This window comes from Pseudomonas sp. Pdm06, assembly GCF_014851795.1.
Taxonomy (GTDB): Bacteria; Pseudomonadota; Gammaproteobacteria; order Pseudomonadales; family Pseudomonadaceae; genus Aquipseudomonas; species Aquipseudomonas fluorescens_AA.
The window spans coordinates 1-111477 of sequence record NZ_JACVAH010000012.1; the positions used below are offsets into that span (position 1 = coordinate 1).

The window sequence follows — 111477 nt, forward strand, 5'->3', positions numbered from 1 at the left end:
TGTAGATCGTCAGCGACCCAATGCGTGCGAGCTTGCTCGCGAAGGCGAGGGTACATTCAACGCAGATGCAAGCTGATCCACTGCTATCGCGAGCAAGCTTTGCTCCCACAGGGATTTGCAGTGGCCGAAAATCTGTAGATCGTCAGCGACCCAATGCGTGCGAGCTTGCTCGCGAAGGCGAGGGTACATTCAACGCAGATGCAAGCTGATCCACTGCTATCGCGAGCAAGCTTTGCTCCCACAGGGATTTGCAGTGGCCGCAAATCTGTAGATCGTTCCCGATCCAGTGTGGGAGCGAGCTTGCTCGCGATGACGGTGGTTCAGTTACATAAATGCCGGAGTGAGGGCATGCCGAGCCCTAGCGAGGCACCGAGTGGCGGCCACACTGAATGGATTCTGGAAATCGAGGCATGCATCAAGTCCAGTCATGCACATCACTGGAAGGTGATTTCGTGACCAGTTGCAGACGAAGTGCGCAGTGTACGCAGCCCTAGAAGCACTATCAGCACCATGGCCAGGCCCGCGACAATCGCGACGCCGAACCCTGCCTGGGCGCCACAGGCGTCGATGACCAAGCCCGCCAATACGCCGCCGAGCGCTACGCCGATGCTGACGCCGGTCGACATCCACGTAAACCCTTCGGTGATCCTGGAAGGCGGAACAATCATCGTACCGAGATTCATGATGATGACCATCGTTGGCGCAAACGACATGCCTGCCAAAAATAGCATTCCGGAAAGGACATAGACGTTCGGTGAAAGAATGGGCAACACAGCAGTGACCGCCGTTACCAGCGCCCCGATAAAAAACTGCTGATCAATCGGCCTGGAAGCCCTTAAGGCACCGAACGTCAGGCCTGCGATCAGTGAGCCGAGGGCATAGGTTGCCAGGATGAAGCTGGCGGACGCCGGCCAGCCCTGTGCGTTGGCGAAGGCGACAACCGCCACGTCAACGGATCCTCCAATGACGCCCATCGCCAACAGTGCTAGCACGATGGTAGGAACGCCGGGGATAAGCAAGGTCGACCCAGTGCTCCTCGCCGTGCCCACGACCACCTTCGGTTCCGTCTGCCGCTGCATGAGAAACGCCGTCACGCCGACCATCAACAACAAGACCGCAGCAAGGGGCCCGGCTTGGGCGAAAAAACTGATGCTCAAACCAATGGCAAGTGGTGGGCCGATGACAAAGGCCAGTTCAGTTATAACGGTATCCAGGGAAAAGGCTGTGTGTAGCTGTGGCTTGCCCCGGAAAAGTTGTATCCAGCGTGCCCTTATCATGGCGGGCATGCTTGGCATCGTGCCCGCCAATGCCGCGAGAATGAACAGTAGTGTGACCGGAGCGCTCATATACACGGCAATGATCAGCGCGAGCAGCATACTGGTGCTGAAGGCCGCCAAAGGCGGCAGAACCTGGCGTTGCCCCCGCCGGTCGACGAGTTTCGATACTTGCGGACCGATAAGCGCAGTCGCCAGGGTATAAGTACCGGCGACCGCGCCTGCCAGCCAATAAAGTCCTGTCTGCTGCACCAGCATGGTGATGATGCCAATGCCGATCATTGCCTGTGGCAGACGGGCAATGGCGCTCGTAATCACTAGCCCGATGGCGCCCGGGGCGGAGAAAAGTTCGCGGTAGGGGTTTGCCATGATGCTTCCTTTATCATGTGACACTGATGAATAACCCGCTGCCTGTGACACAAACTGATGGGACGGCAAACCGGCGGCTGGTCATTTGAGCACGCCTGCGAATGGGCCGTTACACGTTATTTGGGCAGGCCAGTTATTCAAGCAAACGAAGCCCAGGGGGAGGCGGGCGACGGATTGATATCGGACGGTTCTGAATTGCAACGAGATGCTCCAACGCAAAAGCCCCGCATCGCGGGGCGATAACGGGGCTTTTTGGATGCTGCGTGGAGCGGCGTGGCGGGTTAGACGTTAAAACGGAAGTGCATCACGTCGCCATCCTTGACGATGTATTCCTTGCCTTCCAGACGCCACTTGCCGGCTTCCTTGGCGCCCGCTTCGCCCTTGTACTGGATGAAATCCGAGTAGGCGATGACTTCGGCACGGATGAAGCCTTTTTCGAAGTCGGTGTGGATCACACCGGCGGCTTGCGGTGCGGTGGCACCCACGCGGACGGTCCAGGCGCGCACTTCTTCGACACCGGCGGTGAAGTAGGTCTGCAGGTGGAGCATCTCGTAGCCGGCGCGGATCACGCGGTTCAGGCCAGGCTCTTCCAGGCCCAGGGCCTCGAGGAACATGTCTTTCTCTTCACCGTCGTCCAGCTCGGCGATTTCCGCTTCGATCTTGTTGCAGACCGGAACGACCATGGCGCCTTCTTCTTCGGCAATGGCCTTGACCACATCCAGGTGCGGGTTGTTCTCGAAACCGTCTTCAGCGACGTTGGCGATGTACATGACCGGTTTGGTGGTCAACAGGTGGAAGCCCTTGATCACCAGCTTCTCGTCGGTGCTCATGTTCTTCATCAGGCTGCGTGCAGGCTTGCCTTCGGTGAAGTGGGCGATCAATTGTTCCAGCAGGCCTTTCTGGACGACCGCGTCCTTGTCGCCGCCCTTGGCGTTGCGGGCAACTTTCTGCAGTTGTTTTTCGCAGCTGTCGAGGTCGGCGAAAATCAGTTCCAGGTCGATGATTTCGATGTCGCGTTTCGGGTCGACGCTGTTGGAGACGTGAATCACGTTCTCGTCTTCGAAGCAGCGCACCACGTGGGCGATGGCATCGGTTTCACGGATGTTGGCCAGGAACTTGTTGCCCAGGCCTTCGCCTTTCGACGCGCCAGCCACCAGGCCTGCGATGTCGACGAATTCCATGGTGGTCGGCAGGATGCGCTTGGGGTTGACGATAGCCGCCAAGGCTTCCAGGCGCGGATCGGGCATCGGCACGATGCCGCTGTTCGGCTCGATGGTGCAGAAGGGGAAGTTCTCGGCCGCGATACCGGATTTGGTCAGGGCGTTGAACAGGGTGGACTTGCCGACGTTAGGCAGGCCGACGATGCCGCAATTGAATCCCATGGTGTTTCCCCTCGGATAAGTGTCAGGCCTTCTGGCTGTGCAGGTTTTTCATCGCGCGGTTCCATTCACCGGCGAGAATATCCGGCAGCACGCCGAGGGCAAAGTCGATGCTGGCATCGAGTTTTTCCTGTTCGGCGCGAGGCGCACGACCCAGGACAAAGTTAGAAACCATACTGGCAACGCCCGGGTGGCCGATGCCAAGCCGCAGGCGGTGAAAGGTATTCTGATTACCCAGTTGCGCGATGATGTCGCGCAACCCGTTGTGACCGCCATGACCGCCGCCTTGCTTGAGCTTGGCAACGCCCGGAGGCAGGTCGAGTTCGTCGTGGGCCACCAGGATTTCTTCAGGCTTGATGCGAAAGAAACCGGCCAATGCCGCCACGGCCTGGCCGCTGCGGTTCATGTAGGTGGTGGGAATCAACAGGCGAACATCCTGACCCTGGTGCGAGAAGCGCCCGGTCAGGCCGAAATACTTGCGATCGGCCGCCAGGCTGACGCCTTGTGCGTGCGCGATGCGCTCAACAAAAAGGGCCCCTGCGTTATGCCGGGTCTGTTCGTATTCAGCGCCTGGATTTCCCAGGCCAACGATCAGTTTAATGGCAGTCACGATAGGGGCCCTTCCTGGAGTGTGGATAACGATGTCGCAATCAGGCGGTGTTGCGACAGTGGACGAAAATGGCGGATTTACCGTTAAGTAAACTTCGCGTTCTCGCCCGCTGTCTCGCTACGTTCCAGTCCGCGATGTTTCCGGTCACTCCGGCGACAGAGTGAAATTACTCTGCAGCGCCTTCTTCAGTGGCTTCTGGAGCAACACGTGGAGCGTGGACGTTGGCAACAGCCTTGTCATCGCCGTGTGCCAGAGCAACAAACTCAACGCCTTTAGGAGCTTTGAGGTCGGACAGGTGAATGATCGTGCCGACTTCGGCGTCAGCCAGGTCGACTTCGATGAATTCAGGCAGGTCTTTCGGCAGGCAGGAAACTTCCAGCTCGGAAGTCACGTGCGAGATCTCGCCGCCTTTCTTGACCGGAGCAGCTTCGTTGATGAAGTGCACTGGAACAACAGCAGTCAGCTTCTGACCGGCAACAACGCGGACGAAGTCAGCGTGCATCACGTGGCCTTTGGCCGGGTGACGCTGCAGGGCTTTGATCACGACGTTTTGCTTGGTGCCGCCAACGTTCAGCTCGATGATGTGGCTGTAGGCCGCTTCGTTTTCGAGCAGTTTGGCAACTTCTTTGGCCAGCATGCTGATGGACTCAGGGGCTTTGTCGCCACCGTAGACTACAGCTGGAACCAGGCTTGCGAGACGACGCAGGCGGCGGCTCGCACCTTTCCCCAGGTCGGAACGCACTTCAGCATTCAGAGTAAAATCGTTCATGTTGTATCTCCAAAATAGCCATGACCGAGTGACGTTTGCGACCAGCGTCAGGCACGGTATGGGCAAAAAAGCCCCGCCCCGACAGGTGATGTCGGGGCGGGGCGCTTTTCGTCAACGAGATGTCCTGGGAAGGGCAGGGCCCTTAGCGGAACATCGCGCTGATCGATTCTTCATTGCTGATGCGGCGAACCGCTTCGGCAACCACCGGTGCGATATCCAGTTGACGGATACGCGCACAGGCTTGTGCTGCAGCGGACAGCGGAATGGTATTGGTCACCACCAGCTCGTCCAGCACGGAATTTTCAATGTTCTCGATTGCCCGACCCGACAGCACAGGGTGTGTGCAGTAGGCAAAGACCTTGGCAGCGCCATGCTCTTTCAGGGCCTTGGCCGCGTGGCACAGGGTGCCGGCGGTATCGACCATGTCATCGACCAGGATACAGGTGCGCCCTTCGACGTCGCCGATGATATGCATCACTTCGGAGTGATTGGCTTTCTCACGGCGTTTGTCGATGATACCCAGATCCACGCCCAAGGATTTGGCAACAGCTCGTGCACGCACGACGCCGCCAATGTCCGGGGACACGATCATCAGGTTTTCGAAGCGCTGGTCTTCAATATCATCCACCAGTACGGGGGAGCCGTAGATGTTATCCACGGGAATATCGAAGAAACCCTGAATCTGGTCAGCATGCAGATCAACCGTGAGGACACGGTCGATGCCGACTACGGTGAGCATATCAGCCACGACTTTCGCGCTGATGGCCACACGTGCGGAACGCGGACGGCGATCCTGACGGGCATAACCAAAGTAAGGAATAACAGCAGTGATACGAGTAGCCGAGGAACGGCGGAAGGCATCAGCCATCACGACGAGTTCCATCAGGTTATCGTTGGTCGGAGCGCAAGTCGGCTGAATAATGAAGACGTCTTTACCGCGAACGTTTTCATTGATCTCGGCAGTGATTTCGCCGTCGGAAAATTTACCGACAGAAATGTCACCGAGAGGGATATGCAGCTGACGTACGACACGCCGAGCCAGATCGGGGTTGGCGTTCCCCGTAAAGACCATCATCTTGGACACGCGCAGTACCTGAAGGCTGAGGGTATACCTGGATGAGTATAGGAAAATGGCAGGGGCGGCTGGATTCGAACCAACGCATGGCAGGATCAAAACCTGCTGCCTTACCGCTTGGCGACGCCCCTGTATCTGTTGCTGCGAGTGCCCAGCACTCGATTCCTTTTAGAGCAGGTCTTGCAGCTTGCGATGCAACATCGAAACGTTGCTTCCTTTTGCTACAAACCCTGTAAGGGTCTCTGTAAGAAGGGCCGAGACTTTATCAGCTTCAGCTTTGCTTGGGAAGCCCCCAAACACACAACTTCCAGTTCCGGTGAGTTTTGCTTCGGTAAATTTACCTAACAAATTCAAAGCGTTACGAACATCTGGATAACGCCTTGCTACCACCGGTAAGCAGTCATTTCGACTGTTTCCCTTGGGAACGGGGCGCACTTTAATGGGAGGAGAGTTACGTGTCAACAGTGGATCTGAAAAAATTTCTGCTGTACTTACAGATACTTGCGGCACCAGCACCAAGTACCAGGGTTCCTCGGGTTCCACTGGGGTGAGTTTTTCCCCGACGCCCTCGGCGAAAGCGGCGTGGCCACGCACGAAAACCGGCACGTCGGCGCCCAGCGTCAGGCCCAGGGCCGCCAGGCGATCGATGTCCCAGCCAAGCTGCCACAAATGGTTGAGGCCCAACAAAGTCGTCGCCGCATTCGAGCTGCCGCCACCGATGCCGCCGCCCATGGGCAGGATTTTTTCGATCCAGATATCGATGCCCAGCGTACAACCGGATTGCGCCTGGAGTCGTTTCGCGGCCTTGACGATCAGGTTGCTGTCGTGGGGCACGCCTTCGAACTCGGTGTGCAGATGAATCACGCCGTCGTCGCGCACGGCGAAGGTGATGTCGTCGCCGTAGTCCAGGAACTGGAAGATCGTCTGCAACTCGTGGTAGCCGTCCGGACGACGGCCGAGGATGTGCAGCATCAGGTTGAGCTTGGCCGGGGAGGGCAGGGTCAGGCGTGCAGCGGTCATGTCATTGCCCCAGCTTGCGCGGCTGCCATTGCTTGATCACCAGCGTGACGTCGAGGTTGCTGCCGTGCAATTTGATGCGTTCGGGCAGCCAGTAGCCGTTCTGCTGGGCATAGCTGAGGTATTCGATCTGCCAGTCATCCTGTTCCAGGTTGGACAGGCGGCTGTCGGCATCGAGGGTCAGGCGACTTTTACTGTCCGGCGCTGGCAGCCCGCGGACCCACCAGGTCAGGTGGGAAACCGGCAGTTTCCAGCCCAGTTGCTCTTCCAGCAGCACTTCGGGGCTCGGGGCCTCGTAGCGTCCCTGATTGGCGACTTCCAGGGAAACCTGGCCCGGCCGGCCAGTCAGGCGGGCCGCGCCGCGACCCAGTGGGCCCGACAGGCGAATGTCGTAGTAGTCCTGGCGTTGCAGCCAGAACAGCGTGCCGCTGCCCGAGTCTTTCGGGGCGCGGATGCCGATCTTGCCGTCGATCTGCCAGCCGTCGAGGCCGCTCAGTTGTTGCTTGTGCTCGCGCCACTGGGCCTGGTTGCCCTGGCCCTGGACGGATTCACGGGCGCCGAAGCCCGCACAACCGGCGAGCAAGGCAATGAAGCTGAAAACGATGAGATGGCGCAAAAACATAATCTTAAAGGGTCTCGGATCCGGTCAGGCGTTTGATGGTGCTGCGCAGGATAGGGCTGTCCGGCTGATCCTTGAGGAATCGGCTCCAGATCTGCCGGGCTTCGCGTTGTTTGCCGTTGGCCCACAGGACCTCGCCCAGGTGAGCGGCGACTTCCTGGTCGGGAAAGCGCTCCAGGGCCTGGCGCAACAGGCGTTCGGCTTCGTCGAGATTGCCCAGGCGGAAATTCACCCAGCCAAGGCTGTCGAGTACCGCCGGGTCTTCCGGATTGATCTGGTGAGCCTGTTCGATCAGCAGCTTGGCTTCGTCATAACGGGTGGTGCGATCCGACAAGGTGTAGCCCAGGGCATTGAGGGCCATGGCGTTGTCCGGGTCACGCTGGATGATCAGGCGCAGGTCCTTTTCCATCTGGGCCAGGTCATTGCGTTTTTCCGCCAGCATGGCGCGGGTATACAACAGGTTCAGATCGTCCGGGTACTGCTTCAAGGCTTGCTGCAGTACGTTCCAGGCCTTGTCGCCCTGATTGTTGGCCGACAGGGTTTCGGCTTCGATCAGGTACAGCTGGATGCCGTAGTCCGGCTGGGAGTCGCGTTGTACCGCGAGGCGGCTCTGGGCATCGGCGGTCTTGCCATTGCTGATCAGGATATCGGCCTGGCGCAACTGCGCCGGCAGATAGTCGTTGCCCGGGCCGACCTGGGCGTACTCGATCAGTGCGCTCTCGGGGTCGTTGCGTTCCTCGGCGATGCGACCCAGGTTCAAATGGGCCGAGTCGACATGGCTTTCCCGGGCGATCAGGTCTTCCAGGTAACCCTTGGCCTCTTCCCAAGCCTTGGCCTCCAGGCAGACCAGTGCCAGGGAATAGCGCAGCTCGTCGTCTTCCGGGTATTGCTGGACCAGGCTGGAGAACTCCACCTTGGCGTCGTCCATGCGGTTGTTTTCCACCAGCATGCGGGCGTAGGTGAGGCGCAGGCGTTTGTCGTCCGGGTACTTCTTGATGCTTTTTTCCAGCAGCGGCAAGGCTTCGTCGCCGCGGTTCAAGCCTTGCAGCAGGCGGGCGCGCAGCAGGATCGGCGCCACTTCGCCGGCTTCCGGCGGGTTGTCTTCCAGCAGGGTGAGGGCGCCCTGGGTGTCGCCATCCTGTTGCAGCAGCAGGGCCTTGCCGAAAATCAGCTGGCCGTTATTCGGGTGGCGCTGCAACAGGCGATCGAAGCTTTTCATCAGGCCGTTGCGGGTTTCCTGGTCGGTGTCGGCGGCGGACAGCGCCAGGAAGTCGAAATGGGTGTCGCCCTTGCCCAGCAGGACTTTCTCCATATAGACCATGGAGTCGTCGTAACGCCCGGCCCGGGCCAGTTGCACGGCGGCGGCGCGCTGCGCTTCCAGGTCATCGGGGGCATTCCTGGCCCAGATGAGCGCGGTATCCAGCGCGGGCTGGTCGGCGCCGAGGTATTCGGCAATGCGAAACGCCCGTTCGGAGATGCCCGGGTCCTGGGTATTGATGGCCTGGGTCACGTAGTTGTCCAGCGCAATGTCGAAGCGATTGCGCTGGCCTGCCAGTTCGGCGCTCAACAGGCTGAAGATGGTTTCTTCGCTGAACGAGCCATAGACCTTGGGTTTTTCAGGGGCCTGCACGCTGTCTTCGACTGGCGGCGTACCGTCCGTCGAAACGGGGGCCATGGACTGGCAGCCGCTGAGCAAGGCAAGGGCGAGGAGCAACGCGGAAGATCTATTCATATAGGAAGAGGACGACTAACCTGCGGTCGGATCATCATGACACAAGCCTTGGGTCAAACATAACCGCCCCGTCGATTTACAACCCAGGGCAGGGCGATAGAGATCGAGTGGTTGTTCTGAATCTGACGAAGTAGGACAATTGCCGGCTTCACGTCACCATCAGCGACCTTGAATGGCCTTCCTTGCACTCGGTATTAACCACAAGACTGCTTCAGTAGACGTCCGCGAGCGCGTGGCCTTTACGCCTGAGCAGCTGGTTGAGGCCCTGCAGCAGCTCTGCCGACTCACCGACAGCCGCGAAGCTGCGATCCTCTCCACCTGCAATCGCAGTGAGCTTTATATAGAACAGGATCATGTTTCGGCCGATTCAGTGCTGCGCTGGCTGGCCGAATATCACAACCTGAGCCTTGAAGAGCTGCGCGCCAGTGCCTATGTGCACGAAGACGATGCGGCCGTTCGTCACATGATGCGCGTCGCCTCGGGGCTCGACTCGCTGGTGCTGGGCGAGCCGCAGATTCTCGGCCAGATGAAATCGGCCTACGCCGTGGCCCGTGAGGCTGGCACCGTCGGCCCGCTGCTGGGGCGCTTGTTTCAGGCCACCTTCAATGCCGCCAAGCAGGTGCGCACCGACACTGCCATCGGCGAGAACCCGGTGTCCGTGGCGTTTGCCGCCGTCAGCCTGGCGAAACAGATTTTCAGTGATTTGCAACGCAGCCAGGCGCTGCTGATCGGCGCCGGCGAGACCATCACCCTGGTCGCTCGCCATCTCCACGACCTGGGTGTGAAGCGCATTGTCGTCGCCAACCGGACCCTGGAGCGGGCCAGCACCCTGGCCGAACAGTTCGGTGCCCATGCGGTGCTGCTGTCGGACATTCCCGCCGAACTGGTGCACAGCGACATCGTCATCAGTTCCACCGCCAGCCAGTTGCCGATCCTCGGTAAGGGCGCCGTGGAAAGTGCCCTGAAGCTGCGCAAGCACAAGCCGATTTTCATGGTGGACATCGCCGTTCCCCGGGACATCGAGCCGGAAGTCGGCGAGCTGGACGACGTTTACCTCTATAGCGTCGACGACCTGCACGAGGTGGTGGCCGAAAACCTCAAGAGCCGGCAGGGCGCAGCCCAGGCGGCGGAAGAGATGATCGGCGTCGGTGCCGAGGACTTCATGGTGCGCCTGCGCGAGCTGGCGGCAGTGGATGTGCTCAAGGCGTATCGTCAACAGAGCGAACGCCTGCGCGACGAGGAGCTGCAAAAGGCCCAGCGCCTGCTGGCCAACGGCGGCAGTGCCGAAGAGGTGCTGGTGCAACTGGCCCGCGGCCTGACCAACAAGTTGCTCCACGCCCCCAGTGTCCAGCTCAAGAAGCTGACTGCCGAAGGCCGCCTCGATGCGCTGGCCATGGCCCAGGAACTCTTTGCCCTCGGTGAGGGCTCACCGGATAGCTTTTCGGATAAAAAACCGCAATGAAAGCGTCGCTGCTCAACAAACTGGACATCCTCCAGGACCGTTTCGAAGAATTGACCGCCTTGCTGGGCGATGGCGAAGTCATTGCCGACCAGAACAAATTCCGCACCTATTCCAAGGAATACGCGGAAGTCGAGCCGATTGTCGCCACCTATAAACAGCTGCTTAAAGTGCAGGGCGACCTCGAAGGCGCCCAGGCGCTGCTCAAGGACAGCGACCCGGACATGCGCGAAATGGCCGTGGAGGAAGTGCGCGAAGCCAAGGAACAGTTGCTCGAACTGGAAAGCAACCTGCAGCGCATGCTGCTGCCCAAGGACCCGAACGACGGGCGCAACGTGTTCCTCGAGATCCGTGCCGGCACCGGCGGCGACGAGGCGGCGATTTTTTCCGGCGACCTGTTCCGCATGTATTCGCGTTATGCCGAGCGTCGCGGTTGGCGCGTGGAGATCCTGTCGGAGAACGAAGGCGAGCACGGCGGCTATAAAGAAGTCATCGCCCGGGTCGAAGGCGACAATGTCTACGGCAAGCTGAAGTTCGAATCCGGCGCCCACCGCGTGCAGCGCGTGCCGGCCACCGAGTCCCAGGGGCGCATCCACACCTCGGCCTGCACCGTGGCGGTATTGCCCGAGCCGGACGAGCAGGAAGCCATCGAGATCAACCCGGCGGACCTGCGGGTCGACACGTACCGTTCCTCCGGCGCGGGCGGCCAGCACGTCAACAAGACCGACTCGGCGATCCGCATTACGCACTTGCCCTCGGGTATCGTGGTCGAGTGCCAGGAAGAGCGTTCCCAGCACAAGAACCGTGCGCGGGCCATGGCCTGGTTGTCGGCCAAGCTCAACGACCAGCAGACCAGCGCCGCTGCCAATGCCATCGCCAGCGAACGCAAATTGCTGGTGGGCTCGGGCGATCGTTCCGAACGGATCCGTACCTACAACTTCGCCCAGGGCCGGGTCACCGACCATCGCGTCAACCTGACCCTGTATTCCCTGGACGAGATCCTGGCCGGTGGTGTCGATGCGGTCATCGAGCCATTGCTGGCCGAATACCAGGCCGACCAGTTGGCGGCGATTGGCGAGTAAGCACAGGTGAATAAATGACCATCATCGCCAGTCTGTTACGCGCCGCCGAGCTGCCGGATTCGCCCACGCCACGGCTGGATGTCGAGTTGTTGCTGGCCGCTGCCCTGGGCAAGCCCCGCAGCTTCCTGCACACCTGGCCCGAGCGGATCGTGCCCAGCGAGGCGGCGTTGCTGTTCTCCGAATACCTGCGTCGCCGTCGCTCCGGCGAGCCGGTGGCCTACATCCTTGGGCAACAGGGTTTCTGGAAACTCGACCTGGAAGTGGCACCCCATACGCTGATCCCGCGTCCCGACACCGAGCTGCTGGTGGAAACCGCACTGGCCTTGCTGCCCGCGACACCGGCCCGGGTCCTGGACCTGGGCACCGGCAGCGGCGCGATTGCCCTGGCATTGGCCAGTGAGCGTGCGGCCTGGAACGTCACGGCGGTCGACCGGGTGCTGGAGGCCGTGGCCCTGGCCGAACGCAATCGCCAGCGCCTGGACCTGCGTAATGTCACGGTGCTGAGCAGCCATTGGTTCAGCGCTTTGGAAGGCGAGCGTTTCCAGTTGATCATCAGCAACCCGCCGTACATCGCGGCCAGCGATCCGCACCTGGCCGAGGGCGACGTGCGTTTCGAACCGGCCAGTGCCTTGGTGGCCGGGCCGGACGGGCTCGATGATCTGCGCCAGATCGTGGCCCAGGCGCCGGCGCACCTCGAACCGGGCGGCTGGCTGATGCTCGAGCATGGTTACGACCAGGCCGAGGCGGTGCGCGACTTGCTGAGCGCCCAAGGGTTTGTTGACGTCCACAGCCGCAAGGACCTGGGCGGTCACGAGCGCATCAGCCTGGGGTGCCTGCCGTGCTGAACGATCAGGAGCTGTTGCGCTACAGCCGGCAGATTCTGTTGCAGCACGTCGACATCGACGGCCAATTGCGTCTCAAGCAAAGCCGCGTGTTGATCATCGGCCTCGGTGGGCTCGGCGCTCCGGTGGCGTTGTACCTGGCCGCGGCTGGCGTGGGTGAGATGCACCTGGCGGATTTTGACAGCGTCGATCTGACCAACCTGCAACGCCAGGTCATTCACGACACCGACAGCGTCGGCCTGAGCAAGGTCGATTCGGCGATGCGGCGCCTGGGGGCGATCAACCCCGAGGTTCGGTTGGTGCCTCACCGGGCCGCCATGGACGAAGACAGCCTGGCCGCAGCAGTCGCGGCGGTGGATGTGGTGCTCGACTGCTCGGACAATTTCTCGACCCGCGAAGCGGTGAACGCAGCCTGTGTCGCGGCGGGTAAGCCGCTGGTCAGCGGCGCGGCGATTCGCCTGGAAGGGCAGTTGTCGGTGTTCGATCCGCGCCGCCCTGAAAGCCCTTGCTACCACTGCCTCTACGGCCATGGCAGCGAAGCCGAGCTGACCTGTAGCGAAGCCGGTGTGATCGGGCCGCTGGTGGGGTTGGTGGGCAGTCTGCAAGCCCTTGAAGCCTTGAAGCTGCTGGTCGGTTTCGGCGAGCCGCTGGTGGGACGACTATTGCTGATCGACGCCCTGGGCACGCGTTTCCGCGAATTGCGGGTCAAGCGCGACCCGGGGTGCAGTGTCTGTGGTGGCTCGCATGAATGACGCACCGGTGGGCGTGCTGGACTCGGGCGTCGGCGGGCTGTCGGTGCTGGGCGAGATCCGTCAGTTGCTGCCCAATGAGTCGCTGCTGTACGTGGCTGACTGTGGGCACATTCCCTACGGCGAGAAGAGCCCGGAATACATCCGACAGCGCAGCATGATCATTGCCGACTTTCTCTTCAGTCAGGGCGCCAAGGCGTTGGTGGTTGCCTGCAACACCGCTACGGTGGCCGCGGTCGCCGATCTGCGGCGCGATTTTCCCCGCTGGCCGATCGTCGGCATGGAACCGGCGGTCAAGCCGGCGGCCGCCGCAACCCGCAGCGGTATCGTCGGGGTGCTGGCGACCACCGGCACCTTGCAGAGCGCCAAATTCGCCGCCTTGCTCGACCGTTTCGCCACCGATGTGCGCGTCATCACCCAGCCGTGCCCGGGCCTGGTGGAGTTGATCGAAGCGGGGGACCTGCACAGCCAGGCCCTGCATCAACTGCTGCAACACTACGTCGAGCCGTTGCTTGCAGCCGGTTGCGATACGCTGATCCTGGGCTGCACCCACTACCCATTCCTCAAGCCTTTGCTCAAGGACATGATCCCAAGGCACATCAGCCTGATCGACACCGGCGCCGCCGTGGCCCGGCAACTTCAGCGCCTGTTGGCCGAACGTGGGTGGCTGGCAGAGGGGGCGCCCCATGAAACGCAATTCTGGACTAGTGCAGACCCGATACATTTGAGAAAAATCCTACCGCTGCTATGGCATTCGTCTGGCGTTGTGCGAAGCTTCGAACTGTAAGAAAAACGTGAAAATTGTGTGAAACGGGCTGAACTTCTGTTTTACCGCGGATTTCTATAGCTTTGTCTGTTTGTAACTAAACTAACTAAGTCTGTTCGCAAAGGATGTTTCTAATGAAGCGCTTATTCTGCTTTGCCGCGTTTGCGGCTGCATTGCTGGGGCACACTTACACCGCTCAGGCGGCGGGTGTGGAGTTTGGGGTTGGACAAACTAGCGACTCGACCATGACCTATCGCCTGGGCATGCAGTTCGACTGGGACAAAAGTTGGCTGCAAAGTGACGTCGGTCGTCTGACTGGCTACTGGAGCGGCGCCTATACCTATTGGGAAGGGGACGAGACGTCCAGCAACCATAGCCTGTCGTTCTCGCCCGTGTTTGTGTATGAATTTTCCGGCCAGAACGTGAAACCTTACATCGAGGCGGGTGTCGGCGTTGCACTGTTCGCCAATACCGAAGTGGAAAGCAACAAGTTGGGAACGGCCTTCCAATTCGAGGATCGCATCGGGTTCGGCCTGCGCTTCAATGGCGGACATGAAGTGGGCATTCGCGCCACTCACTACTCCAACGCTGGTATCAAGTCGACCAACGACGGTGTGGAAAGCTACGCGCTGCACTACACGATGCCGCTGTAACACCTGAACAATTGTGGGAGCGAGCTTGCTCGCGATAGCGATAGACCAGCCACCTTGAAGTTGTCTGACCTACCGCTATCGCGAGCAAGCTCGCTCCCACAGGTTTTTTCGCCTACCGATACGCCGTCGCAATGCCCTGGCGCTCTTCCAGGCATTCCGGCGCGCCCATCTCGAACTCGCGGCAGATCAGCGGGCGCTTTTCGTAGATGGTGCACATCATGCTGTCGCGATCCAGGGCCGCGCACCAGCCATCGTCGAGCCGCAGCATCACTTCCCCACCCCAATCGTCCGTATCGATAAAACGCTCCGGGACCCCGGTGTCGGTGATCAGCATCACTTCCAACTGGCAGCAGCACGCCGCGCATGTCGAGCAGGTGACGGCCGGTGCCGGGATTTCATGGAGGGGGATGGTTTTCATGGCGCGCAGTGTAAGGCAATCGGCGGCTCAGGGGCGTCCCTTGATCGGATAGCCGTTTTTTGCCAGGCATGAGTCGATGTCGGCCGGAAGGGTTTCGGTGGATGAAGGCAAGGGCCACAGGGCGGTCATGGACGCGATGGGAAGCGCGACTTCCAGGGGGCGTTCGACCAAGTGCTTCAGCACATGCCGCGCCGCCTCTTCTGGCGACCAGTGGGTCGGGAATGGGAAACAATCGTCGGGGCCCAGTGATGGGTCGTCGTAGCCAGGGTGCACCCATGTCACATCCACGCCTGCAGATGTCAGCTCTGCCCGAGTCGATTCGAACAGATGGCGCATCCCGCTTCCACCTGCTTCGATTTTCGAGGGCGGCAGATACGTCGCCGGGCTGGCAATACCCACCAGATGAGGTTTGCTTCCGGCGCGCAACAAGGGCATGGCCACTTCGATGCAGAAACTGGCGGCCAGCAGGTTACTGCGCACGATATGCTCGATCAATGTGTGGTCAGTATGCTGTTCGTCAACGTACTCAGTCGTTCCAGCATTGAGAATCACCTGATCCAGGGCACCCCATTGCCGGGTGATTTGTTCACCGATCTCGCGCACGGTCTGGCTGTCGGTCAAATTGCCGGGCACGGTCAGCACTTGTCCTGGATAACGTACCGAAAGGGTTTCGCCCGAGCGGGGCGAGTGTGAGCTGACGGCCAGGTATGCACCTGTCTCGAGTATCGCTTCAGCCAACGAAGCGCCGATTCCGTTGCCGGCCCCGGTGAGCCAATAGCGCCGGGGCAATCTTGAACCCATTCCGTACTCCTTTCGATTGCCTGACGCTGATACACGACTTTCAGTAGAGTTCGCACGATTAGTACGACTATATGTTATCGGGTAAATATTGCATCCCGCGGCCCGGCAATTTCATGTTCGCTAATCGCCCACCCCTTCAGCGGCTGCGTCCTGTCGCGTCGGCAGGTTTCTGAATGCTGCCAGCGCACGCGCCCTGGACTCGCGCAAATCGACGATCGGTGCCGGATAATCCACTGCGCCAAACAAGCCGCCCTGGGTATTTGGGCTATGGACCTGTTGCCTGTCCAGGTCGTTCAGTTCAGGTAACCAGTACTTGATGAACAGGCCCTCGCGGTCAAATTTTTCCGACTGGCTCAAAGGGTTGAAGATGCGGAACCAAGGTGCCGAGTCGGTGCCGGTGGAGGCGCTCCATTGCCAGCCGCCATTATTGGCAGCCAGGTCGCCGTCGATCAGGTGCTGCATGAAAAAACGCTCGCCTTCACGCCAATCGATCAGCAGGTTCTTGGTCAGGAACATGGCGACCACCATCCGCAAGCGGTTGTGCATCCAGCCGGTTTCCAGCAATTGGCGCATGGCCGCATCGATAATCGGCAGGCCGGTACGTGCCTGTTTCCAGGCCTCCAGTTCGCCGGGGGCCTTGCGCCACGCCAGCGCCTCGGTTTCCGGGCGAAACGCGCGGTGGCGCGACACACGTGGGTAACCCACGAGAATGTGCTTGTAGAACTCGCGCCAGAGCAATTCATTAATCCAGGTCACGGCGCCGGCACTTCCACTCTCGAACTCACCCTGGTTGGCTTGCAGAGCGGCATGCAGGCATTGACGTGGCGACACCACCCCGGCTACCAGGTAGGCCGAGAGCTGGCTGGTGCCGGGCCGGGCCGGGAAGTCCCGTTCGTGCTGGTAATCGTCGAGGTGCTGGTCGACAAAACTGTCCAGGCGCCGTCGGGCTTCGGTTTCACCGGCGGGCCAGAGGGCGCGCAGTGTTTCGCTGGGCGGGGCGAATCCATCGACCTGCGTCGGCACCGGATCGCGGGCAATGCCGGTGCGGGCCTGCTGGCGCGGTGTGGCGACCAGGCTCGGCAGCGAAAAATGCAGACGGCTGTAGCAGACCTTGCGGAACTGACTGAACACCTGGAAATAATTGCCGGTCTTGGTCAGTACACTGCCGGGCCTGAACAGCAGTTGATCGAGGTGCTGGTGAAACTCGATTCCCTGATCATTCAACGCACGGGCGACTTCGGTGTCACGCTGCGTTTCATTCAGGCCGTACTCTTCGTTGACATGCACGGCGCCAATGTTCAGTTCGCGACATAGCTTGAGCAGCACGTGTGGCGCCTGGTGCCAATGCGTTGCCTCGCGAATCAGGAGCGGGATGTTCAGTTCATCCAGGGCCACGCTCAATGCGCCGAGGTTGCGCAGCCAGAAATCGATCTTGCACGCTGCGTCGTCGTGGGCACGCCATTGTTCGGGGCTGGTCAGGTACACCGCCACGCAGGGCCCTTGGGCTGCGGCCGCCGCGAGGGCGGTGTTGTCGTGCAGGCGCAAGTCGCTGCGCAGCCAGATCAGTTGCATGCTGTTTTCCATCTAAAGGAGTTCTCTGCGGCTCAGTTCGCGGTGAGCCGATAACGGGTCTTCGGCCCAGGACAGGTCGAGCATCGAGACGCCTGTGGATAACCGGGCGTGGTGGATCGACGCGGCCGGGCCGGCAATGATGATCGGACAATCGATGCCACCCAGCAGCCTGGGCAGTTGGGACAGGTTGATGGCGTGACTGGAATACAACAGCACGCCGCGAGCCTTGAGACGTTCGACCGCCAAGGCCAGTTCGCCCGCCGGTAGCGGGCTGTCGAGCACCTCCACCGGGCAATCGGCGCTGCTGGCCAGCCAGGCGGTGAGCCACAGGTGCGGTTCCTGGGGCAAGTCCGAATGATTGACGAGCAACAGTGGTGCACCGCGCAACTGACGGTTGTTGTGGTAGATCCGGCTGCCAAACTTGCTGCGCAGCCACGAGTACAGGAAGACCCGTTCCAGCTGCGCGCCGAACTGGCCTTGCCAGCGCACGTGCAGCTCGGCCAGCAACGGCAAGAGCAATTGCTCGCACACGGTCCAGGGCGGATACAGCGCCATCGCCTGGTTGACCAGATCATCGATCTGACGCTCGGCCAGTTGTGTCACCGCCAGTACCAAGGCGTTGCGCTGACGCTGCCAATCGTTCTCCGGTGGCGGCGTGGGGACTGTCGGCAGCGGCGGTGTATCCAGCAACGGCTTGATCTTGCTCACCGCGACGCCACGATCGATCCAAGTGAGGATGTTGCGGATCCGTTGCACATGGTCGGCATTGAACAGGCGATGACCCTTGGGCGTGCGGTGCGGCACGATCAGGCCGTACCGGCGCTCCCAGGCCCGCAACGTGACGGCGTTGACACCGGTCTGTCGGGCGACTTCACGTATGGGCAGCCAGCCTTGCGCCAAGGCCTTGGCAAAGTCGGCCCCCAGGTCTTCGCGGGCACTGGAATCGGGCTCATTGTTCATCAAATGGCGTTTCGCAAACTGAGGTTTTCCGGGTGCGGTTGCAGGTAGACCTGCTGCGCCAGGTAAGGGTCGGGGTGCTGGCGCAGGTGATGCTTGAGCAATGTCAGCGGCACCACCAAGGGCACGATGCCGAGGCGGTACTGCCCGATGAGGTGCTGTACCTCCTGTTTGTCGTCGGCGTCGATGGCGCGCTTGAGGTAACCGCTCAGGTGTTGCAGCACATTGGTGTGGGTGCGGCGGGTGGCGCATTTCTTCAAGGCGGCCATCAATGCACTGAAATAGCGTGGACCCAGTTCATTGGGATCGGTCTTGCCCATGTCGCCCAGCAATTTGCCCAAGGCCTTGTACTGTTCGGGGTTGTGAGCCATGAGCAGGTATTTGTAGCGCGAGTGGAATTCGATCAGGTCGCGCCGGGTCAGGCCCTGGCGGCGCAAGGGTTGCCAGGCGGCATAGGCAAACACCCGGGTCAGGAAGTTCTCCCGCAGTACCGGGTCGTTGAGGCGACCGTCTTCCTCCACCGGCAGATCGGGATGGCGTTCGCAAAAGGCCTGGGCATAGATACCGCGTCCGCCGCCTTCCTGGGGGACACCGTTGTGGTCATAGACCTTGACCCGCTCCAGTCCGCAGGACGGCGATTTCTGCATGAAGATGTAGCCGCAGAGGTCATCCAGTTCCCCGGCCATCTGCTGCCCATAGTCGGCCAATGGCCGGGTCACGTTGAGGTCGCTATTCACCGTACCGAGCGCCTCGGGGTGTTCAGGATTGCCCACCAGGCGAATCGGCTGCCGGGGAATGCCCAGGCCGATGGCGACTTCGGGGCACACCGGCACGAAATCGAAGTAATCGATGAGGGTGTGGCTGCACAACGACGATTGCTTATGCCCGCCGTTGAAGCGAACTTCAGCACCCATCAGGCAGGCGCTGATGGCGATTCTGGGTTTGGCGATGGCTGCGCTGAGCATGGGCGACCTCTGATGGCTTAATCTTGTACAAATTTATATTTATGTACAATATTTTCATCATAGGTCCGAATGTACACAAGTCAACCGGATTCATAGAGGGGCTGGGCGACGTCAGTGGGTGCCGCGGGCAGGCTGCTGTCTCTTTCGACAGCAGCGAAGAGCGATGGGTGACGCGATCTACTGCAGGCTTGCGTGCAGGCGGCGTGCAGCCTCCTGGCCGCTGAGCCATGCGCCTTCGACCCGGCCGGACAGGCACCAGTCACCGCACACGTACAGCCCCAGGTCGGCATCGGCCAGGGCGCCCCATTCATGGCTGCCGGCGGGGCGGGCATAGAGCCAGCGATGGGCCACGCTGAAGCTCGGTGCGGGCATCGCGCTGTGCAGCAGTTCGGCGAACGCACCGTGCAGGTGTTCGATCACCGCTTCCTTGGACAGGTCGATGTGCTGCCGGCTCCAGTCGCTGGTGGCGTGCAGTACCCAGGTGTCGAGCTTGCTGTCGCGTCCCGGTTTGCTGCGGTTGCGCGCCAGCCAGTCCAGGGGGCTGTCCTGTACGAAGCAGCCTTCCATGGGCGTATCCAGCGGTGCTTCGAAGGCCAGGGCCACAGCCCAGGTCGGGTCCATCTTCACGCCGGCGGCCACGGCGGCCAGTTTCGGTACGGCCGCCAGCAATGCGGTGGCCTGGGGCGCGGGTGTGGCGATTACCACGTGGCCGAAGGGGCCGTGGGTGAAACCTTCCGCGTCCTGCAGATGCCAATGCTCCTGGCCGCGGTACACCTCGGTGATCCGGCAGGAAAACTGTACCTGCAGTTTGTCGAGCAAGGCGCGGGTGATGGCGCTCATGCGCGGAGTGCCGACCCAGCGAGTCTGTTCGTCCGGCGATGGGCTCAGTTGCCCATTCTGGAAGTTGTAGAGCTGCGGGTTCCATTCCGCGGCCCAGCCGTTGGCTTGCCAGCGCTGGACCTCTGTGACAAAGCGGCGATCGCGGGCAGTGAAGTACTGCGCGCCCATGTCCAGTGCGCCGGCGTCGCTGCGCTTGCTCGACATGCGTCCGCCACTGCCGTGGCTTTTATCGAAGAGTTGAACGATATGCCCGGCCTCCGTCAGGGCCTGGGCGGCTGAAAGTCCGGCGATGCCGGTGCCGATGATCGCGATAGGTACAGTCATGAGGGCCTCGTTTACCTTTCTGTACAGACTACGCCGTCGTTTAAACCTGTACAATTCGGGTTTTTGGTATAAGTTTTACCGTTCGCGTTTGGACAGGTTGTCCTATTGTTAAACACAGACCCTGTCCGATACGAAAAATCCCTGCTTATAAAAATAGACTAATGGGCCGGGTAAAACGCGATTCGAGGAACATCTCATGCACATATTGCTGACCGGCGGTACTGGTTTGATCGGACGTCAGCTCTGCCGCCTCTGGTTGCAGCAGGGGCATCGCCTGACGGTATGGAGTCGTCGACCCGAAGAGGTGGCGAAAATCTGCGGGACACCGGTGCGGGGCGTGGCCAAGCTCGACGAAATCCACGAGCCGGTGGACGCGGTGGTCAACCTCGCCGGCGCCCCCATCGCCGACCGTCCCTGGAGCCATAAACGCAAGATGTTGTTGTGGAGCAGTCGTATCACGTTGACGGAAGTTTTGCTGGCGTGGCTGGAGCGTTGCGAGCAGAAGCCGCAGGTGCTGATTTCCGGTTCCGCGGTGGGCTGGTACGGCGACGGTGGCGAGCGTGAATTGACCGAGGAATCGGGACCGGTGAGCGAAGATTTCGCCAGCCAGTTGTGCATCGCCTGGGAAGAAACCGCGCAACGGGCCGAGGCCTTGGGCCTGCGGGTGGTGTTGGTGCGTACCGGTCTGGTCCTGTCCGCCGAGGGCGGCTTTTTGTCGCGGCTGCTGTTGCCATTCAAGCTGGCGCTGGGCGGGCGTATCGGCAATGGTCGGCAGTGGATGCCGTGGGTTCACATCGACGATCAAATCGCCCTGATTGATTTTCTTCTGCACCGCACCGATGCCAGCGGTCCTTATAATGCGTGCGCGCCGAACCCGGTGCGCAACCGCGATTTTGCCAAGGCCCTGGGGCGTGTATTGCATCGGCCGGCCGTGGTGCCGATGCCGGAGCTTGCGCTGAAGGTCACGCTGGGGGAATTGTCCTTGCTGTTGCTCGGCGGCCAGCGCGCCACGCCGGCTCGATTGCAGGCGGCGGGTTTCACATTCCGATTCACTGATTTGCCTGCGGCCCTGGAAGACTTGTCCAGCCGCCTTTGAAATAGGACGTTGCATGACCGATCACGCGTTGCTTCTGGTGAATCTGGGTTCGCCTGCCTCCACCTCGGTGGCCGATGTGCGCCGCTACCTCAATCAATTCCTGATGGACCCGTATGTCATCGACCTGCCATGGCCGGTGCGGCGTTTGCTGGTGTCGCTGATCCTGATTCGGCGTCCCGAGCAGTCGGCCCACGCCTACGCCTCGATCTGGTGGGAAGAGGGGTCGCCGTTGGTGGTGCTCAGTCGCCGGCTGCAACAGGCCATGATCGCGCAGTGGACCCAGGGCCCGGTGGAGCTGGCGATGCGTTATGGCGAGCCGTCCATTGAGTCGGCGCTGGTACGGCTGGCGAGTCAGGGTCACAAGAAGATCACGTTGGCGCCGTTGTATCCGCAGTTCGCCGACAGCACCGTGACCACGGTGATCGAGGAGGCCAAGCGGGTCGTGCGGGAAAAGAAACTCAATGTGCAGTTTTCGATCCTCCAGCCGTTCTACGATCAGCCCGAATACCTCGACGCCCTGGTGACCAGCGCCAAGCCGTACCTGATGCAGGAACACGATCATCTGTTGTTGAGTTTCCACGGCTTGCCGGAGCGGCACCTGACCAAGCTCGACCCGACGGGATTTCATTGCTTCAAGGACGCCGACTGCTGCAAGAACGCGCCGCCGGAGGTCATGGCGACCTGTTACCGCGCGCAATGCATCCGCACTGCCGAACTGTTTGCCCAACGCATGGGGCTGGCGGATGGCAAGTGGTCGGTGTCGTTCCAGTCGCGCTTGGGGCGTGCCAAGTGGATCGAACCCTACACCGAGGCGCGCCTGGAGGAACTGGCCAAAAGCGGTGTGAAGAAAGTGCTGGTGATGTGCCCGGCGTTCGTGGCCGACTGCATTGAAACCCTGGAGGAAATCGGCGATCGCGGCCGTGAACAGTTCCGCGCGGCAGGGGGGGAGGAGTTGGTGCTGGTGCCTTGCCTCAATGATGAGCCGCAGTGGGCGCAGGCGTTGAGTACTCTCTGCGAACGGGCTCCGATCGCGTTGTAAGCCTCGAAAAGCATCGCGGGCAAGCCTTGCTCCCACAGATTTTGTCTTGACCACTCAAGCATGGTCCACTCAAAACCTGTGGGAGCAAGGCTTGCCCGCGATGACAATCGTGCAGGCGGTGAATCTACAGTAGCGGCTCATCCGCCTTCTTCTGCTTCCAGCCGTCATTGCCCGGCAGCAGCAAGTTCAGCGCGATCGCCACCACCGCGCACAACGCGATGCCTTTGAGGCCGAAGTCGTCCGGGCCGGTGCCGGTGCCCACCAGCACGCCGCCGATGCCGAACACCAGCGTCACCGAAACGATCACCAGGTTGCGCGCCTCGCCCAGGTCGATCTTGTGGCGGATCAGCGTGTTCATGCCCACCGCCGCAATCGAACCGAACAACAGGCACAGGATCCCGCCCATCACCGGCACCGGGATGCTTTGCAGCAGCGCGCCGAACTTGCCGATGAACGCCAGGCTGATGGCAAAGATCGCCGCCCAGGTCATGATCTTCGGGTTGTAGTTCTTGGTCAGCATCACCGCGCCGGTCACTTCGGCGTAGGTGGTGTTGGGCGGGCCACCGAACAGGCCGGCGGCGGTGGTGGCAATGCCGTCACCGAGCAGGGTGCGGTGCAGGCCGGGTTTCTTCAGGTAGTCGCGACCGGTCACGCTGCCCACGGCAATCACGCCGCCGATGTGCTCGATGGCCGGTGCCAGGGCGACCGGCACGATGAACAGGATCGCCTGCCAATTGAACTCCGGCGCGGTGAAGGCTGGCAGTGCGAACCAGGGAGCGGCGGCGATTTTCGCAGTGTCCACGACCCCGAAGAAAAACGCCATGGCAAAGCCCACCAGCACGCCGGAAATGATCGGCACCAGGCGGAAAATACCCTTGCCGAACACTGCCACGATCAGGGTGGTGAGCAGCGCCGGCATCGAGATCATCATCGCGGTCTGATATTGAATCAGCTCGGTACCGTCACCGGCCTTGCCCATTGCCATGTTGGCGGCAATCGGCGCCATGGCCAGGCCGATGGAAATGATCACCGGACCGATGACCACTGGCGGCAGCAGGCGGTCGATAAACCCGGTGCCCTTGATCTTCACCGCCAGGCCCAGGAAGGTGTAGACGAAACCCGCCGCCATCACCCCACCCATGGTCGCGGCCAGGCCGAACTGGCCCTTGGCGAGGATGATCGGGGTGATGAAGGCAAAGCTCGAGGCCAGGAACACCGGTACCTGGCGCCCCGTGACGACTTGGAACAGGATCGTTCCCAGACCGGCGGTGAACAGCGCCACGTTAGGGTCCAGCCCGGTGATCAGCGGCATCAATACCAGCGCGCCGAAGGCGACGAACAGCATCTGCGCGCCGGACAGGACCTGGCGCCAGAGCGGATCGTTGAACTCATCCTGCATGCTCAAGCGTCCTTCTGCTTGGTGCCGAAGATCTTGTCGCCGGCATCGCCCAGGCCCGGGATGATGTAGCCCTGCTCGTTGAGTTTCTGGTCGATGGACGCGGTGTAGATGGTCACGTCCGGGTGGGCGTCCTGCACGGCCTTGATGCCTTCGGGAGCGGCGACCAGCACCATGGCGCGGATCTCCCGGCAACCAGCCTTTTTCAACAGGTCGATGGTGGCGACCATGGAGCTGCCGGTGGCGAGCATCGGGTCGATGATCATGGCCAGGCGCTCGTCGATTTCCGGCACCAGTTTTTCCAGGTAGGTGTGCGCTTGCAGGGTCTGCTCGTTGCGAGCCACGCCCACGGCGCTGACCTTCGCCCCCGGGATCAGGCTCAGTACGCCTTCGAGCATGCCGATGCCGGCGCGCAGGATCGGCACCACGGTGATCTTCTTGCCGGCGATTTTCTCCACCTGGACCGTACCGGCCCAGCCGTCGATTTCGTAGGACTCCAGCGGCAGGTCCTTGGTGGCTTCATAGGTGAGCAGGGCACCGACTTCCTGGGCCAGTTCACGGAAGTTCTTCGTGCTGATATCGGCGCGGCGCATCAGGCCGAGTTTGTGTCTGATCAGCGGATGGCGGATCTCGAGGATGGGCATGGGGAAGGGCTCCGGCGGCGGGCAAAAAAACCGGCCTAGATTAATCTATCCGAGGGTGTTGTCCTATAGACAATACAGAACGTTAGTCCACAAACGCTTGATCTGGCCGGGCGGGATGCGTACCTTTGCCGGCTTTTCCGAACCCTGCCCCCACTGGAGAGCGCCATGTCCGCTGATCTCGAGCATATCCGTCAAATCATGCGAGAGGCTGACTGCCTGTACACCGAAGCCGAAGTCGAAGCGGCCATCGCCCGTGTCGGTGCGCAAATCAACGAGCAACTGGCCGATGCCAATCCGGTGGTGTTCTGCGTCATGAACGGCGGGCTGATTTTCTCCGGCAAGCTGCTGACCTATCTGAACTTCCCCCTGGAAGCGTCCTACCTGCACGCGACGCGTTATCGCAACGAAACCAGCGGTGGCGACCTGTTCTGGAAAGCCAAGCCGGAAGTCTCGTTCATCGACCGCGACGTGCTGATCATCGACGACATCCTCGATGAAGGTCACACCCTGGGCGCGATCATCGACTTCTGCAAACACGCCGGCGCCCGCGCCGTGCACACCGCCGTGCTGATCGACAAGGACCATGACCGCAAGGCGCGGCCGGACTTGAAAGCCGATTTCGTCGGCCTGCCGTGTATCGACCGCTACATCTTCGGCTACGGCATGGACTACAAAGGTTACTGGCGCAACGCCAATGGCATTTTCGCCGTCAAGGGGATGTAATCGATGACTCGGCCAAGTTTCCTGGAACAAGCGTTGTTCGATGAATTGGCCGAGAAAGCCGCGGCCAGTCCTCGCGGACGCCAGCACCATAACTTCCATGAGATGGATGAACCGTGCCACCGCATGGCGGTTGGCTTGCAGCCTTGCACCTACGTCCCGCCGCACCGCCACCTGAGCGCCGATAAGGCGGAAACCTTGCTGGTGCTCAAGGGGCGGCTGGGGGTGTTGATTTTCGACGAAGCCGGTGCGGTGGTCGACAAGCGCATCCTGCAGGCCGGTGGCGATTGCCTCGGCGTCGACCTGCCCTCTGGCGTGTATCACGGGTTGGTGGTGCTGGAAGCCGACAGCCTGATGTTCGAATGCAAGGCCGGTCCCTACCGGCCCGTGGGCGAGGGCGAACTGGCCCACTGGGCGCCCCGCGAAGGCGAGCCAGGCGTGGCGCAATACCACGCCTGGATGCGCGCGCAGTTCGACTGAGCACCGAATCAGTCGCCGGCACGGAGCTTTTGTGGCGAGGGAGCTTGCTCCCGCTTGGGGGCGTAGCACCCACCTGCAATTGGGGCTGTAGCCCTGCCCAGCGGGAGCAAGCTCCCTCGCCACAATTCAAGCAAGTCTTGGGTGAGCGGTGTTGCCGCCGGCCAACCATTGCTCACTCTTGACCCGCGCCTGCTCCAGGGTCTGCACATACGCCAATTGCCGCTGTTCGCGATGAATGCCGGCGCGGCGCAGTTTCAGGCGCACCCTGGGCGCGGTCGCCACCAGGATCAGGCCGATGCCGTGCTTGCGGTAATCCTTCAGGATATTTTCAAACGCAGCCAGCGCGGTCATGTCCAGCATGGGCACGGCACTCATTTCCACGACCACCACCCGAACGCCCGGGTCGAACCGGCGCAGCACATCCAGGGCTTTTTCAGCCGCGCCAAAGAACAGCGGTCCACGAATGGCGTAGCAGCGAACGTGTTCGGGCATGTCCAGCAGGGCCTGGTGAAAATCGCGCGGCAACTCGGCGCTGTCGGTCAATTCGCTCATGCGCTTGATGAACAGCCCGGCGGCCAGCAGCAGGCCGACGGCGACAGCCAGGACCATGTCGAACAGCACCGTCAGGCCCAGGCAGGTCAGCAGCACCAGCACGTCGCTGCGCGGGGCGATGCGCAGGGTGTGCAGCACATGCCCGGCTTCGCTCATGTTCCAGGCGACCATCACCAGCAGCGCGGCCAGTGCGGCCATGGGCAAGTAACTGAACAGCGGCGCCAGCAGCACAATCGCCACCAGCACCACGAGGCTGTGGATGATCGCGGCCAGCGGTGAAAAGGCGCCACTGCGCACATTGGTGGCGCTGCGGGCAATGGCGGCGGTGGCGGTGATGCCACCGAACAGCGGCGCCACCAGGTTGCCCAGGCCCTGGCCCATCAGTTCGGCATTGGGATCGTGCTTGCTGCCGGTCATGCCGTCCGCCACCACCGCGCACAACAGTGATTCGATGGCACCGAGCATGGCGATGGCAAAGGCGGGCGCCAGCAATTGGCGGATCAGGTCATAGGACAGGATCAACGGATGCCCCTGGTTGTCCGGCAGGTTCCAGGGCCAGTCGAAGCTGGGTAGGAAGGGCGGGATGCCCGGGTGAGCGATGCCATCGACGACGTAGCTGAAACGTTCGCCCAGCGTCGCAATCGGCCATCCGCCGCGCTCCATCGCCAGCCCCAGCAACGTGCCCACCAGCAGCGCCACCAGATGCCCAGGCACCCGTGGCACCCAGCGCGGCCAGGCAATCAGCACCGCCAGGCACACGGCCCCGATGACCCCATCGCCGAGACGGGCACCGGGCAGCGCCACGATCAATTCGCCCAGCTGTTCGATGTAGTGTTTGGCTTGGCCTGCGGTGGTCAGCCCCAGCAAATCCTTCAGTTGCAACGTGGCGATGACCACGCCGATGCCCGCGGTGAAGCCGAGGATGACCGGATAGGGAATGTACTGGATCAAGCGGCCGGCGCGTAACAGGCCCAGGGCGATCAGGATCAGGCCGGCGAGCATGGTGCACAACAGCAGGCCGCCCAGGCCGTATTGTTGGGTGATGGGCAGCAGGATCACCACGAACGCCGCTGTCGGCCCGCTCACGTTGAAGCGCGAGCCGCCGGTGAGGGCGATCAGCGGTGCCGCCACCAACACCGTGTACAGACCGTTCTGCGGCGGCACGCCGACGGCAATCGCCAGGGCCATGGCCAGGGGGATGGCGATAATGCCGACGGTCAGCCCGGCCACCAGATCGCCGCGCAGGCGTTCCAGGGTGTAGCCGGCACGCCAGGTCTGGCGCCAGGCGGCGAATAACGGTGGGGCGGAGAAAGCCATGAATACTCCTCGCAAGGGGGGGGCCGGCACTGGCCCCGTGGCGAGGGAGCTTGCTCCCGTTGGGCTGCGCCCGTAGGAGCTGTCGAGTGCAACGAGGCTGCGATCTTTCCCCTGTCACTTGAGTCTCAAGCGAAAGATCAAAAGATCGCAGCCTTCGGCAGCTCCTACCAAACCCAGCGGGAGCAAGCTCCCTCGCCACAAAGGCATGCATCAGTGATATCGATGCTGATGGCCTCTTTGAGTATGCCGCGCCCGCTGTCCGGATGTATTGATCCGGATCGCTTATTTTTACTGTCCGTGCTCATGCTAGAGTGCCCGGCCAAGATTCTGGAGGTTGTCATGCGTGTATCGATCCGCCGCTGCGCCACTTCACTGTTGATCGCCAGCCTGCCTTTGACGGCCGTGGCCGCGCCGATGCACAGCCAGTTCCTGCCGCCGGATGACCTGGTGGTGCGCCAGGAACAGCCCGAACAGCAGCAGTTGCTGCAAGTGACCGAGTATTCGGTGGTGCTGGGGAACCAGCGCCAGTCCAACCAGCAACCGATCCCGGTCACTTCGCCTTTGCTGGTCCGTCTCAAGGGCAAGTCCTTGAACAAGGGGGCGACCATCAGCCAGGTGATCCTCAACTTCGACGGCGAAAGCAAAAGCTTGAAGAAACCGGCCTTCGACGAGGCGAGCAAGACCCTGACACTGTCTTATCCACAGGCCCAGTACCGGGTGGTCATCGATCTGTTGCGCAACAACACGGTCTACGTGCAGTTCCTCACCTACGCCAACGGCCATATCTGGGCCGACCTGCACACCGGCATCGAACGCCCGCGTTGAGCCCCGAGGCCTGCCGGGGGTAAACTGCCCGCCCCCGTGAATTGTGCGAGTTGGAGCCGGCAATGCGTAAAGACAAGAAACAAGTGATTGGCGACGAGATTGGCGACGAGCAGATCAAGCTGTTCCTCAATTTCGAACCGGTCGATGCCACTTCGCCGTCGTTGCACAAACTGATCAAGGCCTACCGTGGCCTGCGGGTCGATGATTTCGAGCGTTTCCTGACGTTCTTCGTCGAGGCCGGCCATGACCTCGACGGCAAGGATGAGCACGGCAACGATTTCGTTGCGTTGATCCAGGACCAGCGTAATGCCGAGGAATACATCGAGTTGATCAACAAGGCGCGCCGCTGAGTTGAACCCCTGTCAACGCTCTTCGGAGCGTTGAGTCGTTCGGGCTGATCGCAACTAATCTCTTCTTCTGCAAGTTGCTCCGAAAGGTTATGTCACCATTCGGGCTGTTTTGTTTTATTTGAATTTCCATTACTTTTGCGCCGAAGCCAAGTGGCTTTGACGTCATCGTTTAAATGGAGCTGTATTCATCATGGAAGATCAAAAGAAGTTTGTCGCCGGGGTGTTGTTGTCCCTGGCGGCGTGTCTGGCAAGTTCCGCTTCCTGTGCGCGGGATGAAATTGTCAATGTCGAAGTCTATAACGCAACCGCCGCCGTCATCGTTCCCGGCAGAGATTTTACCTGGACGCAGAATCCGGCCAATGCCGGCCACAGCTTTTCGATAAACCCGGGCGAGAGCCAGGAATTAACCTACTACCTGCCCCAGTCACGCGCCGAGCGAGAGGCCTTCAGCTATACGCAAGGCAGCCGAACCTGTCATTTCAGCTTTGGACATGTCGCAAGGGCACCGGGCAATGATAAAGAGGCAATGCCTTATCATCGCTGGGTCAAGGCGGAGCCGGCGGGTTCCTGTGTCGCTGAATTGTTTTATGTTGAAGATGATGACGACTATGTCAGTCACGGTGGAACACGCGTCAAATTCAGCATGAACTAACACCGAGGAAATAAAAAAGCCTCCCGTCTGCACGGGAGGCTTTTTTATATTAGCGGCAAGGTGTCAGGCGTAACTTTGAGCCTTGCTGTCTTCAACCAACTCCAACGCAATGTTGTTCTGCGCGTTGATCTTGCGATACAGCGCCGCGTCGGTTTCCAGCACTTTTTCCCGGGCCGGGAATATCTCTGCGAGCTTGTCAGCCCATTCGCCCTTGGCCTTGTCCGGGAAGCAGCGCTCGATCAGTTCCAGCATGATCGATACGGTCACCGAAGCACCCGGCGATGCGCCGAGCAGGGCGGCGAGGCTGCCGTCCTTGGCCGCCACCAGTTCGGTGCCGAACTGTAGGACGCCACCTTTCTTCGGGTCTTTCTTGATGATCTGCACCCGTTGGCCGGCCACTTCCAGGCGCCAGTCTTCGGCTTTCGCCTCGGGGTAGAAGCGACGCAGGGATTCCAGGCGCTGCTCCATGGACTGCATCACTTCGCTGATCAGGTACTTGGTCAGGTCCATGTTGTCCCGGGCCACGGCCAGCATCGGGCCGATGTTGCCAGCGCGTACCGACAGCGGCAGGTCCATGATCGAACCGTGCTTGAGGAACTTGGTGGTGAAACCGGCGTATGGTCCGAACAGCAGGGATTTCTTGCCGTCGACCACGCGGGTGTCCAGGTGCGGCACCGACATTGGCGGCGAGCCCACGGCGGCCTGGCTGTAGACCTTGGCCTGATGGTGCTTGACCACTTCCGGGTTGTCGCAACGCAGCCACTGGCCGCTGACCGGGAAGCCACCGAAGCCCTTGCTTTCCTCGATGCCCGAGGCTTGCAGCAGCGGCAAGGCCGCGCCGCCGGCACCGAGGAACACGAACTTGGCGTCGACTTCGCGGGTGCTGCCGGAGTTGACGTCCTTGATGCTTACGGTCCAGCCGCTGCCGTTGCGCTTGAGGCCGGTGACGCGCTTGCAGTACTTGACCTGGGTGTCCGGGGCGCTGGTCAGGTGCTTGAGCAACTGATTGGTCAGGGCGCCGAAGTTGACGTCGGTACCGTTCATGACGCGGGTGGCGGCGATGACTTCATCGTCCGGCCGGCCAGGCATCATCAACGGCATCCACTCGGCCATCTGGCCTTTGTCTTCGGTGTATTCCATGTCGGCGAAGGCGTGATGCTGGCGCATCAGCTCGAAGCGCTTCTTCAGGAACGCCACGCCTTTGTCACCCTGTACGAAACTCAGGTGTGGCACCGGGGCGATGAAGGACTTGGAGGAGCCGAACGTGCCTTTCTGGGTCAGGTACGTCCAGAACTGCTTCGACACTTCGAACTGGGTGTTGATGTGCACGGCTTTCTTGATGTCGACCGTACCGTCGGCCGCCTGGGGCGTGTAGTTGAGCTCACACAGCCCGGCGTGGCCGGTGCCGGCGTTGTTCCACGGGTTGGAACTCTCCGCGGCACCGGAGTCCATCAGCTCGACGACTTCCAGCGAGATCGCGGGGTCGAGCTCCTTGAGCAGCACGGCCAGGGTGGCACTCATGATGCCGGCCCCTACCAGAACTACATCGACTGCTTCGTTATGCGCCATTTAACGCGTCTCCAAAATCTGCAGCACCAAATTGTCGGCATAGCGGCCAGGAGTGGCGGGGCAGGTCAGTTGCGCCCCAGTTATCCATGGCCAGGATCGCCATGTCCGAATCTTCGCAATTTTTCGCACCTACTGCGGATGCATGCAGCCTGGCCTCAAGAGTCACATGAACTCATTTAAGCGCCGGGCAGGCAATTCGACTTATGGCCGAGACATCCGTTCGTGCAACCAAATCCGTAGCGGACAGGCTTCAGGCGCCGGTTCTTGAGCGATATCCGGTCCTGTGTCGTTGGGCTGTTTCAGACGCTAATGGTGCTTGTTCAGACGCAAAACTCTTCATTTGCTCGCCACACTCTCGTGAAGTTGTGAAAACCCGTTTTTTCACGCTCTTTTGAAGACGTGAACCTCAAAAAAGGGCTGTCCCAGCCTGGCACCGTGCCCGGTTTGGTTGCCCCCATGGAGTACATGACAGGCAAAACAGGCAGACAGCTCAGTGACCGAGCGTAATGACAGCTCTGCAGATTCGCGAAAAGTGGTGATTTGCCTGGAGAACAGCAAGCGCGCCAGCTTCACTCGATCTGTGTGGGCGGCTCTCTGTGGGCGGTGCGGGGTGCCAATACCAGCGCATCAGCGGTGTTGCGAGGCCCGATCAGGAGACGTCCTTATAATCGGGGGGAGATTGTATCGAAGAAACGCAGGGAAATGGTCGTGTTTAATGACTTTTATTAGCCGTCCGGTCAGATGGTCAACAGTTGCCGGTTGCGTGCGCGGGCACGAAGCGGTTGCACGCGGGCGCTGGCGGGCAATGGCTGGTGCAACCAGTTGAGGCGGATTTCGTCGATTTCCACCCAGCCCTCGCCCATGGGTTGCAGGCTGCACTGCTTGAAGGCCTGGCAACGGCCGTTGCGATCGAGCAGGGCGAAGCTGCGGTGATGGGGACGCGGGGTGAACAGGGAAATGAGGAAGCGCATGAGCGAATACCGGGTCAGGGAGCTTGGAGCAAGCCTGACAGCGGGCCATGACATGCCAATGTAAGGACCGTGACAATGGGGTGACAGGAACCGGCAATCACGGCCCGTGTCAGACATTTCAGTATTCATCGTGCGACGCTAGTTCACGGCGATGGCGCACCGCTATACTGCCGGCCTGTTTGTGCCCGATTCTGGAGAGAAGAGCATGTTGCAACGCCTGTTGTTCGGTTTGATCGCTGTGACCAGTCTGACCCTCGTCGGCTGCGCCCACAGCCCGCAACAACTTAACCCGGAGCCCAAGCTCAATGCCCAACTGGCGCCTGTGGGTCGTGGCCAGCCGGTGGTGGTGCGGGTCGTGGACGGTCGTCCGTCGCCGACGCTCGGCACCCGTGGTGGGCTGTACCCGGAAACCAGCGTGATCACGGTGCAGGGTGCGCAGATCCTGCCCAAGCTGCAGGCCCAGGCTGAAGCAGCGGTGCGTTTGCTGGGCTTCACGCCGACAGCCAATGCCTTGAATGCACCGCAGTTGACCGTGACCCTGGCTGAGCTCAAGTATCAGTCGCCCAAGGAAGGCATGTACGTGACCGAAGCCACCATCGGCGCGACCTTCCGCTCCGACGTGCAGAACGCCAACCGCCGCTACAGCGGGCGTTACGGGGCGTCCCTGGACCAGCGCTTCGGCATGGCGCCCAACCAGGACACCAACACCAAGCTGGTCAGCGACGTGTTGAGCGATGCCCTGACCCGGCTGTTCAAGGACCCGACCATTGGCCAGGTGCTGGCTGAGTAAGCATTAAGTCTGCAACCCCGTGGGAGCGAGCTTGCTCGCGATAGCTGAGTGTCAGCCATTTCGATGTTGGCTGATCCACCGCTATCGCGAGCAAGCTCGCTCCCACAGTTTTTTCAGGCAGCCTGGGAATAGAATTCCAGCACGCTGATCCCGGTCAGCAGGTCTGTCTCAGGCAGGTCGGCATGTTGATGGCCGCCGAGGGCGCAGTACACCAGCCAATGGCGGTCCTGCACATTGAAGGACAGGCTGTCGACGAGGTTCTGTTGTTCGTCGCTTGGGCTGATGAGATAGAGGCGATCCTGGTTTTCGGCGTGCAGCATGACGGGTTCCGTGCGGGTTTGAAGGGCGACAGAGTGGCCTATTCAGATGACGAAACCGTGACGGGGGAAATTAAGCCAAGGCTTGATTGCGAAGCCTGTGGCGAGGGAGCAAGCTCCCTCGCCACGAAGTTACCAGGCCATTATCCCAGCCGGTCGTTACTGGTCGGAAAAAACGGTGCAGGACGGCAGGCTTTCGGTAGAATCCGCGCCCTGTTCGTAGGCCACGGGCGTGTCTGTCCTGTCCGTTTTTCGCTTGAGGTTCGTGATGTCGCTGCATCTGTTTTCGTTGTTCGCTGCCCACCCCGCCAAACTGATCAACCTGCTCGCGTTGCTGTTTGCCTGCCCTGGCGGCTGGGTGCTGCACGCGACGCGTCGCCGTGAACAACGGGCGCGAGCCTGCCTGCAAGCACGCAATGGCAATGGCGAGGAGCGCTTCGAAGCACTGCTGGACCTGGCCACCCAGCGCATGAACCGGTTTTTCTATCGGTTCGGCTTTGGCTGCCTGGCGCTGGCGTTGCTGGTGTCGTGGATCAGTACGCAGTTCTGATGAGATAACCGTTTTGATCGGGGCATGGTGGCCTGTGGCGAGGGGATTTATCCCCGCTGGGCTGCGCAGCAGCCCCAAACCCTGACAGCTCGGTAAGTCTGGTCGATCACATCAACCTGATCAGGGCTGCTACGCAGCCCAACGGGGATAAATCCCCTCGCCACAGCAAGCTCCCTCGCCACAGGGAACCCGTGTCCTCAGACCTGTCGCTTAAAGCGCCAACCCCGCCTTGACCCGATACTGATTACGCACCGGCGTCGCATATTGCAGCACCAGGAACGGCCGGTGTTCCGGCGGGCAAGCGTCCAGCCGGCGCTGCCATTCTTCCTGGGCCTTGGCCAGTTCATCGGCACCAAACACCTCGGCCGCCGTCGGCACCTGCAACTGCGGGTCGGCGTCGGCCCATTGGGCGTAAGCCAGGTAATGCACCGGGAACAGGCGGTAGCCGCCGAGAATCTGCCGGTCCATTTCCAGGGCCAATTGCTTGGTGTCCTCGAACAGCTCGGTGATGGGCGCGGCGAAATTCACGTGGACCCGGCCCTTGTAGCCGGTGATGCCCTTGGCGATGCTCACGTCGTCCTCGCCCGGTGCCTTGGTGTAGGTGCCGGTAGTGGCGCGGATGTACAGCTCGCGGGCCTTGGCCTGGTCGCACGGGTCATATTCGTAGCTGATCGACACCGGCGTGAGGTTCAGCGACTGGATCACCTCGCCGAACGGCTCGTCCTTGCGGCTCATGTGGAACATCTTGAGGATCGCCGATTCGGTCCGGTCGTCGCCGTCCTTGGCCCGCCCTTCGGCCTGGGCGATCCAGATCGAGGCGCAGTCGTTGCGGATCGAATGGTTGATGTACGCCGACAGCAACTGGTACGCCGCCATTTTTTCCCGCCGTCCGGTGATGGAACGGTGCACGATGAAGCTCTTGTTCAGGCGCATCAGGTCACTGACAAAAGGCTTTTGCAGCAGATTGTCGCCAATGGCGATGCGCGGCGTCGGCAGGCCGGCGTGGTACACGGCGTAGTTGACGAAGGCCGGGTCCATCACGATATCGCGGTGGTTGGCGATGAACAGGTACGCACTGCCGGACTTGAATTGCTCCACGCCGGTGTAGGTCACGCCATCGGTGGCGCGCTCGATGGTGTGGTCGACATAGAACTCCACCTTGTCCTGCAAAGTGGCGACCGACGTCACACCGGCGAACTCACGGCGCAATCTTTGCGCTATAAGGGGTTTGAGCATCCAGCCGAAGGCGCCGGCCAGGCGTGGGAAGCGGAAGTGGGTGAGGATATCTAGAAACGCCTTGTCGCCGAGCAGCCGTGCCAGCACCGCTGGGACTTCGCTGTCGTCGTAAGGTCGGATGGCATCGAATTCGCCCATCATGCTCTCTTGTTGGAAACGGCTAGGGTAAGTAAAGGTTCGATCGAAAAAACGACGGGGCACGGCCTGGAAGATAAGCCAGACGAAAATAGCCCTGCAAATAGACCGGCGATTATACGCACAAGTCACTTGGGAGACCGCGATGCTGGAGCAGGCTCGTTATGATTGTCCCTATTGCGGGGAGAATGTGGAGACAACCGTGGACTTGTCCGGTGGCGACCAGACCTACATCGAGGACTGTCAGGTGTGCTGTCGACCGATCACCTTTGTGCTGCAGGTCCATGGCGAGGAATGGCATCTCGAAGTCTTCAGCGAAAACGAATGATGGGGCGCCCATGCAGCGAATCTACGAACTGGAAAACCTGATGGAAGGCGAATTGTTGCAAGGGATGCTTGCGAGCGAAGGCATCACGGCGCATCTGGTGGGGCGTGATTTGCTCGGCGGCGCGGGGGAGTTGCCCATGCAGGGCCTGCTGGGGCTGGCGGTGGAGGACGAGCAGGCGCAATACGCCCGTGAGTTGATCGCCGCGTACAATGTCGCGTTGCCGCTGCCCGGCGATGAACCGGACAGCTACCCCGGCACGCTGGTCTGTTAGGCTGGCGGTCGTTCGTTCGATCAAGAGTCGTGTTGCCCCATGTGTGGACGTTATGCCCTGTTTCGCTGGAACCCCACCTTTGCGGCCCTGCCCGGTTTTCCCGCCGATCAGAAGGCCCAGTGGAATATTTCGCCCAACGATTCGGTGCTGATGCTGCGGGCCGGCGCCGAGGGCCAGCGCGAGCTGGCTCGGGCGCGCTGGGGCCTGACGCCGCCGTGGCTGACCGACTTGTCCCGCACCCCGGCCCATGCCCGGGCCGAAACCGTGGCCGAGCAGCCGATGTTTCGTGAGGCCTTGCGCCTGCGCCGCTGCCTGCTGCCGGCCAACGGCTTTTATGAATGGCGCGGCGGCACGCGCAAGCGTCCGTACTGGTTGACGCCGGGGGAGGGTTCGTCGCTGTTTTTTGCCGCGATCTGGGAAGCGTATCCGGTGCAGGAGCAGGTCTGGCTGAGCACAGCGGTCATCACCCAGCCGGCGGCGGGCCAGCGCCGGCCGTTGATCCTGGACGAAGAAGGCCAGCGCCTGTGGCTCGACCCGCAGACACCGCTGCATGCCTTGCAAGGGTTGCTGGCAAGCGAGCCGGCGCCACTGCGCGAGCGGGTATTGGCCAATATGGTCAATGATCCGAAGCTCAATGGGCCGGAGTGCTTGACTCCGGCTTGAGCTTTGCGGTGATTGTGCCGGCCTCATCGCGAGCAAGCTCGCTCCCACAGTGGGTTATTGGGGTGTTCACAAAAAATGTGTTCACCGCCTATCTCCTGTGGGAGCGAGCTTGCTCGCGATGGCGTCGTGTCAATCAACCTAATCGTGATGCGGTTCGCCCAGGAAGGTCAGCGAGGTGAACACGCCGCGGCTGGCCACGTCCTTGTTGTCCTTGAGTGCAATTTCCATCTGCGCCGCGATCACATTCAGGCCTTCGTTGCGCACCAGTACCTTGGCCCGGCCTTCTGCGTCGGTTTCAGTCGAGACGGTGTTCGGCGCGCTGCGGTAGTCGCCCACCAGTTTCACACCGGCCGCCGGTTTGCCATCCAGCAGCACCCGTACCGGCAATGACTGGCCCGGGCCTACGGTCAACGGGTCGACTTCCGGCAGGATCACGAACTTGATCGGTGCAAGCGCCGGCAGTTTCGCCCCCGGCTCATAGATTGCCAGGCTGTACTTGAACGTTTGGGTCGACTCGATCGCCCCGGGTACTTTGCTGCGGCCTTCATTGATCCACTTCTTGTCCGCCGTCTGGGACCACATGCCATTGTCCAGCGCCACCGCCAGCACGGCCGGTGGCTTGAGCGGTTGCAGGCGGGCGTGGTCCGGCAGGCGCTCTACGGTGACCGGAATCATCTTGCCGCCCAGGTCATAGGCCCAGGCACCGCTGATTTTCTGCGCCTTGAAGGCATTGTCTTCGGCGCCGTGGCCGTAGATCACTTCGATGTTGCCGCGACGCTGTTCGGTCCACAGGCCATGGGCCGAGGCCTGTGTAGCCAGGAGCAGGCCGAGCAGGGCGAAGGTCTTGGGGTGTTTCATGCCGTTTTTCCTTTTACAGAGCGAGGGTAAGACTGACGGTGAAGTTGCGCGGCTCGCCGGGGGTGACCCAGTAGTTGCTGTAGGCGCGTTCGTAGTACTTTTCGTCGAAGACGTTGTTCAGGTTCAGGCCCACGGTGACGTCGTCGCTGGCCTTGTAATGGGCCAGCAGGTCCACGGTGTGATAGGCCGGTAGTTCGAAATCCTTGCCGGCTTCGCCCGAGCGATCGCCGACGTAAGTGAGCGCCGCGCCGACATCCGAACCGCGCAGGTGCCCGTCCTGGAATTCGTAGACCCCCAGCACGCTGCCGCTGTGTTTGGCGACACCGAGGATCCGGCTGCCTGTGGGAATGGTTTCGTCGCCCTTGGTCACTTCGGCATCGATGTAGGCATAGGCGCCGATCACGCGCACGGCGTCGGTCACCTGCCCAGTCACTTGCAGGTCGATGCCCTGGCTGCGAGCCTTGCCGATGGCGCGGCTGAAGTCGGTCCCGGCGACCGGGCTCAGGACGTTTTCCTTCTCTATATGGAAGGCCGCCAGGGTGGTGCTCAGGCGATCGTCGAACCACTCGCTCTTGATCCCCACTTCATAGCCCACCCCTTCCTCGGGATCGAAAGTCTTGCCACTGGCATCCAGGCCGTTGTTGGGCTTGAACGAGGTGGAGGCGTTGGCGAACAGCCCGACTTCGGGTGTCAGTTGATACAGCAGGCCGGCCCGCTGCGTCAGGGTGTCGTGGCGCTGGCGGCTGGTTTTACTGCGGGTGTGGTCGTCGATGCTCTGCTCGAAATGCTCATACCGCACGCCGAGCATGCCCCGCAGCTTGTCAGTGAAGATGATCTGGTCCTGCAGGTTCAGCGCGCGGCTTTGCACGTGTTCGAAGAAGTCTGTGCCGGTCCGGGCACCATTGGGTTTCGGCTGGCCGTAGATCGGCTGATAGAGGTCGATGGGGTAGGTGCTGCCACCGATGGTGGTCACGCGCTCGTTCTTGCGGTAGTCCTCGTATTCGCTGCCGACCAGCAGTTCGTGCTGCCAGGGGCCGAGGTCGAACAGGCCGCGCAATTCCAGTTGGGTGATGCTGTCGTGCCAATTGTTGTCGCGCTCGCGATAGCGGCGGTTCACCGTATGGCCGTCGGCGTTCAGCGGGCGCGCTTCAGAGGCGAAGCCCCAGAGTTCACCTTGTTTGTAGTGGCTGGCCAGGCGCAATTGCCAGGTGTCGTTGAGCTGATGTTCGAGGGCGGCCTGGAGCATGTTGTTGTGATTGTCGATGTCGCCATCGTTGGGTTCGCCCAAAAAGGTCGAACGGGAAACGCCGCTCCAGCGATTGTTCGGGGCGACGATGCCACGGTCGAACGTCGAGCTGTGACGCACGATTTCGCTTTCCACCAGCAACCGCGTGTCGGGGTTCAATTGCCAACTGATGGAAGGCGCGATGAAAACGCGCTTGCTGTCGACGTGATCGCGAAAGCTGTGGTTGTCCTCGACCGCCAGGTTGACCCGCGACAGCAACTGGCCCTCGGCGTCCAGGGGTGTGTTGACGTCCAGTGCGGTGCGGTAGCGGTCCCAACTGCCGGCGCTGGTCTGCAGGGTGGTGAAGGCTTCCGGTTGCGGTTTCTTGGTGACAATGTTCACCGTACCGCCGGGATCGCCCCGGCCATACAGGCTGGCGGCGGGCCCCTTGAGCACTTCGATGCGTTCGATGTTCGCGGCGTCCGGTGTGCTCGGATAACCGCGGTTGGCGCTGAAGCCGTCCTTGTAGAACTCCGACGTCGTGAAGCCGCGCACGCTGTATTCGTAGAGCGTCAGGCCGCCGAAGTTGTTCTGCTTCGACACACCGCCGGCATATTCCAAGGCCCGCTCGACGCTGGTGCTGCCCAGGTCCTTGAGCACGCTGGCGGGAATCACACTGATCGATTGCGGGATGTCGCGCAGGGCTGTGTCGGTTTTGGTCGCACTGGCAGAGCGGGTGGCGCGATAGCCCGTGACAGGGCCGGTGGGGGATTCGTAGTCGGACGTCACGGTGATGGCGTCCAGTTCCAGGGGCTGGATTTCCTCGGCGTAGGCCGGATCGCCCAGTAGCCCTAGGGCGAGGCTGGCAGCTGAAATCCGTTTTAGGGGTGGCATGTTATATTGTTCCAATTTTTAGTATTGAAACAATATAACACTACTAATGAGAATTTATGCTATCTGTAATTTCAAGTGGAATCTGGATAGGTTTGCCAGGGGGATAACATTGGAGTGCAGGTAGGCATCTTTGTGGCGAGGGGATTTATCCCCGTTCGGCTGCGCAGCAGCCGTAGACCCGTTGGTGCGGTTTGTCTGATGGACCGCGGTATCTGATTTTGGGGTTGCTGCGCAACCCAGCGGGGATAAATCCCCTCGCCACAATTTTTTTCAGGCGCCCAGGATGTGCCCTGCGGCTACTGCTCTTCCTTGAGCACTACCGGCGCCGGCGGTGGGCGCAGGCCGATTTCGGCGGTGAGCTTGAGCTCCTTGCCGTTGCGCATGACCTGGATCGTCACCTTGTCGGTGGGCTTGATCCGCGCCACCTGGTTCATCGAGCGGCGGCCATCGCCGGCCGGTTCGCCATCGATGCTCAGGATCACATCGCCCAGTTGCAGGCCGGCCTTCTGCGCCGGACCGTCGCGGAAAATTCCCGCCACCACGATACCGGGCCGCCCGGACAAGCCGAAGGACTCCGCCAGCTCCTGGGTCAGCGGCTGGACTTCGATGCCCAGCCAGCCACGGATCACCTGGCCGTGTTCGATGATCGACTTCATCACCTCCATCGCCAGCTTCACCGGAATGGCGAAACCGATGCCCTGGCTGCCGCCCGACTTGGAAAAGATCGCCGTGTTGATCCCGGTGAGGTTGCCGTTGGCATCCACCAGCGCGCCGCCGGAGTTGCCGGGGTTGATCGCGGCGTCGGTCTGGATGAAGTCCTCATAGTTGTTGAGGCCCAACTGATTGCGTCCGGTGGCGCTGATGATGCCCATGGTCACGGTCTGGCCGACGCCGAACGGGTTGCCGATGGCCAGGGTCACGTCGCCGATGCGAATGCTGTCGGAGCGGCCGATGGTGATGGCCGGCAGGTTCTTGAGGTCGATCTTCAGCACCGCGAGGTCGGTTTCCGGGTCGCTGCCGATCACCCGAGCCAGGGTTTCACGGCCGTCCTTGAGGGCCACCACGATCTGGTCGGCACCGGCGGTGACGTGGTTGTTGGTCAGGATGTAGCCTTCCGGGCTCATGATCACGCCCGAGCCCAGGCTCGACTCCATGCGCTTCTGCTTGGGCGAGTTGTCGCCGAAGAAGCGCCGGAACTGCGGGTCTTCGAACAGCGGATGGCTGGGCTTGTTGATGACCTTGGTGGTGTACAGGTTCACCACGGCCGGCGCGGCGGTGGTCACGGCGTCGGCATAGGACACCGGCCCCTGCTGCACCGCCTTGGTTTGCGGCGCTTGCTGCAGGTTGACGTCGAGGCTCGGCAGGCCGACCCATTCCGGGTAGCGCTGGATAATCAGTAGAGCGACAAGCACGCCGGCCAACAGCGGCCAGCCGGAAAAACGCAGCGCCTTGAGCATTAAGCACGTCCTACAAAGGTTGCAGGCGGTATGAGACCGCCCATAATGTCGCGCATTATACGAGGCCGCGCGCGCCTCTGAACGGGATATTTAGGAGTCTTTTATGGCCGTAGCCCTGAACACCCTGGTTGAAGAAGCGGACCGTTACCTGGCAAGCAGCCGGATTGCCGATTACTGCCCCAACGGCCTGCAGGTCGAAGGCGCGCCCCAGGTGATGCGCATCGTCAGCGGTGTCACCGCCAGCCAGGCGCTGCTCGATGCCGCCGTCGAGGCCGAGGCCGACCTGGTGCTGGTGCATCACGGTTATTTCTGGAAGGGCGAGAACCCTTGTATCACCGGCATGAAACAGCGTCGCCTCAAGACGTTGCTCAAGCATGACATCAGCCTGCTGGCCTATCACTTGCCCCTGGACCTGCACTCCGAGGTGGGCAATAACGTGCAGTTGGCCCGCCAGTTGGACATCACCGTCGAGGGCCCCCTGGACCCGGATAACCCCAAGGTTGTCGGTCTGGTCGGCTCCCTGTCCGAACCAATGACGGCGCGGGATTTCGCGCGCAAGGTCCAGGAAGCCCTGGGGCGCGAGCCCTTGCTGATCGAAGGCGGGCAGATGATCCGCCGGGTCGGCTGGTGCACCGGTGGGGGCCAAGGTTATATCGATCAGGCGGTGCTGGCCGGGGTCGACCTGTACCTCAGCGGCGAGGCGTCGGAACAGACCTTCCACAGCGCCCGGGAAAACGGCATCAGCTTCATCGCCGCCGGGCATCATGCGACCGAACGCTACGGTGTCCAGGCGCTGGGTGACTACCTGGCGCGAAGGTTTGCCCTGGAGCACATCTTCATCGATTGCCCGAATCCCATCTGACTGTAACCGAACCTGTGGGAGCGGGCTTGCTCGCGAATGCGGTGGGTCAGTCAACAGTTATGCAACTGAACCACCGCATTCGCGAGCAAGCCCGCTCCCACAAAGGTCGGTGCAATACCCGAACCACCAGGCATATCCATATGCTGTTTCGATCTAGTTGGCGCCCTGATTAGAAGAGGTCGCTGTGCTAGGATTCCCCGCTCGAACACGGCCCGCTGGCCGTTCATAAGAAAGTTTTCGTGAGTAGCCATGGTCGACAAACTGACGCATCTGAAACAGCTGGAGGCGGAAAGCATCCACATCATCCGCGAGGTGGCCGCCGAGTTCGATAACCCGGTGATGCTGTACTCCATCGGTAAAGACTCCGCCGTGATGCTGCACCTGGCACGCAAGGCGTTCTTCCCCGGCAAGCTGCCGTTTCCGGTGATGCACGTCGACACCCGCTGGAAATTCCAGGAAATGTACAAGTTCCGCGACCGCATGGTCGAGGAACTGGGCCTGGACCTGATCACCCATGTGAACCCGGACGGCGTGGCGCAGGGCATCAACCCGTTCACCCACGGCAGTGCCAAGCACACCGACATCATGAAGACCGAAGGCCTCAAGCAGGCCTTGGACAAGTATGGTTTCGACGCCGCGTTCGGCGGTGCCCGTCGCGATGAAGAGAAATCCCGCGCCAAGGAGCGCGTGTACTCGTTCCGTGACAGCAAGCACCGCTGGGACCCGAAGAACCAGCGTCCGGAACTGTGGAACGTCTACAACGGCAAGGTCAACAAAGGCGAGTCGATCCGCGTATTCCCGCTGTCGAACTGGACCGAGCTGGACATCTGGCAGTACATCTACCTCGAAGGTATCCCGATCGTGCCGCTGTACTTCGCCGCCGAGCGTGAAGTGATCGAGAAGAACGGCACGCTGATCATGATCGACGACGAGCGCATCCTCGAGCACCTGTCCGACGAAGACAAAGCCCGTATCGTCAAGAAGAAAGTGCGTTTCCGTACCCTTGGCTGCTACCCGTTGACGGGCGCGGTGGAGTCCGAGGCCGAAAGCCTGACGGATATCATCCAGGAAATGCTCCTGACGCGAACTTCCGAGCGCCAGGGCCGGGTCATCGACCACGATGGCGCAGGCTCGATGGAAGATAAAAAACGTCAAGGTTATTTCTAAGGGGCTGTCATGTCGCATCAATCTGATTTGATCAGCGAGGACATCCTCGCCTACCTGGGCCAGCACGAGCGTAAAGAGCTGCTGCGCTTTTTGACCTGCGGTAACGTCGACGACGGCAAGAGCACCCTGATCGGGCGCCTGCTGCACGACTCCAAGATGATCTACGAAGATCACCTGGAAGCCATCACCCGCGATTCGAAGAAAGTCGGCACCACCGGGGACGATATCGACCTGGCGCTGCTGGTCGACGGCCTGCAGGCCGAGCGCGAGCAGGGCATCACCATCGATGTCGCGTACCGCTATTTCTCCACCGCCAAGCGCAAGTTCATCATCGCCGATACCCCCGGCCATGAGCAGTACACCCGCAACATGGCCACCGGTGCCTCCACCTGTGACCTGGCGATCATCCTGGTGGATGCCCGCTACGGCGTGCAGACCCAGACCCGTCGCCACAGCTTCATCGCTTCGTTGCTGGGCATCAAGCACATCGTCGTGGCCATCAACAAGATGGACCTCAAGGACTTCGACCAGGGCGTGTTCGAGTCGATCAAGGCCGACTACCTGAAGTTCGCCGAAGGCTTGAAGATGAAGCCCACCAGCATGCACTTCGTGCCGATGTCCGCCCTCAAGGGCGACAACGTGGTGAACAAGTCCGAGCGTTCGCCGTGGTACACCGGCCAGTCGCTGATGGAAATCCTCGAGACCGTGGAAGTGGCGGGCGACCGCAACTTCACCGACCTGCGTTTCCCGGTGCAGTACGTCAACCGTCCGAACCTGAACTTCCGCGGTTTCGCCGGCACCCTCGCCAGCGGCATCGTGCACAAGGGCGACGAAGTGGTGGTGCTGCCGTCGGGCAAGAGCAGCCGCGTGAAATCCATCGTCACCTTCGAAGGCGAGCTGGAGCACGCCGGTCCAGGCCAGGCGGTCACGCTGACCATGGAAGACGAGATCGACATCTCCCGTGGCGACCTGTTGGTACATGCCGACAACGTCCCGCCGGTCACTGACAGCTTCGAAGCGATGCTGGTGTGGATGGCCGAAGAGCCGATGCTGCCGGGCAAGAAATACGACATCAAGCGCGCCACCAGCTACGTGCCGGGCTCGATTGCCAGCATCGTCAACAAGGTGGATGTGAACACCCTTGAAGAAGGCCCGGCCAGCGCGCTGCAGCTCAACGAAATCGGCAAGGTGAAGATCGCCCTGGATGCGCCGATCGCCCTGGACGGTTACGAAAGCAACCGCACCACCGGCGCCTTCATCGTCATCGATCGTCTCACCAACGGCACGGTCGGCGCCGGTATGATCGTCGCCCAGCCGCTGACCCACGGCAGCAGCACGCACCACGGCAAACTGGCCCATGTGTCGGTGGAAGAACGCGCCCAGCGCTTCGGCCAGCAACCGGCCACGGTCTTGTTCAGTGGCCTGTCGGGCGCGGGTAAAAGCACCCTGGCCTATGCGGTCGAGCGCAAGTTGTTCGACTCGGGTCGTGCGGTCTTTGTCCTCGATGGCCAGAACCTGCGCCATGACCTGAACAAGGGCTTGCCTCAGGATCGTGCCGGGCGGACCGAGAACTGGCGCCGTGCGGCGCATGTCGCTCGTCAGTTCAACGAAGCCGGCCTGCTGACCCTCGCCGCGTTCGTCGCGCCGAGTGCCGAAGGACGTGAACAGGCCAAGGACCTGATCGGCCGTGAGCGTCTGCTGACGGTCTACGTCCAGGCCTCGCCAGCAGTGTGTGCCCAACGTGATCCGCAAGGGCTGTATGCCGCCGCCGGCGACAACATCCCGGGCGAGTCCTTCCCGTATGACGTGCCGCTGGATGCCGACCTGGTCATCGACACCCAGGCGCTGACACTGGAAGAGAGCGTCAAGCAGGTGCTGGATCTGCTGCGCAAGCGTGGGGCGATCTAAGGAACGCCGCTGTCAGTAAAAAGCCCGCAGATGAGTGATCGTCTGCGGGCTTTTTGTTGTCTGGAAGGACGCTATCGCGAGCAAGCTCGGCTCCCACAGGGATGTCCATGTTCACCAACAATCCCTGTGGGAGCCGAGCTTGCTCGCGATGAGGCCAGTACAGACACCTCAGGATTTACCGGGATACTCGCGGTGCATCTGCGCAAGCAACGCATCCTTGTCCTGCCACAGCTGGTTGATCCAGCCCTGGAATTCCAGGCGATACACACCGTCCTGGTCGTAGTTCTTGCCGATGAACTGCGGCGCAATCTTCAGTTCCTGAAAGTGCACCACCACTTCCCCAACGTTGCCGCAGAGCAAATCCCAATAACCCGGACGTCCGCCCGGGTAATGGATGGTCACGTTGATGATCGATTCCAGTTGTTCACCCATGGCATCGAGCACGAACGCGATACCACCGGCCTTGGGCTTGAGCAGGTAGCGAAACGGTGACTGCTGCTGGGCATGCTTGCCGTCGGTGAAACGCGTGCCTTCGACGAAGTTGAAAATGCCCACGGGGTTGTTGCGAAACTTCGCGCAAGTCTTGCGAGTGGTTTCCAGGTCCTTGCCTTTCTTTTCCGGGTGTTTTTCCAGGTACGCCTTGGAGTAGCGCTTCATGAACGGGAAGCCCAAGGCCCACCAGGCCAGGCCGATCACCGGCACCCAGATCAGTTCCTGCTTGAGAAAGAACTTCAACGGCCGGATGCGTCGGTTCAGTACGTACTGCAACACCATGATGTCGACCCAGCTCTGGTGGTTGCTGGTGATCAGGTACGAATGCTGGTAGTCCAGGCCCTCCAGGCCACTGAGGTGCCAGCGGGTACGGCGCAGCAGGTTCATCCAGGCCTTGTTGTTGCTGATCCAGGCCTCGTGGATGTGGCCCATCAGCCAGTCGGTGAAGCGCTGGGCGGTGGGGAAGGGCAGCACCAGCTTGAAAATCGCCACGATGAACAGCGGTGTGCAGCAGGCGATGGTGTTCAGCGCCAACAGCAGCGAGGCAATGACGCCGCGCAAAGGGGGAGGCAGGAAGTCCAGCATTTAAATATCCAAAGGTCGGTTGGCGGCTTGGATCGCGGTCAGGGCGATGGTGTACACGATGTCGTCGACCTGGGCGCCGCGGGGCAAGTCATTCACCGGTTTGCGCAAGCCTTGCAGCATGGGCCCGAGGCTGACGCAATCGGCGCTGCGCTGCACGGCCTTGTGGGTGGTGTTGCCGGTGTTGAGGTCGGGGAAGATGAAGACCGTCGCCCGGCCGGCCACCTGGCTGTTGGGTGCCAATTGCCGTGCCACGGTTTCATTGGCGGCGGCGTCGTATTGCAGCGGACCGTCGATCAGCAGGCCATGCTGGGCTTCGTGGGCCAGCAGGGTGGCTTCACGGACTTTTTCCACTTCTTCGCCACTGGCCGACTCGCCGCTGGAATAGCTGAGCATCGCCACCCGTGGCGTGATGCCGAACGCGGCGGCCGAGTCGGCGCTTTGCAGGGCGATTTCCGCCAGTTCCGCGGCGCTGGGGTGCGGGTTCATCACGCAATCGCCGTAGACCAGCACTTCTTCGGGGAAGAGCATGAAAAACACCGAGGACACCAGGGAGCAACCCGGCGCGGTCTTGATCAGTTGCAACGCCGGGCGGATGGTGTTGGCGGTGGAGTGGATGACCCCGGATACCAGCCCGTCGACCTCATCCAGCGCGAGCATCATGGTGCCGATGACCACGGTGTCTTCCAGTTGCTGCTCGGCCATCGGCGCGTTCAGGCTCTTGCTCTTGCTCTTGCGCAACCTCACCATCGGTTCGACATAACGCTCGCGAATCGAATCCGGGTCGAGAATCTCCAGCCCCGGTGGCAGCTCGATGCCTTGGGCGCGGGCCACCGCTTCGACGTCGGCCGGTTTGGCCAGCAACACGCAGCGGGCAATGCCCCGGGCCTGGCAAATGGCGGCGGCCTGGACGGTCAGCGGTTCGCTGCCTTCGGGCAGCACGATGCGTTTGTTGGCGGCTTGGGCGCGCTGGATCAACTGATAGCGGAACACCGCCGGCGACAAGCGCATTTCCCGCGGTGTGCCACAGCGCTGGTGCAGCCATTTGGCGTCCAGGTGGCTGGCGACGAAATCGGTGATGATCTCCGCACGTTCGCGGTCATCGATGGGGATTTCCTTGTTCAGGCCGTTGAGCAGGTTGGCGGTGTCATAGGAGCCGGTGCTCACCGACAGCACCGGTAATCCTGCCTGCAAGGCGCCGCGGCACAGGTCCATGATGCGAGGGTCGGGCAGGGTGTCGCTGGTCAGCAGCAGGCCGGCCAGTGGCACGCCGTTGATCGCGGCCAGACTCACGGCGAGGATGATGTCGTCGCGATCGCCGGGGGTCACCACCAGCACGCCGGGCTTGAGCAGCTCCACCGTGTTGCGCATGGTGCGGGCGCAAATGATGATGTTGCTCATGCGCCGGGTTTCGTAGTCGCCGGCATTGAGCACTTGGGCGCCCATCAGGTCGGCCACGTCGCGGGTGCGCGGGGCGTTGAGTTCGGGGCGAAACGGGATGCAACCGAGCAGGCGGAAATCGCCGCTGCGCAGCAAGGGCGAGTGCTCCTTGAGCCGTGCGGAAAACGCCTCCATGCTTTCCTCGGTGCGGACCTTGTTCAGGATCACCCCGAGGACTTTCGGGTCCTTCGGCCCGCCGAACAGCTGCGCCTGCAACTCCACCCGCCCGGAAAGCTCGGTCAGCACTTCGTTCTCCGGTGCCGACACCAGGATGACCTCGGCGTCGAGGCTCTTGGCCAGGTGCAGGTTGACCCGGGCGGCGTAGCTGGCGTTGCGGGTCGGGACCATGCCTTCGACGACCAGCACGTCCTTGCCGATGGCCGCTTGCTGGTAAAGGGTGATGATTTCTTCCAGCAGCTCATCGAGCTGGCCGTCGCCGAGCATGCGCTCGACGTGCGCCAGGCCCAGGGGCTGCGGAGGCTTGAGGCCATGGGTGCGGGCCACCAGCTCGGTGGAACGTTCCGGCCCGGTGTCGCCGGGATGCGGCTGGGCAATGGGTTTGAAAAAGCCGACTTTCAGCCCGGCCCGTTCGAGGGTACGCACCAGCCCGAGGCTGATGGAGGTCAGGCCCACACCAAAATCGGTGGGTGCGATAAAAAAAGTTTGCATGCGGATTCTCTAAAGGAGCATGGCAATGGCGCGGCCTATGACTGGCCGTCTACCCACAATTCAGTCGCCAAGGTTATCGCTAACCGGGCCTTGAGCGCACCAGCCGCAAGCAAAGGGCTGGCCTATTTTTTCAATACGTTGCACAGGGTCCAGCACCCAGGCCCGGGACTGCCAGGGGGGCTGGTGGCGCAGGTGCTGGGTATGGCCGCAGGACAGCTCGGCCACCCAGTGCCCGTCCTCATCCTGATGCAAACCGGTGACCGTCGGTCTGTTCGAGCAGGCCCGTTTGTCCGGGTTCCGTTCGCTTTCGGGCAAATCCTTGTTTAGACTTGTCCGTTCTTCATTCTTATGCAAAAGGTCTCGCCCCATGCTGATCGCCGCCAATAAGGCTGTCTCCATTGACTATACCCTGACCAACGACGCTGGTGAGGTCATCGACAGCTCTGCCGGCGGCGCTCCGCTGGTCTACCTGCATGGCGCAGGCAACATCATCCCGGGCTTGGAAAAAGCCCTGGAAGGTAAAGCGGTCGGTGACGACCTGAACGTTGCCGTCGAGCCGGAAGACGCTTACGGTGAATACTCCGCCGAACTGGTCAGCACCCTGAGCCGCAGCATGTTCGAAGGCGTGGATGAGCTGGAAGTGGGCATGCAGTTCCACGCCTCGGCACCCGATGGCCAGATGCAGATCGTCACCATCCGCGACTTGGAAGGCGATGACGTCACCGTTGACGGCAACCACCCGTTGGCTGGCCAGCGCCTGAACTTCAAGGTCAAGATCGTCGACATCCGTGACGCCAGCCAGGAAGAGATCGCCCATGGTCACGTCCATGGCGAAGGTGGTCATCACCACTGATTTGTGCGCTACGCTCAAGTTGACTGGAGAGGCGCCCTATGGCGCCTTTTTAGTCGCTTGCTGTTAGCATCACCCATGGCTGTTTTCGAAAAGATCCGCAAACCTGGAGTTCGTCATGAGTGCTTTCCACGACCTTAAACTCAAAGCCCTGGATGGTCAGGAGCTTGCTCTGGCGCCGTTCAAGGGGCAAGTCGTGCTGGTGGTCAACGTCGCCTCCAAATGTGGCCTGACGCCTCAGTACGCGGCGCTGGAAAATCTTTACCAGCAATACAAGGACAAGGGGTTCAGCGTGCTGGGCCTGCCCTGCAATCAGTTCGCCGGGCAAGAACCGGGGACCGAGCAGGAAATCCAGGAATTCTGCAGCCTCAACTACGGCGTAACGTTCCCGCTATCCAGCAAGCTGGACGTGAACGGTCATGATCGTCACCAGTTGTACCGTCTGCTGGCGGGCGAGGGGGCCGAGTTTCCCGGGGACATTACCTGGAACTTCGAAAAATTCCTGCTCGGCAAGGACGGTCGGGTGCTGGCGCGCTTCTCGCCGCGTACGGCGCCGGATGACCCCACGGTGATCCAGGCGATCGAAAAAGCACTGAGCTGATTCCCAAGGGCATTGCAGCCATGATGATGTCCCCCTGTGGCGAGGGAGCTTGCTCCCGCTGGGCTGCGCCCGTAGGAGCTGTCGAGTGCAACGAGGCTGCGATCTTTCCCCAATCACTTGAGTCTCAAGCGAAAATCAAAAGATCGCAGCCTTCGGCAGCTCCTACCAACCGAGCGGGAGCAAGCTCCCTCGCCACAGGGTTCTGGTCGAGCCCCCTCAGCGCTTCCTTCTGATCCTTAATCATTCAAATCAATAGTGCTACCCAGCGCTCCCCATGCTCCATATTATCGTCGTCATATCCGATCTGTGACTTCGTCCCGTGGAGTGCCCCATGCCTGCAAAAGCCCTGTTCAAACCCTTCCACCTCGGCGCGTTCGAGTTGCCAACCCGGGTGGTGATGGCGCCGATGACCCGTTCCTTTTCGCCGGGTGGCGTGCCGAACGCCAAGGTGGTCGAGTATTACCGTCGCCGCGCGGCGGCCGGGGTCGGCCTGATCATCACCGAGGGCACGACGGTCGGGCACAAGGCCTCCAACGGTTATCCGAATGTGCCGCATTTCTACGGTGACGCCGCGCTGGCCGGTTGGAAGCAGGTGGTCGATGCGGTGCATGCCGAAGGCGGCAAGATCGTTCCACAGTTGTGGCACGTGGGCAGTGTGCGACGCATCGGCACAGAGCCGGACGCCAGCGTGCCCGGCTATGGTCCGAGCGAAAAACTCAAGGACGGCCAGGTGGTGGTCCATGGCATGACCCAGGCCGATATCGACGAGGTTATCGCTGCGTTTGCCCAGGCGGCGAAAGACGCCCAGAGCATCGGCATGGACGGGGTGGAAATCCACGGCGCCCACGGCTACCTGGTTGACCAGTTCTTCTGGGAAGGCAGCAACCAGCGCACTGACGGTTATGGTGGCAGCCTGGCCAACCGCTCGCGCTTCGCGATCGAATTGATCCGTGCCGTGCGGGCGGCGGTGGGCGAGGGTTTCCCGATCATTTTCCGCTTCTCCCAATGGAAGCAGCAGGATTACACCGCGCGCCTGGTGCAGACCCCCGAAGCCTTGGACGAATTTCTCAAGCCGTTGTCCGAGGCGGGCGTGGACATTTTCCACTGCTCGACACGGCGCTTCTGGGAGCCGGAGTTCGAAGGCTCCGAGCTGAACCTGGCCGGCTGGACCCGCAAGCTCACCGGCAAGCCCACCATCACCGTCGGCAGCGTCGGCCTGGATGGCGAGTTCCTGCAGTTCATGGTCAACACCGACAAAGTCGCGCAACCGGCCAGCCTGGAAAAGCTGCTGGAGCGCTTGAACAACGATGAGTTCGACCTGGTGGCGGTGGGGCGTGCGCTGCTGGTGGATCCGGACTGGGCGCAAAAAGTCCGTGAAGGGCGGGAGCAGGAGATCTTGCCGTTCAGTCGCGAAGCCTTGATGACCCTGGTTTAAGCGGCGCCTTGTAGGGCCTCATCGCGGGCAAGCCTTGCTCCCACAGAGTTGTCAGTCGTGTGGGAGCAAGGCTTGCCCGCGATGCTTTTCAGCGTTGCGACACGGCCTGAGGCAGCGACGATTCGACCTGACAAACCCCTCGCAGCTGCGCTTCAAATTGCTCGATCACCGCCGCCCAACCCTGGCGACTGGCATGCTGGCGCGCATTGAGCCGCACGCAACGCAAGGTCTCGCGCTCCTCCAGCAGCCAACGGGCGGCATCGCAGAACGCCTCTTCATCCCCCGGCATCGCCAGCACGCCGTTATAGCCGTGACGAATGTGTTGCGCAGCCGCAGCCTGATCGTAGGCCACCACACCCAGCCCGGACGCCAGCGCCTCCAACACTACGTTGCCGAAGGTTTCGGTCAAGCTCGGAAAGACAAACACATCCCCGGACGCATAGTGGCTGGCCAGCGCCTCACCGCGTTGCGAGCCGCAAAAGATCGCCTCGGGCAATTCCTGCTCCAGCTCGGATCGTTGCGGACCGTCGCCGACTACCACCAGCTTCATCCGTCGCCCCGGAAAAGCGCTGCACAGCGTCTCGAAACCGCGCTTGAGCAGCCCCAGGTTTTTTTCCGGTGCCAGGCGTCCGACATGGAGCACGGCGATATCGTCGTCGCCCAGGCCCCACGCTTCGCGCAGGCTCGACGAGCGCTTGACCGGGTGGAACAGTTGGCTGTCCACGCCGCGGGACAACAACGCCACGCGCTCGAAATGCCGTCGTTCCAGTTCCAGGCGTTGGCTGAGACTGGGCACCAGGGTCAGGCTGGAGCGGTTGTGAAACCAGCGCAGGTAATGGGTGAGCACGCGACTCAACAGCCCGAGGCCGTACTGTTGAGTGTATTGCTGGAAATTGGTGTGGAAACCACTGACCACCGAGATGCCCAGGCGCCGTGCCGCCCGCAGCGCCGACAAACCCAGCGGCCCTTCCGTGGCGATGTAGAGCACGTCCGGACGATGACGTTTCCAGCGCCTGAGCAGCTTGTGCATCGACGCCTGGCCCCACTGCAAACCCGGATAGCCCGGTAGCGGCCAGCCCCGGCACAGCAGCAACTGCTCGTCACTGGCTTGGCGTAAGTCGTCGGCCTGGCGAGGCCGTATCAACTCGACCTGATGCCCGCGGGCACGCAAGCCGTCGTACAGGCGGCCCAAGGTATTGGCCACGCCATTGATTTCCGGCGGGAAGGTTTCGGTGATCAGGGTAATGTGCAGGGGTGTGGTCATGACCCCAGTGTCGACCGGGGCCATTTCGTCATTGTGACGCCAGGATGATGGATTTGTGACGGCTCAGCCCTGACGGGCCAGGGCGGTCTCGGCGCCTTGCTCGCGCACCCAGAACAAGGTCGCCCCGGCCACCGCCGCTGGCATCATCAGGATGTTCACCACCGGGATCAGCAGCACCAGGTACACGCTGCCGCCAAAACCCAGGCTCTGCCAGCGTTTTTCCCGCAGCCAGGCGAGCATTTCGTTCCAGCCCAGCTTGTGGTTGTCCGCCGGGTAGTCGATGTACTGGATCGCCATCATCCATACGCCGAACAGCAGCCACAGCGGTGCCGCCACCAGATTGACCACGGGGATGAACGACAGCACGAACAACCCCAGGGCGCGGGGCAGGAAATAGCCGAGTTTGCGCGCTTCCCGACCGAGGGTCCGGGGGATCATGGCAATCAATTCGGCCCAGCTGAAGGCCGGGAAGTCGTCGGTGCCACGGATGACCACTTCGACTTTTTCCGCGAGAAAACCGTTGAACGGCGCGGCGATGATGTTGGCGAGCATGGTGAAGGTAAAGAACACCATGAGCACGACGAGCACCACGAACAGTGGCCAGAGCACATAACTGAGGAAACTCAGCCACTCTGGCAGCGACGGCATCAGCGTATCGACCCACAGGCTGAACTGATGGCCGGCCAGGTAGATCAATCCGACGAACAGCACCAGGTTGATCGCCAGGGGCAAGAGTACGAACAGACGCAGGCCCGGGCTCAGGACCAGCTTGAGGCCTTCTCGCAAATATTGCGGGCCGGACAGGACGGGGGCGGGCATAGGTGACTCCGAGCGAAGGTGAACGCGCCGACCTTACCGGCTTTACCCTGCGCGGGAAAGCGGCGACATGGCGCGTAACAACCTTTTACTGCAGCGAATGCGCCTATTAAAAGGGACGCTGGGGATAGAGCTCACCTATGAGCTGGATTGTTAAACCGTATTTCCTTAATCTTCGCTCCCTCGATACGCTGCACCCATTCTTTTGCAGGACTGTCGAACCCAAGCCTTCCCCAAGTGCGTCAACGGTCCTTTTTTATTCACGCCGCTCACCCGGCGTTCCGGCCCGCAAGGTCCGGTCAACAGGAGCAGGTCATGTCTGAAGTGCGTCATTCGCGAGTGATTATCCTTGGTTCCGGCCCTGCCGGTTACAGCGCTGCGGTTTATGCGGCCCGTGCCAACCTCAAGCCGCTGCTGATCACCGGCATGCAGGCTGGCGGTCAATTGACCACCACCACCGAAGTCGACAACTGGCCGGGCGACGTCCACGGCCTGACCGGCCCGGCCTTGATGGAGCGCATGAAGGAACACGCCGAGCGCTTCGAGACCGAGATCGTTTTCGACCACATCAACGCCGTGGACTTCGCCGCCAAACCGTACACCCTGACCGGCGACAGCGCGACCTACACCTGCGATGCCCTGATCATCGCCACCGGCGCCAGTGCTCGTTACCTGGGCCTGCCGTCGGAAGAAGCCTTCATGGGCAAAGGTGTATCGGCTTGCGCCACCTGCGACGGCTTCTTCTACCGCAACAAGCCAGTGGCTGTGGTCGGTGGCGGCAACACCGCGGTCGAGGAGGCGCTGTACCTGGCCAACATCGCCAGCACGGTCACTCTGATCCACCGTCGCGAAACCTTCCGCGCCGAGAAGATCCTGATCGACAAGCTCAACGCCCGCGTCGCCGAAGGCAAGATCATCCTCAAGCTCAACGCGACCCTGGACGAAGTGCTGGGCGACAACATGGGCGTGACCGGTGCCCGCCTGAAGAACAACGACGGCAGCTTTGACGAGATCAAGGTCGACGGTGTCTTCATTGCCATCGGCCACACGCCGAACACCTCGCTGTTCGAAGGCCAGTTGGAGCTCAAGGACGGCTACCTGGTGGTCAAGGGTGGCCGCGACGGCAACGCCACCGCCACCAGCGTCGAAGGGATCTTCGCGGCCGGCGACGTGGCCGACCACGTCTACCGCCAGGCGATCACCTCGGCCGGTGCCGGTTGCATGGCAGCCCTGGATACCGAGCGTTACCTGGATGGCCTGCAGAACGCTTCGTTCTGATCCATCGGGCATAAAAAAACCGGCTTCGGCCGGTTTTTTTCTACTTAGGTTCCATGCAAACCCTGTGGGAGCGGGCTTGCTCGCGAATGCGGTATGTCAGTCGACACTGTGCCGGCTGATCCACCGCATTCGCGAGCAAGCCCGCTCCCACAGGTTTTTTGTGGGCTCAGAAGCACTGCATTTCAGGCCAGCTTCGCCAGGCATGCCTCCAGAATATCCAAGCCCTCTTCCAATACTGCCGGCTCGGTCGTCAACGGCGCCAGCAGCCGCACGATGTGTCGCGACTTGCCACTGGGCATCAGCAGCAGGCCCGATTCCCGTGCCAGGGCCAGCAGTTGCGTCAATTGTGCCGAAGCCGGGGTGCCGTCGGCGTGGCTCAGCTCGATGCCGCGCATGGCGCCGATGCCGGTCAGGCGGCCCAGGTAAGGGCTTAGCCCGCGGCTGCGCCAGGACTCGTAGCGACTGACGATCGCCTCTTCCTGTTGCACGCCCCAGGCGTGCAGGTTGGCGTCGGTCATTTCATCCAGGGTCGCCAGTGCGGCGGCGCAGGCGATGGGGTTACCCGAGTAGGTGCCGCCCAGGCCACCCTTGGGCAGGTTGTCCAGCAGCGCCTTGCGTCCCACCACCGCACCGAGGGGCACGCCGCCGGCAATGCTTTTGCCCAACAGGATCAGGTCTGGTTCGATGCCCAATCGGGAGAAGGCAAAGCGCTGGCCGGTGCGGCCGAAGCCGGACTGGATCTCATCGATAATCAGCACAATGCCCTTGTCGTCACAGAACTGCCGCAGGGCCTGGGCGAAGGGCACGTCCATCGCCAGGAAGCCGGCTTCGCCCTGCACCGGTTCGACAATGAAACAGGCCACGTCATTCACATCGATCTCGACGCTGAACAGCCGATCCATGGCTTTCAAGGCCTCTGCGCAGGTGACGCCGTTGTCTTGGCTGGGGTACGGCAGGTGATACACCGGCCCGGGCAGGACACCGACTTTCTGTTTGTAAGGCGCGACCTTGCCGTTGAGGTTGAGGGTCGCCAGGGTGCGGCCGTGAAAGGCACCGTCAAACGCGATCACGGCGGTGCGGCCCGTGGCGCCTCGCACGATCTTCAAGGCGTTCTCTGCCGCCTCGGCGCCGCTGTTGGTGAGCATGCCGCTGACCGGGTAATCCACCGGGACAAACGCCGCCAGGCGTTCCATCAATTCGATATAGGGAGCGTGAGGGGCGGCGTTGAATGCGTAGTGAGTCAGCCGCGTAGCCTGTTCGCGGATCGCCTCGACAATGCGTGGATGACAATGGCCGAGGTTCAACACACCAATGCCCCCGACAAAGTCGATGTAGCGTTTGCCATCCGTGTCCCAGACCTCGGCATTCCTGCCGTGGCTGAGGCTGACGGGATGCACGATGGAGATCGATTGGCTGATGGTTTCGCTGCTCATGGATGACGGCCCGGACGAAGGAGAAATTTCCGTTATCTAAGCCGCGAGCAGAGGGGCCCGGCAAACGAAATAAAGTTGCCGGGTCAATCTTAAAAGTCGGGATGTGGTGAGGCGCCGCTCACTTGGACTGAGCCTGTGGCGAGGGAGCTTGCTCCCGCTGGGGCGCGACGCGGCCCCGAAACCTGGCGACCCGGTGTGCCAGGCAAATTGAGTTTGACTGCTTGGGTCTGCTGCGCAGCCCAGCGGGAGCAAGCTCCCTCGCCACAAAAGCGGATCTCACCACACAGGCAGGATCGATCAGCGCCGTTGCAGCGGCTGCTCGTCGAACTTCACACCTGCCAGCCCATGCACCATCAGCGCACGGATATTGCCGTGATCACTGCCTTCGGGCGTGGCCAGTACCGAACGGTAATGTTCGCCGAATGCCAGCAGCGCTTCTTCATCGCTCAAGCCTTCGAGCAGTGCCAGGCCCAGGGTCTTGCACGAACCTTCGTTCTGCCCGGCGGCGTTTTGCACGCCGCCGTTATTGAAGGCCTGGGGCTGATAGTCGTAACCGGCGGCGATAAAGGCCAGGGTGTCGGCGAAGGCGTGTTCACCGCTCTTGAGGCGGGTACGCAAGGTATTGAGATCAGGCATCGGGTTTTCCTTTGGCGAACGCCGCCTGTTGTTCGGCGCTGGCTTCTTTCTGGTATTGGGCTTTCCATTCGGCGTACGGCATGCCGTAGACCACTTCGCGGGCGTCGTCGAGGCTGACCTCGACCTGGCGCTCATCGGCGGCGGCCTTGTACCACTTGGACAGGCAGTTGCGGCAGAAGCCGGCGAGGTTCATCAGGTCGATGTTCTGCACATCCTTGCGGCTGTCCAGGTGGGCAACCAGCCGACGGAAAGCGGCGGCTTCGAGTTCGAGGCGTTGTTGGGCGTTCATGGGGATCTCTGCGAGACAGCTTCAAGCGGCGAGCTTCAAGCTGCAAGTTTGGATTACGGTGGTCAGGCTTGAAGCTTACAGCCTGAAGCCAGTAGCGGCTATGAAGCAGCCCGGCTTGCTGCGAGCGTAATCGACACTGATTCGGCGAATCGCAAGGCGTGGGGCTTGTCGACTTCGACTTCGGCGTACAGCACCGACTCGTTGGCCATGATCAGGTCGAGCAATTCCTGGGTCAGGCGTTCGAGCAGGGCGAAGCGGTTGCCTTCCACGTGGGCGATGATCGCCTTGGTGATGGTGCGGTAGTTCAGCGCGTGGTCGATGTCGTTGTCGCGCACCGCCTCCTGGGCGGCATAGAGGATGGTCAGGTTGATCAACACATCCTGCTTGTTGAGGATCTCATCCTCGTTGATGCCAATGAAGGTGCGCAGGCGCAGGTCCTTGACCTTGATGCGTGCCATGGCAGGCTGAAGTTGTGGCATTTACTTGCTCCGTCGAATCAATTGCAGGAACTCCTGGCGCGTGGTGCTGGAATCACGAAAGACGCCGAGCATCACCGAGGTGTTCATGGTCGAGTTCTGTTTTTCGACACCGCGCATCATCATGCACATGTGCTGGGCCTCGATCACCACCGCCACGCCAGCGGCCTGGGTGACCTGCTGCACTGCGTCGGCGATTTGCCGGGTCAGGTTTTCCTGGATCTGCAGGCGGCGGGCGAACATGTCCACCAACCGGGCGATCTTCGACAGCCCCAGGACCTTGCCGGTAGGAATATAAGCCACATGGGCCTTGCCGATGAAGGGCAACAGGTGATGTTCGCAGAGCGAATAGAGTTCGATGTCGGCGACAATCACCATTTCATCGCTGTCAGAGGCGAACAGCGCGCCGTTGACGATCTGCTCGACGCTTTGTTCATACCCGTGACAAAGATACTGCATGGCCTTGGCGGCACGCATCGGGGTATCGAGCAAACCCTCGCGCTCGGGGTTTTCCCCCAGGCCGATGAGGATCTCGCGGTAGTTCTGGGGCAGGGATAGCGTCATGGTGCATCCTCGAAACAAGGCTATTTGACGTGCCGCCCGCCGTTGACGGTCAGGGTCGTGCCGGTGACATAAGGGTTGTCCAGCAGATAACGCAGGCTCTGGTAGATCACTTCGCTGCCGGGTTCGATACCCAGTGCGGACTTGGCCAGGGCCTTGGCGCGGTAAGCCGCGTCGTCTTCGGGGTTGAACAGTAGCAGGGCCGGGGCGATGCCGTTGACCTTGATCGCCGGGGCGAACTTGGCCGCGAACGACAGGGTCAGGCTTTCCAGGCCGGCCTTGGTGGCGCAATAGGCGATATGTCGGGCGCTGCCCTTGCGGGTCACGTCATCGCTGATGTGCACGATATCCGCCGGCGTTGAACGCAGCAGCAACTCGGCGCAATTCAGGTTGATCAGGTAAGGCGCAAGCATGTGCACGCCGAACATGGCGTTGAAGGCCGCCGCTTCGCTGCCCGGGCCTTCGGCCAGCCAGGCCGAGGCGTTGTGCACGATGGCCCGCAGTCGGTCGGTGTGTTGCTTGAGTTGTTCGATAAAGGCCAGGATCCCCGTTTCGCTGGAGAAGTCGGCGAACAGCACCACCGCCCCCAGGTCTCGCAACGTTTGCACGCCGGGGCGTTCGGTGCGATAAGTCGCGATCACCGGGTGCCCGTCCTCCAGCAAGCGCCGGACGCAATGCAGGCCGACGCGCTGGGCTGCACCAGTGATCAGGATCGGAGCGGTGGCGCTGGACATGGGACGGCTCGGTTCACGGCAAGAGCAAAACTATAACAGCGACGCGGGGCGCATCCTATGTACAAAGGTCAATCCGGTCGCGACCAGTTGCCCACTGTGGGAGCGAGCTTGCTTGCGATGACGGCCTGACCTTCAATATCCTCATTGACTGTCACACCGCTATCGCGAGCAGGCTCGCTCCCACAGGAGGACTGTCGAGGCAGGTGGCCTCAATGATTCTGCGTAGCCGGCAATGCCCGCTGCGGCGCGCCGTTGAGCCAGTTCGCCAGCAGATGGGTCGACATCGGGATAAACAGGTAGACCATCAGCGGTGTCAGGATGACGGTGCTGATGAGCACGCGGCTCAACAGGCCCAGTTCGCCCAGCAGCGGTCCCAACAGGAAATTGAACAACAGCGACACGGGAAAGAACGCCAGCCAGATGGCCACGGCCTGTTTCCAACGTGGCGGACGCTGGCCGACCGAGCCGAACCAGCCATCGATACCACGCACCCGATGTTCGGAGGGATGGGCAAACAGATCGCTGCCCCGTCCCAGCCAGGCCGTGCGCGAGGCGGAGTGTTCCCAGGCGTGCAGTGTCTGCTCGTCGGCAAAACGGAAAATGATCTGGAATTCATCGTCCTGGGGCGGTGGCGCGAGCACGCCGGACCCCAGGTAACCAGGGAAATCGGTGGCCAATTGTTCGCCTTCGCGCAACCAGGCAATCAGATCCTGATAGCGTCCATTGGCGACGCGGCGGGCCACCATCAAAGTGACGGGTGAAGTCGACATTATGTATCTCCGTAAGACAGGCGCAGCGCTCCGGATAGGAGGTTTGCGGGGGACGCCCCGGGGTGGTGGGTAGCGTCTGGTCGCCAAAAGACAGGCAAGGATTATTCCCGATTGCACGGAAAACAACAAAGCCGCACACCTGAATACGTTTGCCCTTGTCATGACGTGTCTTGGAGGAGGAAGATAGGATCCAATTTTCCAGCCGGAATTGTCTGCCAAAATGAGCGTAATCACAGAGGATAGCTTTGTTTTCCAGGCATCAGCCTTGAAAAGGGAAGACCTGTTCCCCATTCGCGAAGTCGCGCGGATGACCGGCGTGAATCCAGTGACCCTACGCGCGTGGGAGCGGCGCTACGGTTTGATCCAGCCTACCCGCACCGAAAGTGGGCATCGCCTGTACTCGTTGAGCGATATCGAAAAGGTTCGCAGCATCCTGGCGTGGATCGAGCGCGGCGTGGCAGTCAGCAAAGTGGGCAAGATCCTGGCCAAGACCGAGGCGGTGCAACCGGTTTCCACGCTGCTTTCATCCGACCTGGTCAAGGCTGATCACGCCCGCTGGCAACAACAGGTGGCGGACGCGGTTGGCAACTTTGACGATGTGGAACTGGATCGCGTCTACGGCCAGGTCTTTTCCACCTACACCGTGCCGGTCGTATTCCAGGACATCCTGATGCCGCTTTGGCGACAAATGCTGTATCGCCAGCCAGAGTTCGGGCAAATCAGTGAATGGGTGTTTTTCGACGGGTTCCTGCGTTCGCGCATCATCCAACGGCTGTTGTTCAAGCGCGAAGGTCATTCGCCGCGGGTCCTGGTCTGTGCCCTGGCCGGCCAGTGCCGTGAGCTGGAGTTGCTGGTTACGGCGCTGTTCCTGTCCAGCGCGGACGTGGGCGTCAGGGCGCTGTCGATCGGCCTGCCATTCAACGAACTGACCTTGGTGTGCCAGAAGATCCAGCCGCTGGCCTTGGTGCTGGTTTCCAATCATGCGCCGGTCCCTGACTTGTCCAAGCGCCTGGGCAAATTGGCGATGAGCCTGGATTGTCCGTTGATGCTGGCCGGTGAAGCATCCGACCTGGCGCAGGAAAGCCTGACTGGCTCGTCGATCGGTTGCCTGGGTAACGAAGGAACAGTGATGCGCCAGCGCCTGCGTCAATTTCTGGCAGGCAACCTCGACACCTAGAGATGCATGGAGGGATGGGTCAGGCGATGTTGCTGCAGGATGTACTGGCGCAGGCGCTCGGTCTCGTCCTGGTCATTCTGGTTCAGGTGATAGGCCAGCAAACCTCGATCGGTTTCCCGTTCGAAGCCGCCACGCAACGAAATTCTTTCGTAGCCTGAGGGGCTGAACCACAAGGCAAACTGCTTCGGTGGCTTGGTCCGGCTGCGGTTTTCCAGCAATACACCCTTGCAGGACACTTCGTGGACCCAGAGTGGTCCCGGCTGGCCCTTGATGTTTTCCAGCGCCACCGGCTCGTCGAGCGTCAGGCGCCACGGGCGTATCTTCGGGCCGTCTTCATAGATGCTCGGCACACCCAGGCGCAGGTGCATCGCATGGAATTCGTCTTCCACCAGGTGCAATGGAAACGTCATTTGCTGGTTTTCGAAATTGGCTTGCAGGGTGACCTGTTCATTCGCCGCCAGGCGCGTCAACAAGTCACGGATCTGCGACCCACCGTTGACCAGCAAGCTCGACGTGACATCCCGCTCGTTCAACTGCGGGTTATGTTGCATCGTCCGGATGAAATCCAGTTCATCCTGCGTCAGGAGGGCATCGCGCTGCATGGTCGGCTCGAAATGATAATTTACGTTTTCACTGGTGATTGTAGTGACTGACCATTAATTCGTGGTTTTGTTTGCACCGTTCGTCGCTTCAAGCCGGGCAATCGTTTCCCGGGCTTCGGCCAGCTCCTTTTCCAGCTGGGCGACGCGTTGTTGAGCCTTGACCTGGGTCGTGACGTCTTTTTGCACACCGACGAAATAGGTAAACCCGTCAGCCTGGTTCTTTACCGTGGACAATGACAGCTCATTCCAGAACGGCGTGCCGTCCTTGCGGTAGTTGCGCAGCACCTCTCGGCAGGCACCGCCCTCTCGCAAGACCTTGCGAATCGGCTCCAGGGACGGTTGGTCCCGATCACCCGACTGCAGGAACCGGCAATCCTGGTAAAGGATTTCGTCGCGGTGATAGCCGGTCAAGCGTTCGAAGGCCGGGTTCACATAGATCAGGATATTGTCTTCGCCTTCTTTTTCAGCGATGACAACCCCGTCGTTGGAAGCATTGATGACCAATTGCATCAATTGAGCGTTGATCATTGGAAAGAGCCCTTTTGAACATCCGTGTTGAATCAGCATTTTAGAAGAAATCGAAAGGCTGTCTACTGGCCATTACTGCCGTTGAGAGCCATTCGCAGCCTTGTGGGTGCAACTGTTACTATCCCGGCTCTTTTTTCAGGATCAGGATCAGATTGATGAAAGTCGCCATTCTTTCCGGCTCAGTGTATGGCACCGCCGAAGAAGTCGCCCGGCACGCCGCCAAACTGCTTCGCGACGCGGGCTTCGACGCCTGGCACGACCCTCGTGCGACCCTGGCGGATGTCCAGGCATTTGCACCAGAAGCCTTGCTGGCGGTGACTTCTACGACCGGCATGGGCGAGCTGCCAGACAGTCTGATGCCGTTGTATTCGACCATCCGAGACCAATTGCCAGGGTTCTTTCGCGGCTTGCCCGGCGCGGTGATTGGCCTGGGCGATGCCAGTTACGGGGATACCTTCTGCGCCGGCGGCGAGCAGATGTGCGAACTGTTCGCCGAACTGGGCGTTCGCGAACTGCTGCCGATGCTGCGTCTGGATGCCAGCGAAAGCGTCACACCGGAAACTGACGCCGAGCCGTGGCTGGCTGAGTTGATCGACACGTTGCGGCCTTGAAGCGGATGCGCTGACTCGTTTGGCCAGTAAGCTGGCTGCCAATGCAACTACCGCCTCTGAAAGACCTGACTAGACTGACTTTCTTGAGTACGACGTTTTGATGACAAAACTCCTATAACAAGAAACCAGAGGCCATAGCCGTGAGCGTAGCGCCCGTCCAAACGACACTCAGTATCAAGGAACAGGTCAGTGCGGCCGAATGGCAAACCCGGGTGGACCTTGCCGCCTGTTATCGGCTTGTCGCGCTGCATGGCTGGGATGACCTGATCTTCACCCATATTTCCGCGAAGGTCCCCGGCACCGAGGATTTTTTGATCAACCCGTTCGGGTTGATGTTCCATGAAGTCACCGCCTCGAGCCTGGTCAAGGTTGACCAGGCCGGCAACAAGTTGATGGACAGCCCCTACGAGATCAATCCGGCCGGCTACACCATCCACAGCGCGGTGCATGAGGTGCGCCATGATGTGGCTTGTGTGTTGCACACCCACACCGCCGCCGGTGTCGCGGTATCGGCGCAGAAGCAAGGCGTGTTGCCGATCAGCCAGCAAGCACTGTTCGTGCTGTCGAGCCTGGCCTATCACGCTTACGAAGGGGTGGCCTTGAATCACGAAGAGAAGGCGCGCCTGCAGGCTGACCTTGGCGAAAGCAATTTCCTGATGCTGCACAACCATGGCTTGCTGACATGCGGCGGCACCATCGCCGATACCTTCCTGATGATGTTCACCTTTCAACGGGCCTGTGACATCCAGGTCCTGGCCCAGAACGGCGGGGCTGAATTGATTGCCATCGAACCGCAGATTCTGGCCGGCGCCCGGGCGATGATCGCCGGGGTGACCAAAAGTGCCCAAGGCATGGGCGGCGCATTGGCCTGGCCGGCGTTGCTGCGCAAGCTCGATCAACAAGACACCGGGTATAGAAGCTGATGCCCCTGGCCCAGATTCCCCTGCGTATTTGGCGCCAGCGCGGCCAGACTTTCCTGTTCCGTGGCCACGCCATCCGTTATTGGGTGGCGGGCCAGGGCGAGCCGCTGCTGTTGATCCATGGTTTTCCCACCGCCAGTTGGGATTGGCATTACCTGTGGCAACCCTTGGCGCAACGCTACCGGGTGATCGCGTGTGACATGCTCGGTTTCGGTGATTCCGCCAAACCGATGGATCACGTCTACAGCCTGCTGGAGCAAGCCGATCTGCAGCAGGCCTTGCTGGCGCACCTGAATGTGAAGGGTGCGGTGCATGTACTGGCCCACGATTACGGTGACAGCGTGGCCCAGGAACTGCTCGCTCGGCATTACGAAGCACGCATCCACCTTGACAGTTGTGTCTTTCTCAATGGCGGCCTGTTCCCCGAAACCCACCGCCCGGTATGGGCCCAGAAACTCTTGTTGAGCCCCCTGGGCTGGCTGTTGGGGCGGATGTTCTCCCGGGAAAGCCTGGCCAGCAGCTTTCGGCAGATTTTCGGCCCCAGGACCGGCCCTACCGAAAGCGAGCTGGATGACTTCTGGAGCCTGGTGGAGGCTCATCACGGTCCGCGGATCATGCACAAACTCATCGGCTATATTCCCGAACGTCGTGTGCAGCGTGATCGCTGGGTGCTGGCGATGCAGCGCGGCGAAGTGCCGTTGCGGGTGATCGATGGCGCGGTCGATCCGATTTCCGGTGAACACATGGTGGCGCGCTACGAGGCCCTGATCCCGAGCCCGGACACGGTGTTGCTGCCCGACATCGGTCATTACCCGCACACCGAAGCACCGGTGCAGGTGCTCAAGCATTACCTGGCGTTTCGCGAAACCATCGCCGCGCCGCACAGACAAATGGCCTGTACCTGACGACTTGGCATTGAGGAGCGAACCTGTGTGGGAGCGGGCTTGCTCGCGAAGGCGCCAGCACGGCCAACATCCATTCTGACTGGAAGACCGCTTTCGCGAGCAAGCCCGCTCCCACAGTTTTCGGGCGTTTACAAGATTGCGTTCCACTGCAAATCCTTGTGGGAGCGAGCTTGCTCGCGATAGCGGCCCTCCTGCCAGCAGGAAAGTCGAATGCGCCGCCGTGGCTTGGGCCTGCATCATCCCCCCGCCTTATCGGCCACCATTCACTGGCAATCGTGTTGATTGTGACCGGCCGACAGGTACCGGACACTCGTGGTCATTGTCCTATCCGCCTGCTGGAGTTCTGCCATGAGTGAGTCTGTGCGCTTCGAAGATAAAGTCGTGATCGTCACGGGAGCCGGCGGTGGCCTGGGACGCGCCCATGCGTTGCTGTTCGCCAGGCAAGGCGCGAAAGTGCTGGTCAACGATCTTGGCGGCTCGGCGCAAGGGGAAGGGGCCAATGCCTCGGCAGCGGATCGGGTGGTCGCCGAAATCCGCGAGGCAGGCGGCATCGCCGAGGCCAACCACGACTCGGTCACCGATGGCGACAAGCTGGTACAAAACGCGCTCGATGCGTTCGGTCGCGTCGACGTGGTGGTCAACAATGCCGGGATCCTGCGGGACAAGACGTTCCACAAAATGGACGACGCCGATTGGGACCTGGTCTACCGCGTCCACGTCGAGGGTGCCTACAAGGTGACCCGGGCCGCATGGCCGCACCTGCGTGAGCAAAACTACGGGCGGGTGATCTTCACCGCGTCCACCTCGGGCATCTACGGCAACTTCGGCCAATCCAACTACGGCATGGCCAAGCTCGGCCTTTATGGCCTGACCCGCACCCTGGCCATCGAAGGCCGCAAGAACAACATCCTGGTCAATGCCATCGCCCCCACTGGCGGCACCCGCATGACCGAAGGCCTGATCCCGCCGCAGGTGTTCGAACAACTCAAGCCCGAACTCGTCAGCCCGCTGGTGGTGTACCTGGCCAGTGAGACCTGCCAGGAAACCTCCGGCTTGTTCGAAGTGGGCGGCGGCTGGATGGGCAAGGTGCGCTGGGAGCGCAGCCTGGGTGCGGGCTTCGACCCGCGCAAAGGCTTTTCGCCCGAAGACGTCGCCGCCCATTGGCAGCAGATCTGTGACTTCGAGGATGCGGTACACCCGAACGACAACCTGGAAGCCTTGAAAGAAATGATGGCGAATCTGCAACGCCACGCTATCTAAATCTCGCCGCCGGGCCGGTTGCCGCCAAGCGCGGCAAGCGTGCTCATGGACAATACTGGTTCACCCGGGCCGCCAGGCTCGCGGTGGTCTCGATAGGGCCCTATCCCACACGGCTCAACATCCAGGCAAAGCGCGCGCCGAGGATTTCCTACAGCAACGTAGGAAACAAGAAGTTCTAACTCGAAAATACCCGCACATAAAAAAGGCCGCTGCAAAAAGCAGCGGCCTAAGCGTGACGTTGCAAAGGAGCTACAAACCAACGTCGATGAACACGGGATGATGGACCGATGCGCCAATCCATCCGAATGACGGTGCGCCAGGCTGGAGGGAGGCCATGGCGACTTGCGCTTGCAGGCCCGTTGCCCTGCAAGCCCGGCCAGCATAGGGATCGAGGCCGACGGGAAACAGCCCGGATCCGGACATGCACCGTTGCAGGGCGCGTAACAGTCGCAGGCGGGGCAGGAATATGCGTGGCGCTGATGGCCCATCATCCAGTCCGTCCATGGGGCGCGCAAACGCCCGTCTCGCAGGGGCTGTAATCCTTTTGAGGTACAGCGCGAATACCTCCTTGGTGCGCTTATCGCCCATGGCGTGCGGCAGTAGGGTGAAGCCTCTGTCACTCACCGGGGAAGACGCATGACAACAATAACAATGCGCGCCATCTTCAAACCGCAGGCGCTGGCCGTCGCGGTGGCCTTGGGTTGCTGTGCCCAGGCGCAGGCCGTTTCATTCAACATTGGCGAGATCGAGGGTCAGTTCGATTCGTCGCTGTCCGTGGGCGCGAGCTGGGGCATGCGCGATGCCGACAAAGACCTGGTCGGCACGGTCAACGGCGGACGGGGCCAATCCTCCACCGGTGATGACGGACGGCTGAATTTCAAGAAAGGCGAGACCTTTTCCAAAATCTTCAAGGGCCTGCACGACCTCGAGCTCAAGTACGGCGATACCGGCGTGTTCGTGCGCGGCAAGTACTGGTATGACTTCGAGCTCAAGGATGAGGGCCGCGAGTTCAAGGACATCAGCGACAGCAATCGCAAGGAAGGCGCCAAGTCCTCGGGGGCACAGATTCTCGATGCCTTCGTCTATCACAACTATTCCATCGCCGATTTGCCAGGCACCGTGCGCGCCGGCAAGCAGGTGGTCAGTTGGGGGGAAAGCACCTTCATCGGCAACTCCATCAACAGCATCAACCCGGTGGACGTGTCCGCGTTCCGTCGCCCCGGTGCGGAGATCAAGGAAGGCCTGATCCCGGTGAACATGCTGTTCGCCTCCCAGGGTCTGACCGACAAGCTCACCATCGAAGGTTTCTACCAGTTGGAGTGGGATCAGACCGTGGTGGACAACTGCGGCACGTTCTTCGGCAACGACGTGGTGGCCGATGGTTGCACCAGTGGCTACACCGTGGGCAGTCCGGCGATTGCGCCGTTCGTGCCCTTGACCCAGGCATTCGGCCAGGAGATCCAGGTGTCCAGGGAAGGGGTGATCATTCCCCGTGGCGGCGACCGCGACGCTCGCGACTCCGGCCAGTGGGGCACGGCGTTGCGCTGGCTCGGCGATGACACCGAGTATGGCCTGTACTTCATGAATTACCACAGCCGTACGCCTACCGTCGGGACCACCACGGCGGGGCTGTCGACGCTGGCGGCGTTGCCGGGAATGGTCGCGATCGCCAACGGCCTGGCCCCGGGCAGCGGTGCGGGTCTGGCGCAAAGCGTGATGCTGGGCCGTGGTGGGTACTACCTTGAATACCCGGAAGACATCCGCCTGTACGGCGCCAGTTTCTCCACGACGTTGCCCACCGGCACCGCCTGGACCGGGGAAGTCAGCTACCGTCCCAACGCGCCGGTGCAGGTCAATACCAACGACCTGACCCTGGCCCTGGTCAACCCGATTGCCGGTGGCGCGGCATCGCCCATCGCGACCGCACCGGGAGCCGACAACACCGGTTACCGGCGCAAGGAAGTGACCCAGGTCCAGAGCACCCTGACGCACTTCTTCGATCAGGTGCTGGGGGCTGATCGCCTGACCCTGGTCGGTGAGGCTGCGGTGGTGCATGTCGGTGGCCTGGAGTCCAAGGACAAGCTGCGTTATGGCCGTGACTCGGTCTATGGCCAATACGGCTTCCAGGGCGACACCGATGGTTTCGTCTCCTCGACGTCCTGGGGCTACCGCGCCCGGGCGATTCTCGATTACTCCAACGTGATCGGCGGAGTGAACTTCAAGCCCAATGTGTCCTGGTCCCACGACGTGGCCGGCTATGGCCCCAACGGTCTGTTCAACGAAGGCGCCAAGGCCATCAGCGTTGGTGTCGATGCCGATTACCGCAACACCTACACCGCCAGCTTGAGCTACACCGACTTTTTTGGCGGCGATTACAACGTTCTCGAAGACCGCGATTTCCTCGCGCTGAGCTTCGGCGTGAACTTCTGATCTGGCTGACAAGGAAAACCCAATGCGCAAGATGATCCTGCAATGCGGTGCCCTGGCCTTGAGCCTGCTGGCGGCGAACGTGATGGCGGCGGTTTCGCCGGAGGAGGCGAATAAACTGGGCACCAGCCTCACGCCGTTGGGCGCGGAAAAAGCCGGTAATGCCGATGGCTCGATCCCGGCCTGGACCGGTGGTATTGCGAAAAACGCCGGGGCCGTGGACAGCAAGGGCTTTTTGGCCGACCCGTTCGCCAATGAAAAACCGCTGTTCACCATCACCGCCGCGACCGTGGACAAATACAAGGACAAACTCTCCGAAGGGCAGGTGGCGATGTTCAAGCGCTACCCGGAGACCTACAAGATCCCGGTCTACCCGACCCATCGAAGCGTCGCGTTGCCGCCGGAAATCTACGAGTCGGCCAAGCGCAGCGCCCTCAACGTGGCGTCCATCAACGACGGTAATGGCTTGTCCAACTTCACCGGCAACCGTTACTACGCCTTCCCGATCCCCAAGAACGGCGTGGAAGTCATATGGAACCACATCACCCGTTATCACGGCGGCAACCTGCGACGCATCATTACCCAGGCCACGCCACAGACCAATGGCAGCTTCACGCCGATCCGCTTCGAAGAAGAAATCGCCGTGCCGTTCCTGATCAAGGATGCCGACCCGGAAAAGGCCAGCAACGTGCTGACCTATTTCAAGCAGGAGGTCACCGCCCCGGCACGCCTGGCCGGTAACGTGCTGCTGGTGCATGAAACCCTCGACCAAGTGAAGGAACCTCGCCTGGCCTGGATCTACAACGCCGGCCAGCGCCGTGTGCGTCGTGCCCCGCAAGTGGCCTACGATGGCCCGGGCACCGCCGCCGACGGGTTGCGCACCTCCGACAACTTCGACCTGTTTTCCGGCGCGCCGGACCGCTACGACTGGAAGCTGATCGGCAAGAAGGAAATGTACATCCCGTACAACAGCTACAAGCTCGATTCGCCCAGCCTCAAGTACGATGACGTGATCAAGGCCGGTCATATCAACCAGGACCTGACCCGCTATGAACTGCACCGGGTCTGGGAAGTGGTCGGGACGGTCAAGCCCAGCGAGCGGCACATCTACGCCAAACGCCACATGTACTTCGACGAAGACAGCTGGCAGGCCGCGCTGGTGGACCACTACGACGGCCGCGGCCAACTGTGGCGGGTAGCCGAAGGTCATGCCCAGTTCTACTACGACCATCAGAACCCGGGCTACACCCTGGAGGCGCTCTACGACATCATCGCCGGCCGCTACATCGCGCTGGGGATGAAGAACGAAGAGAAACACAGCTACGAGTACGGCTTCGAAGCCCGGGCAGCCGACTACACGCCGGCGGCGCTGCGCTCGACCGGGGTTCGGTAAGGTCCGACTGTTGGAAAGAGAACGGTGGCGAGGGGATTTATCTGTGGGAGCAAGGCTTGCCCGCGATGGCCGCACCGCAGTCTGAAAGCTGAACCGCGTTATCGTTCATCGCGGGCAAGCCTTGCTCCCACGGTGAATCCTTTCCCCACAAGGTTGTGCCTGACTTGATAATCGTGATCGACCGGCAGCCCCTCTGCCGGTCGTTTTTTTATGGGCGCCAATCAGCGCGCTGAATACTTCTCCAAAGGTCGGCGACACAGGACTAGGGTGGTGAGATAACAATAAACAGGATCACCCACATGACCGCCATGACCCCGTGTCCGGACCGTCCAGGATTGCTGCCTCGCCTGTCCTCGACACATCTGCCACGGCGGTCCCTGAGCGAGCCGCTGCTGGCTTCCGAGGCGCGGGTAAAGCTGCTCTGTGCGCCGGCGGGCAGCGGCAAGAGTGCGTTGTTCGCCGAGTGCTTCCTGCAAGCGCCCAGCGACTGTCGGCTGCATTGGTTGCCTTTGGGGGGCGTGGCGTTAAGCGCGGCGAAAATGTGCGAGCACTTGGCGCAGACCCTCGGGCTGCCGGTGCTGGATGAAGCGGGTTTGTTGGCCCACCTGGCGCGTTTGCAAACACCCACTTGGTTATTCCTGGACGACTATTGCCGGGTGCCGAACCCCGAGCTGGATCAACTGCTCGACCGTTTATTGAACACCAGCAGCCCGGCGTTGCACCTGTGGTTGAATGGCCGCCGCCGCCCCCACTGCAACTGGCCGCGACTGTTGCTCGATGACGAACTGCACGAGTTTGACCCGCAGGCGTTGTTCTTCACCCCTGATGATGTCCAGCCGCTGCTTCGTCATCTGCCCGGCCCCCAGGCTGCCCGCACGGCTCGCGAGGTGATTCAGCGCAATGGTGGCTGGTGTGCCGGGGTGCGCATCACCCTGCTCGAGCGCTGCGAATGGGCGCGCAGTCATGCGACACCGGGGCGGCCGGGGACCTTGCTCGACTACCTGGAGTACGAACTGTTCAGCACGCTGACCCCGGACCTGGCACAGGCTTGGCGCGTGCTGGCGCATCTGCCGCGCTTCAATGCCCGGCTGTGCGAGCACTTGTTCGGCGACACGGTGGGCGCCCAATGCCTGCCGTTGTTGCTGGAGTTGGGGTGTTTCATCGAGCCGTGGGAGCAGACCTCGGATTGGTTGCAAATCTTCCCGGCCCTGGCCCGGTTGGTGCGCGAAGAGCCCTGGTCCCAGGGGCGTTCCTGGCACCGCCGGGCCTGCCAGTGGTTTGCCGCCGAGCAGGACTGGCAAATGGCGTTCGAGCAAGCCATGTTGGCCGAGGAGTTCGAGACCGCGGTCAGTTTCTTGCAGCATTTGAATTTCGAGCACGTCTTGCAGCGCCGTAACGTGGTGTTGTTGCTGAGCTTGCACGATCAACAAGGCGAAGCGTTGACCCTTGATACGCCGCAGTCGGTGGGGCTGGTCACCGCTGCGCTGTTGTTCGCCGGACGCTTCGATGAGGCGTCGACATGCATCGAGCAACTGGCCAGGTTCCTGCCGCAGCCTTCGGCCTGTCGGCAGCGACAGGTGCTGGCCAGGTGGCTGGTCTTGCGCGGCTGGTTGCTGCACCTCTCGGGCGATGGCGAACCGGCGCGCGAACATTTCCTCCAGGCCCAGGCCAGCCTGGACCCCGAGGCCTGGTCCCAACGGGTGCTGTGCCTGGGTGGGCTGACGCAGCAGGCGCTGCTTGCTGGCGAACTGGCCTCGGCGCAATGGATCAACCGCCAGGCGTTATGCCTGGCGCGTGCGCAGGGTTCGCTGGTCTTTGAAGGATTGCTGGAACTGGACCACGCCCAGGTCCTGGAGCAACGCGGCGCGCCGCATCGGGCCGATCATTTGCTGGCCGCCGTCCAGGCACTGCTGGATAAACCGGGCCAGGACTTTTCTGCGTTGTTGGGACGGATTGCCTTGCGGCGCGGGCGCCTGGCGTTGCGCATGGGGTTTGAGGAGCGGGCCGCCGAGCACTTTCAAACGGGCTTGGAAACGGGCCTGCACAGCCAGGACAAACAGGTGCTCTATGGCTTTCTCGGCAAGGCCTGCCTGGCTGCCAACCAGGGCGACTATGGCGAGGCCTTCATGCACCTGCGCGATGCCGAGCGGGTCATGCAGCAGCGGCACATCCCCGACACCGTCTACCGTGGCGTGTTGTTGCAAACCAGCTGCCAGTTCTGGTTGCAACAGGGGCGGGCGGAACTGGCCCATGAAGCCTTGACCCGCGTCTTGCGGCATTTTCGCGGACCCCAGGCCAAGCACGCGCCTCCCGCGACCCTGGAGTTGATTGCGCGACTTGAATACCTGCTGGTGCTGGCCGAAGTCTACTTGCAGCGGGCACAGGCGCCACAGGCGCGCCTGCAGGCCATGATCGCCCAAGCGCAGCACGGTGAAATGCACAGCCTGGAAACCGAACTGCACCTGGTGCTGACGGAGGTCGTCTGGTTGTCCGGCGATCGTGCCCAGGCCCGCTCACTGCTGCAAGAGGGGCTCAAGCGCGTCACGTGCTGGCGGGCCCAGCAAGCGTTGTGCGAACTGGGCTTGCGCCAGCCTGAACTGTTGCGCTGGGGGCAATCGGCAGAACGGACCGAGTCGCCCGTCATCGCCGAGGAGACGTTGCTCAGTCATCGCGAGCTGGAGGTCCTGGAGCTGATTGCCCAAGGGCATTCAAACCAACAGATTGCCGAACAGTTGTTCATCTCGTTGCACACGGTGAAAACCCATGCGCGTCGCATCCACAGCAAGTTGGGTGTGCAACGACGTACCCAGGCGGTGGCAAAAGCCAAGGGCATGGGGGTGATGGGTTAGCGGCAATGATTCGAAGCTTCACGCACGCTTACACTTGCCTTTTTTACAGTCGGGCGCTGGCCTGTGTATAACGGCCTGACTGAAGTTCAACTCTCAAGTTGCCGCTTCAGTTGACCGGATGCCGTGTTATTGCATCAGGCGCATACCCCATAACGGCTCGAACAGGAAGTTCGAGCCCATGACATGACAAGGATGTCTTATGAATACCCCGTTGTTTTCTTCTCACTCCGAAAGACTGCTAGCACTGAAAAATACGCGCGTGGATTTTGCCGTGCAGGTGCTATTGGATCATTACCTGGAGCCATTGGACGTCAACCCATTCGCGGCCTATGTGAACACGTTGATGGACTTCCCCAAACTCGAAACAGGAACTTCTCGAACGTTATTCGAGGAAACGCTGGCCTGGGTTGAAAAGCAAAGTCTGCCAACCTATACGCAAGGAATCAGTAATGTGTTCAGCAGGCGTTATTCCTTTGCTGCCGAAGACCGGCTAAAGACGCTGGACTTGATCGCCTTTGAAAAAATCGTCACAGACATCGTTGCAAGTTTGACGGAAAAACCTGCAATCGATTTATCCCCGCGTCCCCTCAGGCCATTGACCGTCGAGGATGTGCATGGGGCTTTGAAAGTTCATGCGCCCAACATCTATCCGGAGGGCGTGTACGTGACCAGTTTTATTGACCATGGCCTCGGCAGGCGCATGGTGTTGTCTTCCGAAAGGCTGGTTGAGTATCTACTGGGCCATTTCAAGAACGATGTGATTCCCTTCCATTCGAAGGGCAGCCACCAAGGCATTTATACCGTCGGCTTCAGCGGCGAAGAGCGCCATCTCCATCCGCAACTGATCACCCCGCATCTCAATGATCTAGTGATCAGGATTGTCCCGGATTTCCTGGCCTGATCCTGGACCCGCCTCATACCCCATCCGCCAACTCACGGCCCGGGTCGCCGCCAACAGTCGTTGCGCCGCCGGGCCGTTTTCGTCGGCGTGGAACAGCGAGGTCGGGCCGACGACGGTCATCACAGCCTTTACTTCGCCGACCGCATTGAAGACCGGGGCGGACAAGGCGTCCACGCCCGGCATCAGCAAACCGTGCACATGGTGCAGGCCACGGCGGCGAATCCGCTCGCACAGGCTGGCATAGGCGCGATCATCGGCCAGGGCGTGGTGCTCGGTGTCTCGTACTTCCTGCTCGCGCAGGCCGATCGTCTCGCGCGCTGGCAGATAAGCGCTGAACACCAGTCCCGTGGACGAGCTGAGCAGCGGCAATACCGAGCCCAGTTGCGTCACCACGGTCACGGCCCGCACGGCGGGTTCGATACGCACCACGGTCGCGCCATGGTTGCCCCACACCGCCAGGAAGCAGGTTTCGTTCAAGTCATCGCGCAACTCGGCCAGGGGCAGGGCGGCCACTTGCAGCACGTCCATGCCGTTCAACGCGGCCAGGCCCACGCGCAGGGCTTCGCGGCCCAGGCCGTAGTGGTTGGTGGCGGCGTTCTGCTCGGCGAACCCGCTGGCGATCAAGGCCTGCAAGTAGCGATGGACCTTGCTCGCCGGCATCTGCACGTGCTCGGCCAGGCGCGACAGTGACGTGGAGGGGGAGAGTTCGGCCAGGGCCTTGAGAATGTCGGTACCGACTTCGGCCGAGCGGACTTTCTGTTTACCGTTGCTGAGCGGGGTTTCCATGGAGGCGCAGGGTCCAGAGGCGAATGGGCGTCTTTATAGCTTGACGGTCGCTGTCGAGCAAATTACGTTATGCGTAATTGAATTACGATAAAAATAACCCGGTGCGCCTCAACCACTCCATTGAGTGACAGGCCGCAGTCCCAGGAGGCTCCATGAACCTCGATTCCACAACGTCGGACCTGGCTTACCAGTCAGGCTTGGGCAACGAATTTGCCAGCGAAGCCTTGCCCGGCGCCTTGCCCATCGGCCAGAACTCCCCGCAGAAAGCCCCGTACGGTCTCTACGCCGAGTTGTTCTCTGGCACGGCGTTCACCATGGCCCGTAGCGAAGCGCGGCGTACCTGGATGTATCGCATCCGGCCGTCGGCCAATCACCCGGCCTTCACCAGGCTCGAACGGCAATTGGCGGGTGGCCCGCTGGGTGAGGTCACGCCCAATCGCCTGCGCTGGAACCCGCTGGACATTCCCGCCGAACCCACCGATTTCCTCGACGGGCTGGTGTGCATGGCGGCCAATGCCGGCGCGGACAAGCCAGCCGGCGTCAGCCTTTATCACTACCGGGCCAACCGCTCCATGGAGCGGGTGTTTTTCAATGCCGACGGTGAGTGGTTGATCGTGCCGCAACTGGGACGGCTGCGGATCGCCACCGAACTGGGCGTACTGGAAGTGGCGCCGCTGGAAATCGCCGTGCTGCCTCGGGGCCTGAAATTTCGCGTTGAACTGCTCGACCCGCAGGCCCGTGGTTACCTCGCCGAAAACCATGGCGCGCCGCTGCGCCTGCCGGACCTGGGGCCCATCGGCAGCAACGGCCTGGCGAACCCGCGGGACTTCCTGACGCCGGTCGCCCATTACGAGAACCTCGCGCAACCGACCACCCTGGTGCAGAAATTCCTCGGTGAGTTGTGGGGTTGCGAGCTGGATCATTCGCCTCTTGATGTGGTGGCCTGGCACGGCAACAACGTGCCGTACAAATATGACCTGCGCCGTTTCAACACGATTGGCACGGTCAGTTTCGATCACCCGGATCCGTCGATTTTCACCGTGCTGACCTCGCCCACCAGCGTCCACGGCTTGGCCAATCTCGACTTCGTGATTTTCCCGCCCCGCTGGATGGTGGCGGAAAACACCTTCCGTCCGCCGTGGTTCCACCGCAACCTGATGAACGAATTCATGGGCCTGATCCAGGGCGCCTACGATGCCAAGGCTGAAGGTTTCCTGCCAGGCGGTACGTCCTTGCACAGTTGCATGAGCGCCCATGGCCCGGACGGCGAGACCTGCACCAAGGCGATCAACGCTGATCTTCAGCCGGCGAAAATCGACAACACCATGGCCTTCATGTTCGAGACCAGCCAGGTCTTGCGCCCAAGCCGTTTCGCCCTGGACTGTCCGCAACTGCAAACCGACTACGATGCTTGTTGGGCCTCGCTGCCTGTCACGTTCGACCCGACCCGGAGATAACCATGACTCAAAGTTCCCCTGCCCGTAGCTGGGTCTCCAGTGCCAACGGCCACGCCGACTTCCCGTTGCAGAACCTGCCATTGGGTGTCTTCAGCGTCGATGGCGGTGCCTTGCGCTGCGGCGTGGCGATTGGCGAGCGGATTTTCGATCTGCAGGTGGCGCTGCACGCGGGCTTGTTTGATGGCGCGGCGCAACAAGCCGTCGAAGCCATGGCCGGCGGCCAGTTGAATGGGTTTTTCGACCTGGGCCGCAGTGCCCGGGTTGCCCTGCGTGAACGACTGCTGGAACTGTTGCGCGAAGACAGTCCGTTGCGCAGCAAGGTCGAAGCGCTGGAGGCGAAGCTGCTGCTCCTCGCCGCCGACTGCCAGATGCACCTGCCGGCCAGGATCAACGACTACACCGATTTCTACGTGGGTATCGAACACGCGCAGAATGTCGGCAAGCTGTTTCGCCCCGACAATCCATTGCTGCCCAACTACAAATACGTGCCCATCGGTTACCACGGTCGCGCTTCGACCATTCGCCCGTCCGGCACCGACGTGCGCCGTCCCAAGGGCCAGACCCTGCCGGCCGGCCAGACCGAGCCGACCTTCGGCCCGTGTGCGCGGCTGGACTATGAGCTGGAGCTGGGCATCTGGATCGGCAAGGGCAATGCGCTGGGCGAACCGATCCCCATTGGCGATGCCGCCGAGCACATTGGCGGGTTCTGCCTGCTCAACGACTGGTCGGCCCGGGATATCCAGGCCTGGGAATACCAGCCCCTGGGGCCGTTTCTGTCGAAGAGTTTCCTGACCAGCATTTCGCCGTGGGTGGTCACGGCTGAGGCCCTGGAACCGTTCCGCCGCCCGCAGCCGGTGCGTCCGCAAGGCGATCCGCAGCCGCTGCCGTATCTGCTGGACACGCGTGATCAGGCCGGCGGTGCCTTCGACATCGAGCTGGAGGTCCTGTTGCTGACCGAGGCCATGGTCGAGCAGAACCTGCCGGCCCAGCGCCTGACGCTGAGCAACACCCAGTACATGTACTGGACCGTGGCGCAAATGGTCGCGCACCACAGCGTCAACGGCTGCCAGTTGCAGGCCGGTGACCTGTTTGGCTCGGGCACCTTGTCGGGGCCTGAAAACCATCAATTCGGCAGCCTGCTGGAAATCACCGAAGGCGGCAAGAAGCCGATCGAACTGGCGTCTGGCGAAGTGCGCCGATTCCTCGAGGACGGTGACGAAATCATCTTGCGGGCCCGTTGCCGCCGCGAGGGTTTCGCCTCTATCGGTTTTGGCGAGTGCCGGGGCAAGATCCTGCCGGCGCGTTGAGGGAGAGTGCATGGAACTCTATACCTACTACCGCTCCACCTCGTCCTATCGGGTGCGCATTGCGTTGGCGCTCAAGGGCCTGGATTACCAGGCCTTGCCCGTCAACCTGATCGCTGCGCCTGGGGGCGAGCATCGCCAGCCGGCCTACCTGGCGATCAACCCCCAGGGCCGGGTGCCGGCGCTGCGTACCGATGAGGGCGCGTTGCTGGTGCAATCGCCGGCCATCATCGAATACCTGGAGGAGCGTTATCCCCAGGTGCCGCTGCTCAGCGCCGACCTGGCGGTGCGCGCCCACGAGCGTGGTGTCGCCGCGTTGATCGGTTGCGACATTCATCCCCTGCACAACGTCAGCGTGCTCAACCAACTGCGGCAGTGGGGCCACGATGAAGCGCAGGTGACAGAGTGGATCGGGCATTGGATCAGCCAGGGCCTGGCGGCGGTGGAGCAGTTGATTGGCGACGACGGCTACTGCTTCGGCGCGCTGCCGGGGTTGGCGGATGTGTTCTTGATCCCGCAGTTGTACGCGGCCGAGCGGTTCAATGTGTCTTTGCAAGCGTATCCACGAATTCGTCGGGTCGCGGCGTTGGCGGCTGGGCATCCAGCGTTCCAGCAGGCGCATCCGGCGAAGCAGCCGGATACCCCCTGAGGGCTCACACGGGTCTGAAGACCAGGTGATCTTGTGGCGAGGGAGCTTGCTCCCGCTGGGACGCGAAGCGGCCCCAAGCTTTTTGGCGGTTGCTGCGCAACCGAGCGGGAGCAAGCTCCCTCGCCACAGGGCCGTCATCGCTCCTGAACAAAGTCCACCGGTCAATGCACCACCGAATTCGGCGGCAAATGCCCCAGCCGCTCCGTCAGTCGGATTCGCTGGATCGGATCGTCGCTGAGCATCAGGGCATGCTCCAGGTCGAAGCGTTCGGCGTTGGGGCAATCGAGGCGCTGATACAGGCTGGCGCGGGCCAGGTAATCGGCGGCGCTGGCGTTGCCCAGTTCCAGCACCCGTTCGGCGTCGATCAGGGCCGCGATGTAATCGTCGTTCGCCAGATGCAGTTGGCGCAGGTTGCGCGACAGGCGCTGCAGCATCTGCATCGGCTCGGCGTTGACCAGGTGTTCCGCCTTGAGCAGCATGTTCGCGCCGTATTGGCGCTGTAGCAGTTCCCGGCAGTCATTGGGGTACAACCGGCGCCCACCGCACGGATCGAGCAGGTGATCGGCGCCGGGCACCTTCAACAGGAAATGTCCGGGGAAATTGACACCGACCATCGGAATTTCCAGGCCACGGGCCAGCTCCAGGGCAATCAACCCGAGGGCCAGGGGCTGCCCGCGCTTGCGTGCCAGGACTTGGTCCAGCAACGCCGCGCGTGGTCGCAGGGGAGTGAAGTCGTCTTGGGCGAAACCCAGGTCATTGAGCCGTCGCAACAAGGGCTGGCCCAGCTCGCTGACAGGCAGCATCGGCAGGCCATGGCTGACCCGCTGTTGCAGCTCCTTGAAATCCTTCAGCAAGGCCGGGACGTCGACGTCGCGATCATGTTCGGCAGCGATCCACAACGCCGCTTCGAACAGCGCCGGTGGTGAGCGGTGCAGACAGTCAAAAAAGGCTTGGCGCGGTTTCATCGAACTCTCCGGGCTATGCTCCCGTTTTAGCCCTGCCATGGATTTTCGTCCAGTCTCGAGCAGCCGCTGTCACAGGTTATGCCGAAAAAGACTGACCACCCTGGCGACTTATTCCGGCGTGCTCCAGCAATTTTCGACTGCACGCCTATACTGGCGAAACAAACAAAAGTGATTCGGGAGCCTTACGATGTTTGCTCTCATGCAAAGCTCCCGCCTTGAATCGCTGCACCTAAGCGTAGACCCGACGACCGGGTTGAAGGCGGTGATTGCTATTCATTGCAGCCGTCCCGGGCCAGCCCTGGGGGGCTGTCGTTATCTTGCCTATCCCGACGACGAAAGTGCCGTGGCAGACGCCGTGCGCCTGGCCCAAGGCATGAGCTACAAGGCGGCGCTGGCCGGCTTGCCCGTGGGCGGCGGGGTCGCGGTGATCATGCGTCCGGCCCATGTCGAGAGTCGGGCGGCGCTGTTCGAAGCCTTTGGTCGTTGCATCGAGCAATTGGACGGGCGCTACATCACGGCCATCGACAGCGGCACGTCGGTGGCCGACATGGATTGCATCGCCCAGCAGACCCGCCATGTCACCAGCACCACGGCCTCGGGAGACCCCGCGCCGCACGCGGCAATGGGCGTTTTTGCCGGCATTCGTGCCACCGCCATGGCCCGCCTGGGCAGCGATAACCTCGAAAGCCTGCGGGTGGCGATCCAGGGCCTGGGCAATGTCGGTTATGCCCTGGCCGAACAACTGCACGCGGCGGGTGCCGAACTGCTGGTCAGCGACATTGACCCTGGCAAGGTGCAACTGGCCATGGAGCAACTGGGCGCTCATCCGATCGCCAACGACGCGTTGCTCAGCACCCCCTGCGACATCCTCGCCCCCTGCGGCCTGGGTGGGGTGCTCAACAGTCACAGCGTGGCGCAACTGCGCTGCTCGGCCGTTGCCGGCTCGGCCCACAATCAGTTGAGCAGCCTGCAGGTGGCCGACCAGTTGGAGAGGCGCGGGATTCTTTATGCGCCGGACTATGTGATCAACTCCGGCGGGTTGATCTATGTCGCGCTGAAGCATCGCGGCGAAGAACTGTCGACGATCACCGCACATTTGTCGAAGATCGGCGCCCGGCTCACGGAAGTCTTCGCCCACGCCCAGGCGGAGAAGCGCTCACCGGCGCGGGTGGCCGATGAGTTGGCAGAGCGCCTGCTGTACCGCTGAAAATCAAAAGGAAGCAATGGGTAGCAGTGAAGCAGCCTCGCTGTGGGAGCAAGGCTTGCCCGCGATGCAGACGCCGCGATTGTTCAGGCTAACCGAGTCATCGTTCATCGCGAGCAAGCTTTGCTCCCACAGCTACAATTACCTCAGCAGGTACACCGGAAAGCATTCACACAAATGCATCACCCGGCGTCGGGTGTTATCCAGGCGTGCGGCGTTGTCCGGTTGTTCCAGCAGGTCGGCGATCAGGTTCGCCACTTCGGCACATTCCGCTTCACCAAAGCCACGAGTGGTCAGCGCTGGGGTGCCGATGCGAATGCCACTGGTGATCGCCGGTTTTTGCGGATCATTGGGGATCGCGTTTTTGTTCAGGGTGATGTGGGCGCTTTCCAGCAACGCCTCGGCGTCTTTGCCGGTGATGTTCATCGAGCGCAGATCGAGCAGGAACATATGGCAGTCGGTACCGCCGGACACCACCCGCAAACCGCGCCGGGTCAATACGTCGGCCATGACCCGGGCATTGTCGATCACCCGCTGCTGGTAATGTTTGAATCCGTCGCCCAGGGCTTCGTTGAAGGCCACGGCCTTGGCGGCAATGACATGCATCAGCGGGCCGCCCTGGTACACCGGGAAAATTGTCTTGTCGAGCAGGGCGGCGTATTGCGCCTTGGCCAGGATCAAGCCGCCGCGGGGGCCGCGCAGGGTTTTGTGGGTGGTGGAGGTGATGAAGTCGGCGATGCCCACCGGAGAGGGGTACACGCCGGCAGCGATCAACCCGGCGTAGTGCGCCATGTCCACCATCAGGTAAGCGCCGACTTCATCGCAGATCTTGCGAAAGCGCTGGAAGTCGAGGGTCCGCGAATAGGCCGAGGCCCCGGCGATGATCATTTTCGGCCGGTGTTCCCGGGCCAGGGCTTCCATTTCTTCGTAGTCGAGGTTTTCGGTTTCCGTGTCCAGGCCATAGGAAAAGGCCCGGTAGAGCTTGCCGGAAAAATTGACCGAGGCGCCGTGGGTCAGGTGGCCGCCGTGGGCCAGGGACATGCCCAGGATCGTGTCGCCGGGTTCAAGTACCGCCAGGAAAACCGCCTGGTTGGCCTGGGAGCCGGAGTGCGGCTGCACATTGACGTATTCGCAGTTGAACAACTTGCGAGCGCGTTCGATGGCAAGGTTCTCGATTTCATCGACGACCTTGCAGCCGCCGTAGTAACGCTTGCCTGGATAGCCTTCGGCGTACTTGTTGGTGAGCACGGAGCCCTGGGCCTGGAGCACTTCTTCGCTGACGTAGTTTTCCGAAGCGATCAGCTCCAGGTGGGTTTCCTGGCGATTGCGCTCGCGGTCGATCAGGCGGGCAATGGCGGGATCGAAATTTTGCAGGCTCATGGTGTGGATTCCTTAGATAAGCGCTTCGGCCGGTGGCGCAGTCACGTGATGTGGCAACACCCGTGGCTGGCTTTTGGACGAATCGGATAGAAAAATGGAGGTGTCTTTCAAACCGCTGCCGGTGATCAGGATCACGGCGGTTTGCGGTGTGTCGGGGTGCGTTTCTGCGTACTTGAGCAGGCCGGCGAAGGCGCTGGCGGCGCCGGCTTCCGGAAACACACCGGTGCTGGCGGCCAATCGGGAAGCGGCGGCGACAATGCTCGGGTCGCTGACGCAAATGAACTCGCCGCCGCTGGCGGTCACCGCGCGCATGGCCTTGAGACGATCACGCGGCAGCGCCACGTTGATGCTGCTGGCCAGGCTGGTGGGCGGCAGGCGTTCGGTTTGCTGCATCGAGCGGTCGTGGCGCCAGGCGCGGTACATGAAGTTGCTGTGCTCGGCCTGCACGCCGATCAGGCGTGGGATACGTTCGATCCAGCCCAATTGCAGCAAGTCGAAAAAGCCTTTGTAGACCGAGCCCAGGATGCAGCCGTTGCCGACGGGCACGAACACCAGGTCCGGCACCTGCCAGTTGAGTTGTTCGCACATTTCGAAGGCGACGGTCTTCTTGCCTTCGCTCATGTACGAGTTGATCCCGGTGGTGCGGTTGTACCAGCCATGTTTTTCGCAAGCGTTGAGGCATTGTTCGAAGGCTTCGTCGTATTGCCCGTCGACCAGCACGATCTCGGCGCCGTAGCCTTGCATCTGCGCGAGCTTTTCGCGGGGCGCGCTCTTGGGCAGGTAAATGACGTTGTGCAAGCCCAGGCTGGCGCTCATTCCGGCCAATGCCGAAGCGGCATTGCCGGTGCTGGCCACCGCCACGGTGCGTGCACCGGACTGCATGGCGTGGGCCACGGCCAGGGCGCTGGCGCGATCCTTCAATGACCCGGTCGGTTGCCGCGATTCGTCTTTTACGAAGACTTTGATCCGGGCACCTTTGCCGAGCAGTTCCGGGCGCGAGTACAGCGGCGTATTGCCCACCAGTAACGGTGGAATGAACTGCGTCGAGCTCAACGGCATCAAGCGGTCATAGCGCCACATGCCACGGGCGTGGTCATGGGCCAGGCTGTCCCGGGACCATTCGCGCTTGAGCGTCGGGTAATCGTAAAGCGCGTCCAGGGCACCATCGATGTTGCAATGAGGGCAGTAGTAGCTGACCTCATGGGGCTGGTAGCTTCGATCGCAAACCAGGCACTGCAATACATACTCTCTGTACGAATTTTTCATGGTCACCCTCTGAAAATACGCTGTGCTGGTGCTTTCCTTGCCAACGTCGATCCGGCTCACCGGACCGACGGGCACTCTGCTGACAGAAGGTGTTTCAGATCACCATGATGGCGTCGATGGCAACCAGGGTATTGCGTGCCAGCGCGCTGGCGCCGGCGGTGGTGCGGGCCGGATAGGGCTTGGTGAAGTACTCTTCCATGACGCGGTTGAGGGTCGGGAACTCACTCAAGTCAGTGATGAACGCCGTGACCTTGACCACGTTCGCCAGGGTGCCGCCCGCCGCTTCGGCCATTTGCACCAGGTTGTCGAGGGTCTGGCGCAGTTGGCCTTCGAAATCCTTGGCCAGCACTTCGTTGTTCAGCGCCGAGACCGGGGTCTGTGCCGACAGGTAGATGGTCTGCCCGTGGCTGACCTTGATGCCCTGGGAGTAGGTGCCCAGTGGCAGTGGCGCCTTGTCGGTGAAAATGACGTTCTCTTCGCCCAGGAAAGGTTTGGTGGCGGACTGGATTTGAGCGGTGGTTTGCATGGTGACGTTCCTTGTTAAGTGGATGGGTTAGTGCAAATCGGCAACCTGCTTGACGGCCAGGCTGGAAAATTCCTCGTCGCGGCAGCGGGCCGGGGAAAAGTGCTGGTAGTTGAGTTGCAGTGCCGCCAGGTCGGCCGGCATGGCGATGCCCAGCGCCGCATGACTGCACAGGCGTGCAATGGCGGGCGCGGCCTGGATGCCGTAGCCACCAAGGGCGGCGAGCCAGATAAAGCTCTCTTGCTGCGGGTCCTGGCCAAGCACCGGCGAGCGGTCGGCGACGAAGGTGCGCAGGCCCGCCCATTTATTGATGATCGAGCGGGGGCGCAGGCGCGTGGTGTTCTGCAGGCGATCCATGGTGATGGCCAGGTCAAGCTCTTCCGGCAATGCATCGCAGGGCAACGACGGGCTTTCATCGCAGGGGGAGACGATCAGGCGCCCGGCTTCAGGCTTGATGAAAATGTCCTCGTCCACCGTGCCCAGGTAGGGCGTGTGATGCACGTCGCACTGCGGGTCGACCGCCAGCACGGTGCGCCGCAACGGCCGGACACCGACCTTGGGCACGCCGCAGCGCTCAGCGATTTCATCGGCCCAGGCCCCCGCGGCGTTGACCACGATGGCGGCTTGCAGGGACTGGCCGTCCCGGGTGTGCAAGCGCCAGTGCCCGTCACGATGTTCGCCGCGCAGCACTTCGGTCTCGCGCTTGACCACGCCACCACGGGCACGCAGGCCACTCAGGTAAGCCCCATGAATGCCATGCACATCCAGGTCGAAGGCGCTGGGCTCGTAGATCCCTGCGCTCCAGGCACCTTCGGCGAGGTAGGGGACCAGCTCTTGCACGTGCTTGTCGTCGAGCAGCTCGGCCGTGGGCACTTGCTCCAGCACGGCGTTGAAACGCGCTTTGAGTTTGTCCACCCGTGCCGCCTGGGCCACGATCAGTGCGCCTCGCGGCGCCCATAGCGGATGCTCGGCCAAACCCTCGGGCGGGTTCTCGAAAAAGCGTCGGGACGCACAGGTCAGCGAACGGATCTGCTGGTTGCCGTAGCTTTCCATCGATATCGCGGCCGAACGCCCCGTGGTGTGATAAGCCAGTTGCTGTTCCTGTTCGAGCAGGCAGACGCTGCCATGGCCCGCCAGTTCATAAGCGGCTGAGACGCCGGCGATGCCGCCACCGACCACGATGAAGTCGTAACGAGCGATCATGGTCGGCTGCCCTCGGCGATAGCGGCGGCTTTGCTTTCCCGGGTGTAGGTCAGCACGAAGTGCGCCACGAGACCAAAGATCAGCCCCCAGAACGCGGCGGCCAGGCCGAGGAAACTCATGCCCGAGGCCGTCACCAGAAAGGTGATCAGCGCAGCTTCCCGCTGCTTCTCATCGGCCATGGCCCCGGTCAGCCCGGCACTGATCGCGCCAAACAAGGCGAGGCCGGCGAGGGAGGCGATCAATTCCTTTGGCAGTGCGGAAAACACCGAGGCCAGGGTCGCGCCGAAGGTACCCATCAGGATGTAGAACACTCCGCAGGCAATCCCGGCGATGTAGCGTTTGTCGCGGTCCTCGTGGGCTTCTCGACCGGTGCAGATCGCTGCGGTAATGGCCGCCAGGTTAAGGCCGTGGGACCCGAACGGGGCCATCAGGGCCGAGCCGATCGCGGTGACCGAAATGATCGAGCGAGCTGGCGTGTTGTAGCCCGAGGTGCGCAATACGGCCATGCCGGGTACGTACTGGCCGGTCAAGGTCACCAGCGCCAGTGGCAGGCCGATGTTGATGATCGCGTGCCAGTTCCATTGCGGTGCGATGAAGACCGGATGGGCCACGGCGATGGTGATCGAGTTGCTGTTGAGTTCACCGAACGAGGCAGCCACCGCGCAGCCGATGATCAGCACCGACAGAATGGCGTAGCGTGGTGAAAAACGCTTGAAGACCAGGTAGGCCGCGATCATCGCCAGCACCATCGCCGGTTGCAGCTTGATCGACGTGAACAGCTCGGCACCGAAGCGGAACAGGATGCCGGCGAGCATGGCGGCGGCAATGGCCTTGGGCAGGCGGCTCATCAGTTTGTCGAATGCCCCGGACAAACCGACCACGGCAATGATCACCGACGCCACCACATAGGCACCGATGGCCTGGGGCAGGGTCACGGTGGGCAGCATCGATACCAGCAATGCCGCCCCCGGTGTCGACCACGCGGTGATGACGGGGACACGCAGGCGCCAGCTCAGGAGCAGGCCGGTAATTCCGCTGCCGATGGAAATGGCCCAGATCCAGGAAGACACCACGTCATCGGGCAGGTGGGCTTCCTTGGCTGCCTGGAACACGATGATGAGCGGGCCGGCGTAGGAAATGATCACGGCGATGAAACCCGCGATGATCGCTGACAGGGATAGATCCTTTCTGAATGTGTCCATGATGTCTCGACTTGGCGCGGCAGGAGCCCGCAGTGGATGATTGAGTCGATTGCTTCGATTCGATATCAGTGTATTTGAATGAATTGAGTTGATTCAATAGGTGGCGGGATTGTTACGAGATATTTTTCTGCCATGACGCGGGTTTTTTAGTGGTTTTTGTGGTTAGTCATTTGATTTATATGAATATTATTTGCTGTAAAAATTTCTTCATATCCCATTGATTAACGATTCAATAATCGTATCAATCGACTCAATTCGCCGGATGTGTCGAATTATTAGTTGCCTAACCTCCATGTGATATGCTCGGATATTCATCATTTCTACGATGGGCAGTGATCATTCATGTGGGTTCCCCAGCTAAGCGAGTTCAGCCAGCCGATGTATTTGTCGATTGCCGATGCGTTGGCGCGCGATATCAACAACGGCGTGCTGAACGAGGGTGATCGCTTGCCGACCTTGCGGGAGCTGGCGACCACCTTGAATGTCACGCCGGGCACCATCAGCCGGGCCTATAGCGAAGCCCATCGGCGTCGGCTGGTGCAGGGGGAAGTGGGGCGTGGCACTTATGTGCTCAACCAGAAGCAGCTGGAACTGCCGGCCAGCAACAGCGCCGCTGCGCCGTTGAACCTGGGGCAATCCGAACTGCTTGATCTTTCGATCATCAAGCCCTACAGCGAGACCCTGGAGTACTGGTTGCGCGGCGCGCTGGTGGGCATGGCCAAAAGTACCGATTTCGCGCGCGCGCTGGATTACGCGCCGGACGGCGGTCACCCGGCGCATCGTGAGGCGGGGGCTCAATGGTTGCGTCATTCATTGCCCGACGCGCAATGGCAACAAGTGGTGATTACCGCCGGGGCCCAGCATGGCTTGATGGTTGCGATGAGCGCCCTGACCAACGCCGGTGACCTGGTGCTCTGCGAGGCGCTGTGCTATCCCGGCATCATTTCCCTGGCCCACGGCCTCGAGCGTCGCCTGCGTGGCGTGCCGATGGATGACGAAGGCATCATCCCCGAAGCCTTGCGCGAACTGTGCCTGCGAGAGAAGCCGGCGATGCTGGTGTGCGTGGCGACCTGCCAGAACCCGACGGCGGCGATCATGTCGCAGAAACGTCGGGCCCAGATTGCCGCGCTGGCCGAGGAATTCGATTTCATCATCCTGGACGATGACATCTATGGCTTCCTGGCTACCGATCCGTCGATCAAGCCGTTGTCGGCCTTTGCGCCGGATCGTTCGGTGTACCTGACCAGCCTGTCGAAATCGGTCATGCCGGCGCTTCGCATCGGTTACATCTACAGCCCGCCGAAATTGCTGTCGCGCCTGACTTCGATGGTACGCAGCAGTGTCTGGATGCCGTCGCCGTTGACGGCGCAGCTGGCCAGCAATGTGATTACCGAAGGCCTGGACAAGAAACTGATCCGCATCCAGCGCAACGAGGCGGCGGGGCGGCAAGCGATCGCCCGGGAAATCTTTGCCAATTTCGAGCTCAAGACCCAGCCGTACTCCTATCACGTCTGGTTGACACTGCCCGAGCCATGGACCAGCGACGAGTTCACCATGCTTGCCCGGGCCAACGGTGTATTGGTGCTCAGCGGCACCCAGTTCCAGGCTGAGCGTTCAGGTACCACCCGGTGCGTGCGGTTGGTGTTGATGTCGCCCACCAGTCAGGACGAACTGCGCTTCGCCTTGACGAAGCTGGCGAGCCTGATCGATTCGGATCCGCGTCGTTATTACTAAAAAGATCGCAGCCTTCGGCAGCTCCTACACGGTTGTTCCATGTGGGAGCTGCCGAAGGCTGCGATCTTTTTTGGTTACTCGTCCGACGGGTTGAGCAGTTCGGACAAGGCGTCCGGCTGGCTCTTGAAAGCCTTGGCGAACACATCCCGATTCTTCGCCATGTAGATCCCGGCTTCTTCGACCTGTTGCTCGCTCAGCGATGGAACGGCTTTTTGCAACACTTCGGCCAGCAATTCGGCGAGCTCCAGCATTTTGTCATGACGGTCAGCTTCGGCTTTATCCATGAACAAGCGCTCCAGATCTCGGCTGCTGCGGTATACCACTTCGACGGCCATTCACCACCTCACATGCCTTCACATTGGTTTGTCTTTGCAACTACTGTATTTATATACAGGCAAAAGAATAAGCGAATCCTGTTGCTTTGGATAGTGGCTTTTTAATGTAGACCGATTTCGGCATGTGAGAGCGAAGCGTGTGTGAGCAAATCTTGTGTGGGAGCAAAGCTTGCTCGCGACAAGGCCGAATGAAGCGCCCAAAAGTGCCGGATACCAGCCTATCGCCATCTCACCCTCAGTCGCTGGCCTTTTTTCTGCATGCAGAACAACCGTCACGTCCAATCCGCATCATCCGGTCGAACCGACCTAAGGAAACTACATCGTGAAAATAAACTGGGCCGAGAACCTGCGCCAGAACGTCCATCAACTGGCCGAGTCCCTGGGAAACCTGTTCGTCGAGACCTTCCACTACCTGGCGCTGTTCGCCATCGGTGCGGTCACCGCATGGGCGGCGGTGATGGAGTTCTTGCAGATGCTCGAGGCGGGGCACATCAAGATCGACGACATCTTGCTGCTGTTCATCTACCTGGAATTGGGTGCGATGGTCGGGATCTACTTCAAGACCAACCATATGCCGGTACGGTTTCTGATCTACGTGGCGATCACCGCGCTGACGCGGTTGCTGATTTCCAACGTTTCCCACCACAGCCCACCCGACCTGGGGATCATCTACCTGTGCGGCGGCATCCTGCTGCTGGCGTTTTCGATCCTGGTGGTGCGCTACGCGTCGTCGCAGTTCCCTTCGGTGAAGATCGAGCACCCGCACCGCAAGGTCGGCGCGGGTTCCAGCGAACATGCCGAAGTGGAGAAGGGTGAGATTTAAAGGCCAGCGGCAGAGGGGGCCGCACCCTGTGCATGCGGTGGTGGCAGCTTGATGTTGTCGCCGCCGGTCATGGCTTCGAGGATGGCCACGGCGCTGTGGCCCTGCTCGATGGCGATGCCGAACTGAATGCTTTGCACCAGGCGCTTGAGCCGCTCCGGGTCGTTGCGTTGCTGGGCGCTGATCATGCGTTTGGCGACGATGCGCCCGCTCTTGGACAGGGTCAGCATGATGCTGCCATCCAGGCCCTGGATACTCAGGTTGATTTGATAGTGCGGCGCAAAAGCGTCGGTAATGATCTGAAAAGGGTTGTCCATGATGCGTCACCGCCTGATTGAACGTGCAGTTGTTGACCGGCCGTGATCGGGATTAGTTCGCAACACTGGACCATCGGCCATTCCATGATCGTGTTCATCTCAAGTTTTCCAGGGCAGGCAGGCTTCAAACCGAAAGGTCGCAGTCTGCGGCAGCGCCTACAGAGAGTTAGCAAGTGGCATGCCGGAAAAACCGTCGGACAATGATCCCGGCGCCCAAGCGCCGAACGGTCTGGAATGGGGCTGCCCGTTTCGGGGCAATAACGTGCGGATGTTCGTTGACGGTGCAGGAAGGGAGGCGATTTGCGGCGGGTGGGCAGGACGGGGCAACTCCCGACATTAACAGTGCCTTTGCCCGTTGTCCGGCTTTATTTGCAAATGGATATTTATATTTTCCCAGGGGTTGAATTGTTCTTCCGCCAGCCCGACTCTGTATTCAAGGGGCCGTTGCATTCACGTCGATGGCCCCCGGCGAGCTAGCTGAAATAAGGGATGAACTATGCAAATCCAAGTCAACAGCGATAACCATATTCAAAGCAGCATCCGACTGGAGGAGTGGGTACGTACTACCATCGAAAGCACGCTCGAACGTTATGAAGAAGACCTGACACGGGTCGAGGTTCATTTGCGGGACGAGAACGGCGACAAGCCCGGTCCCCATGACCTGCGTTGCCAGCTTGAAGCGCGGCCTAAAGGCCACCAGCCGATTTCCGTGACGCACAAGGCCGATACGCTGGAACTGGCGATCGAGGGGGCGGCCACCAAGCTTGAAAACGCCTTGGAGCACTTGTTCGGCAAACTGCGCGGCAAGCGCGCAACCATTGCGACACCGACCGAATCCGTTGCCTTGGCCGATGCGCTATTGGAAGAAGAATTCCTGGAGAACGAACGGGCCGCACTCAACGGCTGAGCCCGATCGCTTAAAGTCACTCACCGAACGGGCCTGCAATCGCAGGCCCGTCTTGTTTCAGCGGTTCACCGTAGCCCCGAATCAAAACGCCACGGACGTTTGCACATACAGCGTGCGCGGCTCCCCCACGTACTTGCCTCGGTTGTTGTCGTCGAACGAGCGGGTGAAATATTGGGTATTGAAGATGTTCTTCACACCCACCGCCACGTTCAGGTCCGACAGTTGTGGGCCGAAATCATAGGCAGCGCGGCTGCTGAACAGCATGTAGCCGGGGATATTGCCGGTACTGCCGTCGGCGCTTTCAGCACGGGTGTTAGCGTTGTCGGCAAACTGCGCGCTCTGATAGGTGCTGTCCAGGTTCAGCTTCCACGGCCCGTCCGTATAACCCACGCCCAGGGTGCCTTTGTGCTTCGAAGAGAATGGCACGCGGTTGCCTTTGTTCGGCCCGTCTTCACGAATGGTGGCATCGACGAAGGCATACGTGGCATACACGTCGAAACCGGTCAGCGCGGGGCTCAGGCCATCAAGGGCGTAATTGATGCTGGTTTCGATGCCTTGGTGGCGAGTCTCGCCGCGGGCGATCACTGAATCGTTGGTCTGGTTGCTTTCATACTGGTTGTCGAAGTTGATCAGGAATGCGCCGATCTCCGCCCGCAGGTTGCCATCGTCGTAGCGGGTGCCGAGTTCCCAGGTGCGGGCCTTTTCCGGTTTCACTTCACCGCTGCTGACACGGTTGGGCATCTGGCTGTACTGCACACTGCCGAACGAGCCTTCGGTGTTGGCATACAGATTCCACTCATCGGTCAGGTGATACAGCACGTTCAATGCCGGCAAGGCCGTGTTGTAGTCGCCCTTGTACTTCACATTCGTCAGGTTGTTGGTCTGCTGGGATTCGATCATTTCGTAGCGAACACCCGGCGTGATGGTCCATTTCCCGATGTCGATCCGGTCATCGATGAAAAACGCATTGGCCTCGGTGCCCCCGCGCGTATCACGGTCGTTGCGACTGGAGGTGGTCGGCAATTCGTTGCTGGCGATGGGCGTGCGATAACGCAGCTCATGGCCCGCCTCGTTGATGTAGCGATAGCCGACGCCGACCTCATGGCTGGTGGGGCCGAGGTCGAAGCCTTGGGCGAAACGGGTTTCCAGGCCGCGGACCCAATATTCGCGAGGCGACAGGGACAGGAAGGTGCCCTGGTCCAGGTAGCCGCTGCGCAAGGTCTTGGTGAAGAACGTGCTGGCGGTGAATTCCCGGCGGTCCTGTTGGTAGCGGTAGCCGAAATTGACCAGGGTGCGACGGCCCCAGAAACGGTCGTTCGGACGCGTGGATTGATACGGGTTGGCATCGTAGTCGGCCACATTCAGGCCGCCGGGCATATCGGCCTCGCCTTCGTAATATTGGGCCATGGCATTGAAACTGTTGGCCTCGTCCAACTGGTAGTTGCCCTTGAGGATCAGGTCATCGATTTGTGTGTCGCTGTGTTCGCGCCAGTCGCCGCCGCGGGTGCCGGAATACAGCAGGGCACCGCCCAAGCCGTTGTCGGCGGTGCCGCCCGCCAGCAGATTGGAGGACGTTTTGAAACCGTCGTGGCTGGAGGATGGGCTCGTCTCGGTCTGGAAGCCCCCCTTTACCGTGGGTGCATCGGGAATCGCCCGCGTCACGAAGTTGACCACGCCGCCGACGTTTTGCGGGCCGTAGCGCACTGCGCCGCCGCCGCGCACGACATCCACCGCGTCCATGTTGCCCATGCTGACCGGTGCGAACGATAGCTGCGGTTGGCCGTAAGGTGCGAAAGGCACCGGGATGCCATCCATCAGCACCGTGGAGCGTGACGCCAGGCGTGGGTTGAGCCCGCGAATACCAAAGTTCAGCGCCATGTCATGGCTACCGGTGCCGTTGTTTTCCGGTGCGTTGACGCCGGGAATGCGATTGAGCACATCCCGCGCCTGCGTCGCACCCTGGCGTTCGAACGCTTCACGGCGGATGACGTCACGGGCACCGGGGTGTTCGAAGACATTGGCTTGCGCGGCGTCGCCGAGCCAGTCGCCGACCACGGTGGTGGTGCCGATGTCCAGCGCGGTGGTGGCCGGTTGCAGGCTGAAGGCGTTATCTCCCTCGGGCCGGGCTTGCAGGCCTGTGCCTTCGAGCAGCGCGCTCAGCCCTTGCTCCGGGCTGTAGCTGCCTTCCAGGCCGCGGCTCTGCAGGCCAGCGGTCGTCTGTGAGCCGAAGGAAATCAACACCCCGGCCTCGCGTCCGAACTGATTGAGGGCATTTTCCAGTGACGACGGCGCGATGTGATAGGCCTTGGCATCGGCAGCCTGTACGCAAGGCAGTGCGACGAAACTCAAGCTGGCCCCCAGGAGCCATTGACGCATGGTACGGGCCAGTGGGGTGAGACGGGTAGGTTGCTGCGGCATGGATGAGGATCCCGAGAAGGTTGTATCGAAGTGGCTTTCCTTCTCTGTCACCCGAGGCGGGGAAAACGGCTCACGGTTGCGTGTTTTTTTTCCAGCAGGACGGTCATGGTTCAAGCGCGAGCCTCGACCGAGACCCAATAGCGGGTAAAGCGGCGTACTTTTACCGGCAGGCTGACCTCCAGCAGATCGAGGATTCGCTCGCTGTTGTCCAGCGGATAAGTTCCGGAGATCAGAAGGTTGGCCACCGCTTCGTCGCAATGCAATTGGCCGCGGCGGTACCGGCCGAGTTCATCGAGAAAGTCCGCCAGGCGCATGTGCGCGGCTATCAGCATGCCTTCCGTCCAGGCGCCGCTGTTGGCATCCAGCGCCGTGGCGGGCCCGGCGCCGTTGATGCCAAGGCTCAGTTGCCGTGATGTGCCCAGTAACGAAGACGGGCCGTGTCGGCTGCGAATGTCCACCTCGCCTTCAAATACCGCCACCTGGGTGTGTTCCGGATATTCGCGTACGTTGAACCGGGCGTTGCGGCTTTCCAGCCGGCCATGGGCGGTCAGTACGTGCAGGGGCCTGGGGTCCCGGGCCGCCGTCAACAACAGTTCACCCTCCAGCAGGCGGATCAAGCGGCGTTGAGCGTCGAAGCGAACGTCGACCGCGCTGCCGCTGTTGAGCTGCAACTGGCTGCCGTCATCCAGCATCAGGCGACGCCGTTCGCCCACCGGGCTGCGGAAATCGGCCATCAAGGGTGGCAGCCACTGGCGTTCACGCAGGCCCCAGGCCAACGTTGAGCCGGCCCCCAATACCAGCAACGTTTTGAGCGCTCGCCGCCGCATGGCGGACTTCGGTGCATTGAGGGTCGCATGGGCTAACGCAGGGGATACGCTGCGCAGCCGTTGATTGACCCGTTGGATATGTTCCCAGGCGCGGCGATGTTCGCTATGAGCATCGAGCCATTGCTCCCAGGCTTGCTGTTGGCGGGTGTCGAGTGGGCCTTGCTGCATTTCCAGGAGCCAGTGCACGGCCTGCTCGGCGACTTGGGCGCTGACGTCAGGTGCGCCGTTGATCGACGGGGTCATAAGGCGAAGTAGCAGCGCATCGCTGCCTTGTTCAGATGGCGCTTGACCGTTGCCAGGGAAATCCCCAGTTCACGGGCGATTTCGTTGTAGGTCAGGCCATCGATCTGGGCCAGCAGAAACGCCTGCTTGACCGCTCGCGGCAAACCATCGAGCAGTTGGTCCAGTTCCGTCAGGGTTTGCAGGATGATTGCCCGTTCTTCCTCCGACGGCGCCACTTGCTCCGGCAGTTGGGCGAGGGTGTCGAGGTAGGCGCGCTCGAGGTCCTGGCGGCGGTAATGGTTGAACAGTACGCGCTTGGCAATGGTCGTAAGGAACGCGCGGGGTTCCAGGACAGGCTGCGGATCGCGCGCCGTCAGTACGCGCATGAACGTGTCCTGCGCCAGGTCGGCGGCACTGTCGGGGCACCCGAGTTTTCTTCGCAACCAGCTGTTGAGCCAACTGTGATGGGCGTTGTAGAGCACTTCGACGGTGTGTGCAGGCGGCAACGAGGAACATCCCGACAGCGCTGAGCTGTGCTAGAGAACAAGAATTGTTCGCATTGTAGAGGCGCGGCAGTGGCTACGGCAATCGGGATCAGTGCCGGGCTGTTTCATTTGGCCGGAGCGCGGTGGCGCCTAGCGCAAGAATGCCTGTCGATATTCCCCGGGGCTCGCCCCCAAGGTCTGGCGAAAACGGTTGGTGAAGTGGCTGGCGCTGGCAAATCCGCAGGCCAGTGCCACCTCGCCCAACGGTTGTGAGGTGGTGCGCAGCAAGTGTTGCGCGCAAGCCAGGCGCCGGGCCAGCACATACTGATGGGGCGGCAGCCCGAAGCTTTCGCGGAACATCCGCGCGAAGTGGTATTCGGATAACGCGCACAACGTCGCCAATTGTCCGAGGCTGATGGGGTCGGCCAGGTGGCTGTCGACGTAATCCACCAGCAACCGCCGCTGGTGAGCCGCCAGGCCGCCCTTGAGGCGAAGCCCCTGGCGCTGGCCGACCTGGCTGAGCAGCAGGTGGTTGAGCAGGTCATGGGCCAGGCTGGTGGTCAACAGGCGTTCCCCGGGTTCGTCCCAGTTCAGCGCGATCAACTGGCGAAAGCGATGCGCCTGCTGCGGGTCGTCGAGGAATGTCTCCTCGTGCAATTGCACCTGCCGCGGTTCGCGGTCCAGTAGCGTGATGCACCCAAGGGCGAATTGTTCAGCGCTGAAATACAGATGGGCGAGGCGAATGTCGCCGTTGATGACCCAGGCCGATTCATGTCCGGCGGGCAGTACGCAGAGTTTGCCCGGCGCCCCTGTGGTATCGGGTCGTTCGCGGCGAAACGTACCGGTGCCACCGGCGATGTAGCAGGACAACGTATGGTGGGTCGGCGCCTCGTAGTCCTGGGCGTCGTGATGGTTGCTCCACAAAGCGGCCGCCATGCCGTCTCCGAGCTCGGCGCTATGCTCCAGGCGAGCATTGGGCGAGCTGTTGAGGGCTTGGAAGACTTGCAGGCTTTGCAGTGTGGGCATGATCGGTTCTCTCCAACGCCTTGCATCCTACTCCGTCGCCCCGTTCCTGCCAGCCCGCCAGCCGACAAAACCGCAAGTTTATGCAAGTGCGGCAGGGGCGGCGGCGTGACACTGAAGGTCATTGTCAGGAGCCGTCACCATGAACCTCTCGTTGTACCTGCTTACCGTGCTCATCTGGGGCACGACCTGGATCGCCCTGAAACTGCAGTTGGGCGTCGTCGCCATCCCCGTGTCGATTGTCTATCGCTTCGGTCTCGCGGCGCTGATCCTGTTTGCCATGCTCCTGCTCAGCCGCCGCTTGCAGGTGATGAACCGGCGCGGCCATTTGATTTGCGTTGCCCAGGGCCTGTGCCTGTTCTGCATCAACTTCATGTGCTTCCTGACTGCCAGCCAGTGGATCCCCAGTGGCTTGGTCGCCGTGGTGTTTTCCACGGCCACCCTCTGGAACGCCCTCAATGCCCGGGTTTTCTTCGGTCAGCGGATTGCCCGTAACGTGCTGTTGGGGGGCGCCCTGGGGCTTTCGGGGCTGGCCTTGTTGTTCTGGCCGGAACTGGCCGGCCACAGCGCAAGCCCGCAAACGATGCTCGGATTGGCACTGGCGCTGCTGGGAACGTTGTGTTTCTCGGCGGGCAACATGCTCTCGAGCCTGCAACAGAAAGCCGGCCTCAAGCCATTGACCACCAATGCCTGGGGCATGGCCTATGGCGCGGCGATGCTGGCGGTGTGGTGTGGGTTCAAAGGCATTCCGTTCGACATGGAATGGAACACGCGCTACATCGGCTCGTTGTTGTACCTGGTGATCCCGGGGTCGGTGATCGGCTTTACCGCCTACCTGACACTGGTCGGGCGCATGGGGCCGGAGCGGGCGGCCTATTGCACCGTGCTGTTCCCGGTGGTGGCGTTGAATGTCTCGGCGTTTGTCGAGGGCTACCAGTGGACAGTGCCGGCATTGGTGGGGTTGGTGCTGGTGATGCTGGGGAACGTGCTGGTGTTTCGTAAGCCACGGCCGGTGGCGACGAATGTCGCGCTGGGTGCACGCTGAGACAGAACGCCTGGCGATAATCCCGTGGCGAGGGAGCAAGCTCCCTCGCCACGGTGTGTTCCCCCGGGGGGCTTTTGCGGAGGATTTATTTCCAGACTTGCGGGTTGACCAGGTTCTGCGGTCGCTCGCCCAACAAGGCACTGCGCAAGTTATCCACAGCCAGATTGGCCATGGCCTCACGGGTTTCGTGAGTCGCCGAGCCAATATGGGGCAGGGTCACGGCGTTTTTCAGCTGGAACAGCGGCGATTCGGCCAATGGCTCTTTCTCGTAGACATCCAGCCCGGCACCGCGGATGCGGTTGTTCTGCAACGCTTCGATCAGCGCGGGTTCGTCTACCACAGGGCCACGGGAAATGTTGACCAGGATGGCACTCGGCTTCATCAGGCCCAGTTCACGCTGGCCGATCAGATGGCGGGTTTTCTCGCTCAACGGCACCACGAGGCAAACGAAATCGGCTTCGGCCAGCAATTGGTCCAGTTCGCGAAATTGTGCGCCCAACTGATTTTCCAGCTCGGTCTTGCGACTGTTGCCGCTGTAGATAATCGGCATGTTGAACCCCAGCCGGCCACGCCGGGCAATGGCTGCGCCGATGTTGCCCATGCCGACGATGCCCAGGGTCTTGCCATGTACGTCGCTGCCGAACAACTGCGGGCCGACCGTCGCTTGCCATTGCCCGGCCTTGGTCCAGGCGTCCAGTTCGGCCACGCGCCGGGCGCTGCTCATCAGCAGGGCGAAGGCCAGGTCGGCGGTGCTTTCGGTGAGCACGTCGGGGGTATTGGTGAGCATGATCCCACGTTCATTGAAGTAGGCCAGGTCATAGTTGTCGTAGCCCACCGACACGCTGGAAACCACTTGCAGGTTCGTGGCGCTCTGCAGTTGCTCGCGGCCGAGCTTGCGACCGACACCGATCAGCCCATGGACGTGAGGCAAGGCTTCGTTGAACTGCGCGTTGATGTCGCCGTTCGACGGGTTGGGGACGATCACGTCGAAGTCCTGGCGCAGGCGTTCGATCATGGGAGGCGTGATACGGCTGAAGGCAAGTACGGTTTTTTTCATCGTGCAAGGCTCATCTGCAGGGAATACCAAGCACGCTAACATTCCTGGCGCGGGTTAGGCGAGAGGGGAGGATGTAATCGCAGCGCCGCCAGTTCTCTGTGGGAGCGAGCTTGCTCGCGATAGCGGTCTGTCAATCCATTGCGATTGACTGGGCTGGCGCCATCGCGAGCAAGCTCGCTCCCACAGGTGATCTCTACACTCAGGCGGCTCGCAGGGAAATGAAGGCGTAGGTGACCGGTGCTTCAGTGACCACCCGTGCGCCGCTGGCCGAGACCTGGTTGGCCACGTCCTCGCCGGACAGGTGGAACTGCCATTCGCCAGCCGCTTGGTCCAGCGGCTGCGAGCGGGCTTGATCGATAGCGGCGGCAAACGCAGCCATGTTCGGCAGGTAGGCCGTGAACCCGTCGCCCTTCAACGCCGTCGTGTGGATGCCCAGAGACATGCAGATGCGTTCCTTGATCGCGATTTCCTCACGATCGGCCTGGCGTGAACGCTCGATCAAGCGGGCCAGTTCCTGGTCCACCAATTCACCGCCAAGTATCAACTGCGGCCCCGTTTCCCATGACTCCGGTGGGCAATCCTTGGCGGCGGGATTGAGCGGGATGTGTGGATTGATTTCCATGGGATAAATGCGGCACACCAAGGGTCTGCGCTCATAGATGCGGCACAGGTTTTCGTCGTCCAGATTATGGCAACGACCCACGTTATAAGCGGCGAACGTGATCGCCACCAGCGCGTCGCTCGTGCCGCTACGGACCACCGCCGAGCGTCGTTCGGCATGTTCACGTTGCGCCACCGGAAGGCCGAGACCATTGGGCAGGAAGGCCTCGACCAGGACAATCACCTGGCCGCCGTCATTGGCCCACATCCTGGCTTCGTCGAGGGTCAGAGGAACGTGATGGCCGGTACAGCATTTACCGCACCCTACACAGGAAAACGTTGTGTTCATTGATCGACCGAAGGCAATAGGCTGAAAGCGGCGCCGGAAAAACGCCGCGATAAGCCCTGCGAAGCAAGTTATGCGCCATTCATCGAGGGGCATCGGTCGAGCGGATCGAGTCCCATTCGGTGACGAAGGCGGTCCTGGTTTTCTTGCGGTAGAGGCACAACTCGGTGCCGGTTGCGCCTTTCATGTGTTTCTGTGGGTATTGGCCTTGCAGCAACAGAGCGGTGTAGCCCACCCGGTCGTCGAATTGCGCGGCGGTGCCGACGGGTTCGGGGTCTTTAAGGCCGCTGGCCTTCAGGCAACTGGCGAGCACTTTTTTGTCGTAGGCGGCCCAGGCGTCGGGGCTGGAAGCCTGAGCCTCAAAGGCCATGGCGGCAGTCAGGCCGAGGAGCATCAGCGCAGGGGTTTTCATCAACAATGTCCTTGTTCAGGGGAACCAGGACAGGAGTATGCCTGAGGTTGGAGCAGTGTTCAGAGGCCGCGAGGATCGCAGCCTCCTGGCGTTCGGCCTGCCTTGTCGCGGGTGAGTGTCAGCGCCCTTGTTCGGTGACGGCCTTGGCCGCGGTGATCAGGCACTTGGTCAATTCAGGCGACGAGAACTTGGTGAGCACCCCGTTTGCGCCGGCCAGTCGGGCTTTCTCACTGTTCATGGCGCTGTCGAGCGAAGTGTGCAGCAACACGTAGAGGTGCGCGAAGTCCGGTGTTTCGCGCAGGGTCCGGGTGAGGGCGTAGCCGTCCATTTCCGACATTTCGATATCGGAAACGATCAGGTTGATCTCCTGTGCAGTGCCCTGCAGTTCCAGCAGACAGTCGATGGCTTCCTTGGCGCTGCGGGCGGTGTGGCATTGCAGGCCCAGGTTGCGCAGGGTATGCACCGATTGCTGCAACGCCACCTGGCTGTCATCGACCACCAGGATCCGGGCGTTGCCCAGGACCTCGGCGTCTTCCATGCTCAGTTCGGTCGGCGCGGTTTCGATCTGCGCCGGTGCGATGCCGTGGATGACCTTTTCGATGTCCAGCACTTGCACCAGTGTGCCGTCCACCGAGGTCACGCCGGTGATGAACGCACGTACGCCGCCGGAGCCGTAGGGCGGCGGTTTGATGTCGGTGGTCAGGCAATGCACGATCTTGCTCACCGCCTGCACATGCAGGCCCTGTTTGGAGCGGCTCACGTCGGTGACGATCAGGCAACCACCGTCCGGATCTTCCAGTGGCCGCTCGCCAATGGCGCGGCTCAGGTCGATCACCGACAACGACGTCCCGCGCAGGGTGGCGATGCCTTTGACGTGCGGATGGGACTCCGGCAGTTTGGTCAACGGTGGGCAGGGAATGATTTCACTGACCTTGAGCAGGTTGATCGCCATCAGCTTGCCGCTGCGCAAGGTAAACAGCAGAAGCGAAAGTGAATCTGCGCGGGCTTTGTTGGAAGACATAAAAACCTTCTGTGGAAAAAGGTGGGGCGAGCATAGCGATCGCCAGAACAGCTTGTGATATCGGGTTATCGACTTGTCGGGGGCAGGCTTTAGGACGAAAGCTGTCTATGGCCAATTTCAAGCCAGCGACCTGCGGATGCTCATCTTGTGGCGAGGGATTTATCTGTGGCGAGGGGATTTATCCCCGCTGGGTTGCGCAGCAACCCCAAAAAAGGCTGAACGCATTCAGTCTGATACTCCGGGTTGGTAGATTTTGGGGCTGCTTTGCAGCCCAGCGGGGATAAATCCCCTCGCCACAGGTTTTTATTTTAGCCCCAACCGCCGGGCCATCCGCCCCAGGTTCGCCCGATCCAGGCCCAGCTCCCGGGCGGCGCTGGCCCAGTTGTGCTGGTGCCGCTCCAGGCAGGCGGCGATCAAATTGCGTTGGAATTCGTCCACCGCTTCGCGCATGTCTCCCGTCACGCCCACCTGGGCCGGTGCCGGGCCGGTGGACAATGGGGCAGGGTTATCCACAGGGGCTTGGGGCAAATCCAGGTCCTGGGCGCTGAGGCTGAGGATTTTCGGGCGTGTCGGGCAGCGGCCCAAGGCCTTCAGGGCACTGCGGCCAATCAGGTGTTCCAGTTCGCGTACGTTGCCCGGCCAGTCGTAGGCCACCAGTGCGGCCTGGGCGTCGTTGGTCAGGCGCAGGCTGCCCAGGCCCATGCGTGAACGATTCTGTTCCAGGAAGAAGCCGCTGAGCAGCAGTACGTCCCGTCCGCGCTCACGCAGCGCCGGTACCTGCAATGGATACACACTCAAGCGATGGTAGAAATCGGCCCGATAACGGCCGTTGCGCACTTCTTCGGCGAGGTCGCGATTGGTGGCCGCGATCAGGCGCACATCGACCCGGTGCTCCTTGTCCGAACCCAGGCGCTGCAGTTGGCCGCTTTGCAACACCCGCAGCAACTTGGCCTGGACAGTCAGGGACAACTCACCCACCTCATCGAGGAACAAGGTGCCGCCGTCGGCCAGTTCGAATTTGCCGCGCCGGTCGTTCGTCGCCCCGGTGAAGGCGCCTCGTACGTGGCCGAAGAGTTCACTTTCCACCAGCGTATCCGGCAGGGCGGCGCAGTTGAGGCTGATGAGCGGCTGCCCGGCGCGTTTCGACGCGGCATGGATGGCCTGGGCGACCAGTTCCTTGCCCACACCGGTCTCGCCCGTGATCAATACGGTCAGGTCGCTGCCGCCCACCAGCGTGATCTCTTCCACCAGGCGCTTGTGGGCCTTGCTCTGGCCGACCATGTCGCGATGTTGCTGGCCGCTGGCCTGGCGATAGACCTCGGCGCGGCGGTGCTCATCCTCGGCCTTCAAGGCCAGGCGCTCGATGCGTTCGGCGGCGCTGACCGTGGCGGCGGCGAGGCTGGCGAAGGCTTGCAGGGCGCTCAGGTCGATGGGTTCGAAGCGTTCCGGGTCCAGGGAATCCAGGGTTAGCAGGCCCCAGGGGCGCTCGTCGACGAACAGCGGACAACCCATGCAGTCATGAACTTCCAAGTGCTCGGCCAGGCCCTCGACCAGCCCGTCGTACGGATCGGGCAGGCCGCTGTCGGCGGCGAAGCGGGTGGGCTGCGGGTTCGCCAGCAGCGCTTCGAAGCGTGGGTGTTCGCTGACCCGGAAGCGTCGGCCCAGTGTATCGGTGCTCAAACCGTCCACCGCCAGGGGCACGAGGCAGTCCCCGTCCAGGCGTAGCAGCGCGGCTGCGTCACAGGGCAGCAGCGCGCGCAGGGCGCCCAGCAAGCGGCGATAGCGCTCGCCTTCAGGCAGTTCGCGGGACAGGTCTGCCACCAGGGGCAGCAAGGCTGTGAGTAGAGAGGTTGCAGTCATAAGGACTCCATGTAGTCCAAAAGACTCTAAATCGTTCTGTGTCTTTATGACTACTTTTTATTTAACTGATTGAAAAATAAAGAAATAAATTATGGCACGGAAACTGATAGTAGAGCCGTAGTTGTTATTCAAGTCCTTGCATGGAGTCACCTTATGCTCAGCCAAGAAGAACGCGCCATCATTCGTTCCACTGTTCCCTTGTTGGAAAGCGGTGGTGAAGCGCTCATTACTCACTTCTATCGCATGATGCTGTCCGAATACCCGCAAGTGCGTCCCCTGTTCAACCAGGCTCACCAAGCCAGTGGCGATCAACCCCGTGCGCTGGCCAACGGCGTGTTGATGTATGCGCGGCACATTGACCAGCTCGACCAGTTGGGCGACCTGGTGGCGAAAATCGTCAACAAGCACGTTGCCTTGCAGATCCTGCCGGAACATTACCCGATTGTCGGTGCGTGCCTGCTGCGAGCCATTGCTGAGGTGTTGGGCGCAGAGATCGCCACGCCCGAGGTGATCGCGGCGTGGGGCGCTGCCTACAACCAGTTGGCCGATATCCTGATCGGTGCCGAAGCCGGCATGTACGACAAGAAGGCCGAGGCGCCGGGCGGCTGGCGTGGCGAGCGTGAGTTCATCCTGGCGGCCAAGGTCCAGGAAAGCTCGGAGATCACCTCGTTCTACTTCGAACCGGCGGACAAGGGCCCGATCCTGGTGGCCGAGCCGGGCCAGTACATCGGCATGAAGCTCATCCTCGATGGCGAGGAAGTGCGCCGTAACTACTCGCTGTCGGCCCTGGCGGATAATGGCCAGTATCGGATCAGCGTCAAGCGCGAGCCGGGTGGGCGAGTGTCCAACTATTTGCATCATCATTTCGACGTTGGCAGCCGTATACAGTTGTTCCCGCCGTCCGGGGATTTCTACCTGACCGCCAGCGACAAGCCGCTGGTGCTGATCAGCGGCGGCGTCGGTATCACGCCGACCCTGGCCATGTTGCAGGCGGCACTGCAAACCGAGCGGCCGGTGCATTTCATTCACTGTGCACGCAACGGCCGCGCCCATGCCTTCCGCGACTGGATCGACGACTTGGCCAAGCGGCATCCGCAACTCAAGCGCTTCTACTGCTACGACGAAGACGACGGCTTGAGCCCGGCGGCGGATAAGGTGGGGCTGCTGAGCCAGGAGCAATTGGCGCAATGGCTGCCGGAGCAGCGTGACCTGGACGCCTATTTCCTTGGGCCGAAGGGTTTCATGGGCGCCGTCAAGCGCCACCTCAAGGCCCTGGGCGTGCCGGACCGGCAGAGCCGCTACGAATTCTTCGGCCCGGCGGCGGCGCTGGAGTAAGGTCTCCACGCCCGGCACAGATCCCTTGTGGGAGCGGGCTTGCTCGCGAAGACGGCGGCACATCCAACATTGATGCAAGCTGACCCATCGCTTTCGCGAGCGAGCTCCCACAAGGTGGCAGACCATAAGGCCAGGGCAAACTCCTTGTGGGAGCGAGCCTGCTCGCGATGGCGGCACCAGCCCCATCCCTGTCCAACTGCCAGAATTAATCCCCGCTTAACCTTCTTGCGGTCTATTCCCCTCCAATGACGACGCTCGCTGCTCGTTCACTGTCATGGTCAGCGTGTAGACTTCGGTACATCCGATCGCGCGCCGGGTGTCGCGAGGCTGCGCGTCGATCCATGCAGATAAAGGGAAACGCAATGAGTGAGGAAATGATGCGGCTAGGCCGTGAGCGGCGCTATCTGGTGCTGCTGGGGCTGATCTGCCTGGCGCTGATCGGCGGTGCGCTGTACATGCAGGTGGCCCTCGGCGAGGCACCGTGCCCGCTGTGTATCTTGCAACGCTATGCGCTGTTGCTGATCGCAATCTTCGCCTTCATCGGCGCTGCCATGCGCACCCGCCGCAGCCTGACGATCTTCGAAGGCCTGGTGGTGCTCTGTGCCCTGGCCGGTGCCGGTGTGGCAGGGCATCACGTATATACCCAGTTCTTCCCCGCGGTCAGTTGCGGTATCGACGTATTGCAACCGATTGTCGATGACCTGCCGCTGGCGAAGATCTTCCCGCTGGGTTTCCAGGTCGATGGCTTTTGCTCCACCCCCTATCCGCCGATCCTGGGCCTGTCCCTGGCGCAATGGGCACTGGTGGCCTTCGTGTTGACGGTGGTGCTGGTGCCGTTGCTGGTGTCGCGTAACCGCAAACCGCTTCGCTGAAACACCTCGATGAAACGCCCCGGTTCTCTCCTGGAGAGCCGGGGCGTTTTACGTTTCACGCTCAAGACGGAGCGTCCTTGATCCGAGACAAGAATGACCTGCGGCAATGTGCGACACGTTGTCACATATCTTGCGGCGCTCAGCCTTGGCGAGGGCGATAAAGCACGCTTTCCTGTAACAAAAAAATGTCTGATTTCGCAACTGGCGTATCGCCTGCAGCAGGCATTTTTAACAGCGGCGCGTCAGGCGGCGGGGGCCCCGAAAACTGGGCGCTTGCCGAGCAAAAAACCTCTTGATGATCCTCTCGAGCTGTCTAAATCGGGCGTAGTAGACCTACGTTTTTTGGGGTTCTTGTTGAGAATTAATTTCGATAACATGCTGGCCCGTTGCAATATCGGCAAGAGATTGTTGCCGGATCGGATAAAAATTATTTCGGGATGAGACATGGTCTACAGCGCGTCACCTCACTACAATCGCCCGCACCGATTTTCCGACCCGGCTCAGGCTTGAGCACGAGAGTGGTCGAAGGGCGCCAGCGCCCCATGCGACCCCAGGTGTCGGTGCCTCCAACTACCCGCACCAAATGGAATTGGGCTTGAACTAGGCCTTTTGACCAACGAATAAGAACTCACTGCTGGCCCGGGATGTGTCGAACAGCCGCTGACGTTCGATGGGCAGCCCTTATTCAATCCAAGAAATGCCAACCCTTGGCAGGGTGAAGTGTTGGCGATCAAAACCCAACTGCATTGCGCAAGCTGCTTTAGAGGTCGTGAGATGAGTAAAAACAGGTACCCCCGATTACTAGGCTTGTTGCCGCTGCTCGGCACGTTGCTGCTGGGAGGCTGCAACATGACCTTGCTCGATCCCAAGGGCCAGGTCGGCCTGGATGAACGAAACCTGATCATCACCGCCACACTGCTGATGTTGCTGGTCGTCGTGCCGGTCATCGTCATGACCTTCCTGTTCGCCTGGAAGTACCGCGCAACCAACACCAAGGCCACATACACGCCGAAATGGTCGCATTCGACCAAGATCGAAGTGGCGGTGTGGACGATTCCAGTGCTGATCATCATTGCCCTGGGTTACATCACCTACAAGTCGACCCACGCCCTGGACCCGTATCGTCCGCTGGATTCGGACGTCAAGCCGATCACCATTGAAGTGGTTTCGATGGACTGGAAATGGCTGTTCATCTATCCGGAACAAGGCATCGCCACCGTCAACAAGATCGTGTTCCCGGCCCACACGCCGATCAACTTCAAGGTCACCTCCGACACCGTGATGAACTCGTTTTTCATCCCGGGCCTGGGCGGCCAGATCTACGCGATGGCGGGCATGCAGACCAAGCTGCACCTGATAGCCAACCAGAACGCCGAACTCGACGGTATCTCCGCCAACTACAGCGGCGCGGGTTTCACCGGCATGAAGTTCAAAGCGACCGCCACCACCCAGGAAGAATTCGACGCCTGGGTCAACGATGTGAAGAAGGCACCTAAACAGCTTGAAAAAGCTGAATACGAAGCCCTTTCCAAGCCGAGCCAGAACAACCCAGTCGAACTCTACTCGTCAGTCACGCCGAACCTGTTCCAGACCATCATCGACAAGTATGAAGGGATGAATCCGGGCAAGCCGATGCACCACGAGAAGAACGAGAAGGAAGTGGCTCACAACATGGAAGGGATGGACATGAGCTCGCATTCAGCTGCCGGGGCAGAGGAGTAAACGATGTTTGGTAAATTAAGTTGGGAAGCGATCCCGTTCCACGAGCCGATTGTCATGGTGACCCTCGCCATCATCGCGCTCGGTGGTCTGGCATTGTTTGCAGGCATCACTTACTTCAAGAAGTGGACCTACCTGTGGACCGAGTGGCTGACATCGGTCGACCACAAGAAAATCGGCGTGATGTACATCATCGTTGCCATGATCATGCTGCTGCGCGGTTTTGCCGACGCCATCATGATGCGTACCCAGTTGGCCATGGCCACCGAGGGTTCGCCTGGCTACCTGCCGCCTGAACACTATGACCAGATCTTCACCGCCCACGGTGTGATCATGATCATCTTCATGGCGATGCCGTTCTTCACCGGCCTGATGAACCTTGCAGTGCCGCTGCAGATCGGCGCCCGTGACGTGGCCTATCCGTTCCTGAACTCCCTGAGCTTCTGGCTGCTGGTGTCCGGCGTAGTGCTGATCAACCTGTCCCTGGGCGTTGGCGAATTCGCCAAGACCGGCTGGGTGGCCTATCCGCCGCTGTCGGGCTTGCAATACAGTCCGGGCGTGGGGATGGATTACTACATCTGGGCGCTACAGCTTTCCGGATTGGGTACGACGCTGACGGGGGTCAACTTCCTCGCCACCGTACTGAAGATGCGTACGCCAGGCATGAAGCTGATGGACATGCCGATCTTCACCTGGACCTGCACCTGGGCCAACGTCCTGATCGTCGCTTCCTTCCCGATCCTGACCGCTACCCTGGCTTTGCTGACGCTTGACCGCTACATGGATTTCCACATTTTCACCAATGAACTGGGTGGAAATCCGATGATGTACGTCAACCTGTTCTGGGCCTGGGGTCACCCCGAGGTGTACATCCTGATCCTGCCGGCGTTCGGGATTTTCTCCGAAGTCATCTCGACCTTCTCCGGCAAGAAGCTGTTTGGCCACCACTCGATGATCTACGCTTCCGGCGCGATCTCGGTACTGGGCTTCATGGTCTGGCTGCACCACTTCTTCACCATGGGTTCGGGTGCCAGCGTCAACGCCTTCTTCGGCCTGGCGACGATGCTGATCTCGATCCCGACGGGTGTGAAGCTGTTCAACTGGCTGTTCACCATCTACCAAGGCCGCCTGCGTTTCACCAGCCACGTGCTGTGGACGCTGGGCTTCATGGTGACCTTCGCCATCGGCGGCATGACCGGTGTACTGCTGGCCATTCCGGGTGCTGACTTCGTCCTGCACAACAGCCTGTTCGTGATCGCCCACTTCCATAACGTGATCATCGGCGGCGCCGTGTTCGGCTACATCGCCGGCTTTGCGTTCTACTTCCCGAAAGCGTTCGGCTTCAAGCTGCACGAAGGTTGGGGCAAGGCTGCGTTCTGGTTCTGGATCTCCGGCTTCTTTGTCGCGTTCATGCCGCTCTATGCACTGGGCTTCATGGGTATGACCCGTCGCCTGAACGCCACCACCAACCCTGAGTGGGTGCCGTACCTGTACGTCGCCATGTTCGGTGCGGTGATGATTGCCGTCGGTATCGCCTGCCAACTGATCCAGTTGTATGTCAGCGTGCGCGATCGCAACAAGCCAGAGAACATGTGCGAACACGGCGACCCGTGGAATGCCCATACCCTGGAATGGTCGACCTCTTCGCCACCGCCGTTCTACAACTTTGCCGTGCTGCCGAAAGCCGACACCATCGACCCGTTCACCGAAGCCAAGGAAGCCGGCACCGCGTACCAGGCTCCGGCCAAGTACGAGCCGATCCACATGCCCAACAACACCGCCACCGGTGTGGTCATGGGCGCGCTGTTGACCGTGTTCGGTTTCGCGATGATCTGGCACATCTGGTGGCTGGCCATCGCCAGCCTGGTCGGCACCGTGGTGTATTTCGTGATCCATGCCGCCCGTGACGATCAGGGCTACATGGTGCCGGTGGATGTCATCGAACGCATCGAAGCCGAGCAGCACAAGCGCCTGGTAGCGGCCGGGAAAGTCCCCGCCACCGCCACCCGTGTTGAAACCTCGTTGGAACAGGCTTAAACCATGTCGAACTTAGTGACCAATGTTGGACACGCCCATGGTCATGACCATGGGCACGATGACCATCACCACGACTCGGGCGAGATGACCGTATTCGGTTTCTGGCTCTACCTGATGACCGACTGCATTCTGTTTGCGTCGATCTTCGCGGTATACGCGGTGCTGGTTAACAACGTCGCCGGTGGCCCGTCGGGCCACGACATCTTCGAACTGCCGTACGTACTGGGCGAAACCGCTCTGCTGCTGTTCAGCTCGATCACCTACGGCTTCGCCATGCTGGCGTTGTTCAAGGGCAAGAAAAACCAGGTCCTGGGCTGGCTGGCCATGACCTTCCTGTTCGGTGCCGGCTTTATTGCCATGGAGATCAACGAGTTCCACATCCTGATCGCCGAAGGCTACGGTCCTAGCCGCAGTGGCTTCCTGTCCGGGTTCTTCACCCTGGTCGGCACCCACGGTCTGCACGTGACCAGCGGCCTGATCTGGATGGCGATCATGATGTATCAGGTCCAGAAAAACGGCCTGACCGCCACCAACAAGACGCGCCTGAGCTGCCTGAGCCTGTTCTGGCACTTCCTGGACGTGGTGTGGATCTGCGTATTCACCGTTGTTTATCTGATGGGGACCCTGTAAATGGCTAACGCACATTCCCATGATGGCCATGACGCCGGCCACGGCAGCGTCAAGTCCTACGCCATCGGTTTCATCCTGTCGGTGATCCTGACCGTCATCCCGTTCGGCCTGGTGATGTACCCGACACTGCCGAAAAGCCTGACCCTGTGGATCATCCTGATCTTCGCCGTGGTCCAGGTATTGGTGCATCTGGTGTACTTCCTGCACCTGGACCGCTCCGCCGCCCAACGTAACAACGTGGTCGCGTTTGTCTTTGCCGCGATCGTGATTGTCCTGCTGGTTGGCCTGTCGTTGTGGATCATGTTCAGCATTCACACCAACATGATGGCGCACTGAGGAAAGTCCGGATGTCCCTGAAGCACTTTATCCAAATCACCAAGCCGGGGATCATTTTCGGTAACGTGCTTTCTGTGGCAGGCGGGTTTTTCCTGGCCTCGAAAGGGCATGTCGATCTGGCCATCTTCCTGGCGGCGATGATCGGCACTTCCCTGGTGGTGGCGTCCGGTTGCGTGTTCAACAACTGCATCGACCGCGACATCGACATCAAGATGGAGCGCACCAAGAACCGCGCGCTGGTCCAGGGCTTGATCCCGGTGCAACTGGCCCTGGCATTCGCCACGGTGCTGGGTGTGGCCGGCGTGGCGCTGTTGTACTGGGTGGCCAATCCGTTGGCGGCGTTGTTCGCGGTGATCGGTTTTGTCATCTACGTCGGCCTCTACAGCCTGTACCTCAAGCGCAAGTCGGTCCACGGCACGCTGGTGGGCAGCCTGTCGGGGGCGATGCCGCCGGTGATCGGTTACGTCGCGGTAAGCAACAGCTTCGACATGGCGGCGCTGACGCTGCTGGTGATGTTCAGCCTGTGGCAGATGCCGCACTCCTACGCCATTGCGATCTTCCGCTTCAACGACTACCTGGCGGCCTCGATTCCGGTGCTGCCGGTCAAGCGCGGCATCCGCGTGGCCAAGAAGCACATCCTGCTCTACATCCTGGCCTTCCTGGTGGCGACCTTGATGCTGACCTTCAGCGGCTACGCCGGCATGAGCTACCTCGCCGTCGCCGCCGCCATGGGCATGTACTGGCTGTACATGGCCTGGACCGGCTACAAGGCGGTGGATGACACGGTCTGGGCACGCAAGCTGTTCGTGTTCTCGATCTTCACCATCACCGCCCTGAGCGTCATGATGTCCCTGGACTTCAAAGTGCCGAGTGAGCTGCTGCTGACGTACGCGCCTTAAGCTTCAGATGCTGCAAAAAAAGCCCCGCCTTCGAGAGAAGCGCGGGGCTTTTTCATGGGGGTTGCGGGCTGTCGATGTTCCTGTGGGAGCGAGCTTGCTCGCGATAGCGGTGGTTCAGCCTGCATGAGTGCTGAATATGACGGCCTCATCGCGAGCAAGCTCGCTCCCACAAGGGTTGCGGAGTATCTGTTATTGCCTTATGAATGCTGGTCGGTTTTGGATGTTCGCTATCTCTGATAAGCAAGGACGAGTTGGAAAACCTGACCTCCGAGCAAGAGAAGATGCTCAAGCGCGCCATAGAAGCTGAGTTGAAAGTGCGAGGTACCTTATGAAAAAACGTGATCTGTTTGCCGAGATGATACAAGGCGTCGAGGAGATGGCCGCTCACCGGGAGGGCAAGATCACCCTTCGTCAGCTGTCGATCGAGGATAAACCGGTTCCCGAGGTGTCGGCTCGGGAAATCGTGGCGTTGCGCGACAAGCTCCATATGTCTCAGGCCGTTTTCGCCAAGAGCATCAGGACCAGTCCTGGCACCCTTAGGAACTGGGAGCAGGAGAAGTCCAAACCCAACGCCCAGGCGGCTCTTCTGATCAGGTTGGTCGAGAAGTTTCCAGACATGGTCGAGCGGCTCGGCGCTGTTTGAGGAACTCATATCTCTCCCATGAAAAAGCCCCGCCTTCGAGAGAAGCGTGGGGCTTTTTCATGGACGTTGCCCGGGCTGTCGGTGTTCCTGTGGGAGCGAGCTTGCTCGCGATAGCGGTGGTTCAGCCTGCATGAGTGCTGAATATGACGGCCTCATCGCGAGCAAGCTCGCTCCCACAGTGGCCTCGGGTGAGGCTTATTGCTGGGCGATGCTGTAGCCGTCGAAGGCTTTCTGCTGTTGCAACGCAGTGACGATGCCTTTGCGGGTGGCCGGTTGTTCGGTGCCGTCATTGTCCAGGAAGGTTTCGCTTTCCAGTTCGGCTTCGTCGCCTTCGCCTATGAAGTTGAAGCCCAGGAACTCGAAGGCTTCGCGGTCGACATTCGGCTTGGAGCGTGGTGTGCGCAGGGGCAGGGTGACGCTGATGCCGTCCTTGCTGATGACAAACACCTCGGCTTCCTTTTTGGCCCGCGAGGCCTTGCCCTTGCTGCCGCTTGGGTTGCTGATGGCCTGATGGGTCTGGTTCAGTACTTTCAGGGCCAGGCCGTAGACCAGTTCCTGGAACGATGGGTCGTCCTTGTAGCTGGAGAGGATGCGGCTGATCGGGAAGCGGCTGCTCAGGTCTTCCAGGGCCGCGAAGTCGGCGGCTTCGGCGTCCTTGAGCTGTTTGAGCTGGCCCATCAGTTCGTAGGCCTTGTCGTCGTCGAAAGCGTCGTGGGCCTGACGGATGGCGTTGCGCAGTTCGCGGATCTGGTCGCTTTCGCGGTTCGACTGGAACGCATCGAGGACCATTTCGCTGATGGTTTTGGCCTGGGGCAGATGCTGTGAAAGATTGATGGAGTTTTCGTATTCCGCTTTGGACGACAGGGTGACTACGGATTCAGCGGTGTTGGAATCGGACATTGAAATTTCACTACTTCTGTTAGCGGGATGAGGCGAGAAAGGCATTGAGCTTTTTTCCGGTCGCCTAATCTATTGGACCCGAGCGGTGTTGTCACGGTCGGACCGGCAGCAACTGACCATTTGTTGCCGGTGACGGCTTTGCGTCTTGCATCAAGTCCATCAAGCGCAACGCGTCGGCGGTCGCGGCGCCGCTGGCGGTGTTGTCGAAGATGCACCAGGTCGGGGTACCGTTCATTCGCAAATCACATTCTTGCCCGCCATCTTGGAGCGATACAGCGCCTGGTCCGCCCGGTGCAGCAACGCCGAGTGCTGTTCATCCTCCAAGCGCTGCACTACGCCAAAACTCATGGTGATCTGGAAGTCGCCCACCGGCAGCAGGTCGGACAGGCCACGACGAATGCTTTCCGCCAGCAGGCGGGCGTCGGCCAGGGCTGTGTTGGGCAAGATCATGATGAATTCGTCGCCGCCCCAGCGCACCAGCAAGTCACTGCCGCGCTCGCAGCGCTTGACGCTCTGCACCACTTGCACCAGCGCTGCGTCACCGAAGGCGTGGCCGTAGCGATCGTTGATGTCCTTGAAGTCATCGACGTCCATGGCGATCAGCGACAACGGCTCGCGGAAACGCTGTGCGCGCTCACAGGCCAGCGGCAGTGCCTGGTCCAGGCGATAACGGTTGGCGACCCGCGTCAGGGCATCGGTTTCGGCAAGCCTGCGGTTCTCGTCGAGTTGGAGCTGCAACTGATGGTTGACCCTCGACAGCTCGCGGGTGCGTTCTTCGATGATGGCTTCCAAGGATTTGTTACGCCGTTCCAATTGTTCGAACAGGCGCTTCTTGTCGTCGATACTGCGATGGGCGCCGATCATGCGGGCCACCGTGCCGTCCGGATTGCGGGCGATCACGTAGCCGCGATCCTCGATCCAGATGTAGGACCCGTCGCGCGTGCGGCAACGGTACTCGGCCTGGTAGCGGTGGGATCGTTGTTCCAGGTAGTCGTCGAACAACGCCATGACCCGTGGGTAATCCTCCGGGTGGATCACGCTTTCCCAGGTCAGCACGGTGTTGTCCAGTGAATGAGGCAGGTAGCCAAGCATCGTGTACCAGCCGGGGTTGCGGTAGACGAAGCCGGTGTTGGCATTCCAGTCCCAGATGCCATCGCTGACCAGTTCCAGGATGGTGTGCAGTACGCCTTCGTCCAGATCGGACAGGTCGAACCGCAGCATGTCGATGTTCGAGGCGTCTCCCATCGTCGTTTCCTCATCGGCCTTGATATCAAAATGCTCGTCCAAGGAGGAAGAGTAGCTGATGGGGCGCGGGGTCACTAGCGGGGGCGATGTCCTGTAGGAGCTGCCGAAGGCTGCGATCTTTCGGGCTTTCGCTCCGGACTCAAGCGTCTGGGAAAGATCGCAGCCTCGTTGCACTCGTCAGCTCCTGCGTCGTCATTCGGGTTGGGCTTGGGGTTTACCCCATTTCTCCAGCGCGAACTCGACAAAACTGCGCAGTTTCGGCAAGCGGTAGCGATCCTGCGCGTACATCAGGCTCATCGGCCGATGGGGCAATTGGTAGCCCTGCAGCAACGCCACCAAGTGCCCCTCCTTCAGGTCCTGGGCCACCAGCGCATCGGGCAGCATCACCACGCCCATTCCGGCCAGGGCAGCGCGATGCAGGCCCGAGGAGCTGTTGATCAGCATCGGTCCGTTCACCGGGACCTTGATCTCGCCGTCCGGCCCGTTGATGGGCCAGTGATCCTGGGCGAAGCGCCATTCGTCTGCTGCCGAATAGGCGAACGACAGGCAGTCGTGTCGTTGCAGGTCCGCAGGTTGTTCCGGCGTGCCGCGCCGGGCCAGGTAAGCGGGGGAGGCGCAGATGGTCAGGGTGTAGTCCAGCAACGGACGGGCAATCAGCTTCGGGTCGGGATGGCCGAGGCGGATGGCGACGTCGAAGCCATGGTCGAGCAGGTCCAGGCGCTGGTTGGTCAGCACCACGTCGAGCTTGACCTGGGCGAAGCGCTGGCTGAATTCGGCCAGCGCCGGCGAAAGGCGTTCGGTACCGAAGGTCAGCGGTGCGGTGATGCGCAGGGTGCCGGTTGGCTCGCCTTGGGTCTGTTCGGCCAGGCGTTCGGAGTCGGCCACCAGCCCCAGTACTTCCAGGCAGCGCTGGTAGTAGGCCGAGCCGAACTCTGTCAGGCGTTGGCGCCGCGTCGTACGGTTGATCAAGCGCACACCGAGGCGTTGCTCCAGGGCTCGAAGATGATTGCCCACCATGGTGGTGGACATTTCGCACGCCTGGGCCGCTGC

The 111477-nt window shown here is 61.2% G+C and carries 111 protein-coding genes and 1 tRNA gene (1 of these 112 only partly in view); 51 read left to right on the forward strand and 61 right to left on the reverse strand.

Going from position 1 to position 111477, the window contains the following annotated elements; genetic code table 11:
* Positions 1–434: 434 nt before the first annotated feature.
* From IB266_RS19160 to IB266_RS19200, 9 genes are all read right to left on the reverse strand, one after another.
* The gene (locus IB266_RS19160; protein ID WP_192262109.1) at positions 435–1643 is read right to left on the reverse strand and encodes an MFS transporter; all 1209 of its coding nucleotides are present in this window, start codon (positions 1641–1643) and stop codon (positions 435–437) included.
* Positions 1644–1924: 281 nt separating this feature from the next.
* Positions 1925–3025: a redox-regulated ATPase YchF gene (gene ychF / locus IB266_RS19165; protein ID WP_060740647.1), complete on the reverse strand. Its 1101-nt coding sequence runs from the start codon at positions 3023–3025 to the stop codon at positions 1925–1927.
* A gap of 22 nt (positions 3026–3047) precedes the next feature.
* Complete coding sequence (gene pth, locus IB266_RS19170; RefSeq protein WP_003185374.1) at positions 3048–3632, reverse strand: aminoacyl-tRNA hydrolase; 585 nt, start codon at positions 3630–3632, stop codon at positions 3048–3050.
* Positions 3633–3798: 166 nt separating this feature from the next.
* Positions 3799–4401, reverse strand: coding sequence for a 50S ribosomal protein L25/general stress protein Ctc (locus IB266_RS19175; protein WP_060740648.1), 603 nt, complete (start codon positions 4399–4401; stop codon positions 3799–3801).
* 142 nt (positions 4402–4543) lie between these two features.
* Entirely contained in the window at positions 4544–5485 is a 942-nt protein-coding gene (locus IB266_RS19180) for a ribose-phosphate pyrophosphokinase (RefSeq protein ID WP_003171603.1), read from the reverse strand.
* A gap of 47 nt (positions 5486–5532) precedes the next feature.
* Positions 5533–5607 (reverse strand) — tRNA-Gln (locus IB266_RS19185).
* A 37-nt stretch (positions 5608–5644) separates the two neighbouring features.
* The gene (ispE, locus tag IB266_RS19190) at positions 5645–6496 is read right to left on the reverse strand and encodes a 4-(cytidine 5'-diphospho)-2-C-methyl-D-erythritol kinase (protein WP_192262110.1); all 852 of its coding nucleotides are present in this window, start codon (positions 6494–6496) and stop codon (positions 5645–5647) included.
* A gap of 1 nt (position 6497) precedes the next feature.
* Entirely contained in the window at positions 6498–7115 is a 618-nt protein-coding gene (lolB, locus tag IB266_RS19195) for a lipoprotein insertase outer membrane protein LolB (RefSeq protein WP_192262111.1), read from the reverse strand.
* 4 nt (positions 7116–7119) lie between these two features.
* Entirely contained in the window at positions 7120–8844 is a 1725-nt protein-coding gene (locus tag IB266_RS19200; RefSeq protein ID WP_060740651.1) for a tetratricopeptide repeat protein, read from the reverse strand.
* A 172-nt stretch (positions 8845–9016) separates the two neighbouring features.
* On the opposite strand from IB266_RS19200, the gene hemA reads away from it, so the two are divergent.
* The 6 genes from hemA (at position 9017) to IB266_RS19230 (ending at position 14395) form a co-directional block, all read left to right on the forward strand.
* On the forward strand, positions 9017–10306 hold the full coding sequence (gene hemA, locus IB266_RS19205) for a glutamyl-tRNA reductase (protein WP_092172160.1): 1290 nt from the start codon (positions 9017–9019) through the stop codon (positions 10304–10306).
* Positions 10303–11385, forward strand: coding sequence for a peptide chain release factor 1 (gene prfA, locus IB266_RS19210; RefSeq protein WP_060740653.1), 1083 nt, complete (start codon positions 10303–10305; stop codon positions 11383–11385). The genes hemA and prfA overlap by 4 nt, the downstream gene beginning before the upstream one ends.
* Positions 11386–11399: 14 nt before the next feature.
* Complete coding sequence (prmC, locus tag IB266_RS19215) at positions 11400–12230, forward strand: peptide chain release factor N(5)-glutamine methyltransferase (protein WP_192262112.1); 831 nt, start codon at positions 11400–11402, stop codon at positions 12228–12230.
* A complete protein-coding gene (locus IB266_RS19220) occupies positions 12224–12979 on the forward strand; it encodes a molybdopterin-synthase adenylyltransferase MoeB (protein WP_060743134.1) in 756 nt (251 codons plus the stop codon). Before prmC ends, IB266_RS19220 begins: the two co-directional genes overlap by 7 nt.
* Positions 12972–13763: a glutamate racemase gene (gene murI / locus IB266_RS19225; protein WP_192262113.1), complete on the forward strand. Its 792-nt coding sequence runs from the start codon at positions 12972–12974 to the stop codon at positions 13761–13763. The genes IB266_RS19220 and murI overlap by 8 nt, the downstream gene beginning before the upstream one ends.
* 113 nt (positions 13764–13876) lie before the next feature.
* The gene (locus tag IB266_RS19230) at positions 13877–14395 is read left to right on the forward strand and encodes an acyloxyacyl hydrolase (RefSeq protein WP_060740656.1); all 519 of its coding nucleotides are present in this window, start codon (positions 13877–13879) and stop codon (positions 14393–14395) included.
* Between the two features lie 112 nt (positions 14396–14507).
* Here the strand turns inward: IB266_RS19230 and IB266_RS19235 are convergent, their stop codons facing one another.
* From IB266_RS19235 to IB266_RS19260, 6 genes are all read right to left on the reverse strand, one after another.
* On the reverse strand, positions 14508–14813 hold the full coding sequence (locus IB266_RS19235) for a YkgJ family cysteine cluster protein (protein WP_060740657.1): 306 nt from the start codon (positions 14811–14813) through the stop codon (positions 14508–14510).
* Positions 14814–14840: 27 nt separating this feature from the next.
* Positions 14841–15614, reverse strand: a complete 774-nt coding sequence (locus IB266_RS19240) for an SDR family NAD(P)-dependent oxidoreductase (RefSeq protein ID WP_192262114.1) — start codon at positions 15612–15614, stop codon at positions 14841–14843.
* Positions 15615–15734: 120 nt separating this feature from the next.
* Entirely contained in the window at positions 15735–17186 is a 1452-nt protein-coding gene (gene phrB, locus IB266_RS19245) for a deoxyribodipyrimidine photo-lyase (protein WP_192262115.1), read from the reverse strand.
* Between the two features lie 12 nt (positions 17187–17198).
* The gene (locus IB266_RS19250; RefSeq protein ID WP_192262116.1) at positions 17199–18146 is read right to left on the reverse strand and encodes a MerR family transcriptional regulator; all 948 of its coding nucleotides are present in this window, start codon (positions 18144–18146) and stop codon (positions 17199–17201) included.
* Positions 18146–19108 carry a YbgA family protein gene (locus IB266_RS19255; RefSeq protein ID WP_192262117.1) on the reverse strand — a complete coding sequence of 321 codons (963 nt, stop codon included), beginning with the start codon at positions 19106–19108 and terminating at the stop codon, positions 18146–18148. Before IB266_RS19255 ends, IB266_RS19250 begins: the two co-directional genes overlap by 1 nt.
* Positions 19109–19285: 177 nt before the next feature.
* Complete coding sequence (locus IB266_RS19260; RefSeq protein ID WP_060740661.1) at positions 19286–20272, reverse strand: NAD(P)/FAD-dependent oxidoreductase; 987 nt, start codon at positions 20270–20272, stop codon at positions 19286–19288.
* Positions 20273–20468: 196 nt separating this feature from the next.
* Here IB266_RS19260 and IB266_RS19265 point away from each other — a divergent pair, with 196 nt between their 5' ends.
* Positions 20469–21368: a TIGR01777 family oxidoreductase gene (locus tag IB266_RS19265; protein WP_192262118.1), complete on the forward strand. Its 900-nt coding sequence runs from the start codon at positions 20469–20471 to the stop codon at positions 21366–21368.
* 13 nt (positions 21369–21381) lie between these two features.
* Positions 21382–22407, forward strand: coding sequence for a ferrochelatase (gene hemH / locus IB266_RS19270; protein ID WP_192262119.1), 1026 nt, complete (start codon positions 21382–21384; stop codon positions 22405–22407).
* A gap of 124 nt (positions 22408–22531) precedes the next feature.
* On the opposite strand, the gene IB266_RS19275 is transcribed toward hemH, so the two are convergent.
* Together IB266_RS19275 and upp are read right to left on the reverse strand one after the other, a co-directional pair.
* The gene (locus tag IB266_RS19275; protein WP_192262120.1) at positions 22532–23806 is read right to left on the reverse strand and encodes a uracil-xanthine permease family protein; all 1275 of its coding nucleotides are present in this window, start codon (positions 23804–23806) and stop codon (positions 22532–22534) included.
* Positions 23807–23808: 2 nt separating this feature from the next.
* Positions 23809–24447 (reverse strand): uracil phosphoribosyltransferase, encoded by a 639-nt coding sequence (gene upp / locus IB266_RS19280; protein ID WP_192262121.1) that lies wholly within the window; start codon positions 24445–24447, stop codon positions 23809–23811.
* Between the two features lie 165 nt (positions 24448–24612).
* Here upp and IB266_RS19285 point away from each other — a divergent pair, with 165 nt between their 5' ends.
* On the forward strand, positions 24613–25170 hold the full coding sequence (locus tag IB266_RS19285; RefSeq protein ID WP_053125250.1) for a hypoxanthine-guanine phosphoribosyltransferase: 558 nt from the start codon (positions 24613–24615) through the stop codon (positions 25168–25170).
* A 3-nt stretch (positions 25171–25173) separates the two neighbouring features.
* Complete coding sequence (locus tag IB266_RS19290; RefSeq protein WP_192262122.1) at positions 25174–25647, forward strand: WbuC family cupin fold metalloprotein; 474 nt, start codon at positions 25174–25176, stop codon at positions 25645–25647.
* A gap of 126 nt (positions 25648–25773) precedes the next feature.
* On the opposite strand, the gene dauA is transcribed toward IB266_RS19290, so the two are convergent.
* Positions 25774–27516, reverse strand: coding sequence for a C4-dicarboxylic acid transporter DauA (dauA, locus tag IB266_RS19295; protein ID WP_192262123.1), 1743 nt, complete (start codon positions 27514–27516; stop codon positions 25774–25776).
* A gap of 339 nt (positions 27517–27855) precedes the next feature.
* Here dauA and IB266_RS19300 point away from each other — a divergent pair, with 339 nt between their 5' ends.
* The 3 genes from IB266_RS19300 (at position 27856) to IB266_RS19310 (ending at position 29343) form a co-directional block, all read left to right on the forward strand.
* Positions 27856–28341, forward strand: coding sequence for a hypothetical protein (locus tag IB266_RS19300; RefSeq protein WP_060740668.1), 486 nt, complete (start codon positions 27856–27858; stop codon positions 28339–28341).
* Between the two features lie 62 nt (positions 28342–28403).
* A complete protein-coding gene (locus IB266_RS19305) occupies positions 28404–28691 on the forward strand; it encodes a PA4642 family protein (protein ID WP_060740669.1) in 288 nt (95 codons plus the stop codon).
* Positions 28692–28881: 190 nt separating this feature from the next.
* Positions 28882–29343 carry a hypothetical protein gene (locus tag IB266_RS19310; protein ID WP_192262124.1) on the forward strand — a complete coding sequence of 154 codons (462 nt, stop codon included), beginning with the start codon at positions 28882–28884 and terminating at the stop codon, positions 29341–29343.
* A gap of 63 nt (positions 29344–29406) precedes the next feature.
* Here the strand turns inward: IB266_RS19310 and mqo are convergent, their stop codons facing one another.
* Entirely contained in the window at positions 29407–30912 is a 1506-nt protein-coding gene (gene mqo / locus IB266_RS19315; protein WP_192262125.1) for a malate dehydrogenase (quinone), read from the reverse strand.
* A gap of 737 nt (positions 30913–31649) precedes the next feature.
* Positions 31650–31883 (reverse strand): hypothetical protein, encoded by a 234-nt coding sequence (locus IB266_RS19320; protein WP_014340171.1) that lies wholly within the window; start codon positions 31881–31883, stop codon positions 31650–31652.
* A gap of 205 nt (positions 31884–32088) precedes the next feature.
* Between IB266_RS19320 and IB266_RS19325 the strand changes: the two genes are divergently transcribed.
* Entirely contained in the window at positions 32089–32673 is a 585-nt protein-coding gene (locus IB266_RS19325; RefSeq protein WP_003205489.1) for a YajG family lipoprotein, read from the forward strand.
* Between the two features lie 113 nt (positions 32674–32786).
* Here IB266_RS19325 and IB266_RS19330 read toward each other — a convergent pair whose 3' ends face one another.
* Entirely contained in the window at positions 32787–32993 is a 207-nt protein-coding gene (locus tag IB266_RS19330) for a hypothetical protein (RefSeq protein WP_003185312.1), read from the reverse strand.
* Between the two features lie 265 nt (positions 32994–33258).
* On the opposite strand from IB266_RS19330, the gene IB266_RS19335 reads away from it, so the two are divergent.
* Positions 33259–33540 carry a hypothetical protein gene (locus IB266_RS19335; protein WP_060740672.1) on the forward strand — a complete coding sequence of 94 codons (282 nt, stop codon included), beginning with the start codon at positions 33259–33261 and terminating at the stop codon, positions 33538–33540.
* A 210-nt stretch (positions 33541–33750) separates the two neighbouring features.
* On the opposite strand, the gene IB266_RS19340 is transcribed toward IB266_RS19335, so the two are convergent.
* Entirely contained in the window at positions 33751–34917 is a 1167-nt protein-coding gene (locus tag IB266_RS19340) for a 1-acyl-sn-glycerol-3-phosphate acyltransferase (RefSeq protein WP_060740673.1), read from the reverse strand.
* A gap of 139 nt (positions 34918–35056) precedes the next feature.
* On the opposite strand from IB266_RS19340, the gene IB266_RS19345 reads away from it, so the two are divergent.
* From IB266_RS19345 to IB266_RS19355, 3 genes are read left to right on the forward strand one after another with little or no spacing between them, the layout of a single operon-like run.
* A complete protein-coding gene (locus tag IB266_RS19345) occupies positions 35057–35239 on the forward strand; it encodes a CPXCG motif-containing cysteine-rich protein (protein WP_192262126.1) in 183 nt (60 codons plus the stop codon).
* 10 nt (positions 35240–35249) lie between these two features.
* Positions 35250–35510: a putative signal transducing protein gene (locus tag IB266_RS19350; protein WP_024619861.1), complete on the forward strand. Its 261-nt coding sequence runs from the start codon at positions 35250–35252 to the stop codon at positions 35508–35510.
* 39 nt (positions 35511–35549) lie between these two features.
* Positions 35550–36173 carry an SOS response-associated peptidase gene (locus IB266_RS19355; protein WP_192262127.1) on the forward strand — a complete coding sequence of 208 codons (624 nt, stop codon included), beginning with the start codon at positions 35550–35552 and terminating at the stop codon, positions 36171–36173.
* A 138-nt stretch (positions 36174–36311) separates the two neighbouring features.
* On the opposite strand, the gene IB266_RS19360 is transcribed toward IB266_RS19355, so the two are convergent.
* The 3 genes from IB266_RS19360 to algW all read right to left on the reverse strand — a co-directional run bounded on the left by IB266_RS19360 (position 36312) and on the right by algW (position 40607).
* Positions 36312–37031, reverse strand: a complete 720-nt coding sequence (locus tag IB266_RS19360; protein ID WP_192262128.1) for a DUF4198 domain-containing protein — start codon at positions 37029–37031, stop codon at positions 36312–36314.
* Between the two features lie 13 nt (positions 37032–37044).
* Positions 37045–39150: a TonB-dependent siderophore receptor gene (locus IB266_RS19365; RefSeq protein ID WP_192262129.1), complete on the reverse strand. Its 2106-nt coding sequence runs from the start codon at positions 39148–39150 to the stop codon at positions 37045–37047.
* Positions 39151–39446: 296 nt separating this feature from the next.
* Positions 39447–40607, reverse strand: coding sequence for a Do family serine endopeptidase AlgW (algW, locus tag IB266_RS19370; RefSeq protein ID WP_060740678.1), 1161 nt, complete (start codon positions 40605–40607; stop codon positions 39447–39449).
* A 103-nt stretch (positions 40608–40710) separates the two neighbouring features.
* Between algW and IB266_RS19375 the strand changes: the two genes are divergently transcribed.
* The 3 genes from IB266_RS19375 to cysN all read left to right on the forward strand — a co-directional run bounded on the left by IB266_RS19375 (position 40711) and on the right by cysN (position 44544).
* A complete protein-coding gene (locus IB266_RS19375; RefSeq protein ID WP_192262130.1) occupies positions 40711–41469 on the forward strand; it encodes a Nif3-like dinuclear metal center hexameric protein in 759 nt (252 codons plus the stop codon).
* 249 nt (positions 41470–41718) lie between these two features.
* A complete protein-coding gene (gene cysD, locus IB266_RS19380) occupies positions 41719–42636 on the forward strand; it encodes a sulfate adenylyltransferase subunit CysD (protein ID WP_003178041.1) in 918 nt (305 codons plus the stop codon).
* A gap of 9 nt (positions 42637–42645) precedes the next feature.
* Positions 42646–44544, forward strand: coding sequence for a sulfate adenylyltransferase subunit CysN (gene cysN / locus IB266_RS19385; protein WP_060740680.1), 1899 nt, complete (start codon positions 42646–42648; stop codon positions 44542–44544).
* Positions 44545–44712: 168 nt separating this feature from the next.
* Here the strand turns inward: cysN and IB266_RS19390 are convergent, their stop codons facing one another.
* From IB266_RS19390 to IB266_RS19400, 3 genes are read right to left on the reverse strand one after another with little or no spacing between them, the layout of a single operon-like run.
* Positions 44713–45621, reverse strand: a complete 909-nt coding sequence (locus IB266_RS19390) for an acyltransferase (RefSeq protein ID WP_192262131.1) — start codon at positions 45619–45621, stop codon at positions 44713–44715.
* Entirely contained in the window at positions 45622–47727 is a 2106-nt protein-coding gene (gene pta / locus IB266_RS19395) for a phosphate acetyltransferase (RefSeq protein ID WP_192262132.1), read from the reverse strand.
* 60 nt (positions 47728–47787) lie between these two features.
* On the reverse strand, positions 47788–48126 hold the full coding sequence (locus IB266_RS19400; protein ID WP_060740683.1) for a DUF3565 domain-containing protein: 339 nt from the start codon (positions 48124–48126) through the stop codon (positions 47788–47790).
* Here IB266_RS19400 and IB266_RS19405 point away from each other — a divergent pair.
* From IB266_RS19405 to IB266_RS19415, 3 genes are all read left to right on the forward strand, one after another.
* Positions 48095–48580, forward strand: a complete 486-nt coding sequence (locus tag IB266_RS19405) for an FKBP-type peptidyl-prolyl cis-trans isomerase (protein WP_060740684.1) — start codon at positions 48095–48097, stop codon at positions 48578–48580. The genes IB266_RS19400 and IB266_RS19405 overlap by 32 nt on opposite strands.
* 115 nt (positions 48581–48695) lie before the next feature.
* Positions 48696–49178, forward strand: coding sequence for a glutathione peroxidase (locus IB266_RS19410; RefSeq protein ID WP_060740685.1), 483 nt, complete (start codon positions 48696–48698; stop codon positions 49176–49178).
* Positions 49179–49509: 331 nt separating this feature from the next.
* Positions 49510–50613, forward strand: a complete 1104-nt coding sequence (locus tag IB266_RS19415) for an NADH:flavin oxidoreductase (RefSeq protein WP_192262133.1) — start codon at positions 49510–49512, stop codon at positions 50611–50613.
* A gap of 88 nt (positions 50614–50701) precedes the next feature.
* Here the strand turns inward: IB266_RS19415 and IB266_RS19420 are convergent, their stop codons facing one another.
* Together IB266_RS19420 and cysZ are read right to left on the reverse strand one after the other, a co-directional pair.
* Positions 50702–51901 carry a glycosyltransferase family 4 protein gene (locus tag IB266_RS19420; RefSeq protein ID WP_192262134.1) on the reverse strand — a complete coding sequence of 400 codons (1200 nt, stop codon included), beginning with the start codon at positions 51899–51901 and terminating at the stop codon, positions 50702–50704.
* Between the two features lie 39 nt (positions 51902–51940).
* Positions 51941–52696, reverse strand: coding sequence for a sulfate transporter CysZ (gene cysZ, locus IB266_RS19425; protein WP_053125122.1), 756 nt, complete (start codon positions 52694–52696; stop codon positions 51941–51943).
* A 312-nt stretch (positions 52697–53008) separates the two neighbouring features.
* On the opposite strand from cysZ, the gene trxB reads away from it, so the two are divergent.
* Positions 53009–53971 carry a thioredoxin-disulfide reductase gene (trxB, locus tag IB266_RS19430; RefSeq protein WP_003205459.1) on the forward strand — a complete coding sequence of 321 codons (963 nt, stop codon included), beginning with the start codon at positions 53009–53011 and terminating at the stop codon, positions 53969–53971.
* A gap of 182 nt (positions 53972–54153) precedes the next feature.
* Here the strand turns inward: trxB and IB266_RS19435 are convergent, their stop codons facing one another.
* The 7 genes from IB266_RS19435 to IB266_RS19465 form a co-directional block, all read right to left on the reverse strand.
* Complete coding sequence (locus IB266_RS19435) at positions 54154–55404, reverse strand: aspartate aminotransferase family protein (protein ID WP_192262135.1); 1251 nt, start codon at positions 55402–55404, stop codon at positions 54154–54156.
* A 297-nt stretch (positions 55405–55701) separates the two neighbouring features.
* Positions 55702–56040, reverse strand: a complete 339-nt coding sequence (locus tag IB266_RS19440) for a HopJ type III effector protein (protein ID WP_060740689.1) — start codon at positions 56038–56040, stop codon at positions 55702–55704.
* The gene (locus IB266_RS19445; protein WP_192262136.1) at positions 56033–56329 is read right to left on the reverse strand and encodes a DUF1244 domain-containing protein; all 297 of its coding nucleotides are present in this window, start codon (positions 56327–56329) and stop codon (positions 56033–56035) included. Before IB266_RS19445 ends, IB266_RS19440 begins: the two co-directional genes overlap by 8 nt.
* A gap of 98 nt (positions 56330–56427) precedes the next feature.
* Positions 56428–56808, reverse strand: a complete 381-nt coding sequence (gene folX / locus IB266_RS19450; protein WP_046063560.1) for a dihydroneopterin triphosphate 2'-epimerase — start codon at positions 56806–56808, stop codon at positions 56428–56430.
* Positions 56809–57369, reverse strand: coding sequence for a GTP cyclohydrolase I FolE (gene folE / locus IB266_RS19455; RefSeq protein WP_192262137.1), 561 nt, complete (start codon positions 57367–57369; stop codon positions 56809–56811).
* 20 nt (positions 57370–57389) lie between these two features.
* Entirely contained in the window at positions 57390–58100 is a 711-nt protein-coding gene (folM, locus tag IB266_RS19460) for a dihydromonapterin reductase (protein ID WP_192262138.1), read from the reverse strand.
* Between the two features lie 209 nt (positions 58101–58309).
* A complete protein-coding gene (locus IB266_RS19465) occupies positions 58310–58870 on the reverse strand; it encodes an antibiotic biosynthesis monooxygenase (protein WP_192262139.1) in 561 nt (186 codons plus the stop codon).
* 220 nt (positions 58871–59090) lie between these two features.
* On the opposite strand from IB266_RS19465, the gene IB266_RS19470 reads away from it, so the two are divergent.
* Positions 59091–60047: a MerR family transcriptional regulator gene (locus tag IB266_RS19470; RefSeq protein WP_192262140.1), complete on the forward strand. Its 957-nt coding sequence runs from the start codon at positions 59091–59093 to the stop codon at positions 60045–60047.
* On the opposite strand, the gene IB266_RS19475 is transcribed toward IB266_RS19470, so the two are convergent.
* Positions 60044–60649, reverse strand: coding sequence for a hypothetical protein (locus IB266_RS19475; RefSeq protein ID WP_072409419.1), 606 nt, complete (start codon positions 60647–60649; stop codon positions 60044–60046). The two genes, IB266_RS19470 and IB266_RS19475, sit on opposite strands and share 4 nt — an antisense overlap.
* 54 nt (positions 60650–60703) lie before the next feature.
* Positions 60704–61177 carry a PAS domain-containing protein gene (locus IB266_RS19480; RefSeq protein WP_192262141.1) on the reverse strand — a complete coding sequence of 158 codons (474 nt, stop codon included), beginning with the start codon at positions 61175–61177 and terminating at the stop codon, positions 60704–60706.
* Between the two features lie 155 nt (positions 61178–61332).
* On the opposite strand from IB266_RS19480, the gene IB266_RS19485 reads away from it, so the two are divergent.
* The 8 genes from IB266_RS19485 to IB266_RS19520 all read left to right on the forward strand — a co-directional run bounded on the left by IB266_RS19485 (position 61333) and on the right by IB266_RS19520 (position 72443).
* On the forward strand, positions 61333–61788 hold the full coding sequence (locus tag IB266_RS19485) for a flavodoxin (protein ID WP_072409423.1): 456 nt from the start codon (positions 61333–61335) through the stop codon (positions 61786–61788).
* A gap of 140 nt (positions 61789–61928) precedes the next feature.
* The gene (locus tag IB266_RS19490) at positions 61929–62711 is read left to right on the forward strand and encodes a class II aldolase/adducin family protein (protein WP_192262142.1); all 783 of its coding nucleotides are present in this window, start codon (positions 61929–61931) and stop codon (positions 62709–62711) included.
* Positions 62711–63613: an alpha/beta fold hydrolase gene (locus IB266_RS19495; RefSeq protein ID WP_192262143.1), complete on the forward strand. Its 903-nt coding sequence runs from the start codon at positions 62711–62713 to the stop codon at positions 63611–63613. The genes IB266_RS19490 and IB266_RS19495 overlap by 1 nt, the downstream gene beginning before the upstream one ends.
* A 348-nt stretch (positions 63614–63961) precedes the next feature.
* Positions 63962–64873: an SDR family oxidoreductase gene (locus IB266_RS19500; RefSeq protein WP_060740699.1), complete on the forward strand. Its 912-nt coding sequence runs from the start codon at positions 63962–63964 to the stop codon at positions 64871–64873.
* Positions 64874–65509: 636 nt separating this feature from the next.
* The gene (locus IB266_RS19505) at positions 65510–67303 is read left to right on the forward strand and encodes a DUF1302 domain-containing protein (protein ID WP_192262144.1); all 1794 of its coding nucleotides are present in this window, start codon (positions 65510–65512) and stop codon (positions 67301–67303) included.
* 22 nt (positions 67304–67325) lie between these two features.
* On the forward strand, positions 67326–68693 hold the full coding sequence (locus tag IB266_RS19510) for a DUF1329 domain-containing protein (protein WP_192262145.1): 1368 nt from the start codon (positions 67326–67328) through the stop codon (positions 68691–68693).
* Between the two features lie 299 nt (positions 68694–68992).
* Positions 68993–71542 carry a helix-turn-helix transcriptional regulator gene (locus tag IB266_RS19515; protein ID WP_192262146.1) on the forward strand — a complete coding sequence of 850 codons (2550 nt, stop codon included), beginning with the start codon at positions 68993–68995 and terminating at the stop codon, positions 71540–71542.
* Positions 71543–71741: 199 nt separating this feature from the next.
* Entirely contained in the window at positions 71742–72443 is a 702-nt protein-coding gene (locus tag IB266_RS19520; protein WP_192262147.1) for a hypothetical protein, read from the forward strand.
* Here the strand turns inward: IB266_RS19520 and IB266_RS19525 are convergent.
* Positions 72408–73229: an IclR family transcriptional regulator gene (locus IB266_RS19525; protein WP_192262148.1), complete on the reverse strand. Its 822-nt coding sequence runs from the start codon at positions 73227–73229 to the stop codon at positions 72408–72410. The two genes, IB266_RS19520 and IB266_RS19525, sit on opposite strands and share 36 nt — an antisense overlap.
* Before the next feature lie 152 nt (positions 73230–73381).
* Between IB266_RS19525 and hmgA the strand changes: the two genes are divergently transcribed.
* The 3 genes from hmgA to maiA are packed head-to-tail and all read left to right on the forward strand — an operon-like array spanning position 73382 to position 76639.
* Complete coding sequence (hmgA, locus tag IB266_RS19530) at positions 73382–74686, forward strand: homogentisate 1,2-dioxygenase (RefSeq protein WP_192262149.1); 1305 nt, start codon at positions 73382–73384, stop codon at positions 74684–74686.
* A 2-nt stretch (positions 74687–74688) separates the two neighbouring features.
* Complete coding sequence (gene fahA / locus IB266_RS19535; protein WP_192262150.1) at positions 74689–75993, forward strand: fumarylacetoacetase; 1305 nt, start codon at positions 74689–74691, stop codon at positions 75991–75993.
* Between the two features lie 10 nt (positions 75994–76003).
* Positions 76004–76639, forward strand: a complete 636-nt coding sequence (gene maiA / locus IB266_RS19540) for a maleylacetoacetate isomerase (RefSeq protein ID WP_192262151.1) — start codon at positions 76004–76006, stop codon at positions 76637–76639.
* Positions 76640–76800: 161 nt separating this feature from the next.
* On the opposite strand, the gene IB266_RS19545 is transcribed toward maiA, so the two are convergent.
* A complete protein-coding gene (locus IB266_RS19545) occupies positions 76801–77604 on the reverse strand; it encodes a SirB1 family protein (protein ID WP_060740710.1) in 804 nt (267 codons plus the stop codon).
* A 187-nt stretch (positions 77605–77791) separates the two neighbouring features.
* Between IB266_RS19545 and IB266_RS19550 the strand changes: the two genes are divergently transcribed.
* Positions 77792–78811 (forward strand): Glu/Leu/Phe/Val dehydrogenase family protein, encoded by a 1020-nt coding sequence (locus IB266_RS19550; protein WP_060740711.1) that lies wholly within the window; start codon positions 77792–77794, stop codon positions 78809–78811.
* Positions 78812–78949: 138 nt separating this feature from the next.
* Here IB266_RS19550 and glyA read toward each other — a convergent pair whose 3' ends face one another.
* The 5 genes from glyA to IB266_RS19575 all read right to left on the reverse strand — a co-directional run bounded on the left by glyA (position 78950) and on the right by IB266_RS19575 (position 84382).
* Complete coding sequence (gene glyA / locus IB266_RS19555; RefSeq protein ID WP_192262152.1) at positions 78950–80188, reverse strand: serine hydroxymethyltransferase; 1239 nt, start codon at positions 80186–80188, stop codon at positions 78950–78952.
* A 12-nt stretch (positions 80189–80200) separates the two neighbouring features.
* Positions 80201–81454, reverse strand: a complete 1254-nt coding sequence (gene thrC / locus IB266_RS19560; protein ID WP_192262153.1) for a threonine synthase — start codon at positions 81452–81454, stop codon at positions 80201–80203.
* Positions 81455–81548: 94 nt separating this feature from the next.
* The gene (locus IB266_RS19565; protein ID WP_060740714.1) at positions 81549–81980 is read right to left on the reverse strand and encodes a Rid family detoxifying hydrolase; all 432 of its coding nucleotides are present in this window, start codon (positions 81978–81980) and stop codon (positions 81549–81551) included.
* A gap of 27 nt (positions 81981–82007) precedes the next feature.
* Entirely contained in the window at positions 82008–83180 is a 1173-nt protein-coding gene (locus tag IB266_RS19570) for an NAD(P)/FAD-dependent oxidoreductase (RefSeq protein ID WP_192262154.1), read from the reverse strand.
* The gene (locus IB266_RS19575; protein ID WP_060740716.1) at positions 83177–84382 is read right to left on the reverse strand and encodes a benzoate/H(+) symporter BenE family transporter; all 1206 of its coding nucleotides are present in this window, start codon (positions 84380–84382) and stop codon (positions 83177–83179) included. The genes IB266_RS19570 and IB266_RS19575 overlap by 4 nt, the downstream gene beginning before the upstream one ends.
* Positions 84383–84724: 342 nt before the next feature.
* Here IB266_RS19575 and IB266_RS19580 point away from each other — a divergent pair, with 342 nt between their 5' ends.
* A complete protein-coding gene (locus tag IB266_RS19580; RefSeq protein WP_060740717.1) occupies positions 84725–86116 on the forward strand; it encodes a PLP-dependent aminotransferase family protein in 1392 nt (463 codons plus the stop codon).
* 74 nt (positions 86117–86190) lie between these two features.
* Here IB266_RS19580 and IB266_RS19585 read toward each other — a convergent pair whose 3' ends face one another.
* Positions 86191–86451: a YebG family protein gene (locus tag IB266_RS19585; protein WP_003205410.1), complete on the reverse strand. Its 261-nt coding sequence runs from the start codon at positions 86449–86451 to the stop codon at positions 86191–86193.
* A gap of 322 nt (positions 86452–86773) precedes the next feature.
* On the opposite strand from IB266_RS19585, the gene IB266_RS19590 reads away from it, so the two are divergent.
* On the forward strand, positions 86774–87274 hold the full coding sequence (locus IB266_RS19590; protein ID WP_053125067.1) for a phosphate-starvation-inducible protein PsiE: 501 nt from the start codon (positions 86774–86776) through the stop codon (positions 87272–87274).
* Here the strand turns inward: IB266_RS19590 and IB266_RS19595 are convergent.
* Entirely contained in the window at positions 87271–87588 is a 318-nt protein-coding gene (locus tag IB266_RS19595; protein ID WP_060740718.1) for a DUF3509 domain-containing protein, read from the reverse strand. The genes IB266_RS19590 and IB266_RS19595 overlap by 4 nt on opposite strands.
* Before the next feature lie 496 nt (positions 87589–88084).
* Between IB266_RS19595 and IB266_RS19600 the strand changes: the two genes are divergently transcribed.
* The gene (locus IB266_RS19600) at positions 88085–88495 is read left to right on the forward strand and encodes an HPF/RaiA family ribosome-associated protein (RefSeq protein WP_103308316.1); all 411 of its coding nucleotides are present in this window, start codon (positions 88085–88087) and stop codon (positions 88493–88495) included.
* An 81-nt stretch (positions 88496–88576) separates the two neighbouring features.
* Here IB266_RS19600 and fecA read toward each other — a convergent pair whose 3' ends face one another.
* The 4 genes from fecA to IB266_RS19620 all read right to left on the reverse strand — a co-directional run bounded on the left by fecA (position 88577) and on the right by IB266_RS19620 (position 93473).
* Entirely contained in the window at positions 88577–90913 is a 2337-nt protein-coding gene (gene fecA / locus IB266_RS19605; RefSeq protein WP_192262155.1) for a TonB-dependent Fe(3+) dicitrate receptor FecA, read from the reverse strand.
* Between the two features lie 110 nt (positions 90914–91023).
* The gene (locus IB266_RS19610) at positions 91024–91983 is read right to left on the reverse strand and encodes a FecR domain-containing protein (protein WP_192262156.1); all 960 of its coding nucleotides are present in this window, start codon (positions 91981–91983) and stop codon (positions 91024–91026) included.
* Complete coding sequence (locus IB266_RS19615; RefSeq protein WP_192262157.1) at positions 91980–92468, reverse strand: sigma-70 family RNA polymerase sigma factor; 489 nt, start codon at positions 92466–92468, stop codon at positions 91980–91982. The genes IB266_RS19610 and IB266_RS19615 overlap by 4 nt, the downstream gene beginning before the upstream one ends.
* Positions 92469–92597: 129 nt before the next feature.
* Positions 92598–93473: a helix-turn-helix domain-containing protein gene (locus IB266_RS19620; RefSeq protein ID WP_060740723.1), complete on the reverse strand. Its 876-nt coding sequence runs from the start codon at positions 93471–93473 to the stop codon at positions 92598–92600.
* A 139-nt stretch (positions 93474–93612) separates the two neighbouring features.
* Between IB266_RS19620 and IB266_RS19625 the strand changes: the two genes are divergently transcribed.
* Positions 93613–94515: a DMT family transporter gene (locus IB266_RS19625; protein WP_092166151.1), complete on the forward strand. Its 903-nt coding sequence runs from the start codon at positions 93613–93615 to the stop codon at positions 94513–94515.
* An 85-nt stretch (positions 94516–94600) separates the two neighbouring features.
* On the opposite strand, the gene IB266_RS19630 is transcribed toward IB266_RS19625, so the two are convergent.
* From IB266_RS19630 to norR, 5 genes are all read right to left on the reverse strand, one after another.
* Positions 94601–95572 carry a 2-hydroxyacid dehydrogenase gene (locus IB266_RS19630; RefSeq protein WP_192262158.1) on the reverse strand — a complete coding sequence of 324 codons (972 nt, stop codon included), beginning with the start codon at positions 95570–95572 and terminating at the stop codon, positions 94601–94603.
* 199 nt (positions 95573–95771) lie between these two features.
* The gene (locus IB266_RS19635) at positions 95772–96521 is read right to left on the reverse strand and encodes a YkgJ family cysteine cluster protein (RefSeq protein WP_192262159.1); all 750 of its coding nucleotides are present in this window, start codon (positions 96519–96521) and stop codon (positions 95772–95774) included.
* A gap of 79 nt (positions 96522–96600) precedes the next feature.
* Positions 96601–96930, reverse strand: coding sequence for a hypothetical protein (locus tag IB266_RS19640; RefSeq protein WP_192262160.1), 330 nt, complete (start codon positions 96928–96930; stop codon positions 96601–96603).
* A gap of 118 nt (positions 96931–97048) precedes the next feature.
* Positions 97049–97951 (reverse strand): chemotaxis protein CheV, encoded by a 903-nt coding sequence (locus IB266_RS19645; RefSeq protein WP_103308311.1) that lies wholly within the window; start codon positions 97949–97951, stop codon positions 97049–97051.
* Between the two features lie 303 nt (positions 97952–98254).
* The gene (gene norR / locus IB266_RS19650; protein ID WP_192262161.1) at positions 98255–99811 is read right to left on the reverse strand and encodes a nitric oxide reductase transcriptional regulator NorR; all 1557 of its coding nucleotides are present in this window, start codon (positions 99809–99811) and stop codon (positions 98255–98257) included.
* A gap of 153 nt (positions 99812–99964) precedes the next feature.
* On the opposite strand from norR, the gene hmpA reads away from it, so the two are divergent.
* From hmpA to IB266_RS19695, 9 genes are all read left to right on the forward strand, one after another.
* Entirely contained in the window at positions 99965–101146 is a 1182-nt protein-coding gene (gene hmpA, locus IB266_RS19655; RefSeq protein ID WP_192262162.1) for an NO-inducible flavohemoprotein, read from the forward strand.
* Positions 101147–101508: 362 nt separating this feature from the next.
* Positions 101509–102018 carry a disulfide bond formation protein B gene (locus IB266_RS19660; RefSeq protein ID WP_060740730.1) on the forward strand — a complete coding sequence of 170 codons (510 nt, stop codon included), beginning with the start codon at positions 101509–101511 and terminating at the stop codon, positions 102016–102018.
* A 93-nt stretch (positions 102019–102111) separates the two neighbouring features.
* Complete coding sequence (locus IB266_RS19665) at positions 102112–102459, forward strand: hypothetical protein (RefSeq protein WP_192262163.1); 348 nt, start codon at positions 102112–102114, stop codon at positions 102457–102459.
* A gap of 333 nt (positions 102460–102792) precedes the next feature.
* Positions 102793–103740, forward strand: coding sequence for a ubiquinol oxidase subunit II (gene cyoA / locus IB266_RS19670; protein WP_103308307.1), 948 nt, complete (start codon positions 102793–102795; stop codon positions 103738–103740).
* 3 nt (positions 103741–103743) lie between these two features.
* A complete protein-coding gene (gene cyoB, locus IB266_RS19675) occupies positions 103744–105774 on the forward strand; it encodes a cytochrome o ubiquinol oxidase subunit I (RefSeq protein ID WP_192262164.1) in 2031 nt (676 codons plus the stop codon).
* A 3-nt stretch (positions 105775–105777) separates the two neighbouring features.
* Positions 105778–106404 (forward strand): cytochrome o ubiquinol oxidase subunit III, encoded by a 627-nt coding sequence (locus IB266_RS19680; RefSeq protein WP_103308305.1) that lies wholly within the window; start codon positions 105778–105780, stop codon positions 106402–106404.
* Positions 106405–106740, forward strand: a complete 336-nt coding sequence (gene cyoD / locus IB266_RS19685; RefSeq protein WP_025211927.1) for a cytochrome o ubiquinol oxidase subunit IV — start codon at positions 106405–106407, stop codon at positions 106738–106740.
* 11 nt (positions 106741–106751) lie between these two features.
* Entirely contained in the window at positions 106752–107639 is an 888-nt protein-coding gene (gene cyoE, locus IB266_RS19690; RefSeq protein WP_003178131.1) for a heme o synthase, read from the forward strand.
* Between the two features lie 328 nt (positions 107640–107967).
* Positions 107968–108282 (forward strand): helix-turn-helix domain-containing protein, encoded by a 315-nt coding sequence (locus tag IB266_RS19695; protein ID WP_060740734.1) that lies wholly within the window; start codon positions 107968–107970, stop codon positions 108280–108282.
* A gap of 195 nt (positions 108283–108477) precedes the next feature.
* Here IB266_RS19695 and IB266_RS19700 read toward each other — a convergent pair whose 3' ends face one another.
* The 4 genes from IB266_RS19700 to IB266_RS19715 all read right to left on the reverse strand — a co-directional run.
* Positions 108478–109182 (reverse strand): hypothetical protein, encoded by a 705-nt coding sequence (locus IB266_RS19700; protein WP_092166168.1) that lies wholly within the window; start codon positions 109180–109182, stop codon positions 108478–108480.
* 91 nt (positions 109183–109273) lie between these two features.
* Entirely contained in the window at positions 109274–109417 is a 144-nt protein-coding gene (locus IB266_RS19705) for a hypothetical protein (RefSeq protein WP_192262220.1), read from the reverse strand.
* The gene (locus tag IB266_RS19710; protein WP_192262165.1) at positions 109414–110427 is read right to left on the reverse strand and encodes a sensor domain-containing diguanylate cyclase; all 1014 of its coding nucleotides are present in this window, start codon (positions 110425–110427) and stop codon (positions 109414–109416) included. Before IB266_RS19710 ends, IB266_RS19705 begins: the two co-directional genes overlap by 4 nt.
* Before the next feature lie 192 nt (positions 110428–110619).
* Positions 110620–111477, reverse strand: partial view of a LysR family transcriptional regulator gene (locus tag IB266_RS19715; protein WP_103308303.1) — the 3' portion only. 60 nt of this gene lie beyond the right edge of the window; the window shows 858 of its 918 coding nt (coding positions 61–918); the start codon falls outside the window, past its right edge — the gene reads right to left on this strand; its stop codon occupies positions 110620–110622.

Coding starts and splice junctions, on each gene's coding strand:
- IB266_RS19160 (WP_192262109.1), bottom strand. CDS start 1,643: ATGGCAAACCCCTACCGCGAACTTTTCTCCGCCCCGGGCGCCATCGGG.
- ychF (WP_060740647.1), bottom strand. CDS start 3,025: ATGGGATTCAATTGCGGCATCGTCGGCCTGCCTAACGTCGGCAAGTCC.
- IB266_RS19175 (WP_060740648.1), bottom strand. CDS start 4,401: ATGAACGATTTTACTCTGAATGCTGAAGTGCGTTCCGACCTGGGGAAA.
- ispE (WP_192262110.1), bottom strand. CDS start 6,496: ATGACCGCTGCACGCCTGACCCTGCCCTCCCCGGCCAAGCTCAACCTG.
- lolB (WP_192262111.1), bottom strand. CDS start 7,115: ATGTTTTTGCGCCATCTCATCGTTTTCAGCTTCATTGCCTTGCTCGCC.
- IB266_RS19200 (WP_060740651.1), bottom strand. CDS start 8,844: ATGAATAGATCTTCCGCGTTGCTCCTCGCCCTTGCCTTGCTCAGCGGC.
- hemA (WP_092172160.1), top strand. CDS start 9,017: ATGGCCTTCCTTGCACTCGGTATTAACCACAAGACTGCTTCAGTAGAC.
- prfA (WP_060740653.1), top strand. CDS start 10,303: ATGAAAGCGTCGCTGCTCAACAAACTGGACATCCTCCAGGACCGTTTC.
- prmC (WP_192262112.1), top strand. CDS start 11,400: ATGACCATCATCGCCAGTCTGTTACGCGCCGCCGAGCTGCCGGATTCG.
- murI (WP_192262113.1), top strand. CDS start 12,972: ATGAATGACGCACCGGTGGGCGTGCTGGACTCGGGCGTCGGCGGGCTG.
- IB266_RS19230 (WP_060740656.1), top strand. CDS start 13,877: ATGAAGCGCTTATTCTGCTTTGCCGCGTTTGCGGCTGCATTGCTGGGG.
- IB266_RS19235 (WP_060740657.1), bottom strand. CDS start 14,813: ATGAAAACCATCCCCCTCCATGAAATCCCGGCACCGGCCGTCACCTGC.
- IB266_RS19240 (WP_192262114.1), bottom strand. CDS start 15,614: ATGGGTTCAAGATTGCCCCGGCGCTATTGGCTCACCGGGGCCGGCAAC.
- phrB (WP_192262115.1), bottom strand. CDS start 17,186: ATGCAACTGATCTGGCTGCGCAGCGACTTGCGCCTGCACGACAACACC.
- IB266_RS19250 (WP_192262116.1), bottom strand. CDS start 18,146: ATGAACAATGAGCCCGATTCCAGTGCCCGCGAAGACCTGGGGGCCGAC.
- IB266_RS19255 (WP_192262117.1), bottom strand. CDS start 19,108: ATGCTCAGCGCAGCCATCGCCAAACCCAGAATCGCCATCAGCGCCTGC.
- IB266_RS19260 (WP_060740661.1), bottom strand. CDS start 20,272: ATGACTGTACCTATCGCGATCATCGGCACCGGCATCGCCGGACTTTCA.
- IB266_RS19265 (WP_192262118.1), top strand. CDS start 20,469: ATGCACATATTGCTGACCGGCGGTACTGGTTTGATCGGACGTCAGCTC.
- hemH (WP_192262119.1), top strand. CDS start 21,382: ATGACCGATCACGCGTTGCTTCTGGTGAATCTGGGTTCGCCTGCCTCC.
- IB266_RS19275 (WP_192262120.1), bottom strand. CDS start 23,806: ATGCAGGATGAGTTCAACGATCCGCTCTGGCGCCAGGTCCTGTCCGGC.
- upp (WP_192262121.1), bottom strand. CDS start 24,447: ATGCCCATCCTCGAGATCCGCCATCCGCTGATCAGACACAAACTCGGC.
- IB266_RS19285 (WP_053125250.1), top strand. CDS start 24,613: ATGTCCGCTGATCTCGAGCATATCCGTCAAATCATGCGAGAGGCTGAC.
- IB266_RS19290 (WP_192262122.1), top strand. CDS start 25,174: ATGACTCGGCCAAGTTTCCTGGAACAAGCGTTGTTCGATGAATTGGCC.
- dauA (WP_192262123.1), bottom strand. CDS start 27,516: ATGGCTTTCTCCGCCCCACCGTTATTCGCCGCCTGGCGCCAGACCTGG.
- IB266_RS19300 (WP_060740668.1), top strand. CDS start 27,856: ATGCGTGTATCGATCCGCCGCTGCGCCACTTCACTGTTGATCGCCAGC.
- IB266_RS19305 (WP_060740669.1), top strand. CDS start 28,404: ATGCGTAAAGACAAGAAACAAGTGATTGGCGACGAGATTGGCGACGAG.
- IB266_RS19310 (WP_192262124.1), top strand. CDS start 28,882: ATGGAAGATCAAAAGAAGTTTGTCGCCGGGGTGTTGTTGTCCCTGGCG.
- mqo (WP_192262125.1), bottom strand. CDS start 30,912: ATGGCGCATAACGAAGCAGTCGATGTAGTTCTGGTAGGGGCCGGCATC.
- IB266_RS19320 (WP_014340171.1), bottom strand. CDS start 31,883: ATGCGCTTCCTCATTTCCCTGTTCACCCCGCGTCCCCATCACCGCAGC.
- IB266_RS19325 (WP_003205489.1), top strand. CDS start 32,089: ATGTTGCAACGCCTGTTGTTCGGTTTGATCGCTGTGACCAGTCTGACC.
- IB266_RS19330 (WP_003185312.1), bottom strand. CDS start 32,993: ATGCTGCACGCCGAAAACCAGGATCGCCTCTATCTCATCAGCCCAAGC.
- IB266_RS19335 (WP_060740672.1), top strand. CDS start 33,259: ATGTCGCTGCATCTGTTTTCGTTGTTCGCTGCCCACCCCGCCAAACTG.
- IB266_RS19340 (WP_060740673.1), bottom strand. CDS start 34,917: ATGATGGGCGAATTCGATGCCATCCGACCTTACGACGACAGCGAAGTC.
- IB266_RS19345 (WP_192262126.1), top strand. CDS start 35,057: ATGCTGGAGCAGGCTCGTTATGATTGTCCCTATTGCGGGGAGAATGTG.
- IB266_RS19350 (WP_024619861.1), top strand. CDS start 35,250: ATGCAGCGAATCTACGAACTGGAAAACCTGATGGAAGGCGAATTGTTG.
- IB266_RS19355 (WP_192262127.1), top strand. CDS start 35,550: ATGTGTGGACGTTATGCCCTGTTTCGCTGGAACCCCACCTTTGCGGCC.
- IB266_RS19360 (WP_192262128.1), bottom strand. CDS start 37,031: ATGAAACACCCCAAGACCTTCGCCCTGCTCGGCCTGCTCCTGGCTACA.
- IB266_RS19365 (WP_192262129.1), bottom strand. CDS start 39,150: ATGCCACCCCTAAAACGGATTTCAGCTGCCAGCCTCGCCCTAGGGCTA.
- algW (WP_060740678.1), bottom strand. CDS start 40,607: ATGCTCAAGGCGCTGCGTTTTTCCGGCTGGCCGCTGTTGGCCGGCGTG.
- IB266_RS19375 (WP_192262130.1), top strand. CDS start 40,711: ATGGCCGTAGCCCTGAACACCCTGGTTGAAGAAGCGGACCGTTACCTG.
- cysD (WP_003178041.1), top strand. CDS start 41,719: ATGGTCGACAAACTGACGCATCTGAAACAGCTGGAGGCGGAAAGCATC.
- cysN (WP_060740680.1), top strand. CDS start 42,646: ATGTCGCATCAATCTGATTTGATCAGCGAGGACATCCTCGCCTACCTG.
- IB266_RS19390 (WP_192262131.1), bottom strand. CDS start 45,621: ATGCTGGACTTCCTGCCTCCCCCTTTGCGCGGCGTCATTGCCTCGCTG.
- pta (WP_192262132.1), bottom strand. CDS start 47,727: ATGCAAACTTTTTTTATCGCACCCACCGATTTTGGTGTGGGCCTGACC.
- IB266_RS19405 (WP_060740684.1), top strand. CDS start 48,095: ATGCTGATCGCCGCCAATAAGGCTGTCTCCATTGACTATACCCTGACC.
- IB266_RS19400 (WP_060740683.1), bottom strand. CDS start 48,126: ATGGAGACAGCCTTATTGGCGGCGATCAGCATGGGGCGAGACCTTTTG.
- IB266_RS19410 (WP_060740685.1), top strand. CDS start 48,696: ATGAGTGCTTTCCACGACCTTAAACTCAAAGCCCTGGATGGTCAGGAG.
- IB266_RS19415 (WP_192262133.1), top strand. CDS start 49,510: ATGCCTGCAAAAGCCCTGTTCAAACCCTTCCACCTCGGCGCGTTCGAG.
- IB266_RS19420 (WP_192262134.1), bottom strand. CDS start 51,901: ATGGCCCCGGTCGACACTGGGGTCATGACCACACCCCTGCACATTACC.
- cysZ (WP_053125122.1), bottom strand. CDS start 52,696: ATGCCCGCCCCCGTCCTGTCCGGCCCGCAATATTTGCGAGAAGGCCTC.
- trxB (WP_003205459.1), top strand. CDS start 53,009: ATGTCTGAAGTGCGTCATTCGCGAGTGATTATCCTTGGTTCCGGCCCT.
- IB266_RS19435 (WP_192262135.1), bottom strand. CDS start 55,404: ATGAGCAGCGAAACCATCAGCCAATCGATCTCCATCGTGCATCCCGTC.
- IB266_RS19440 (WP_060740689.1), bottom strand. CDS start 56,040: ATGCCTGATCTCAATACCTTGCGTACCCGCCTCAAGAGCGGTGAACAC.
- IB266_RS19445 (WP_192262136.1), bottom strand. CDS start 56,329: ATGAACGCCCAACAACGCCTCGAACTCGAAGCCGCCGCTTTCCGTCGG.
- folX (WP_046063560.1), bottom strand. CDS start 56,808: ATGCCACAACTTCAGCCTGCCATGGCACGCATCAAGGTCAAGGACCTG.
- folE (WP_192262137.1), bottom strand. CDS start 57,369: ATGACGCTATCCCTGCCCCAGAACTACCGCGAGATCCTCATCGGCCTG.
- folM (WP_192262138.1), bottom strand. CDS start 58,100: ATGTCCAGCGCCACCGCTCCGATCCTGATCACTGGTGCAGCCCAGCGC.
- IB266_RS19465 (WP_192262139.1), bottom strand. CDS start 58,870: ATGTCGACTTCACCCGTCACTTTGATGGTGGCCCGCCGCGTCGCCAAT.
- IB266_RS19470 (WP_192262140.1), top strand. CDS start 59,091: ATGAGCGTAATCACAGAGGATAGCTTTGTTTTCCAGGCATCAGCCTTG.
- IB266_RS19475 (WP_072409419.1), bottom strand. CDS start 60,649: ATGCAGCGCGATGCCCTCCTGACGCAGGATGAACTGGATTTCATCCGG.
- IB266_RS19480 (WP_192262141.1), bottom strand. CDS start 61,177: ATGATCAACGCTCAATTGATGCAATTGGTCATCAATGCTTCCAACGAC.
- IB266_RS19485 (WP_072409423.1), top strand. CDS start 61,333: ATGAAAGTCGCCATTCTTTCCGGCTCAGTGTATGGCACCGCCGAAGAA.
- IB266_RS19495 (WP_192262143.1), top strand. CDS start 62,711: ATGCCCCTGGCCCAGATTCCCCTGCGTATTTGGCGCCAGCGCGGCCAG.
- IB266_RS19500 (WP_060740699.1), top strand. CDS start 63,962: ATGAGTGAGTCTGTGCGCTTCGAAGATAAAGTCGTGATCGTCACGGGA.
- IB266_RS19505 (WP_192262144.1), top strand. CDS start 65,510: ATGACAACAATAACAATGCGCGCCATCTTCAAACCGCAGGCGCTGGCC.
- IB266_RS19510 (WP_192262145.1), top strand. CDS start 67,326: ATGCGCAAGATGATCCTGCAATGCGGTGCCCTGGCCTTGAGCCTGCTG.
- IB266_RS19515 (WP_192262146.1), top strand. CDS start 68,993: ATGACCGCCATGACCCCGTGTCCGGACCGTCCAGGATTGCTGCCTCGC.
- IB266_RS19520 (WP_192262147.1), top strand. CDS start 71,742: ATGAATACCCCGTTGTTTTCTTCTCACTCCGAAAGACTGCTAGCACTG.
- IB266_RS19525 (WP_192262148.1), bottom strand. CDS start 73,229: ATGGAAACCCCGCTCAGCAACGGTAAACAGAAAGTCCGCTCGGCCGAA.
- hmgA (WP_192262149.1), top strand. CDS start 73,382: ATGAACCTCGATTCCACAACGTCGGACCTGGCTTACCAGTCAGGCTTG.
- fahA (WP_192262150.1), top strand. CDS start 74,689: ATGACTCAAAGTTCCCCTGCCCGTAGCTGGGTCTCCAGTGCCAACGGC.
- maiA (WP_192262151.1), top strand. CDS start 76,004: ATGGAACTCTATACCTACTACCGCTCCACCTCGTCCTATCGGGTGCGC.
- IB266_RS19545 (WP_060740710.1), bottom strand. CDS start 77,604: ATGAAACCGCGCCAAGCCTTTTTTGACTGTCTGCACCGCTCACCACCG.
- IB266_RS19550 (WP_060740711.1), top strand. CDS start 77,792: ATGTTTGCTCTCATGCAAAGCTCCCGCCTTGAATCGCTGCACCTAAGC.
- glyA (WP_192262152.1), bottom strand. CDS start 80,188: ATGAGCCTGCAAAATTTCGATCCCGCCATTGCCCGCCTGATCGACCGC.
- thrC (WP_192262153.1), bottom strand. CDS start 81,454: ATGAAAAATTCGTACAGAGAGTATGTATTGCAGTGCCTGGTTTGCGAT.
- IB266_RS19565 (WP_060740714.1), bottom strand. CDS start 81,980: ATGCAAACCACCGCTCAAATCCAGTCCGCCACCAAACCTTTCCTGGGC.
- IB266_RS19570 (WP_192262154.1), bottom strand. CDS start 83,180: ATGATCGCTCGTTACGACTTCATCGTGGTCGGTGGCGGCATCGCCGGC.
- IB266_RS19575 (WP_060740716.1), bottom strand. CDS start 84,382: ATGGACACATTCAGAAAGGATCTATCCCTGTCAGCGATCATCGCGGGT.
- IB266_RS19580 (WP_060740717.1), top strand. CDS start 84,725: ATGTGGGTTCCCCAGCTAAGCGAGTTCAGCCAGCCGATGTATTTGTCG.
- IB266_RS19585 (WP_003205410.1), bottom strand. CDS start 86,451: ATGGCCGTCGAAGTGGTATACCGCAGCAGCCGAGATCTGGAGCGCTTG.
- IB266_RS19595 (WP_060740718.1), bottom strand. CDS start 87,588: ATGGACAACCCTTTTCAGATCATTACCGACGCTTTTGCGCCGCACTAT.
- IB266_RS19600 (WP_103308316.1), top strand. CDS start 88,085: ATGCAAATCCAAGTCAACAGCGATAACCATATTCAAAGCAGCATCCGA.
- fecA (WP_192262155.1), bottom strand. CDS start 90,913: ATGCCGCAGCAACCTACCCGTCTCACCCCACTGGCCCGTACCATGCGT.
- IB266_RS19610 (WP_192262156.1), bottom strand. CDS start 91,983: ATGACCCCGTCGATCAACGGCGCACCTGACGTCAGCGCCCAAGTCGCC.
- IB266_RS19620 (WP_060740723.1), bottom strand. CDS start 93,473: ATGCCCACACTGCAAAGCCTGCAAGTCTTCCAAGCCCTCAACAGCTCG.
- IB266_RS19625 (WP_092166151.1), top strand. CDS start 93,613: ATGAACCTCTCGTTGTACCTGCTTACCGTGCTCATCTGGGGCACGACC.
- IB266_RS19630 (WP_192262158.1), bottom strand. CDS start 95,572: ATGAAAAAAACCGTACTTGCCTTCAGCCGTATCACGCCTCCCATGATC.
- IB266_RS19635 (WP_192262159.1), bottom strand. CDS start 96,521: ATGAACACAACGTTTTCCTGTGTAGGGTGCGGTAAATGCTGTACCGGC.
- IB266_RS19640 (WP_192262160.1), bottom strand. CDS start 96,930: ATGAAAACCCCTGCGCTGATGCTCCTCGGCCTGACTGCCGCCATGGCC.
- IB266_RS19645 (WP_103308311.1), bottom strand. CDS start 97,951: ATGTCTTCCAACAAAGCCCGCGCAGATTCACTTTCGCTTCTGCTGTTT.
- norR (WP_192262161.1), bottom strand. CDS start 99,811: ATGACTGCAACCTCTCTACTCACAGCCTTGCTGCCCCTGGTGGCAGAC.
- hmpA (WP_192262162.1), top strand. CDS start 99,965: ATGCTCAGCCAAGAAGAACGCGCCATCATTCGTTCCACTGTTCCCTTG.
- IB266_RS19660 (WP_060740730.1), top strand. CDS start 101,509: ATGAGTGAGGAAATGATGCGGCTAGGCCGTGAGCGGCGCTATCTGGTG.
- IB266_RS19665 (WP_192262163.1), top strand. CDS start 102,112: ATGACCTGCGGCAATGTGCGACACGTTGTCACATATCTTGCGGCGCTC.
- cyoA (WP_103308307.1), top strand. CDS start 102,793: ATGAGTAAAAACAGGTACCCCCGATTACTAGGCTTGTTGCCGCTGCTC.
- cyoB (WP_192262164.1), top strand. CDS start 103,744: ATGTTTGGTAAATTAAGTTGGGAAGCGATCCCGTTCCACGAGCCGATT.
- IB266_RS19680 (WP_103308305.1), top strand. CDS start 105,778: ATGTCGAACTTAGTGACCAATGTTGGACACGCCCATGGTCATGACCAT.
- cyoD (WP_025211927.1), top strand. CDS start 106,405: ATGGCTAACGCACATTCCCATGATGGCCATGACGCCGGCCACGGCAGC.
- cyoE (WP_003178131.1), top strand. CDS start 106,752: ATGTCCCTGAAGCACTTTATCCAAATCACCAAGCCGGGGATCATTTTC.
- IB266_RS19695 (WP_060740734.1), top strand. CDS start 107,968: ATGAAAAAACGTGATCTGTTTGCCGAGATGATACAAGGCGTCGAGGAG.
- IB266_RS19700 (WP_092166168.1), bottom strand. CDS start 109,182: ATGTCCGATTCCAACACCGCTGAATCCGTAGTCACCCTGTCGTCCAAA.
- IB266_RS19705 (WP_192262220.1), bottom strand. CDS start 109,417: ATGAACGGTACCCCGACCTGGTGCATCTTCGACAACACCGCCAGCGGC.
- IB266_RS19710 (WP_192262165.1), bottom strand. CDS start 110,427: ATGGGAGACGCCTCGAACATCGACATGCTGCGGTTCGACCTGTCCGAT.